This is a genomic window from Roseibium sp. QJM3NY_11, assembly GCF_056173175.1.
The window spans coordinates 1,184,078-1,299,420 of the sequence record NZ_CM149660.1 but is presented as its reverse complement, the minus strand read 5'-3'; the positions used below and the strand labels follow the sequence as shown (position 1 = coordinate 1,299,420).

Below are 115,343 nucleotides of genomic sequence, written 5' to 3'. Positions count from 1 at the left end.
GGTGTCCCGGTTCGAACAGGAAGGTCCGGCATGAGCGAAATGTCACGATTGCGCCCCGGCGACACGATCGGGATCCTCGGCGGCGGGCAGCTTGGCCGCATGCTGGCGCAATCGGCCGCCAGTCTTGGGCTGAAGACCCATGTCTTGTGCCCCGATCCCGACAGCCCGGCCTTCGAGGTCTGTACCACTTTTACGGTCGCAGCCTATGACGACATGGAGGCGCTCGATCTCTTTGCGGGCTCGGTCGGCGTTGTCACCTATGAATTCGAGAACGTCCCCGGAGAGACGGCGGCATATCTTGATGCCAGGGTCCCTGTCCGGCCCGGTGCGCGCGCGCTGGAAATCGCCCAGGACCGCCTGTTCGAAAAACGGTTCCTGTCCGGCGCCGGCGTCCCGATCGCCCGATTCGCCGAAATCGCATCCCAGGCGGATCTGGAAACGGCCCTTACGGACCTTGGCGGAAAGGGTGTTCTGAAGACCCGTCGTTTCGGCTACGACGGCAAGGGCCAGCAGATGATCCGCACGCCGGCCGACGCGGCGGGAGCCTTCGACAGGCTGGGCGCCGTTCCGGCCGTTCTGGAAGACCTCGTTTCCTTCGACTGCGAGGTCTCGGTGATCGCCGCGCGCGATGTCAACGGCGACACGGCCTGCTACGATCTTGCCCGCAATCATCACGAAGACCATATCCTCAAGACCTCGACCGTGCCCGCCGGCGTTTCGCGGGAAACGGCACACGCGGCCCGATCGATGGCCGAGCGGATTGTCTCCGGACTGGACTATGTCGGCGTCATGGGCGTGGAAATGTTTCTCGTCAAGAACGCTGCGGGCGAGAAGCTGCTGGTCAACGAAATCGCGCCACGGGTGCACAATTCCGGCCACTGGACCCAGGATGCATGCCTGTGTTCACAATTCGACCAGCATGTCCGCGCGGTGGCCGGCTGGCCGCTCGGCACCGCCGAGCGCCATTCGGACGCTGTCATGGAAAACCTGATCGGTGCCGACGTGGACGGCTGGGCAGCTGTCCTGGCCGATCCTTCGGCGCGGCTGCATCTCTACGGCAAGTCGCAAACCCGCGCCGGCCGCAAGCTGGGCCATGTGAACCGGATTTCGTCCCGGATTTTGGCCCAGACTTCGGCGAAGACTTCGACGAAGACCGGCTGAGCACACTCAGCCGAGCGTCAGCCCCAGTTTTTCCCGCCGTGCGAAACGCAGATTGGCAAGGACCGCAACCGAGGCCAGACCGCCGGCCAGGCCGCACCAGACGCCGACGCCGCCCCAGCCGGCAGCGAAACCAAGGCCGAGCGACAGGCTTATGCCGACCACCCAATAGCCGAACAGCGCATAGAACATCGGGATGGTGGTGTCGCCGAGGCCACGCAGGTTGTTGACGCCGATGATCTGGCCGCCGTCGGCCAGTTGAAACAGCGCCGCGACCAGAAGAAACGAAACACCGTAGCGCAGCACGTCGCGGGCCTGCGGATCGTCCAGGTCCAGATAAAATCCGACAAGCATTTCGGGGATCGTCCAGAACAGGACCGCAAAACAGCTCATGAACACCATGGTGACGAAGAGCGCGGCCCAGCCGGCCCGGCCGATACCCCGATGGTCCCCGCGCCCGGCCGCAAGGCTGACCCGGGTCATTGCGGCGACCGAAAAGCCGACAGGCACCATGAAAGTGAGCGACGCGATTTGCAGGGCGATTCCATGACCGGCGAGCGGCAGGGTCCCCAGCCAGCCGATCATGATCGACGACGCGGTGAACAACGAGCCTTCCGCGACAATCGTCAGCGCGATGGGCGTGCCGAGCCGGACGATCCGCAGAATGACCGGCCAATCCGACCGCCAGATCCTTCCCATGATGTTGTAGCGCCTGAGCTTTGGATGCAGCAGCGCGTAGCCCATCAGGAACAGGAAGGTTGCGGAGGCACTGAAGACCGAGGCAATCCCCGCCCCGGCCAGTCCCAGTCTTGGAAATCCGAATTCGCCGAAGATCAGCAGATAGTCGAGGATCGCGTTCACGACGGCGCCGGCGATCGTCGCCCACAGCACGATCTGCGTCCGCTCCATCACGGTCAGAAACCCGCGAATCGCCATGATCAGCAGACCCGGCAGCATGGTCCATTGCAGATAGCGCATGTAGTCTTCAGCGAGCGCGGCCAGCTCCGGTTTCTGTCCGAGCATCAGGAGGATGGGTTCGATGAAGAACAGGATTCCCCAGACCGGAATGCAGAACAGAACCGACACCCAGAACCCCATGCGCACGACGCGGCGAAGATCTCGCGGCTTGCGCTGTCCGCGCGCATGGGCCGCGATGGGGATGACCGCCTGAAGCAGCCCCATGCCGAAAAACCACAGCAGCGTGAAGAAGTTGAATGCCAGCACCGAAGCTGCCAGCTCCTCCGCGCCCAACCGTCCGATCATGAGGACGTCGGTCGCATTGATGGCCATCTGTGCCAGTTGGGCACCCGCGAGCGGCAGCCCGAGCGACAGGGTCGGCAGAATATCGCTTCGCCACAGCGAAACGTTCTTTGCCGGTTCGGACACCCTGGACAGCTGTCGCGCCATTGTTTCCTCCAGGAATGCAGCCGGGGCCGCACCGGATTCTGTGTGAAAGGTTCTTCTGGTAAGACAGTCACCTCTAGTCCTGATACGAAGTGGTGTCCACACTCATCTGCGCCCCGTCCTGCACCCCGTCCTGGGCAGCGTGCCGGCGCACCGTTCCGGCCCGGCATTGCCCGATTTCGCCTGTTTCTTTTCGAATGGCTGTGGACACATCACAACTGCTCTGGTATCAAGCTGGCCAAAGTGAGCGACGCGTCAGCGGCGATCAGGTTACTGTACACGGGCAAATGCTCGGTGCATCGGTGAGTGTTGGCTGCATGTTTCCAGAGCAGTCACATAAGTTTGTCGGGCAGACCTCGCTTAAATCATAGTCCATTCCAGCTGCGGATTGGCCGCGGCACTTAAAAAACGGGAAAAAACGCGTGCAGGTTTTGGTTCGCGACAACAATGTCGATCAGGCGCTGAAGGCGCTGAAAAAAAAGATGCAACGCGAAGGCATCTTCCGTGAAATGAAGCTTCGCGGTCATTTTGAAAAGCCGTCCGAAAAGAAGGCGCGCGAGAAGGCTGAAGCCATCCGCCGCGCACGCAAGCTGGCTCGCAAGCGGGCACAGCGCGAAGGCCTGCTTCCGGGCAAGCCCGCCGCTCGCCGTTAATCCGGCTCGAGCGGGCCTGGCGGCTCCGGCCGCCACTCTCGACAAGACTGTCATCAGGCCGACCGAAGTCCCGGTCGGCTTTTGGCGTTTTGCGGAGAATGCTAGGGATATGGCCCATGCTGTCGGCGCATAGTCACATTACCGCCCTATTCAAGGCAGAGGAACGGCATGTCTGAGCGCTTGACTGTAAGGGATCGAATGGGCCGCATGCGCAAAATTCTGCCGCTCGCCACTGGGCTGGGCCTGGCAACCATGCTGGCTGCCTGCAATTCGACGGGGGTCTACAATGACGTCCCGGTCAACACCTCCGCAGGTTCCTCCACCAACATTGCTTCGCTGACAGCGGTGATCGAGGCCAATCCTACGGACGCGACCGCCTACAGCACGCGCGGCATTGCCTACGGACAGGCCGGCAAGCTCGACAAGGCCGTGGAAGATTTCAACCGCGCCTTGCAGCTCAACCCGCAGTCCTATCAGACCTACGCCAACCGGGCTCTGGTCTACCGGCGCCTTGGCCAGAACCCCCAGGCTGTTTCCGATTACACCCGCGCGATCAACATCAAGCCCGATTATGACGTGGCTTATGTCGGCCGCGGCAACATCTACCGCCAGCAGGGCAACTACAGCGCCGCTCTTGCGGATTTCAATTCCGTCATCACCCGTGACAGCAGCGACGCGCGCGCCTTCTACAATCGCGGCCTGATCTATCAGGCCCAGAAACAGGATCAGCGCGCGATCGAGGATTTCGCCACCGCCATCGGTCTCAATCCGAAGGCCAGCGCGCCGTATATTGCCCGCGGGATCTCCTATCTGGCCGTGAACGATCCCAATGCCGCCTTCTCCGACCTGTCCATGGCCGTCAATCTCGACCGGGATTCCTCGGTAGCCTGGGCCAACCGGGGCCTTGCGCTGGAAATGCTGGAAAAAAAGACGGATGCACGCCGCAACTACACCCGCGCCATGACGCTGGACAATTCCAACCAGATTGCCCGCGAAGGTCTGGGCCGCCTCAGCCGCGGCTGAGCGCCTGAACCAAACGTGCTAGCATCCGCAGACCTGATTCCCGAATCCGGTCGCGCGGTTCCGTGACCATAGCCAGCGCGGTCCCATGTCAGCCCCCCTTTTTGTTGCTTCCCCGACCACCCGCTCCGGCACCACATTTCTACAAGGTCTGATCACCAGTTCGGACAACGGCATCTGTTATGGCGAATTCACGGGTCGCCGGATCGCCGAACTGTGCGACTTCGCGCACAAGGAAATGCTGCTCATTCAGAAGAACGAAGACAGGCAGGCCGTTGAATGGAAGAACGTGTTCAGCGGCGATGTGGACTACTGGATGGCCGGGCTCGATCTGCCGGGAGACTTCAGCAAACATGCGCTCGTCGGCGCCGTGAAGTTTTACAGACAGCACCATGACGAAGCGACCAGATTGGTGAACAAGGAAATCTGGGCCGTCAGGTTTCCGAAGCTCGAATTCACCCGGGTGGTCAGGATCGCTGATCTGATCAACGACCTCAAATGCATCTACATTTACCGCAACGTCTTTGACGTGATCAGGTCTCAGAAATCGAAGGGCTGGATTTCAAGCCGGCAACACGTGATCGAATCCTGCCTGGAGTGGGTGAAGAACACGGACGTCATCGCCGCCTTGAAGAAAAACGATTTCAAGAACCTGCCTGCAATGCTGCATGTCGTCCAGTATGAGGACCTCGTCCGGAACCTGGACAGCAACCTCAAGGCAATCGAGGCCTTTTCCGGGCTGCGCGGCATCAAGCCTGCGGTCGCGGACACCAAGGTCAACACCTGGATCACCGCATCGGGAGAGGACATGACCCCGGCCGTTTCCTACAGGGAACCGGAGCCGTTGACCGAGGAGGAAGCCGGAACCATCGCCACTATTTGCGGCAGCCGCATGGACGAGCTTTATCCGGGTTTTGAAACCCCGGCTCCGTAAAACGGGGACACACGGCAGTTTCCGCGCCAGGTCTTACGGCGCTCAGAACGGAACTTCAGCGTCAAATGTCCATCTTGCGCCATCCGCCGGATGGTGCAGTTCCAGGCTTTCCGCGTGAAGGGCCAACCGGTCGCATGCCGACAGGGCCGCGCCTTCGGCGTAGAACCGGTCTCCGAGGATCGGATGGCCAAGGGCCAGCATGTGAACGCGCAACTGATGCGACCGCCCCGTGTGCGGGAACAGCCTCACCCGGGTGCAGTGGCCCTTGCGTTCAAGCACCTGCCAGCGCGTCAGCGCTGGCCTTCCGGCCTCATGGCTGACCATCTGTTTCGGCCGGTTTGGCCAGTCGCAGGTCAGCGGCAGGTCGACCTCTCCGGTCTCTTCGCCAAGCTGTCCCCAGATCTCCGCAATATAGGATTTTCGCGTTTTCCGGCGCTCGAACTGCAACCCCAGATGCCGCTGAGCCGCGGGATTCATGGCCAGCACCATGACACCGGATGTGTCCATGTCCAGACGGTGCACGATGCGCGCCTGCGGATACCACTGCTGCGCCCGCAATTCAATACAGTCCGCATGCTCGGCAGCCTTGCCCGGAACACTCAGCAATCCGCTCGGCTTGTCCACCACGAGCAGATCGTCATCGGCATGCAGAACCTGAAGATAGGGCTCCAGCGGAGGCGCATAGACGAACTCGGACGGTGCGGACTGGGTCATGGCATGTGGTTTTCGAAATCTCTCACGGCCAGGCAAAACAAAAAGGCGCAGCTCGCGCCGCGCCTTGTCCCGGTGACAGCAATCAGCCGGTTTTCCCGGCCGTCAGACCGCCAGGATTGTCAGGATACCGGTCAGAACAAACACCACCGTCGGCGGAATCCAGCCGGAAGCGCCGAGCGCGAGGCCGACGACGGTCGAGACCAGGGTCGCGATCAGCATCAGCCAGCCGAACACGGTGGCGGCCGTGCCGCCAAAGGCGAACAGGATCAGGCACAGAACAATGTTCAGGACCGCGATCGTCCCGATCTTGGAGAAGTTGATGAACCCCTCATAGGTCTGCTCGTGAGCGTCATAGTCCATTGCGGGTGCGTTATCGTCAGACATCATGTCCCCCAGGGAAATTCCAAAGTCGGCAGCCTACATACAATAAAGAGCCCCGGTTCGGCAATGACCGGTTTGACCGTTTCGCTCCGTCCGCGCGCGACGTTTTGACTGCCATCGCAATTTCTGCGGCCTGCCTGACCGTCCTCAGGCGGCGTTCGAGGTTCCGGCAAGCCCGGCCGCGGTCATCACTTCATGCTGGCGGTCGCGTACAGCCGACGCATCGAAGCCGTCGATCTGTTCGTTGAACAGCTGAAAGAAATTCAGTTCTGCCCTCAGATGCAGGAAGACCCCGCCCAGACCGATGGCCGCCCGGTCCATGAAGACGAATTCCTGGGGCACCGTCACCGGGCCGAGCTGCTTCAGCGCCGAATGAACCCGGAAAGCTTCCTTGCGGCCGTATTCGGCCGCCGAGACGCCATCGGCGATCGACCGCACCCGGTCTGTGAGAAGCGGTCCGTAAATGAACCGCGCCCAGATATTGAGGATCTCGATCACTTCCTTGCTGAGGTTCTTGAAGCCCCACCGTTCATAGGCGGACACTACCCGTGCCTCGTCTCCCTCCAGAAGCCCGCGGTAGAGATCGACAACCCCTTCGACGAACCCGTCCGGAAAGATCCGGATGCAGCCGTAGTCCAGAAGATTGATCCCCGCAGGCGCCCCGTCCGTTTCGAAGACCGTGTAGTTGCCCAGATGCGGGTCGCCGTGAATGACGCCGAAATGACTGAACGGATGCCACCAGGCGTGAAACATCGTCCTGGCCAGGTGGTTCCTGTCTTCCTGGCTGTGATCCTTGTAGTCCAGCAACGGCTGGCCGGTCAGCCAGCCCATGGTGAGCAGCCGTTTGGTCGACAGTTCTTCGACCACCTCAGGCACCCGGATCTGGTCGGCATCGGCAAGGATACGCCGGTACATGGCGATATGCGCCGCTTCGCGGACATAATCCAGCTCTTCGCGGACCCGGGCGCCGATCTCCTTGGCAATCTCGCGCGTGTCGATGGCCGGGCTCATGCGCCGGTGCAGCGAGAACAGCATCTGCAGTTGCTTGAGATCGGCTTCGACGGCGGAGGCCATGTCCGGATATTGCAGCTTGCAGGCCAGAACCCGGCCATCGTGGCCGGTGGCCCGGTGTACCTGCCCCAGCGAGGCGGCGGCCGCCGGTTCCCGGCCGAACTCCTCGAACCGGCCTTGCCAGTCCGCGCCGAGCTCCGCGCGCATCCGGCGTTTGACGAAGGCCCAGCCCATCGGCGGGGCATTGGCCTGCAGTTTGGCCAGTTCGGTGGTGTATTCCGGCGGCAGCACATCGGGTATGGTCGACAGTAGCTGCGCCACCTTCATCAGCGGCCCCTTGAGCCCCCCCAGCGCCTCGGCCAGTTCCGCCGCGTTCTTTCCGTTGTCGAGTTCCATCCCGAACAGACGTGCCCCGGCCACCTTGGCGGCGATCCCGCCCATATTGGTTCCGACCCTTGCATAACGCCCCATGCGGGCGCTGAGCCGGTTGCTTTCACGGTCTTTGGATTGCGGCATGCGATTCTGGGCTCCGTCGTCGGGGCGCCGTGCTTGGCCACCCGAAACTGTCTCTTCGCCTAAATATGCACAAGCGCGGTAAAATCCAGATCCGCCGTCGCTAATGCGCTGCGGCGAAAAGCCCGTCGAGCGCCTCCGCAAGCGCGTCGCGCGTGCTGACCAGCCCCTTGTAGGCGAGTTGGTCCGCATCGAGATCGAGAAGCTGCCGGCGAAGGTTCCGGGCGAGTTCCGCGCGATCCTCGGACGCGGCCAGTGCGGCCAGGGGATCATGATGGATCTTGATCGTGAACAGGATATCGCCGCTTTCGGGAAGCCTGCGCAGGGTCTGGCGCTCGACCCGCAGGAACAACCGGGCCAGCGCACTCCCCGAGATTTCCGGACGGATCTGTTTCGGGCGCGGGTGATGCAGGTCTCCATCCGGGTAGACCGACCAGTTGAAGCGCCCCACAAGCTGGCCCGTTTTCATGTTGTCGAAGATCCGCGCGACCATCTGGCCCATGCGGCCGCCATTGAAGCCCGGCACGTTGTCGTGAATGCCCGTCATCGACTGGCCGAATTTTTCCGCCAGCGACCAGGAGGAAGGAAAACACAGGGAGGCCGCGGCAAGACGATAGCCGTCCGGCCCGGGCCGCATGAGGATGAGGTCTTCCTGCACCAGCCGGGATGCGGTCAAAAGCGCCGGCGTCGCCTCGAGGCCGACACGCTGCCCGCTTTCGAGCAGTTCGACGGCCCCCCCGGACAGCCGATGGCTGCCGGTGTGAAAGCGCTCGAGATTGTCGGTAACAAGGTTCAGGACCTCGCGCTGCGCAGCGTCTGTCGCCGGTTCGGCCCGGAACACCGTCTCCAGGGCATATGTGAAAAGGCGCTCCTTCTCCGCAAGATACCTTGTCAGGTTGGGATCGGTTTCCAGCCACGTCTCCTCCGTCACCGGTTTCAGGCCGACGGTGAAAGGCTGGCTCGAGCCGTCATAAGGCGTGTGCCGAAACGGCGGCGCTGCCGGCTTTTGCATGCGCTACTCCGTTTCGAGCGCTTCGAGTTCGTCGATCAGCCGCTCGATGACGGCAAGGCCTTTCTTCCAGAAATCCGGATCCGATGCGCTCAGCCCGAAGGGCGCCAGAAGTTCCGAATGATGCTTTGTGCCACCGGCCTTCAGAAGGTCGAAGTATTTTTCCTGAAAGCCGGTTTCCGCTTCCTCGTAGACCGCATAGAGCGAGTTCACCAGGCAATCGCCGAAGGCATAGGCATAGACGTAGAACGGCGAGTGGATGAAATGCGGAATATAGGTCCAGAAGCTTTCGTAACCTTCGTTCAGACTGATCGCCGGCCCCAGGCTCTCGCTCTGCACCGAGAGCCACAATTCGCCGATTTTCTCCGATGTCAGCTCGCCGTTGCGTCGCTCCGTGTGCACCTTGCGCTCGAACGTATAAAACGCGATCTGGCGCACCACCGTGTTGATCATGTCCTCCGCCTTGGAGGCCAGCATGACCTTTCGGGTCTGCGGATTGTCCGCCGTCGCCAGCAGCGACTTGAAAGTCAGCATCTCACCGAAGACACTCGCGGTTTCCGCCAGCGTCAGCGGCGTCGGCGCCATCAGCGGTCCGTTCGGTGCGGCCAGGACCTGATGGACGCCGTGGCCCAGTTCGTGGGCCAGCGTCATCACGTCACGGGTCTTGCCCTGGTAGTTGACCAGAACATAGGGATGCGCGCTGGGGACAGTCGGATGCGCGAAGGCGCCCGGTGCCTTGCCGGCGCGGGCGGGCGCGTCGATCCAGCCTTTTTCGAAGAACCGGCCGGCAATCTCCGCCATGTCCGGGGAGAAGGCTTCATAGGCGGACAGCACGGTCCGCCTGGCCTCGTCCCACGGGATCACCCGCGTGTCCGCATCGGGCAGCGGCGCGTTCCGGTCCCAGGTGTTGAGCTGGTCCATGCCCAGCCATTTGGCTTTCAGCTTGTAATAGCGGTGCGACAGGCGCGGGTAGGCGTCGCGCACCGCGGCCACCATGGCGTCGACCACCTCGCGCTCGACCCGGTTCGACAGGTGACGGCTGTCCGCGATATCAGCGAAATTCCGCCACCGGTCGGAGATCTCCTTGTCTTTCGCCAGCGTGTTGGTGATCAGCGTGAAGGTTCTGAGGTTTTCCCCGAACGTTTTCGCAAGCGCTTCGGAAGCCATGCGCCGCTTTTCGGCGGACGGGTTCACAAGCAGGTTGAGCGTCGGCTCGATCGCCAGCTCCTCGCCGGCGACATCGAAGGACAGCGAGGCCATGGTTTCGTCGAAGAGACGGTTCCAGGCACTCGCGCCGGTGACCGACTTTTCGTGAAACAGCTGCTCCACCCGGTCTTCCAGCTGATACGGCTTGCCTTTCCTCAGATCCTCCACCCAGGGCCGGTAATGCGCGAACTGCGCATCCTGGAGCGCCGCCTCCATGACCGCGTCGTCGATCTTGTTCAGCTCCAGGGTGAAAAACAGAAGATGCGATCCCGCCGTGGTGATCTGCTCCTGGACGTCGCCATAGAATTTCTGCGATTCGGGCCGGATGGTGTTTTCCGCATACACAAGTCCCGCGAACGAAATCAGCCGGCCCATGACATCTTCAAGATCTTCATAGGCTCTGACAGCCGTGACCAGAGCGGCGACATTGTCCCCGGCAAGGTCCGCGAGGCGGCCCTTGTAGGAGGTCTCGAAGGTTTTCGCCCGGTCGAGAACCTCTTTGAGATCCGCCGTCACCTCGGGCGCGTCGACCGACGGGTAGAGATCGGTGAGATCCCATTCGGGAAGATTTTCAAGTTCCGTGGATGCTGACGACTGAGGCGCGAATACGGGAAGCGGCATCGGTGCGGTAAACTCCGGTGAACGGTGGCCGGCAGGAGGCTGCGGCAGGAAACTGGTTCTGAATTTGTAGGCTTGGTCCGGTCCCGCCGCAATCAGGCTTGGCAAACTTTTTTGACCCCGCCTGGACGATTTGTTTACCCAATTGCCACCAGAATGGTTCGAAACGAGACATATTTGCGGAACGAGTGACACAGGTTATGCAGGCAATCAGCGGCAAAATTCTCATCGTTGACGACGATCCGATTCAGCGCAGGCTGCTGCAGGAAGCCGTCAAGAAGTTCGGCTACCGGTCGAAGACCGCGGAAAACGGCGTCGAAGCCGTGCGCATCATGTCCGGCCCCGAGGCCAGCGAGATCGATCTGATCATTCTGGACATGGTCATGCCGGAACTGGACGGGCTCGGCGTGCTGGAAAAACTGCGCGGCGACAAGAACGCGACCCCGGTGATCGTGCAGACCGCTCATGGCGGCATCGACACCGTGGTCAGCGTCATGAATGCGGGCGCCCAGGATTTCGTGGTCAAGCCGGTGGCCCCGGAACGGCTCAATGTGTCGATCCGCAATCTGTTGAAGACCTCCGCTCTGGAAGGCGAGATCACGCGCATCCGCAAACAGGCTTCCGGCACGCTCACATTCAACGACATCATCACCCACTCTCCCGCCATGGAACGGGTGATCAATCTCGGCAAGCGTGCCGCCGCCTCCAACATTCCGATCCTGATCGAGGGGGAAAGCGGTGTCGGCAAGGAAATGATCGCCAGCGCCATTCAGGGGTCGAGCGACCGCAAGTCCAAGCCTTTGGTCACGGTCAACTGCGGCGCCATTCCGGACAATCTGGTGGAATCGATCCTGTTCGGCCACGAAAAGGGCGCCTTCACCGGCGCCGTCGACAAGCATGCGGGCAAGTTCCAGGAGGCTCATGGCGGCACGCTGTTCCTCGACGAGGTCGGCGAGCTGCCCCAGGACGTGCAAGTGAAACTGCTTCGGGCGATTCAGGAAAACGAGATCGACCCGATCGGCGCAAGGCGTCCTGTGAAGGTGGATTTCCGCCTGATCTCGGCCACGAACCGGCGCCTGGTTGACCAGGTCAAGGAAGGTGCGTTCCGGGAAGACCTCTATTACCGTCTCAACGTTTTTCCGATCTGGATCCCGCCCCTGCGCGACCGGCGCGAGGACATTCCCGCACTGGCCCGGCATTTTCTGGCGCGGTTTACCGCCGAAGAAGGCAAACCCCAGGTCTCGGCCATCTCCACCGACACGCTTGCCATGCTTCAGGAGTATCATTGGCCGGGCAATATCCGGCAGCTGGAAAATTCGGTCTTCCGCGCGGTCGTCCTGTGCGACGGACCCCAGCTGACGATCAACGACTTTCCCCAGGTTGCCGCCGCGACCCATTCGGCCACGCCGGTGGCGCACCCTCTTCCGGCAGCAACGCCCGAGGCGCCCCGCCCGGCAGCGCCGGCCTCGGCTCAGACCCATAATTCAGCCGCCAGTCTGGGCGCAAGTCAGGCCGGAAATCAGAGTGGAGTGATGCCGACCGCCCCTGCGCCCGCCGGTTTCGAACAATCCGCTCCCTTCGGCTTCATGCGCAGCCTCGATCAGGACGGGCACATCCGCAAACTTGCCGATATCGAGGAGGAACTGATTCGGGCTGCGATCAACCATTATTCAGGCCGCATGACGGAAGTTGCCCGCAGGCTCGGCATCGGAAGGTCCACACTTTATCGCAAGCTGAAGGAATACGGCCTCGAGGGCGATGGCAAGGACGCCGCCGCCTGATTTGAGCAGGATCAAGGCGACGGGGTGGAAATTGACGATATTTTGACGCATTCTCCGGTTATCCAGCATCGCCGGGGTGCAGTACCGGAATGAATATGCGGCGTTGCATTTCCGTCACGATTTTCAGGCAAGTGAATTTAGGGTAAAAACTTCTTAACTTGCGGCAGCTAAACTGGTTCCCTGCTGGGGAGCACGGGATGGGTGAAAACCCTCGGAAACGGCGAGAAAGAGATTGCGTAACCGGTTTGTTGATTTCGACGCCGTCGGATGGCTGAAGCGTGCCGTGACAACGGCAAGCGCGTTTCTGGTCGTGTCGGTCTGTCTGACAGCCGCGGCCCAGGCTGAAACCCGTACGCTCAAATTGTACAACACCCACACCAAGGAACGTGTGTCCGTCACCTTCAAGAGGAACGGACGCTACCTGCCCGAGGGTCTGCGCGAGGCCAACCGCTTCCTGCGCGACTGGCGCCGCAACGAAATCATCAAGATGGACCCCGAGCTGCTCGATCTTGTCTGGGAGGTCTACCAGAAGGTCGGCGCACGCGATCACATCAACGTCGTTTCCAGTTACCGTTCCCCGGCGACCAACAACATGCTCCGCAAGCGCTCTTCCGGCGTCGCCAAGAACAGCCAGCACACGCTGGGCAAGGCCATGGATTTTTATATCCCGGGCGTGAACCTGTCCAAGCTGCGGGCAGCGGGCCTGCGCAAGGAAGTGGGCGGCGTTGGCTATTATCCGCGGTCCGGCTCCCCCTTCGTTCACATGGATACCGGACGGATCCGGCACTGGCCACGCATGAGCCGTTCCCAGCTTGCCAGGGTTTTCCCCAACGGCAAGACCTTGCACATTCCTTCCGACGGCAAGCCGCTCAGCGGCTACAAGGTCGCCCTGGCACAAAGCAAGTCCGGCAGTTCGAGAACCTCCCGGCCGACGATTGTCGCCTCGAACAGCCCTTCCAGAGCCACCACCCGCAACCAGAGCCTGACCAACCCGGCCGCACCGATCCCGGTCAAGCCGGCTGCTGACGGCGCCGGCGACGGCAATCTGTTCGCCCGGCTCTTTGGTGGCGGCGGCCGTGACGGCAATGAAACAGCCCGGCCCGGCGCGGTCGGCAATGCTCCGAAGGCGACCCGGACGGCAAGCGTATCCCCGGTGGTCGACAATCCGCCGGTCCCGGGACGCAAGGTTCGCAGCAACGCGCCGCCGCTTGCCATTGCCGGCGCGGAACCGGATCTGCAACCGCAGGCCGCGGCTCCTGTTGCCGTTGCCAGCGCGGCGCCTCTGCCCCCTGCAAACACGCTCGACGCCCAACGCACGGCCCTGGAAACGGGCCAGCCGGCAGCGCCGAGCCAGACCATCGATTCCCGGTTCCAGATTGCCCGCGCGCCGGCTCAAAAGCCGAATTCGGGCCTGAGCGCGGCGGCCCGGGCCGCGGCCGCGACACTTGGCCAGACAGCTGCAGAGCCTGACAGCCAAGCGGAAACCGTGACTGCGGCATTGCCGGTTCCAAACCCTGTTTCTTCTCCGGCCCCTGTTTCCGCTCCGGTGACTGATCCGGTAGCGGCCATTGCCGCGGCGACGGGAACATCCGTGCCCTCGCCGACACCCGCTCCCCGGCCGGGAACGACACTTGCCTATGCATCGGCGGCGGCCACACCGCCTGTCCTGAACCGGTCGCTGCGTCCTTCCGCCGGATTGCAGAAACACACTCCCGGGCCGCGGCCCGGCAGCACGGCCACCACCGGTTCGGACCAGGCCAGGCGTCCGTCCGTCTCCGGACGGATCCCGCAGGACCAGATCGTTGATCCGCTTTCAGGTTTTGCCAGCCTGCCTGACAAGTCGGAGCCGACACTCCTGTCCGGCGCCGGGACCACGCGCCATCAGGCATTCGCCTGGCTCAAGCACCCCAATCAGCGTGCCTTGAAAAACGTCATGCTGCCCGGCAACCGGTTTGTTGCGGCCAGTTTCGACCACACGCCCTACGGCGGCCTGCGCACCGACCGGTTCGACGGCGGCCCGGCAGTGATCGTGCTTCCCGTGCGCTTCGCCCGATAGACGACCCTTTCATCAAAAAACAATAAAGCCCGGCATCACTGCCGGGCTCTGTTTGTCAGCTATCTGGAGTGGCTCGAAAGCCGCTCGATCGCTTGGCACGATTTACTCTTGCTCAGCCTTCGGACGGCACTTCGGCGGCCATTCCAAGCGCATGCAGGTAAAGGTCGAGCACGGCCTCTTCCTCTTCACGCTCATGGGGCTGTTTCTTGCGCAGCGAGACGACCTTGCGCAGGATCTTGACATCATAACCGTTGCCCTTGGCCTCGGCATAGACATCCTTGATGTCGTCGGAAATGACCTTCTTTTCTTCTTCCAGACGCTCAATGCGCTCGACGAATGCCCGCAGCTGATCGGCTGCCACTCCACCCGGATCGGACATGTTCTAAAGTCTCCTTGTTGTTTCTTATTACCTGTCGGATTGCACGGCACGGACGGGCGAGCCCTGACCGCGGTTCTTGAAATCGTGTTGTGCCCTGCCAGAGTCGGCCGGGACCGTCAAGCTGCCGCCCTGCAATTTTGAACGATGGTTCAGTGGGCCGGATTGTTTTTCTCGAAAGCGGCCTTCTGATCGGCGGTCGCCTCGGACTGATACCTGGCTTTCCAGTCGTCATAGGGCATGCCGTAGACAATTTCCCGGGCCGACGCCTTGTCGAGTTCCAGCCCCTTTTCCCCGGCAGCGTCCTGGTACCAGTTGGACAGGCAGTTGCGGCAAAATCCGGCCAGGTTCATCATGTCGATGTTCTGAACGTCCGTTCGTCCCTGCAAATGCGCCACAAGGCGGCGGAAGACGGCTGCTTCCAGTTCCAGTTTGGTCTGTTCATCCATGGCTTGCGGCCTCCTCGTTTTGTCTCGCCGCCCTTTGCAGGGCACTCAATCCGTGTCACTGCGCGACTTGAAATGCTGGATGCGGCGGCAGTCCAGACTTGTCACTATGGTTCGCAGGACCGGTTCCAGACGATCGGCCCATTCTGTAACGCCGTGCGGATCGCCGATCAGATCCTGGCGCAATTCCAGCAAAGCATGCGCCAGACCGCGGCTGGTTGCGTGGCGGTACATTGTGTCGTTTTTGAGAGCGCCGTCGTAAGGTTCATTGTCCCCCACGACAAGATCCTCCTGAGCTCTCAGACCATCCAGCATCGGCCGGGCGGCTCTTGGATCGCTGTCCCAAAGCACCGTGATGTGCCAGGGCCGGGGCACCCCGCGCCAGACCGGCGTGAAGCTGTGAATCGAGACAATGACAGGCGGCGGCGCCTTGGCGATCATCGTGTTGAGCGACCGGTCGATCAGGTCGTGATACGGCTTGTGGAACGCCTCGATCCGGCCGGCACGCTCCCGCCCGTCGACCTGCGCGTTGCCGGGCACGATCGCGCCGTCGGACAGGCGCATGATCAGGGTCGGGTCGTCTTCTCCCCGGTTGGGGTCGATCAGCAGACGGGAATATGTGGTCAGGCAGGCAGGTGCGTTCAGACGCCTTGCCAGTTCGAGCGTGACCGCGCGGGCGCCGATGTCATAGCCGATATGGCGCTCGAACTGCTCCGCCGGGACCCCCAGGTCGCCATAACCGGGCGGCACCGTGTTGCGCGCGTGGTCGCACAGAAGCAGGAGACCCGAATCGGGATCCCCGCTGATATATTCGACTGGCTGAAAAGCCACACCGGGTTCGGCTGCAGTTTCTGTCATCTCTCGCTTCATGGAAATGCGTGCGGCTCTCGATATGCAGGCCGTCAGGTGTACGGCAATCAGGCATCGGAACCAAGACCCAAATCACCGCCCCGCGGGCCGGCGGCTGCAGATTCCGGTGCCCGCGCGAAAAAGATCCAGACGCCGGTCACCGGCACTTTTGCCTAGGAACGTACAACCCTGTATACGCTTTATTGTCAGCGAAAATCGCTCGCGGACCAAACGGTCATGTTCCCGCCCCATTTCTAACCACAAAGGGTTGGGATGGTCTGATCGGGCACGTATTTTCAGACGGTCGGGAAAACAAGTTTGGGCGAAAGCTTCCTGATCCTGTTAACGACGTTGACAAGTCCCCCTTGTCCACGCAAAAAACGAATGTCTGTGAAGCAGCAAAGTGAACGACTGCATATGTTTAAGGTTGGGGAACGGTACCAGGGCAGGGATCGGGCACGTATGAACGCGCCCGCCAAGGTTGCCTGCGCCGGAGCTCTCGCCATGCTGTTTCTTTCTGCCGCGAGCAACGATGCCAGGGCTGATCTGCGTCTGTGCAACAAGACGGACAGCCAGGTCGGGGTCGCAATCGGTTACAAGGACAAAACCGACTGGGTGACCGAAGGCTGGTGGAATCTGGCTTCCAATTCCTGCGAGACACTGGTGCCCGGTGCACTGGTGTCACGATACTATTACATCTACGCAGTTGATTATGACCAATTCGGCGAATGGGGTGGCCGGGCATTCATGTGCACCCGGGAAAAGGAATTCACCATTCGCGGAATTGAGGACTGCGTGGCTCGCGGATTTGAGCGGACAGGCTTCTTTGAAATAGACACGGGCGAGCAGAGCAGCTGGACGGTCCAGCTGACCGAACCCGTGCAGCAGGGGACAGGTGGGCGATGAGGCGTAACCGACGAGTCAAGATACTGGCAACTCTCGGACCCTCCTCCTCAGAACAAGACATCATCGAAAAACTGTATCGCTCGGGTGCGGACGTGTTCCGCATCAACATGAGTCATACCGATCATGATCGTCTGAAGATGCTTGTGGAGCGCATCCGTTCTGTCGAGGAGAAAATTGGACGGCCGATCGGCATTCTGGCCGATCTGCAGGGACCGAAGCTGCGTGTGGGCACTTTCGCAAACGGCCCGGTCGTGCTGGAAAACGGCGCGAGTTTCACGCTCGACGCCGACACGTCCGGCGGCGACATCAATCGTGTTCATCTGCCGCACCCCGAAATCCTGAAGGCACTGGAGCCGGGTCACCGCCTGTTGCTCGATGACGGCAAGGTCCAGTTGAACGTCACGGAAGCCAGCGCGACCAGAGCGGTCACGGAAGTCGTCGTCGGCGGCAAGATGTCGGACCGCAAGGGCGTCAGTGTTCCCGATTCGGAAATCGCGACCAGCGCCATGACCGAGAAGGACCACAAGGACCTGATCGCCGCGCTCGAGCAGAACGTCGACTGGGTTGCGCTGTCCTTCGTGCAGCGTGCCGACGATATCGCCGAAGTGCGCAAGATCGTCCGCGGCCGCGCCGGTGTTCTCGCCAAGATCGAGAAGCCTCAGGCGATCGGTCGGCTGGACGAGATCATCGAGCTGTCCGATGCCATCATGGTCGCCCGCGGCGATCTGGGCGTGGAGTTGCCGCTGGAACAGGTTCCAGGACTTCAGAAACGGATCACCCGCGCCTGCCGCCGCGCCGGCAAACCTGTCGTGATCGCCACCCAGATGCTGGAGTCGATGATTACGGCACCGGTTCCGACACGCGCGGAAGTGTCCGACGTTGCCACTGCCGTTTTCGAGGGCGCCGACGCCGTCATGCTGTCGGCCGAATCCGCCGCCGGCGACTTTCCGATCGAAGCCGTGTCCACCATGGACAGGATCGCCCGGGAGGTGGAGCAGGACACCAACTTCCGCAACATCATCTACTCTCAGCGGACCGAGCCGGAAGCAACCGGCGCCGATGCGATTTCCGCGGCCGCCCGGCAGATCGCCGAAACGCTCAATCTCGCGGCAGTGGTGTGTTACACGACGTCCGGTGCCACGGGCCTGCGCGCCTCGCGTGAACGGCCGGCCAGCCCGGTGATCGTGCTGTCCCCGGTCCTGGCGACAGCGCGCCGCCTGTCCCTCGGCTGGGGCCTTCACTGCGTTGTCAGCGAGGACGCCGCCAACGAGGAAGACATGATCGATCGTGCCTGCCGCATCTCCTATTCGGAGGATTTCGCGAAACCGGGGCAGAGAATCATCGTGACGGCCGGTGTCCCCTTCGGCACGCCCGGCTCCACCAACATGTTGCGGATTGCCTTTGTCGGCAAGGACGGCCAGGGCGGCATTTGACGCTCTAACCGATTAGATTGAAAAGGCGGCCACCCGGCCGCCTTTTTCATGCCGGCTGCTGCAGTGCCGCCGGCCGGTCCTGCGTCTCTTCCCGGCCGTCCGCCTCAACCCGCAGCACCAGCCTGTCGAGCGCCGTGACGATGGCCTGGGTGTGCGTGTGATGCAGCATGTGCCCTGCCCTGTCCAGAACGACAAGTTCCGCATCGGGAAGATCGGTGAGCAGTCCCTCGCAATGGATGGACGGCCACACCACCGTATCCTCCGTGCCCGTGACGACAAGCGCCGGACGGGTCAGACCGGGGTAGCGCGGCGCCTGGCTTGTGAGCGCCCGTTTCAAGTCGTGTATGTGTCTGGCATTGGCGCGGAAACTTTCCGGGCGGAACAGCAGGGGGAGACGAATCGACCGGGCATAGCCGCGAGGCGCCGGATCCGGAGAAAAGACGTTTGTCATGGCCGCCGGCGCCAGCCGCTCGGCAACCGGCAGCGTCAGGGTTCGGACAAACAGCCAGCCAACAACGGGCAAGGCGGCGAGCGTGTAGTACCAGGTGACACCGCCCGGCCAGACATGCGTGACAGGCGCCAGAAACGCCAGACCCCTGACCCGGTCCGGCGCGGCCAGTCCGAGAGCCGCCGTCACCGCTCCCGCCAGCGAATGACCCACCACCACCGCCTTGTCGATCCGAAGCTCCTCAAGGAGGCCGGCAATCAACCGGGCCTGACCGTCCGGAGAGCGGTGAACGGCGCGCCCGCGTTCGGAATAGCCCAGGCCCGGCCGGTCGACGAACAAGGCGGCTGCCCGGCCCCGGAAGGCCGGTTCGAACGCGAGCCTCATGTCATAGGCATTGCCGCTGGCACCGTGGAGGAACACCAGCACGGGCGCGCCCGGCTTTTCCCCGGCCCCCGGAAGGAAATGATAGTGAAGTCGGACACCGTCCACGGTTGCAAAGGCGCCGTCCGGCGTCAGCCGGCGCGTGATCCGGCCGGACCGCAAGCGGGTATAGGCGGCCAGCAACGCCAGACCGGCCACCGCCACAAGAAAAGTCGTCATCATGAGAGCGACATAGCACCCCGAAAGCGGCAATCAAGGGCCAGGCCGGTCACCCGGCACTCATGCCGGCGCGCCTTCCGCGTCCTTTTCCAGGGTTTCGACCGCCTTGGCGGCGTTCTCCAGACCGGGATTGACCTCCAGGGCACGCCGGAAAGTCGTCAGCGCTTCGGTTTCAAACCCGAGACGCCGCTGAATGATCGCAAGTCCGGACAGGGCGCCCCAGTGCCGCGGTTCCAGCGCCAGCGTGCGCTCGATGTCGACGAGAGACTTGCCGAAATCCTCACGCATGTAGTGAACGGTCGCCCGTCTGTTCCAGCCTTCCGCATAGGACGGTTTCAAAATCACGACCGCGTCCAGAAGGTCAAGGGCAAGTCCGTGGTCCTCCGCCTGGATCGCCTTGCCGGCCCGGGACATCAGCACGTCGACGGTGTCGCTGCCGGACGCCATCCAGATCAACTGGATTTCCCGGGCGATGCGCTCGGCCGACTTGGGCGTATCCACTTCGGCAAGATCGGTAAAGAGCTCGTCCAGACGGGATTTTTCCTCGTCCGGATCGGTGTCCTCGACAACAACCTGACCGCCCTCTTCGGGCAGGTCTTCCGGAAGCGGGCTGAAGTCCTCCGCCGACGGCGGCGCGGCTTCCGGGCCGAAGTCCGGCACGGTCTGGGCGCCAGCGGAAGGCGCTCCGAGAAGGACAAGAAGGGTAAACACAAAAATACGCATGCAGCGATTATGGGTCGCTGCATGCGGCGGTCAATCCGGGAATTTGACACATCTTCGTGCGCCAACTGCTCAGCTCGGTGAACCTTCCACAATCAGTCTGCACAAGCAGCTGATACAAAAGGCGAATTCAAACCGAAGCCGCAGATCGGCGCAGCAACAGGATCAGCCCTGGCGTGCTTTGAAACGCGGGTTTTTCTTGTTGATGATGTAGACGCGGCCTTTCCGGCGCACCATGCGATTGTCGCGGTGGCGGGTCATGAGCGCTTTGAGCGAGTTTTTGATCTTCATGTCAATGTCCCCCCGGAGGGTCCTGCTACTTTAAACCAAATGAGCGCCAGAGGCGCTCACATTCGAGTGGATCGGCCTGGAAGCAGCGGCAGCAGATGCGCCTGTCTGTCAGATCAATCCGCGCTGCCTGAAACCATCAACCAGCGAAACAATGGTGGGCGTGACAGGGATTGAACCTGTGACCCCTTCGATGTCAACGAAGTGCTCTCCCGCTGAGCTACACGCCCGAATTTCTCGGTCCCCGGCGCCCCAACGCCGTGGTGGAGTGCGATATAACGGGGTTCAGCAAACTGTGCAACCCCCCTTGTTCACCGAACCGTCAAAAATTCCCCAGTCTTGTGAGTGTCCTGCGAATGTGCCGGCAGCTCCCGTCGGAACGGAGGCTCAGTCCTCCAGCATGCGCTCCACTTCCTGAACCAGATCCTTCAGATGAAAGGGCTTGGACAACACCTTTGCGTCCTTCGGTGCATCGGATTCGGGATTGAGAGCGACGGCGGCAAAGCCGGTGATGAACATCACCTTGAGGTCGGGATCGAGTTCGGTCGCGCGCCGCGCCAGTTCGATCCCGTCCATTTCAGGCATCACGATATCCGTCAGAAGCAGCGAGAACGGCTCCTCGCGCAGCCGTTCGTATGCGCTCTTGCCGTTGTCGAACGACACCACGTCGTGCCCGGCATTCTCCAGCGCCTTGGCCAGAAAGCGGCGCATGTCATCATCATCTTCTGCAAGCAGGATACGCGGCATCGTTGTCGACCAATTCCCTTAATCATCGGTTGTGGTACGGGTTTCCCGACTGCCGGTTATAGCTCGAATTCCAAAGAATGGTAGGGAGAATTGGTTCTCCTGAGGTTTTGAGGCCGTGACTGTGGACTGCGTGTTGATTCCTTGGCACCATAGGCGCTCGTCCGAACCGGACGACATACGGGAAACACCATTTGACGGACCTCGACCAGCCCTCTTCGACAGCTCCCTTCGAAGCCGACTTCAACGGGCTGCCCGCGTTCGATATCCTGTGTCCCGCCGATCAGAGGATTCCATTCGTCTTCAACTCCCCGCATTCCGGCCGCCAGTATTCGAAAAGATTCCTGGCGTCTTCCCGGCTGGATGAAAAATCCATCCGCCGGTCGGAGGACGCTTTTGTCGACGATCTGTTTGCCCATGTCGTGCCGCTCGGCGCGCCGCTGCTGCGGGCGCATTTTCCCAGGGCCTATCTCGACGTCAATCGGGAACCCTATGAACTCGACCCGAGAATGTTCGACGGGCGCCTGCCGGCCTATGCCAATGTCCGCTCGATACGGGTCGCCGGCGGGCTTGGCACCGTGGCGCGGATCGTCAGCGAGAATCACGAGATCTACCGTCACAAGCTTCCCGTGGCAGAAGCCCTGCACAGGATCGAGGAAATCTACAAGCCGTACCATTCGACCCTGCGGCGCCTGCTGGCCCAGACACACGTCACCTTCGGTTACGCGGTGCTGATCGATTGCCACTCCATGCCGTCGAGCGTCAAATGCCAGGCTACCGACACCCGCCCGGACTTCATTCTCGGGGACCGCTACGGCACCAGTTGCAGCAGTGACCTGACCGAGTTCGCCTGCGCGGTGCTGAAGGACATGGGCTACAGTGTCAGCAGGAACAAGCCCTATGCCGGCGGCTTCATCACAGAGCACTACGGCAGACCCTCCAGTGGCCTTCACGCGTTGCAGATAGAAATCAACCGCGGCCTCTATATGGACGAGACGACCCAGGAGCCGTCCGCCGGCTTTGCCGATCTGTTCCACAATCTGCGCAGCTTCGCCCGTGAACTGACGTCCATCCCCGACGCGGCACTGCCCGCCGAACCCATTGCCGCCGAATAGACGCTGGCGATAGACAAGACAGAATAAAAATCCCAAAAAAAGAGGCCGCACTCAAAGAATGAGGCGGCCCGAGTCTAGGGAGGAAACGCCCAAGGAGGGCGGCGCGACACAACGTATCGCACTGCAATAAAATCGCACCGCACCGCACAAAGGTCAAGTCTGCACATGGGGCCATACTGAACAAACTATGAGCATTCGGGCCGGTTTTACCGACACTTTTTTTTGCAAAACACGCTATACAGGCGAAAAGCCGCAACATCAGCCGATGCGCGGCCGACCGATTTATGGAGATCTCGATGTCGTTACAGCCTGTTTCCGGCTCCCATGAACTCGCCCCGTTTCTGGAGCAGCTCGCGGATGCGGCGGGCAGTGCGATCATGCCCCATTTCCGCCAGAGCTTCGACATCGACAACAAGTGGGACACCGGGTTCGACCCGGTCACCATCGCCGACAGGAACGGCGAAACGGCGATGCGCGAGCTGATCAACCGCACCTATGCGGACCACGGCATTCTCGGCGAGGAGCACGGGCCGGAAAACCTCGATGCCGACCAGGTCTGGGTGCTGGATCCCATCGACGGTACCAGGGCCTTTATCACCGGACTGCCGACCTGGGGCACCTTGATCGGCCTCAGGACGCACGGAAAACCGAGCCTCGGCATGATGGCGCAGCCTTATATCGGCGAACGCTTCTTCGGGGATTGTGACACGGCCTGGTATCGCGGACCGCTCGGGTCGCGCACACTCGGCACCCGCTCCCGTGACCGCCTGGATGACGCGACGATCTTCACGACGACTCCGGCGCTCTTCAACGAAACGGAACGGCAGGCCTTCGACCGTGTCGAGGCACAGGTACAGCTCTCGCGTTATGGCACCGATTGTTATGCCTATTGCATGGTGGCCGCCGGACTTGGCGATGCGGTGATCGAATCGGGCCTGCAGGCCTACGACATTGTCGCACTGGTGCCGATCGTCGAAGGTGCCGGCGGGGTGGTCACCACCTGGACCGGCGGTTCTCCGGCCGATGGCGGCCAGATCGTGGCCTCCGGCGACCCCCGGTTTCACGACATCCTGCTCAGGGAACTGGCCAAGGCCTGATCCGGCCAGATCCGGCCTGGGACGAGCTGAAAGGGCCGTGTCCTAGAGTGCCGCGCGGTCCAGCTCGTGCTCCACGTCCAGACCGGGAACGAACGCATCGAAAGCCGCCCAGAACTGGTCCCGGTAGGCATCCCGTTCCATCATCAGTTCATGCTCCGCAGCGGCAATTTCCAGATAGGCCGCGGCCTTTGTTCTGGCAACGAAGTCCTCGATCATCGGTGTCGACACGATCCGGTCCTTGCCCGCCGCAATCACCAGGCAGGGCAGGTGCATGTTCGGGCCGGCCGCCCGCCGTCTCAGGGCTGTCATCGCTCGACCGGCGGCGCCCAGCCAGCCGAGCGTCGGCGCGCCGACGCCGAGTTCCGGCACCTGTTCGAGCACCTTGTTGAAGCGTTCGAACCGGGTTCGGTCCGAGGTTTGCAGATTGGTCTTGAAAGGCACGAAGATGTCCCTGTTTCCACCGGGAACAAACACCCTGCCGAAGCCGACCAGAGACAGCGCTCGCGCGGCCGGATAGCCGATCCTTTCGATGAACCACGATGTTCTGGGCGCATTCGCCTTGAGTGGCACACGGCCCAGAAGACCCAGAGAGAGCGTCCGCAGGACCCGTCTGCGCAGGCCGTTCAGACCGGGCAGCCACGCGCCGGGGGGCAGGCCCAGAAGCGGCGCGGTCAGAACCGCCCGATCCAGCATGGTCCGCAGCCGGGCGGCATCGGAAAGCAGCACGAGCGCGCCCGTGGAATGCGCCAGGGCGAAATGCGGACCGGGATAGGTCGCCAGTGAAACATCCTTCAGCACGGTTCTGAGATCCACGCGATATTTCTTGAAACCGGAAACGTGTCCGCGTTTCGGATTGCGCGTCAGCCGCTGGGAGCCGCCCTGGCCGCGCCAGTCAAACGTCACCACGGCAAATCCCCGTCTGCGGAGATCGTCAATCACCTCGAAATATTTTTCGATGAATTCCGCCCGCCCCTGCAACAGGGTCACCGTGCCCTTGCGCGGGCCTTCCCCTGCCGGCCAATGGGCATAACGGATCCGTATACCGTCCGGCGTGGTCACGAACCCGGCCCGCGCGCCTTCCGGTACCGGGTTGTCCGGATGATCGGCCAGGGCCGCATGCACGCTGTCTTCCCGAAGTGCGGAGGATTTGATCTTCAATCGGTAACCCGTTTCCCTGAACACAGACGTTGGCCGCCTTGACTGGCATTGGCCGGCATCGGACCGGCTTCGGCAGCGCCTAGCGTCCGGTCGGCCTGCAGCCGTTTGACCCATCCTGTGATAGCGGGCTTGCCGCCTGCCCACAATAGCCACAGCCCGGCTCCATCGGGGTCATTCCCCCGGGAAACCGGACTGAAGGATTGAGGATGGCGGGTTGAACTCAATACCACGGGCCATTCCGGCGCGGGCCATGACCGATGGAACGGCTGCGAACGATATGCGCGGTCCGCGAGTCGACCACCAGCCGCATTTTCTGGCCGCCCCATGTCCGGGCCTTGACGATATAGACCGGACCCCGGCGATCCACGATGTGGATCTTGTGGAAACCGCGATGACGCAGGCTGCGGCGGATCTGACGCGGCTCCATCGCGAAGTGACGGCCGCGATGCCCTTTCCAGTCTCCACGCTTGCCCCGATGACCTTTCCAGTCCTTGCGGCCGTTGCCCTTGCGGTGGTCGACCTTGACGACCAGTTCGGCCTGCGCGGACTGAACCTGAGCATCGGCGGCCCGGGGAGCAGCGGAAGCCGTATTGGCGAACCCGACTGTAACCAGCAGAATGGCGCCGGCGATCGGGGCGGTTAATTTCGAAACTTTGGTGAACATGCGGGTCTCTCCTGTCTGATCCGCCAGCCCGTGCTGACGTTGCCCCGAAGATGCACCGGGCCACTTGAACGCAACCGGAAGGCACCGTTCAGGTGACATTCATGTTCAGGTCACCCATCCCGGCTGCCCCTTGAAATGAAAATCCCCAATTCCCAGATTCAGTCTTGCAGGCGCCAATCGGGTCTGCGCCGCAGTCCGGTCCCGCCAATGATGGGGGACAGGGGATTGCGCCTATCAGTGAAGTATCAGTTGCTCAAAGAGAGGACAGACACATGCGTCACTTGGACTTTTCTCCGCTTTACCGGTCCACCGTCGGGTTCGACCGTCTTTTCAACATGCTCGACAGCGCCGGCTCGGACGCGCCGAGCTATCCGCCCTACAACATCGAGCGCACGGGCGAGAATTCCTACCGCATCACCATGGCGGTCGCCGGCTTTGACGAAGCCGAGCTGTCCGTGGAAGCCAAGGAAAACGTTCTTGCCATCAAGGGCGAAAAACCCGAGGACGATGCCGACCGGGAAATCCTGTACCGGGGCATTGCATCGCGCACCTTCGAGCGCCGGTTCCAGATCGCCGAGCATGTCCGTGTGGAAGGCGCCAGCCTTGAGAACGGCCTGCTTCATGTCGATCTCGTCCGGGAAATTCCCGAAGCGATGAAACCGCGCAAGATCGAAATCACCTCCGGTTCGGCCAGGCAGATCGAAACGACGGTTCAGTAAAGCTTTCGCCTTCAATGGCAAAGGCATGACCCACGAGGCGCCTGGGAAACCAGGCGCCTCAGCTTGTTGACAAACTCCCAATTGGTCATTCCGGACAAGTGCGGCGAAGCTGCGCGCTGATCCGGAACCTGGCGCATCAGCGCGAGCGAACGCGAGCACCGGAGCGATTCAAACATCTGAAATCATTATTAAAGACGCGCCTGCGGCGCGAAGTAATCGCTGGATTCCGGCTCTGGCCATGCAACTGCGCTGCAGACCGGCCGGAATGACCCACATGAGTTTGTCAGCAGTCTGAGGCGCCTGGGAAACCAGGCGCCTTTCCGCGTTTCGAATCCAGGGGATTCAGTCCCTTCCGATCCCCCTCGGCACGGAGCCTGACCGACCGCTGTCCGGGCAATTTTCACAAAGAACTGAGCGCAGCATTCGCCGCCTCCCTCAGCCGTCCCTGCGAATGCAGGGACCGTCCATCACGTCGTTCCCGCAGGAAGCTGATTGGAGTGGCTCCATTGCCGGGGAGACTCCCCGTACAGGCGTTTGAACTCACGGCTGAACTGGGAGGAACTCACATAGCCCACCGCAAGAGCCGCGGCGTTCACGGTCATGCCCCCGGCGATCTTCGTGGCGGCGCTGTTCAGCCGCATGGACTTCGCAAACTGGATGGGAGACATGGTCGTGGCCTGTTTGAATTTGCGATGGAACACGGCCCGGCTCATCCCCACCTGCGCGGCCATATCCTCGATGGTGACTGTCTCATCCAGATGCATGGACACGTATTCGAGGCCGCGCGGGTGTTTCTGTCCAGGGGCGCGAAAGTGGTGATGATGAACCGCAGCGCCGGGAAATCACAATCCGCCATGGAGCGCCTGAAACAGGAATTCGGCGCTGATGCCCAAGTGAGTTTCGTGCACATGGACCTGGCGGTACTGGCGTCAGTGCGGGACGCAGCGGCGGAGGTCACGAAGATCGCACCCCGGATCGACGCCCTCATCTGCAACGCTGCGATCGCGCAGGTTGCCAGACAGCAGATCACCGTAGACGGCTTTGAAAGCCAGCTCGGCGTGAACCATTTCGCTCACTTCCTCCTGTGTGGATTGCTGTTCGACCGGATCGAGCAGTCGCGGGGGCGCATCGTGGTCGTCGGCAGCAATGCGTACAACCGGCTCGAGCACCGGTCCGATGAACCGGAAACCCGCCGCTCAGACCGTCTCCGACAACACTTTCAGGAACGCCGCAACGTCCGCATCGGTGGTCGCGAAGCTGGTGACCATGCGCAGGCAGACTTCATCGGATGTAGGCGCATGGCCGGCCGGCAGATCGGTGGCCGGCCATTCGTAGAGCATCGCTCCCGCGTCCTGAAGGGCTTTGAACCGGTCACGCTTCAGGATCGGGAACAACTCATTGGCCTCGACCGGCCACGCCGTCCGTCCGCCCAGACCGCGGATCCCCTCGGCAAGTCCGCCGGCCATGGCATTGGCATGGGCGGCAGTGACAAGCCAGCCGTTGTCCTCGAAGTAGCCCTCGAACTGGGCCGCCACGAAGCGGCTCTTGGAAAAAAGGTGTCCGCCGCGTTTGCGGAAATATTCAAACTCCCGGCCGGCATCCGGATCGAAGAACACGACTGCTTCCGCGCACCAGCAGCCGTTCTTGGTCGCCCCGAACGACAACACGTCGACCCCGGCCTTCCAGGTCATGTCGGCCGGCGTGCAGCCCAGCGTCACCAGCGCATTGGCAAAGCGCGCTCCGTCCATGTGCAGCGGCACGGAGCGTGTCCGGCAGAACGTCCTTGATGGCGGCGATCTCGTCGAGCGTATAGACAGTGCCGCATTCGCTCGCCTGGCTGATGGAGACCGAGGCCACCTGGCCGTGATGCACCACGCCCGCCGGGAACCCGGCCATGGCATCTGTCAGCCCTTCCGGGGTGATCTTGCCGGCCGCGCCATCGACACCCACCAGTTTGCCACCGCCGGTCATGAATTCCGGGCAGTTGCATTCATCCAGTTGGATATGCGCCGTGCGGTGGCAGAAAATGGCGCCACCGGGCCTGGCATAGGCCGTCAGGGCGAGCGCGTTCGCCGCCGTGCCGGTCGCCACGAAATAGACGGAAACCTCACGGTCGAAAATGTCACTGAACGTCCGGGAGACCGACGCTGTCAGGGGATCCGTGCCGTAGGCCGGCGCGAAGCCGGTATTGTGGCGGGCGAGCGCGGACATCACCGCCGGCGCCGCCCCCGCCCAATTGTCGCTTGCGAAATTCATACCCCGGTTTAATCAGGTCGCCGGTCGCCCGGCAACATGATTTTGCACCTGCCGGGGCCGGTCTCAGTCGTAGTACATTTCACGCCTGCGGTAGGACCGGCCGAGCAGCCAGTCGAGCGATACCACCCCCGGCCCCTTCAGGGTCGGCACCAGCAGCAGGAAGATCCAGAGCAGCCGGTCATCGGCGATCGTCGCATAGGGGTTGCCATCGAACAGGGCGCCGATCGTTTTGGCATCCACGCCGTGGCCGGTGATGTCGACATAGGTCATAACCATGATGAAGACGATCATGCCCAGGCTGGCAAAGCGCGTGAACAGGCCGACGACGACGAGCACCGGCAGGATGAATTCCCCCCAGGTCCCGAGCAGGACGATCAGGCCATAGGGAAAAAAGGCGATCTGGCTGGTGTCATAGCTGACCTGTTCCATCAGCTTCGGCAGCATCTGCGCATAGGCGCCGGATGTCGGCGTGAAGATGTTCATGAAATTGCCGCCGATCTTGGTCATCGCGGAATTCAGAAAGAACTGAAGCAATACCGCCGCGAACACGAACCGGGCCGCAAGCCCCAGGAACCAGCCATTTGTCAGCCGCTCCAGAGCACCGAACACCATCGTGTACAAGCGCACGAAAAATCCAATCAACGTACCCATTTGTTCCCCCTTCCCGGACGTGATCTCATTCCGGGGTCAGTCAGTTACATCCGCTGCCAGGCTCGTGAAGGCACCGTTCGAAAGACAGTCCGACAGACAGTCGGCCAATGAGAATTCTGCATGTTCATTCTGGGCCGCTCCGGCCGCTTCCGCCAGCGTCTCACCGTTGAACAGCGCGCTTATGAACACATCCGCGCCCGCGCGCAGAACCACAAGAGAGACATCGAGGTCCGGACGGACAACCAGAACCGGCTGCGACCTGCCCAGGTCCACGGACACATCGCAGTCCGGTTCGAGCCTGTTGGCGCGCAGCAGGTCCGCAACCGGCCAGGCGGAGCCGATCAGACAGGCGGCCGGATGCCTGGCGAAGCGGACGGACCCGATGCTCTCCGGCGGCACCGCGGCCAGGCTGGACGGGTCGAGCGGCGCGGCGTCCCCGGCGTGGTAGGCCTGCAGCCAGGCCCATTCCACCCGTGCCACATCCGTCAGATAGGGATAGGCCTCCAGCGGTGGAAACGCCGCCAGAAAGCCGGCAAAAGCTTCGCCGTACCAGATCAGCACCGGCGACACCGGCGGATGTTCGGTCAGAAACGCACGCGCAAGCGCGTTGAAATAATCCTCGCCCAGCAGCGATCTGACCGCAGGATAGGTCTTGCCCAGGGCCTCACTCAGACTGACGACCACATTGTTGCGGTAAACGTTGAACCGTTTGGGAGCCGGCATGCCGTCCGGGCCGATCACGCCGTCCGGCGGCGCGCTGTCGGGATCGAGCAGCGCCTCGGCGAAGCCGGACGCATCGGCGCCTGGCAGGGTCCTGAGCGCGCTCATGTCAGCCCGTGCGCTTCAGGTGCCGGTCGGCGGCACCGGCAAGAACGCGCTCCGCGGCCTGCACTTCGGCCAGCAGTACTGGCCAGGCGGGCACGTCGTTGTCCCATTCGATCAAGGTCGGCAGCGGACCGTGCTGCCGGATGAGCCCGTCATAGAGCGCCCACACGGCTGCGTCGACTTCTCGGTCATGGGCGTCGATCAGCAGGGGGCGTCCCGCGTCATCCGTATCGGGGGCATGGCCGCCAAGGTGTATTTCACCGACCGCCTGCATCGGAAACTCCGCCAGATAATCTTCCGCCGACCGGCCATGGTTGGTACAGGACACGTGAACATTGTTCACGTCCAGTAGCAGACCGCAGCCGGTCCGGCGCGCGATTTCCTTCAGGAAATCAAGTTCGCTCATGGTGCTTTGTGCGAAGGCCACATATGTCGACGGATTTTCCAGCAGCATTTGCCGGCCGACCGTTTCCTGAACTTCGTCGACATGGTCGCACACCCTTTCGAGCGTGGCCTCGTCATAGGGGACAGGCAGCAAATCGTTGAAATAGGTGGTGTCGTGTGTCGACCAGGCCAGATGTTCGGAAAAAAGGCCCGGCTCATAGCGCTTGTTCAAAGCCGCGAGCCGCTGAAGATGCGCCTTGTCCAGCGGCTGCCCGCCGCCGATCGACAGGCCCACGCCGTGTAGGGACACCGGATAGTCCCGGCGGATCGCCTCCAGATTGCGGTGCGGCGCGCCGCCGGCGCCCATGTAGTTTTCCGCATGGACTTCGAAGAAGCCGATCTCGGGCCGGGTCTCCTGAACAGCGCGGACATGCTCGCCCTTCAGGCCCGCGCCCGCTTTGGCGGCAATGGCCGCGGCGGTGCGTGTCGCGGTGTCTGGCTGAGGCTCGGCATGCATTTGGGGGCTCCGGGGCGGAAGCGGGGTGTCGGGCAGGCGGCAATCGATCCGCCTGCCAGAAAAACGGGCCGCGATAGCGGCCGGGATCAGGCCTTCGGCAGATCGCGGTCAAGGGCGGTCAGGGAGCCGTGGCGGCCGTCCGGCACGTCCATGGTCGTGCAGGAGCCCTTGGGAACCAGCGTCCAGGCGTTGCCCTGATAATCGATGGTGGAGGTTCCGGCACAGGTGGTGCCCGGACCCGCCGCACAATCGTTCTGGCCCTTCAGCGACACACCGTAGCATTTTTCCTTTGCCTGGGCGTGCGCCGGCACGGTCGTGGAGATTCCGGCAATGGCGGTTGCAACGGCACCTGCCACGATTGCGGCGGACATAGCCTTGTGCTTCATATCTAACTCCTCTGGTGGAACCTACATTTTGACGCCGACTGCCACTCGTTTCCGACGGCGCGGCATACACTTTAAATGAGCGTATTGCCGATAAATAGGAAATCAAACGGCTGTGACTGTTTTGCGAGCATAAGGATGCAAAGATTAACAAACGCAACAATCTTACCAAAAATCTGCCGGAAATGACTGTTACGGACGAATGGAACTTTTCGCGCGAAACTATTATAATACGCCGAAGCAGAAACACACTTGCCCACGCCGGTTAAATCTGTCATGTTCGCGCCGCTTGCAATAGGACAGGGATACTGTCCCAATTGCTGCGCGATGCCGGTGCGGCCATGAGGTCACGGCAGGCGCGGCGGGCGGGCCGACCAGTCGGCGGATCCGGGGAGGATCCGGACGAAGGCGAGACGATTTGTTTCGGCAGCGGTGCAACCGCTGCGTCAATGCGGCGGTTTGTTTTCACGGACCGACGCTGTAGATACAATTACAGAGCCGGGGCATTATGAGCCAGGGTTCGCCGAGCCGCATTCTTGAAGGAATGCGACCCGAACGGAACCGGACGCTTCGAACCTCGACGACACTGGGGTAAACAGTGAGGGCGCACATGACGAGAACAGAGCTGACGACCAGCACAGCCATGCAGGCCGGGGGGGCGACGCTGACGCCCGCCATCCCTACACCGCTTGCAGAACGACTGGGCACGGCCGCCGACAAAGGGCTCTACGATCCGTCGCGCGAACACGATGCCTGCGGTGTCGGCTTTGTCGCCCACATGAAGGGCGAAAAGTCCCACAAGATCATTGCCGACGGACTGCAGGTGCTTGAGAACCTGACCCACCGCGGCGCGGTCGGCGCCGACCCGCTGATGGGCGACGGAGCCGGCATGCTGGTCCAGATCCCGCACGCTTTCTTCGCCGAGGAGATGGCAAAGGCCGGCACCTCCCTGCCGGACGCCGGCGACTATGGTGTCGGCTTCATATTCATGCCGCAGGATGAGGCTCTACGCGCGAAATGCGAAGAGATCATCGAGCGCATCATGGAAGAGGAAGACAAGGAGCTGATCGGCTGGCGCGACGTGCCGGTGGACAATTCCTCCCTCTCCAAGGCGCCGGACATCGCCGCCACCGAACCGGTTTCCCGCCAGATCTTCATCAAAAAGTCCAGCGGCGATCAGGATGATTTCGAGCGCCGTCTCTATGTCCTGCGCAAGGTGATTTCCAACCGGGTTCGCGCCGAGACCGACGCGGTCGCCAAGGGCTTTTACATCGTCTCCCTGTCGAGTCGCACCATCGTCTACAAGGGCATGTTCCTGGCCTACCAGCTCGGTGCCTATTACGCCGACCTGAGCGACCCGCGTTTCACGTCCGCGCTGGCCCTGGTGCACCAGCGTTTCTCGACCAACACCTTCCCGTCCTGGGACCTGTCCCATCCCTACCGGATGGTCGCCCACAACGGTGAGATCAACACCCTGCGCGGCAACGTCAACTGGATGGCCGCCCGTCAGGCGTCCGTGTCCTCGGCGCTTCTGGGCGACGACATCTCCAGGCTCTGGCCGATCTCCTACGAAGGCCAGTCGGACACCGCCTGTTTCGACAACGCGCTGGAATTCCTGGTCATGGGCGGCTACTCGCTGGCCCATGCGGCGATGATGCTGATCCCGGAAGCCTGGGCGGGCAATCCGCTGATGGACGACAACCGCCGCGCCTTTTACGAATATCACGCCGCCCTGATGGAACCGTGGGACGGCCCCGCCGCCGTCGCCTTCACGGATGGCCGCCAGATCGGCGCGACGCTCGATCGAAACGGCCTGCGGCCGGCCCGCTACATCGTCACGGACGACGATTTTGTCATCATGTCCTCCGAAGTCGGCGTGCTGCCGGTTGAGGAAAAGCGCATCATTCGCAAATGGCGCCTGCAGCCCGGCAGAATGCTCCTGATCGACCTGGAGGAAGGCCGCATCGTCTCCGACGACGAGATCAAGCGCCAGCTGTCCACCGCCAATCCCTACAAGGACTGGCTGCACCGCTCCCAGATCGTCCTTGAGGATCTTCCGGGCGTGCGCCAGCGCGCACCGGTCGCGGGCGAAAGCCTGCTCGACCGTCAGCAGGCCTTCGGCTACACCCAGGAAGACATCAAGCTTCTGATGACGCCAATGGCCACCGTCGGCCAGGAAGCCATCGGTTCCATGGGCACCGACACGCCGATCTCGGCGCTGTCGGACAAGTCCAAGCTGCTGTACACCTACTTCAAGCAGAACTTCGCCCAGGTCACCAATCCGCCGATCGATCCGATCCGCGAGGAACTGGTGATGAGCCTGGTCTCCTTCATCGGCCCGCGCCCGAACCTGTTCGATCTGGAAGGCATGTCGACCTCCAAGCGTCTGGAAGTGCGCCAGCCGATCCTCACCAACGAGGACCTGGAGAAGATCCGCGCCATCGGCGACATCGCCGACAACCAGTTCTCCGCCAAGACGCTCGACACCACCTACAATGCCGAAAAGGGTGCCGGCGGCATGGAAGGCGCGCTGGAGGAATTGTGCCAGCGGGCCGAGAGAGCCGTTCGCGACGGCTACAACATCATCATCCTGTCCGACCGGCTGATAAACCGGTCCCGCATTGCCATTCCTGCCCTGCTGGCAACCGCCGCCGTTCATCATCACCTGATCCGCAAGGGCCTCAGGACCTCGGTCGGCCTCGTCGTGGAAACCGGCGAAGCCCGCGAGATTCACCACTTCTGTGTTCTGGCAGGGTTCGGCGCCGAGGCGATCAATCCCTACCTCGCCTTCGAGACGCTGCTGTCCATGCATATGGAAATGGACTTCCCGGAGCAGGTCGACCAGTTCGAGGTGGTCACGCGCTACATCAAGTCGATCGACAAGGGCATCCTGAAAGTCATGTCCAAGATGGGCATCTCGACCTATCAGTCCTATTGCGGCGCCCAGATCTTCGACGCGGTCGGCCTGTCATCGGAGCTGGTGAAGAAGTATTTCTTCGGCACGGCCACGATGATCGAGGGCATCGGCCTTGCCGAAGTCGCGGAAGAAACCGTTCAGCGTCACGAGGAAGCTTTCGGCAACGTCGCGATCCTGCGCCGGTCCCTGGAAATCGGCGGCGAATACGCCTACCGCACCCGCGGCGAAAGCCACATGTGGACGCCCGATTCCATCGCGACCCTGCAGCACGCGGTGCGCTCGAACCTGCCGGACATGTACCGGGCCTTCGCCAAACATGTCACCGAGGAAAGCGGCCGCTACACGATCCGCGGCCTGTTCCGGATCAAGTCGGCCGAGGAAATCGGCCGCTCGCCGATCGATCTGGACCAGGTCGAGCCGGCGGAAAGCATCGTCAAGCGGTTCGTCACCGGCGCCATGTCCTTCGGCTCCATCTCCCGCGAGGCCCACTCGACGCTGGCCATCGCCATGAACCGGATCGGCGGCAAGTCGAACACCGGTGAAGGCGGTGAGGAACCGGAGCGTTTCAACCCGCTGCCGGACGGCTCATCGAACCCGATGCGGTCCGCCATCAAGCAGGTGGCGTCCGGCCGCTTCGGCGTGACAACCGAATATCTGGTCAATTCCGACATGATCCAGATCAAGGTCGCCCAGGGCGCAAAGCCCGGAGAAGGCGGCCAGTTGCCCGGCCACAAGGTGGACGCGGTCATCGCCAAGGTGCGTCACTCCACACCCGGCGTCGGCCTGATCTCGCCGCCGCCGCACCACGACATCTATTCGATCGAGGATCTGGCGCAGCTGATCTACGATCTGAAGAACGTCAATCCGCAGGCCGACATCTCGGTCAAGCTGGTCTCCGAAGTCGGTGTCGGCACGGTCGCGGCAGGTGTTGCCAAGGCCCGCGCCGACCACATCACCGTGTCCGGTTACGACGGCGGCACCGGCGCCTCGCCGCTGACCTCCATCAAGCATGCCGGCAGCCCCTGGGAAATCGGCCTTGCCGAAACCCAGCAGACACTGGTTCTGAACGGATTGCGCTCGCGGATTGCGCTGCAGGTCGACGGCGGCCTGCGCACCGGCCGCGACGTCATTGTCGGCGCCCTGCTCGGCGCCGATGAATTCGGCTTCTCCACCGCGCCCCTGATCGCGGCGGGCTGCCTGATGATGCGCAAGTGTCACCTGAACACCTGCCCGGTCGGCATCGCCACCCAGGATCCGGTCCTGCGCAAGCGCTTCAAGGGCACGCCGGAGCACGTCATCAACTACTTCTTCTACGTTGCCGAGGAAGTCCGCGAACTGATGGCCGGTCTCGGCATCGCCGACCTGAACGACCTGATCGGCCGCTCCGACTTCCTCGACAAGGAAGCCGCGCTCGACCACTGGAAGGCCAGGGGCCTCGACTTCTCCCGGATCTTCTTCCAGTCGGAAGCCGCTCCGGAGAAAACCCGCTGGACCGAGCGTCAGGATCACCCGATCGCGGACATCCTCGACCGGCGCCTGATCGCCGCCGCGAAACCGGCTCTGGACAGCAGGGAGCCGACGGTCATCGAGGAAACCATCTGTTCGGTCGATCGGTCCGTCGGCGCCATGCTGTCCGGCGAGATCGCCAGGCGCTACGGCAACAAGGGCCTGAAGAAACCGGACACCCTGACGGTCAACCTCAAGGGAACCGCGGGGCAGGCCTTCGGTGCTTTCGTTGCCCGGGGGGTCACCATGAACCTTTCCGGCGACGCCAACGATTATGTCGGCAAGGGCCTTGCCGGCGGCAAGCTGGTCGTCCGGCCGCCGGAAAATGCCCGGATCGTGCCTGAAGAGTCGATCATCGTCGGCAACACGGTGCTCTACGGCGCGACCGAGGGCGAATGCTACTTCCGCGGCGTCGCCGGGGAACGGTTCGCCGTGCGCAATTCCGGCGCTCTGGCCGTCGTCGAGGGTGTCGGCGACCATGGCTGCGAATACATGACCGGCGGCGTTGTCGTCGTCATCGGCCAGACCGGGCGCAACTTCGCGGCCGGCATGTCCGGCGGCATTGCCTATGTGCTCGACGAAGACGGCACGTTCGGCTCCCGCTGCAACCTGGCCATGGTCGAGCTGGAGCCGGTGACAGAAGAAGACGATCTTCTGGAGAAGCTGCACCACCATGGCGGCGACATCGAGCACAAGGGCCGCGTCGATCTTTCCTGCGACATGACCCGGCACGACGACGAGCGCCTGCGCCAGATGCTGACCAAACACGCGGACCTGACCGGTTCGACCAAGGCCGGCGCCATCCTTGACGACTGGACCGCCTACAGGCCGAAATTCGTCAAGGTCATGCCGGTCGAATACCGCCGCGCGCTGCGGGAAATGGAAGAGCAGCGCCTGGGAATGGTTGCTGCCGAATAATCCCGGCATCGGAACAACAGGGCTCTCGGCCGCGAGCGGCGGCCGATCGAGCCGCCTTGTGGACGCGAAAAGTTATAAGGAGGTCGCCTTGGGCAAGGTAACCGGTTTTTTGGAAATCGATCGGCAGGAACAGAAGTATCAGCCTGCCTCTGACCGTATCCGTCACTTCCGTGAGTTCACCATTCCGCTGAACGAACCGGAAGTCGTCAACCAGGCGGCGCGCTGCATGGATTGCGGCATTCCGTTCTGTCACGGCCCCGACGGCTGTCCGGTCAACAACCAGATCCCGGACTGGAACGACCTCGTCTATCAGGGCGACTGGGACATTGCCCTGCGCAATCTGCACTCCACCAACAATTTCCCCGAATTCACCGGCCGCATCTGCCCGGCCCCGTGCGAGGAAGCCTGTACGCTGAACCTGGAAGACGTTCCGGTGAACATCAAGAGCGTCGAACAGGCCATCGCCGACAAGGGCTGGGAACAGGGCTGGATCCTGCCCGAGCCATCCGCGACCAAGACCGGCAAGGCCGTTGCCATCATCGGCTCCGGCCCGGCCGGCATGGCTGCCGCCCAGCAGCTCGCGCGCGCCGGCCACACCGTCCATGTCTATGAGCGGGAAGCCAAGGCCGGCGGTCTGCTGCGCTACGGCATCCCCGACTTCAAGATGGAAAAGCATTACATCGACCGCCGCGTCACCCAGATGGAAGCCGAGGGCGTGACCTTTCACTACGGCGTCAATGTCGGTGCGACCGTCAGCCTGGAAGAACTCACGGCGCGCCATGACGCGGTGATCCTGTGCGCGGGCGCCGAACGTCCGCGTGATCCCGGTGTCGGCGGCATGGAGCTGGAAGGCTGCCACTGGGCGATGCCCTACCTGGTTCAGCAGAACCGCCGCGTCGGCGGCGAGCCGGCCGGCGACGACGCGCCGATCTGGGCAGGCGGCAAGCATGTCGTCGTCATCGGCGGCGGCGACACCGCTTCCGACTGCGTCGGCACCGCCTTCCGCCAGGGCGCGCTCTCCGTCACCCAGCTTGACATCCGGCCGATCCCGCCGCTGAAGGAAGACAAGATGGCGGTCTGGCCCTACTGGCCGACCAAGTTCCGCACCTCCTCCAGCCAGGCGGAAGGCGCGGAACGCGAATTCTCCGCCGCGACGCTGGCGCTGGTCGGCGAGGACGGCAAGGTCACCGGCGTCAAATGCGCCCGTGTCGACGAGAAGCGCCATCCGATCGAAGGCACCGAATTCATCCTGCGCGCCGATCTGGTGCTGGCCGCCATCGGCTTCTCCGGTCCCCTGCTGGAGACCTACATTGCCGAGGCTGGCGACGCCCTGGAGCTCGACGGCCGCACAAACGTCAAGGCCAACACGGACGACTACAAGACCTCGATCGACAACGTCTTTGCCGCCGGCAACGTCCGCAAGGGCCAGTCCCTGGTCGTCTGGGCCATCCGCGAAGGCCGCCAGGCCGCCCGCTCCGTCGACGAATTCCTGACCGGCGAGACCGACCTGCCGCGGTGATGCCGCCTATTCTCGGTTCCGACATTCTTCCCATCGCCCCGGCTTTCCGCCGGGGCATGAAGGGCTCGTGCGCGCCGTCGTAGACCAGTCGTCAGGATCGAGAGGTTCGCCTCGGGAAGCGGCTGGGGTCGCCCGGAAGGATCAAGATGGCTTGCGCTCAAGCGCATGTTCGGCATCCTGCTGCCTGAAACGCTGGCGGCCTGATGCTTTCGAAATCGACAAGTTTGAAAATATTCCGATTATTTCCCGGTTTTGCAGAAATCGGATAGCTAACGTCTCCCTCGTTTCTAAAATGCGCTCAAGAGTTTGGTGACTTGAGTCGGCGATTCCGTCACTCACGACCCTCGGCATCACCGCAGACTTATCGCGTACTTACAGGCCAAGATGTATCCGCTACCGAGCATACGCGCGCAGAAATTCTTCTTTCGCCGCCACACGTCAGTTGTTTCCTGTGCCCCGCCGCCTCGCTCCACTTTGATGCTGGCCACGGCGCTGACGGGCAGCCTTGCCCTTGCCCCTCCCCTGGCGACGCCCGCGCGGGCACAGAGCCTGACATGGGACACGACCACCGGAGACACCTCGGTCGTCGGCGGGTCGGGTACCTGGGACGGATCGGCGCAGACCTGGACGGACGACGCCGGTGCAACCAACCAGGCCTGGACAGCGGGTGCGCAAGCCATTTTCGGCGGCACAGCGGGAACCGTCACGGTCGACGGAGCGCAGAGCGTTGGCGGCCTGACCTTCAATTCGAGCGGTTACACGCTGACCGGTGACGCCCTCACCCTTACCGCAGGGGGCAATGAAATCAATGTCGCCACTGGGACCGCGACCCTCAATTTGCGCCCGTCCGATGGAGCAGGAGACGTCGGCATGCGCAAAACCGGCGGCGGCACGCTGGACCTGACGAATTTCACCGAAATATACGGGATGATCACCGTCGAAGAGGGAACACTGCGCACCACACAAGTCGCTGCATTAAATGGGACCGGCGACGGGGTCACCGTCAACAGCGGTGCAACCTTCGATGTCGCGGCGACCCAGTCCATCGATGATTTTGTCGGGAGCGGCACTACAGTAATTGCGACCGGACAGACGCTTTCGGTCGGAAGCAACTCGGTCGGTAGCACCGGTCTCTATTCCGGCGTCATTTCCGGAGCCGGCAACTTCGCGATTTCTGCGGCAAAAACGTTATCGGGTGACAATACCTTCACAGGTCAGCTGACTGTCAATACGGGGATGACAACGCTGACCGGTTCGCTGGCGACGGACAATATCGTCATCGAGGCGGGTAGTGCCTTCGGAGACGGCAATCTGAATGTGGCCGGCAACGGAGACGCCATCAGCGACACCGCTGTGATCGATAACAGAGGCGGTCTCACCCTGACCGGCAATGACGAAACCATCGGCGCGGTTTTCGGGGCGGGCGATATCAACCTGAATGACAACACGCTCACGACCGGCGATGCCGCCGACCGTGAGATCTCGGGTGTGGTCCAGGGCTCCGGCGGGCTGACCAAACAGGGCGCGGGCACGCTCACGCTCAGCGGCACCAACACCACCACCGGCACGTTGACCAACAATGCCGGCACGCTGGTCGCCGGGTCCTGGGCAGGCGATGTCGCCAACAATGCCACCTTCGACCTGACCGGCACTTCGACGATCGGCGGTACCTTCACCAACAACGCCGCCGGTTCGCTCACCAATTCCGGCGGCGGTACGGTGCAATTGACCGGGCTGACCACCTTCATCGGCGACGGGTCGATCGGCAGCGCAACCGGGTCGATCACGGTCAACACTCAGAACCTGACCTACCGGAACGGGCATTCCGAAACCGGAACCGTGATCTTCAACATTTCCGATACGATCACGGAAGAGCGGACTGCCGGACCGACCTGGTCCGGCACCGGCCACTCCACGAACTTCGCCACCGCCGCGGCGGGCGTCTTCACCACGGGCGGAGATTTCACCACCACCGGCACACTCACCCACGCCAGCAGCGCCGCGTTGACCGTCAGCGCCGGCGATACACTGAGGGCCTCCGCGGTGACCAATGCGAGCGGCTCGACCATCAACGTTCAGACCGGGGCCAGCCTGGTGGGGACAGGCAACACCGCCAACAATTCCGGCACGGTCAATGTCGCCGGCGGCGGGTCTCTGGTCGAACTGACGGGCGACTACAACAATCTCGCCGGAGGCATCGTCAATTTCAATGATGCGGGCGCCAAGACGTTCGATGTCCAGGCCGGCGTCATCACCAATGCGGGCACCCTGAATTTCAATGCCGGTTCCACGGCAGTCAATTCCGTCGGAGGCGCGATCCAGAACAGCGCAACGGGCGATATCAACATCGCCAACAGCGCAACGCTGAATGCCGCGGGCGACACGATCACCAACGCCGGCACGATCGACATGCTGGGTGGCTCTTCAGCTCTGACAGTCGACACGCTGACCAACGACAGCAGCGGGGTGGTCAACGCACGGGGGACGCTGACCGGGGCCGTGACCAACCAGGGCAGCGCCGATTTCAACATAACCGACGACCTGACCGGGGTGACCACCTTCACCAACACCGGGACGGCGACCTTCGACATCGGAAGCGGCACGACCAGTACGATCGGCAGCTTGACCAACACCACGACCGGCGGCTCGGGCACGACAGTCGCCAGTTCGGGAACGCTCACTGTCACCGGCACCATCGAGAACGGCCTTGCAAGCGGGGCCGCGGCTTCCGTCATCAGCAATGACTGGACCATAAGAAGCGACAGCATCCTCAACCACGCCGGCGCGACACTCAATTCCAACGCGGCCACGAGCGTTCTGGAGGCGACGGGCGGCGATCTGACCAACAACGGCACCATGAACGTGCGCGGACAGGTGAATGCGGCCACCCTCACCAACAGCGGCTCATCCGCGGTCTTCAACGTCACGGGAGCCACCGCGAGGTCCGGCACCGCTGCCTTCGTCAACGAGAACGGCGCAATACTCAGTATTTCCGGCGGCGTTTTCGACCGCACCAGCCTGAACAACACGTCCGGCGGCTCCGGTTCGACGCTGACGACGGCAGGCGTCCGGATCGTGGCCGGCGGCGCATTGACGGCTGCAACAGTTTCCAACTCCGGCTCCGGCACGCTCAACAACGCCGGAACCATCACCGGCAATGTCACCAACAGCGCAACGGTCCATTCGACCGGGGTGATCACCGGCAACGTGGCAAACACCGGTGTGATGCAACTCGAAGGGACACTGACCGGGTCCCTGACCAACAGCGGAACAGGGACGGTCACCCTCACCGGCAACCTGACCGGGGTCACCACGCTGACGCAGAACGGTACGGGGTCTCTGACCGTTTCCGGTGGTGCAACCCTGACAAACTCAAACGGCATCGTCGGCAGTCTGGGCGGCAGCGACGGGACCGTCACGGTAACCGGCACCGGCTCCACCTGGACGAACGCGTCGGCTCTCACCGTGGGCGATGCCGGTGCAGGGACTCTCACCCTGTCCGCAGGGGGCACAGTGAACGCCTCGGGCACGGTAACCCTTGCCAGCCAGGCCGGTTCGACCGGCACGCTGAACATCGGCGCGGCTTCCGGCGACGCAGCCGCGGCAGCTGGCACTTTTGCTCCGGGATCGATTGCCTTCGGGGCGGGTGACGGAGAGATCGTCTTCAATCACACGGACACGAATTACACATTCGATGCGGTCATCAGCGGCGGCGGATCGGTCAATGTCCTGTCCGGGACGACAAAACTGACGGGCACCAACAGCTTCACCGGCGGAACGACAGTCTCGGCCGGTACGCTGCAGGTCGGTGACGGTGGCACGAGCGGCAGCCTTTCCGGCGATATCGCCAACAACGGCGCTCTGATCTTCAACCGCTCCGATGCACTGAACTATGACGGCGTGATCTCCGGCACCGGCAGTCTCACCAAATCCGGTACCGGGACACTGATCCTTACCGGTACCAACACCCATACCGGCGGCACGACAATCTCGGCCGGTACGCTGCAGGTCGGTGATGGCGGCACGAGCGGCAGCCTCACCGGCGATGTTACCAACAACGGCACCCTGACCTTCAATCGCTCCGATGCGCTGAGTTATGACGGCGCCATCTCCGGCACCGGCAGTCTCACCAAATCCGGTACCGGGACACTGATCCTTGCCGGTACCAACACCCATACCGGCGGCACGACAATCTCGGCCGGTACGCTGCAGGTCGGTGATGGCGGCACGAGCGGCAGCCTTTCCGGCGATGTCGCCAACAACGGCACCCTGATCTTCAACCGCTCCGACGCACTGAGCTATGACGGCGTGATCTCCGGCACCGGCAGTCTCACCAAATCCGGTGCCGGGACACTGACCCTTACCGGCACCAACACCCATACCGGCGGCACGACGGTCACCAGCGGATTGCTGACGGTCAACGGCAGCACCGGCGCCATAACCTTGAACGGCGGCACACTCGGCGGCTCCGGCACCGTCGGTTCGGTCGTTGCGAAGTCCGGCAGCACCATTGCGCCGGGCAATTCCATCGGCACGTTGAATGTCAGCGGCGATACAAGTTTCGCCTCCGGCTCCACCTACTCCGTCGAGGTCGACAAGGACGGTAAATCCGACAAGATCGTTGCCACGGGCACAATTGCCATCGACAGCGGCGCGACCGTCAGCGTCTCGGCGGAAAACGGCACGGACGATGGCTCCGCTTATTCTGTCGCGACCACCTACACGGTGCTCACGGCAAACACAGCTGTCACCGGCACCTTCGGCTCGGTCACCGATACCTTCGCCTTCCTCGACTCGTCCCTCAGCTATGATGCCAACAACGTTTATCTGAAGCTGTTCCGCAACGATTTCTCATTCGCCTCCTCCGCCAGAACGCCGAACCAGCGTGCGACAGCCGGTGCTCTCGACACGCTCGGATCCGGCAATACGGTTTTTGACGCCGTGAGTGCGCTCAGCGAGGCCGATGCCCGCACCGCCTTCGACAGTCTCTCGGGCGAAGTCCACGCCTCCGTGAACACCCTGCTGACCCAGCAGAGCGGTCTCGCGCGCGATGCCGTCGGCGATCGCATCCGGACGGCCTTCGACAGCATCGCTTCCGGCGAGATGGAGATGATGGCGTTCAACGGAGAAGGCGAAGCGCCAACCGTCTCCGGCGACGGTGCCTTCGCCTGGGGACAGGCCTATGGCAACTGGGGCCGGAGCAACGGCGACGGCAATGCAGGCACCATGGACCATGTCAGCGGCGGCTTCTTCATGGGCGTGGACACCAGCCTCTTCGACGGCTGGCGCGGCGGCGTGATGGCGGGCTATGGCAACACCAGCTTCGATGTGGATGCCCGCGCATCGTCTGGCAGTACGGACAGTTATACGCTCGGCGTTTATGCCGGCAATCGGTTCGAGGCCCTGGGGGTGCACGTGGGGGCCAGCTATTCCTGGAATGATGTCTCCACCAGCCGGAGCGCGACCGCCGGAACGCTGCAAAACACGTTGAGCGCGGACTATTCCGCCGCCACCGCGCAGCTCTTCGGCGAAGCCGGGTTTACCGTCAATACAAAAGTTGCCCGGTTCGAGCCCTTCGCAGGCGCGTCCCTGATCCATCAACGCAACAACAGCTTCACCGAGACGGGCGGCGCGGCAGCGCTCTCCGTTGCCACCGCTTCGCAGACTCTCGGCATCACCAGCCTCGGCCTGCGCGCCGAGCAGCAAGTGGCTGCAGGCGACACTTTCACCGCCACCCTCACCGGCTCTCTCGCCTGGCAGCATGCCTTTGGCGATCTCGATGCCACTTCAATCATGCGTTTCGACTCCGGCGGCGATCCGTTCGAGATTTCGGGCCTGCCGCTGGACAGGGACGCCGCCCTGATCGAGGCGGGCCTCAACCTAGACTTCGGCAAAAACATCAACCTCACCGCCGGTTACAACGGCGATCTCGGCATCAATGCCCGAAATCATGCCTTCAGCGCCAGAATGGCCGCAAGGTTCTAGCTCTGGGGCAGTCAGAATCCCTGAAACGTGAGACCGCCATTGAGGGGCCATGTTTGTAGACGCCCATTTCGTCCTCGGGCTCGCGTATTTTGAGGCATCAGACGCGCGCCAGTCGCGGTTTCTGATCAGGTTGTTCCGGTGCTGACACCATTCAACCCCGTCACTGCCCGGATGGCTGCAAGGTCACCGAAATCCGGGAGTCGCCGTCGGCCCTACCGGACAGGAGGCCGTGCAGTGCAGGGTGGGAGGATGCGGGGGGAACGAAGGTGTCCTCGAGTGGCGGGGCCATGGTGCTCTCGGCCGGCGCCTCCTCCAGCGCCGAAGCCCCCTCAACCGGCAGCCGCGGGTCGTCGACGCGGCCGGTCATCGGCGGCAGGGGGTCTCCCCGGGCGAAGAAGCCGTAGGTCCGGCTGGCTGGATCTATCGCCTTGTCGTCCTCGCCGCCCAGAAGCAGGGATTCCGGCGAGGTCGTGCGGCCGGTCAGGACGATGAAGTTCGGATCGTCCTCGACGCCCTCGAAGGCAAGGCCGCCGTAGCCGCCGAGCAGACGCGACAGTTCCCGCTCGACGAAAAACGCGACCTTGCGGTAGCCGGCCCAGGTGAAATCGATCCGATCACCGGTTCTCAGCCGCGTGTTCTTGCCGTCCACATCCGGGCCATAGGACGAATAGCTGCCGTCTTCGGCCAGGAAGATGTCCCAGATATCCACATAGCGGACCCGCCGGTCCTGCGCGCCCGCCTTGAACAAGGAATTGAGCTGGGTGAAATCCGCGTTGACGAGCTCGTCATCGCTGGGAGGAAGGCCCGCCCAGATCAGCGGTTTCTTTTCCTGCCGGACCACCCGGACCAGCGCCGCGACCTTGTCGCGGTAGGTGTCCAGCCATTCGGCGGTCATGAACTCCACGGGCGGCTCGCCCGGAAAGGTCCTGCCGATATCCTGGCGCCCGATCATCACCACCACGGCTTTGACATCGGCGCCGCGGATTTTCGACAGCACCTGCGTCGCCCAGTCCGGCGGCGGCGCGCCGGTGAAGCCCGCCTTGTCCTCGGTCACCGGCTCCACGCGGATCTGCGGTTTTTCCGCGAGCGTGAATTTCAGCCCGTCGGCGACACCGCGCGCCATCCGGTCGCCGACCACCAGGATCAGGCCCGCATCCGGGTCCTTGGTCACAACCTCGAACCTGGGCGGTGTGCCGGCCGGCCGGACCACCTTCGGGGCCTTCTGTTGGGGCGCCTGCCGCTTGGAGCGCCGCTCGCCGCCGCCGAACAGGCGCTGCAGCGGCGCGAACGGGTTGAACCCGCGAAACGGGCCGTTCTGTGCAAGGATGATCTCTGCGTCGGGAGCCGATTGCGCGCTCACCGGCCCGCTCGGGACAGCCAGCAGCGCGATGCAGACGGCAGCCGCCAGCGGGAAACGGCAACGCGCCTTCATGTGTCGGCTATACGGCTTGTGTCTGCGCACACTCGGCTCCGGATGGAAAGGGTTCTCGCAGCCAGTCTATACCAGCCGCGATCATTGGGAACCCATTTGACCGCGGTGGATGTTATCCGTCCATCTTCAGCCGCGCCAGCAGGACGATGGAGGCATAGCCGTCCGGCACCATGCCGCGCGCCTGCTGATAGGCCCGGATGCCGCGCCGGGTCGCCGGGCCGACTTTGCCGTCGGCGCTGCCGACCGGATAGCCGCGCCGGTTCAGCAGCGCCTGCAACTCGGCGGTCTCCGACCGGCTGAGCGGCAGATGCTCCCGGGACCAGTCCCCGTCGAGCGGCCCGCCGCCGATGAGCCGGTCGGCCAGGTGCCCGACCGCGAGCGCATAGGCCGTGGCGTTGTTGTAGCGCTTGATGACATAGAAATTGCGCAGCATCAGGAAAGCCGGACCGCTGGCCCCCGCCGGCAGAACCAGGATGCCCTTGTCGGACGGGCGCGGAAAATCCCGGCCGTTGGAGCGGCGCACGCCGTAACGGCGCCATTCGCCGAGCGTCAGCGTCTTGTCGCCATCGGCCAGATGATAGTCGAAGCCCGCCGGCAGCTTGACCTCGTAGCCCCAGGTCTTGCCCGTCTGCCAGCCGTGTTTCTTCAGATAGGCGGCGGTGGAGGCAAGCGCATCGGGGATCAACGTCCAGATGTCGCGGCGGCCATCGCCATCATAATCGGCGGCATAGGCCTTCCAGCTCGACGGCATGAACTGGGTGTGCCCCATGGCGCCCGCCCAGGAACCTTCCATGTCCTTGAAGCGGACATGGCCCGCCTGGACGATGCCGAGGGCTGTCACCAGCTCCTTTTGCCAGAAGCTCTTGCGGCGCGGCGCGGCATAGGCGAGCGTCGCCAGCGCCTGAATGACATTGTGACGGCCCATGTAGCCGCCATAGTTGGTTTCCATGCCCCAGATGGCCAGCACGGCTTCCCGGTCGACGCCGTAGCGGGCCTCGATCCGTTGCAGCACGGTGCCGTATTCCTTCAGCAGCTTGCGGCCTTTCTCGACGCGATCGTCGGAGACGGCGCTGTCCAGGTAGTCCCAGATCGGCTTGACGAATTCGGACTGCTTGCTCATCAGGCGCAGCGTATCGTCATCCGGCTGCATGCCGGAAAACACCGCATTGTAGGTCTGCCTGGAAATTCCGGCGGCCTCGGCCTTCGGCCAGAAGCCCCGGACGAAGCGGTCAAAGGCCTGGTCGGCCCGGGCCGGAAGCGCCAGGGTCACCATGGACATCATCATGGACGTCATCAGGACCGCCAGCAGGGCGGCGCCCGGCTTCTTGCCCGGACTTTTGCCCGGACTTTTGATGGGCCGTCGGGAATATTCAGTTCGGGGAAAAGGCATCACTTCTTTCGCGATCCGCCGTGCATGGCTCAGCATCAGGGCCTCCTTGACGCCCAGGTCCGTATCAGTGTCTGCCCCCGACCCATGAATGATCTTGATTTGGTTACCGTACAGTTAATGCCGGAATCTGAGGCCTGCTTCAACAGCGTTTTCGGTATAATCTCCACCGGACTGCGAACTGTCGAACCGCCGGTGCGTGTAATCCGCCGTCAGCGCCACGTTCCGGGTCAGGGCGAAGGTGACCCCGCCGAAGCCTGTCAGCGTCTGCTCTTCGATGGAAACGCCCTCGTAGGTCCGGTAGCTGTATCCAAACCCGGTTTCGGCGACCACCCGGTCGCTGAAGCCGTGGGCGACCCGCAGGTCGCCGGAATAGATGATCGAGCCGCTGGCGCCATCGATGTCGGTTGCCTCGAAACTGGTCCCCAGGCCCGCGGTCACCGTGGTCAGGCGGCTGGGGGACCAGACCAGAGAGGCGTCGACGATAAAGCCTGACAGAGCCTCCAGCCGGCTGTCGTCAATGTCCTCGATGCGCCAGCCGGCCCCCAGTTCGCCGCTCAGCTTGGGACCGGAAGCGATCGTCACCCCGCCCCGGAGCTGGTAGCCGTTGGCATCACGCTTCTCGCAAAGGCTGTCGCTGCAGGTTTCGTCGAACCGCCTGAGCAGCAAGGCGCCTTCCACGAAGGGCGACACCACGCTGCCGGTGTTTCCATCGAGCCTCAGGCTGGCCGAATAGAGCGTGTTGTTGCGCCCGCTTTCAGACCCGCTGTCGGTTGTATAAAGGTTCCGGTCCGCGCCGATCGCCGCCGTCGCCGCGATCCGGCCAACGCTGCGTGTCCCGCTCACATCCGCCGAAAGCGCATGATTGTGATCCGTACCGGACGCCGAGGCCTCGGCGCTGCCGTCCTCCTCGCGCGTGTAGGAATAGGCAAGGCTGGTCGTCACCTGGGTCGCCTCGCTGATGTCCAGCCTCAGATTGGCTGCCGCGAAGACGGAGGTGTCGTCGTCGTCCGGATTGGACGGATAGCCCGAGTAGGTGCCGCGCAGGGAGACGTCGAGCTCGTGCCGGGACCAGTCGGAGGTCAGCGACAGATCCGGGGAGATCAGGTAAAGCGCGCCGGCTGTGCCCGATGACGAGCCCGAGGTGTTGTCGGTCCAGCCTGTGGACACGGACAGTTGCGGCGTGAGCGTGAAACTCCCCAGACGGATGCCCTGCGCCGCGTCGAAGGTGGTATCGCCCCCGAAGACACTGTCGTCTATGCCGGTTTCCGACAGCGGGACGGCGCGGGTAACGGCGGTGATCCTGTCCGCGAACGGCCGCACCGGCGTGACCTGTCCATTGGTGCCCAGTCCGCTGGAACCTGTTTCCGCGGCGGCGGAATTGAGACTGGAGCGCAGGGCGTAGACCCCCGCTTGCGTCGGATTGGGCGCCACGGTCTCGGCCGCCTGATCCGCGGCCTCTTCCGGCGCGAGCGCATCTTCCGGGTCGCCGATACCGCGCAGGTCGTCAGGAACCGTCTGCGCAGCCGCGGGAGCGGTCTGCAACACGGCTAGACAGAGAAGCGTTTGCAAGAGACGGTGCATGAAATTCCGGGACCAGTCGACATCGTGTCCTCTCCAAACTGACCAAGGATGGTTAATGCTTCGTTTCTTCTTTGCAAAATGGATGTTACAAAGTGCGGACAACGGCCCTTGCATTATCTAATCCATTTAAACAATCCCGGGTTCTTGATCCGGCCGAAGGTCTGGCATAGAGCTAGGCAGTCAATAACAAAAAAAGACCTGTTCCATGCCCAATTCCCTGCCCGACCTGCCGTCCGAAGAAGAGATCGACAAGCTGTCCCAGTGTCTTGTGTCCGCCGAACGGACGCTTGAAACCGAGATTGCCGGTCTGAGCGCGGTTCGGGCGGCTCTCAAGAACGGGCTTTCGGGTCCCTTCGGGCAGACCTTCGAACTGATCCGCAAGAGCACCGGCCGCGTCATCGTCACCGGGATCGGCAAGAGCGGCCATATCGGCACCAAGATCGCCGCGAGCATGGCCTCCACCGGAACACCGGCGTTTTTCGTACATGCCAGCGAAGCCAGCCATGGCGATCTCGGCATGATCACGGACAAGGACGTCGTCCTGGCCATGTCCTGGTCGGGGGAAACCCAGGAACTGGCCGGGATCGTCAGCTACACCCGCCGCTTCAAGGTGCCGCTGGTCGCCATCACCTCCCGTCAGGACAGCACCCTGGGCCGGGCCGCGGATATCGTCATGAAGTTGCCGAGCGTCGCCGAGGCCTGTCCTCACGGCCTCGCGCCGACCACATCCGCCCTGATCCAGCTTGCGATCGGCGATGCGCTCGCGGTCGCGCTTCTGGAAGGCCGCGGTTTCACGGCACAGGATTTCCGCGTCTTTCATCCGGGCGGCCGTCTCGGCGCCAGCCTGAAGACAGCCCGGGACATCATGCATACCGGCGAGCGGATCCCGGTGGTCCCCGCCGAAACGCTGATGAGCGAAGGCATCGTGTTGATGACCCAGCGCGGTTTCGGTGTTCTGGGTGTCACGGATGAGCTCAGGCAACTGATCGGCATCATCACCGACGGCGATCTGCGCCGCCATGTCGGCTCCAACCTATTGAGCAAGACCGCGGGCGAAATCATGACCCGGTCGCCGAAGACGGTCAGCCCCGACACGCTGTCGGCCTCGATCCTGGAACTGGTCAACAGCCTGTCGATCACCTCGGTGTTCGTGATTGAGGACGGGCGCCCGGTCGGCATCGTGCATCTGCACGATCTGCTGCGGATCGGCGCCGCCTGAGGCGCTGCCGAAGTCACATCGGCCTCACGAAAGGTCATTTCCTAACGTCCGTGAGAAGAACACGCGCTACATTAGGAATTGATTAGCCATAGGTCCCGTACACTGCGTCCAAGTTCCCCTGGCTTGAAAGCCACAGACCTTGGTGTGTGTACAGAATGGATCTGGCGACATTAATCGGCATTGTCGGCGCGTTCGGCGTTGTTGTCACTGCTATTTTTCTCGGTGGCAGTTTCGGTCAGTTTGTCGACGTTCCGTCGATGCTGATCGTGCTCGGCGGCGGTTTTGCCGCAACGCTCATCCGTTTTCAGCTCTCCGATATCATCACAGCCTTCGTGACCGGTTTCAAGGTGGCGCTCGCCGGCAAGAACGCCAATCCGCGTGACCTGATCTCGGAAATCACCAATCTCGGCGAAATCGTGCGCAAGTCCGGTCCCCTGGGCCTGGAAAACGTGGATGTTTCCGATCCGGTTCTTGCCAAGGGCGTGCAGTATATCGCCGACGGGTATGAACTGGAGTTCATCAAGGAATCCATGGAGCGCGAGCGCGACCTGCAGCTGACACGTCTTTCGGAAGGCAAGCGCGTCTTCAAGGCGCTTGGCGATTCGGCCCCGGCTTTCGGCATGATCGGGACGCTGGTCGGCCTGGTGCAGATGCTGGCCAACATGGATGATCCGGCAGCGATCGGCCCGTCCATGGCCATCGCCCTGCTGACGACCCTTTATGGCGCGCTTGTCTCCAACATCATCTGTCTGCCTCTGGTGGACAAGCTCGACGCCAAGTTCAACGTCGACGACCTCAGCCAGACACTGATCATCGACGGTGTCTGCCAGATCCGGGAGTCCAAGAGCCCGGCCCTGATCAAGGAAATGCTGATTGCCTATCTGCCGGAGAAGGCGCGCGCCGAACTGGCTGACGCGGCTTAGAATGAAGACGGAACCGGACGCGCGGCATGGCTAAGAAAAAGAAACCGCAAGGCGGAGGCGGCGCTCCCGACTGGCTGGTGACCTTCGCCGACCTGATGTCCCTGCTCGTGTGTTTCTTCGTTCTGATCATCTCCTTCTCCATTCAGGACAAGGAGAAGCTGCAGGTGGTGGCCGGCTCGATGCGGGAGGCCTTCGGCGTGAAGGACACTTCCCGCAAAACCGGCATCATCGAGGTCGAAGGCATTCCCATCCGGGATTACATGAAGGACATCAGCCAGGTCGAGCAGGAAATGGACTCCGACTTTTCCCAGGAGCGCCATGAAAAGCGGCGCAAGCAGGGACCGGAAGCCAACACCCATGACACCCTGGAAGCCGATATCGAAAAGCCCCGCCAGTTCGCGACCGCGGCCGCGTCCCTCCGGCAGGCCTGGCAGGAGATGCCGGAAATCACCGAGATTTCCAACAACATCATTCTGGAAGAAAGCGAAGAGGGCCTGAACATCATGCTGATCGACCAGGACGGTCGGTCGATGTTCCGCGAAGGGTCGAAATACCCCTATGAGACCACCCGCCGCCTGATTGCCAAGATGGCGCCGGTGCTTGCGCGGATGCCCAACCGCGTCGAGATCACCGGCCATACGACAGCCGGCCAGTTGTCCGCGAACCCGAGCTACACCGGCTGGGACCTGTCCAGCGAACGCGCCAACATCGCCCGGCAGATCCTCTCCGAATACGGCGTGCCCGAGGATCAGTTCTATGCGGTTGTCGGCAAGTCGGATACGGAACCTCTGTTTCCCAACGACCCCTATCTGGCCGCCAACCGGCGGATCGGCATTCTGCTGAAGGCGGAAGAGCCGCCGCTTCCCCTCGGCCACAAACCCTGAGCGAAGCCGCGGCTGGGACCAGGCTCTTCAGACCGGCTTTCCCGCCCTCATGATCACTCTGCGCGCGAAACCACCAGACGGACGCCGTCGATGGAGTCCACCCGCACCTTTGTTCCCGCGGGCAGATCCGGACCGGTGATCCGCCAGATCGTATCGTCGATGGAAAGGCTTCCGGCGCCTTCGCTCAAGGGAGCGGCGAGCGTGAATTCCCGGTTGATATAACGGCTGCCGCGCTGGTTCAGCCCCGGATCGCCCTTTTCCGACGACAGCCGGGACATCAGCCGCCGGCCGGCGAGAAGGCTCACCACAGACAGCACCATGAACAGTCCGACAAGGATCTGCCAGCTGAAGCCGAACACCAGCGCCACCACACCGACCACCAGCGCCGACACGCCGAACCACAGGAAGATCGTGCCGGGCACCAGGATCTCCAGCCCCAGCAGGAGCAGGCCCAGAACGAACCAGCTCCAAGGCCCCAGCAGAGCAATGATGTTTTCGGTCAGGCTCACGAGGTTTCTCCGCCGGACCCGCCGGTATCCGGAATGCGGGACGATGTGCCGCCAGTCCTCTTGCCATCGCCGAACGCTTCCTTCGCGATTTCACCGATGCCGGACAGCGCGCCCAGCAGCGAGGTTGATTCCATCGGCAGGATGAGCGTTTTCTGGTTGCGGGAGGTCGCCAGTTCCTTGAACGCCTCGACATACTTGTTGGCGACAAAGTAGTTGATCGCCTGAATGTCCCCGGCGGCGATCGCCTCGCTGACCATTTGTGTTGCCTTGGCTTCCGCTTCGGCGCCGCGCTCACGGGCTTCCGCATCCCGGAACGCGGATTCCCGGCGGCCTTCGGCCTCCAGGATGAGGGACTGTTTTTCGCCCTCGGCTTTCAGGATTTCGGACTGCCGTTTTCCCTCGGCCTCAAGAATGGAGGCGCGTTTTTCGCGCTCCGCTTTCATCTGCCGTCCCATGGCATCCACCAGATCGCGCGGCGGATTGATGTCCTTGATCTCGATACGGGTGATCTTGATCCCCCAGGGTTCGGCGGCCGCGTCGACCACGCGCAGGATCTGGGCGTTGATCTCGTCGCGGTTGGACAGAAGACTGTCCAGGTCCATCGACCCCATGACCGACCGGATGTTGGTCATGGTCAGGTTCAGGATCGCGTTCTGGAGACCCAGGACTTCATAGCTGGCCCGGGCGGCGTCGAGCACCTGGTAGAAGGTCACCCCGTCCGCGGTTACCGTCGCGTTGTCACGGGTGATGACTTCCTGCGACGGCACGTCGAGAACCTGCTCCATCATGTTGAGCTTGTGACCGATCCGGTCGATGAACGGGATGATGAAATTGAGGCCCGGCTTCAGGGTCTTCCGGAATTTGCCGAAACGCTCGATGGTATAATTGAACCCCTGGGGCACGGTTTTCACCCCGGCGAAGAAAACCAGAATGACCAGCACCAAAAGGCCGATCAGGACAATGTCTAATCCTGCGATAGGCATGGACGTCTCCCGTAAAGCAATCAGATAGCGCCGCCACTATGCGCTGAATCAACAAGCTGTTCCAGCCTATTCGCCGGTCGGGGCGGCCCGGAGTGTCTTCCGGATCCCCCGGGCATATTGCACGCGCGTGTGACCGTACGCACGGTGCATCAACGCCCTTGGATGGGTCAGATTTTGGACCTTCAACCGTCTCCGCCCGGTTATCCGCCGGTCCCGATCCAGCCGCCCAGTTCACGCCGGACGATATGCTCCAGCACGTCCATGCCCAGACCGCTGTCGTTGAGGCACGGGATGTGGCTGAAATTCTCGCCGCCGTTCTCCTCGAAAATCTCGCCGGCTTCGCCTGCGATTTCCTCCAGGGTCTCGAGACAGTCCGCGACGAAACCGGGGTTCATCACCGCAACATTCCTGACCCCGTCCTTGGCCAGTTGTTCCACGGTCTTGTCCGTATAGGGCTGCAGCCACTCCTCCGGTCCGAACCGCGACTGGAAGGTCACCCGCAACTTGTCCGTATCCCAGCCGAGCACCTCGCGCATCAGCCGCGTCGTTTTCATGCAATGGCAGTGGTAGGGATCGCCGCGCTTGAAATAAGACTGCGGGATCCCGTGGTAGGAGGTCAGCACCACGTCCGGTTCGAAATCGAGACCCGCGACATGCTCTTCGACCGATTTCGCCAGCGCGGTGACATAGACCGGATCGTCGTGATAGGGCGGCACGGTACGGATCGCTGGCTGCCAGCGCAGTTCCAGCAGCGTCTTGCACACGACGTCGTTCACGGTCGCGGTCGTGGCCGCCGAATACTGCGGATAGAGCGGAAACACCAGGATCCGGTCGCAACCATCGTCCTTGAGCGCCTTCAGCTTGTCCGGGATCGACGGCTTGCCGTAGCGCATCGCCCAGTCGATCTTCAATTGCCCGCCGGCATCGCCCATGATCTCCGCGAGCTTGTCGGACTGGCTGCGGGTGATCGTCCTGAGCGGCAACTCATTCTTCTCGTGGTTCCAGATTTCCTCATAGGCCTTGCCGGACTTGCCCGGCCGGGTCATCAGCACGATGCCGTAGAGGATCGGATACCAGAGCGCCCGCGGCCACTCGATCACGCGCTTGTCGGACAGGAATTCGCGCAGATAACGGCGCATCGGCCAGTAGTCCGTTGCATCCGGCGTTCCCAGATTGACCAGAAGCACGCCGACCTTGCCGCTTTTCACGGACGGATGGTCCTTCGGCAGGTGTATTTTCCGGAACTCTTTTTCCTGGTCGGCAGCCAGGGCAGCGGACGGTTGAACGGTCATATGGGGGACATTCCTCGAGGCTTCTGTCACTCTGCCGCTTTACATAGGCCATGCGGCCATCAAGGCCAATGCGGCATTTTTCATACGCTCCTTGAAGCGGCCGGATCAGTTTCGGGCGACCCGTCAGCCGAAGAAATGAAAATCGGCGGCGTTCCGGCCTTGAACCAACACCAGCTCAAGGCCCCGGATCCAGTCCCCCAAGCGCTGACTTCAGGTGTCTTACGGCTCCGTTCCTCGCTTCACGGTCACCCCGGACGCAGCGTAAGCGAAGATCCGGGGCCTACTCGTTTGCAGAGCGGCCCGTCGAAAGCGCAGCCTGCGCCAAGAGGAAAGGCGAGTGGGGCCCGGGTCTTCGCTGCGCTTCGCCCGGGGTGACACCAGAGACGACGGGGCACGCCCGAGTTCCGGAACCGAATTGCTCGTCAAACGACGCTTGAGACACCTGATGTCGGCCCATGCGGGATCAAATCCGGGGCGGCCGGAAGACCGTTTGAGAACAGCGAACGCCTGGCGTTCAACTGTACTCCCGTTCGTCGGCAATCACCTTGCCGTCGTTCGGCAGTCCGCCGGGAGCGACCAGTTCGACATCCCCCTTGAGGCGGGTCACATCGCGCAGGGTCGCGGCGACGCGGTCGGCAAGACCGTTCTCCTGCGTCTCGGTCTCGACTGTCAGCGTCATGGCGTCCGCATCGCCGCGCCGGACCACCGCCAGGCGGGCCTTGCAGATCTCCGGATGCGTGGCGACGATCTGGGCGATCTGGGCCGGATCGACAAACATGCCCTTGATCTTGGTCCGCTGGTCCGCGCGCCCCATCCAGCCGGCAAGCCGCATGTTGGTGCGCCCGCACGCCGACTGGCCGGGAACAATTCGCGACAGGTCGCCCGTTGCAAACCGGATCAGCGGATAAAGACTGTTGAAGTTGGTCACGACCAGTTCGCCGACCTCGCCTTCCGCAACCGGGTCGCCCGTTCCCGGGCGGACAATCTCGACAATATAGTCCTCGTTGACGACCATGCCCTCACGCGCTTCCGTTTCATAGGCGATCACGCCGAGATCCGCTGTGGCGTAGCACTGGCCGACCTGGATGCCCTGGTCTTCGTAGTCCTGCCGGAGGGACGGAAACAGGGCCCCCCCGGACACAAGGGCCTTCCTGATGGAAGAGACATCCCTGCCCTGTTCGCGGCCGCGGTCCAGAAGGACTTTCAGATAATCCGGCGTGCCGACGAACCCGGACGGCTTCAGCACTTCGATCGCCTCCACCTGCGTGTCGGTGTTGCCGACCCCCGCCGGAAATACGGTGCACCCGAGCGCGATCGCTCCCTGATCCAGAATGAACCCGCCCGGTGTCAGGTGATAGGAAAACGCGTTGAACACAACGTCACCCTTCCCGAATCCGGCGGCAACCAGCGCGCGCGCGCCATTCCAGGGATCCGGCCCGGGTGCCTGCGGCTCCCAGATCGGTCCCGGTGACATGAACACCCGTGCGGCACCGGTCAGCTCCCCGGCCAGAAAACCGCCGAAGGGCGGGTTGGCCTTCTGCCGCTCCAGAAGGTCCGACTTGCGCAGAACGGGCAAGGCTGCGAGCGCGCGCCGGTCCGTGACCACGGCGGGATCATGCCCCGCCAGATGGGCCGCCCAGCCCAGAGCCCTGGTGACTGCGTGGCCAATCAGCTCCGGCAATCTGGCAAAAAGCTGCTGTTCGCGCTCGGCGGGATCAAGCCGCTCGCGCGCGTCAAACTGGGTGTCGCTCATGATCGTTTCCGCCTTTCCGGCCCCGGGTCATGGCCGATCAGGCCAGCCAGCGCTTCCGTCGTTTGTAGTGTTTCACGTTCCGGAACGACCGGCGGCCCTCGCCGCCCACGCCCAGATAGAATTCCTTGACGTCCTCGTTCTCGCGCAGCGCCTTGGCATCCCCGTCCAGCACGATCCGGCCGGATTCCAGAATGTAGCCGTAGGTCGCGTATTTCAGCGCCACGTTGGTGTTCTGTTCGGCCAGCAGGAAGGACACGCCCTCGTTCTGGTTGAGCTGTCTCACGATCTCGAAGATTTCCTCGACCAGCTGCGGCGCCAGGCCCATGCTCGGTTCGTCGAGCAGGATCATCTTCGGCCGGCTCATCAGAGCGCGTCCGATGGCGCACATCTGCTGTTCGCCGCCGGAGGTATAGCCGGCCTGGCTCTGTCGCCGTTCGCGCAGGCGCGGGAAATAATTGTAGACCATTTCAAGGTCGGCCTTCACCGCACCGTGCCCGTCCTTGCGGGTATAGGCGCCGGTGAGCAGGTTCTCTTCAATGGAAAGATGACCGAAACAGTGCCGCCCCTCCATCACCTGGATGCAGCCCCTGCGGACCAGGTCGTTGGGCGACAGGGCCTGGACTTCGTCTCCCTCGAACAGGATCTTGCCTTTTGTCACCTCGCCCCGTTCCGCGCCGAGCAGATTGGACACCGCCTTGAGGGTCGTCGTCTTGCCCGCGCCGTTGGCACCGAGCAGCGCCACGATGCCGCCCCTGGGAACCGTTAGCGAAACACCTTTCAGAACCAGAATGACGTGATCGTAGATGACTTCGATATTGTTGACCGCAAGGATCGTCTCGGCCGCTTCCGCTGCCGTGTCAGTCCCGCTCTGTTCCATATCCGCTAATGCCATTCCGTGCTCTCCTGAGAGGCTCCGCCGCGCGCAGGTCGCGCGGCGGAGCAGACTGCCGTCAGTTCGGGCAGGGTTCGGTCCGCGCCGGCCACGGCGCATTCTTCTCGGCATAGTCCTTTGCGGCTGCTTCCAGCAACGGACGGACGATGTCGGTCATCGGCTCGATCCAGTCCGAAGCCTGCTGCCACTTCTTGCCGTCCCACTGCTGAATGAAGACCGGATGGCTGCCGGCATGGTCCTCGCAGGTCACCTTCATCGGATGCGCAAAGCCTTTCAGGCCCAGCTCCTCGAGGCGCGCCTCGTCGAGATTGAGCGCTTCCAGACCCATGCGCATGTCCGCGCCGGTGATGACCTTCTTCCCGGTCAGCTCCTGTGCGGTGCGGATGCCTTCCGCGATGATAACCGAGTTCAGGACGCCGCGGTTGTAGAGCGTGCCGCCGATGGTTTCCGCGTCCGTCGAGCTCAGGCCCGCGTCGATGACATGCTTCTGGATGTCGGCGAGGGCCGGGAAGTCGCTGCCGACGCCGGAAAAGTTCATCGCCTTGTAGCCCTTGGCACCTTCTCCGCCGGCCGCTGCGTCATCGTCGCCCGCTGACCACCAGACGCCGATGAACTTGTCCATCGGGAAACGGATCTTGACGGCTTCCTTGATGGCGGTCGGGTTCATCGCGCCCCAGCCCCACATGACCATGTAGTCCGGACGGTCGCGCCGCACGTTCAGCCATTGCGAGGACTGGTTCTGCATTTCCGCGCCCGGCACCGGATACTGCAGCAGTTCAAAGCCGTATGTCTCGGCCAGTTGCTCCAGAAGCGGGATCGGCTCGCGGCCGTAGCCGGCATCCAGGAAGATGTAACCGATCTTCTTGCCCTTGAGGTTGTCCAGGCCGCCTTCCTGCTCGCCGATGTACTTGATCACAACCGACGCGCCGTCCCAGTAGGTGTCCGGTACGTTGAAGACCCACGGGAAGACATTGCCGTCCGCGGCCGCCGACAGGCCGTAGCCCATGGACAGGACCGGGATCTTGTCGACACCGGCTTTCGGGATCAACTGCAGTGTGATGCCGGTGGAATACGGGTTGTAGACCAGGGCGCCCTTGCCCTTGGTGGCTTCATAGCACTCCACGCCTTTCTGGGCGTTGTAGCCGGTCTCGCACTCTTCCAGCTCCAGCTTGACGCCACCGATGCCGCCGTCGCGCTCGTTCAGCATTTTCAGGTAGTCATGCATGCCGTTGGCGATATGGATACCGGACCCGGCATAGGGACCGGTACGGTAGGTCAGCAGCGGCACATAGTTGCTGTCCTGGGCCTGGGCCGCCGGTGTCATGAGACCGGTCAGTCCGACGCCGACGGCAACAGCCGCTCCCAACGCGAGTTGCTTGAAGTCTTTCATGTTTTTCCTCCCATGCGGCGAAAGTCGATAAACGCCGCCGGACCTGTTGCGCCATTCCTCACCGGCCTGGTCCAGGGTCCGGATGACGTACGAAAAGACTGGTCGCCCCAAGCCTAGTAGGGGAACGGCCAGACCCTGAGTTTCTGTTTCACGATCTGCCACAACCGCGCGAACCCGTGCGGCTCGACGATCAGAAAGAAGATGATCAGCGCGCCGACGATCATGAAGGTGGCATGCTCCACGGTCTCCGCCGCGATGTCGATACCCAACAGACCCGGAACGAATTTCAAGAACACCGGCAGGATCCAGATGAAGGCCGCGCCCATGAACGCGCCGCCAAGGCTGCCGAGCCCGCCCAGGATCACCATGAACAGGATCTGGAAGGACAGCCGGATCGAATAGGACGACGGCTCCGCTGCATTCAGCCAGAAGAACACCATCATGGCCCCGGCGACGCCGCAGATATAGGACGACACCGCGAAGGCCATCAGCTTGGTCCGCAGGGGCTGGATGCCCATCAGTTCGGCGGCGATGTCCATGTCGCGGATCATCATCCACGAGCGCCCGATCCGTCCGCGCAGAACATTGGCCATCAGCAGGGCCAGCCCGGCGGTGATGCACAGCACCACGAAATAACGGGTGATCGGCAAGGCCTCGGCACCGGAGACGATAAAGCCGAACATTTCCCGGCGCGGCACTTCGATGGCGCCGGAGGCATTGTAGTTGTAGAGCCAGGGAATGCGGATGAAGCACCATTCCAGGAAGAACTGCGCCGCCAGAGTTGTCACGGCCAGATACAGCCCCTTGATGCGCAGACTCGGCAGGCCGAACACCGCCCCGATGGCCGCGGAAAACACCCCCGACACCAGCACCATGATGATGACATTGGCGTCCGGAAAGATCGAGGTCAGCTTGTAGGCCGCATAGGCGCCGACGCCCATGAAGGCGCCGGTTCCCAGAGACAGCTGGCCGCAATAGCCGGTCAGGATGTTCAGTCCGATCGCCGCCAGCGCGAATATCAGGAACGGGATCATGATCGAGGTCAGGAAGAAATCATTGGCAAAGGCGGGAATGACCGCGAAAGCAATGATCAGGATGACGGCCATGCCGATCCGGTCCTGCAGGATCGGAAACAGCGCCTGGTCGGCCTTGTAGCTGGTCTTGAATTGTCCGGCTTCGCGATAAAACATGGGTTAGAGCCTTCCGTGACCAGATTGAAGCATTCTGCAGGAGCCGGTTTGGTTCAAGGTCGAGGGGTTTGCCGAAGGCCGTGCCGGTCGCACGGTCGAGGCGAAGCCCGACGGCATTGGGCCAAACAGGCCCTGCCCTTCGGGTTTGTTTCCAGCGGACGCCTGCTTTGTCGGACCGCTTGCCCATAGTACCGCTATGGGCTGCACGCCCCTCCGCGCAGGTCGCCTCGCTGTACAACAAACAGAATGCGTCAATCTGGTCATGGAAGGCTCTCTAAATCCGCTCGATGATGCGTTCGCCGAACAGGCCCTGCGGCCGGAACAGAAGGAAGATCAGGGCGATGATGTAGGCGAGCCAGGATTCAATACCGCCGCCGACAAGACCCCCCCAGTAGAGTTCGCCGATCTTCTCGCCGAAACCGATGATCAGGCCGCCGACGATGGCGCCCGGGATCGATGTGAACCCGCCCAGGATCAGCACCGGCAGCGCCTTGAAGGCGACGATCTCCAGTGCGAAGGAGACATCGGACCGCGCCCCCCACATGATGCCGGTCGCCAGCGCCACCAGACCGGCGGCGAACCAGACGATCGCCCAGATCTGGTTGAGCGAAATGCCGACGGACAGGGCCGCCTGGTGATCGTCGGCGACCGCCCTGAGCGCCCGGCCGATGCGGGTCTTGTTGAAGAAGATCCCGAGCGCCGTCACCATGATCACCGCGATGACGGCGGCGGCGATGTCGATATGCTGCAGGATGATCAGCCCGCGCTCGCCCATCTCGAACGCGGTCGAACCGGTCGGCAGGCCGAGTTCCTCGGTAATCATCTGTTTCGGCTCGCCGCCGAACACGAACTCGCCGAAGCCGACCAGGAAATAGGTCAGCCCGATGGTCGCCATCAGCAGGATGATTTCGGGCTGGTTGACCAGCGGCCGCATCACCACCCGTTCCACCCCGTAGGCCAGAACCCCCATCACCGCGATGGTCAGGATGAGTGCCAGGAAAGCCGGCACGCCGTTCTCGTGAAGGCCCACCAGCGTCAGTCCGGCGAACACCACCATGATGCCCTGCGCGAAATTGAAGACGCCCGAGGCCTTGAAGATCAGCACGAACCCGAGCGCGATCAGCGCATAGAGGATCCCGGCGACGAAGCCTTCCCACAGAACCTGCAGGAAGAAATCCGGCATGTCGTACATCTGCACGAAGGGATCTATGAAAATGTCGTAGAGCATCACGTTACCCCCTTCGTTAGTGACTGACGCCGAGATAGGCGTCGATGACGGCCTGACTAGCCTGGACCTCTTCCGGCGGACCGTCCGCGATCTTCTTGCCGTAGTCGAGCACGACCACCCGGTCCGAAAGATCCATGACAACGCCCATGTCGTGTTCGATCAGCGCGATCGTCGTCCCGAATTCCTGGTTCACGTCGATGATGAACCGGCTCATGTCTTCTTTTTCTTCCAGGTTCATGCCGGCCATCGGCTCGTCCAGAAGAAGCAGCTCCGGTTCCATGGCGAGCGCCCGGCCGAGTTCGACCCGCTTCTGCAGGCCGTAGGGCAGACGCCCCACCGGGGTCTTGCGGATCGCCTGGATTTCGAGGAAATCGATGATGTCCTCGACCTTCCTGCGGTGTTCGATTTCCTCGCGCTCCGCCGGACCGCGCCACAGCACCTGCCAGAAGAAATTGCGGCGCATCTTCAGGGACCGGCCGGACATGATGTTGTCCAGCGTCGTCATGCCCTTGAACAGCGCCACGTTCTGGAACGTGCGCGCGATGCCCTGGCTGGCTGCCTCGTAAGGCTTCATCTTGCGCCGCTCCCGGCCACGCCAGGTGATGGTGCCTTCCTGGGGATGATAAAAGCCGTTGATGACATTCAGCATCGAGGTCTTGCCGGCACCGTTCGGGCCGATGATCGCCCGGATCTCGCCCTTGCGGATGTCGAAGGAGATGTCGGTGATCGCCTTGACCCCGCCAAAGGCCAGCGACACGTTGTCGACCCTGAGCAGGACCTCGCGCTCGGCGGCCGCATCCGGACCTGCCGGTGTCTGCGCCTTGTCGGCGACAAAAGCATTCATTCGGCGGCCTCCCGTGTGGCCGGGCCGGCATCATGGCGGGCCATGTCGCGGATCTCGACCGTCGCCTCGATCGCGCCCTTGCGGCCGTCCTCGAAGGTCACTTCCGTCTTGACGTATTTTTTGGCCGAACCGTCGTAAAGCGCCTCGATCAGGGGCCCGTAGCGGTCGGCAATGAAGCTGCGGCGCACTTTCTGGGTCCGTGTCAGTTCGCCGTCATCCGCATCAAGTTCCTTGTGCAGGATCAGGAACCGCCTGACCTGGGCACCCGCCATCATCGGCTCGCGCGACAGATCCCGGTTGACCTGATCGACATGGCTTTCGATCATGGCATAGACATCCGGATGCGCGGCCAGTTCCTGATACGAGGCGTAATTGACGTTGTTGCGCTCCGCCCAGGAGCCGACGGCGGTCAGGTCGATGTTGATGAACACCCCGACCCGGTCCCGCTCGTGACCGAAGGCCACCGCCTCCTTGATGTTGGGAAAGAACTTCAGCTTGTTCTCGATATATTTGGGCGCGAACAGGGCCCCGTCGGTCAACTTGCCGACATCCTTGGCCCGGTCGATGATCTTCAGGTGACCGTTGTCGGCGATGATGCCGGCGTCGCCCGTATGCACCCAGCCGTCCGGCGTCTTGGTGCTCGCCGTCGCCTCGTCATTCTTGAAATAGCCGACGAACACGCCAGGCGAGCGGTACATGACCTCGCCGTTTTCGGCGATCTTCAGCTCCACATCCGGCGCCGGTTTGCCGACCGTGTCGCCATGGATCTCGCCGTCAGGCTGCAGGGTGATATAGACGCTGGCTTCCGTCTGGCCGTAGAGCTGTTTCAGGTTGAGGCCGAGCGAACGGTAGAACTGGAAGATCTCCGGCCCGATCGCCTCGCCCGCGGTATAACCGACCTTCATCCGCGTCAGGCCCATGCGGTTCTTCAGCGGGCCGTAGACGCAGAACTCGCCGAGCTTGTAGAGCAGCCGGTCCTTGAGGCCGACCTGTTCGCCATTCAGGATCTTCTCGCCGGCCCTGCGCGCGACATCCATGAAGAAGTCGAACATGGCGCGCTTGGTGCGGCCGGCGTCTTCCATGTTGACCATGATCATGGTCAGCATGGTCTCGAAGACCCGCGGCGGCGCGAAGAAATAAGTCGGCGCGATCTCGCGCCGGTCGACATCGATCGTGTCCATGTTTTCCGGACAGTTGACGCAATAGCCGGCCGTGAAGGCCTGGGCGAGCGAGAACACGTGATCGCCGATCCACGCCATCGGCAGATAGGCGAGCACTTCCTCGGTTTCATTCAGGTTGTCGAACACATTGCCGTTGCGCGCCGAGATCACCAGATTGTCGAAGGACAGCATGACGCCCTTGGGGCGCCCGGTCGTGCCCGAGGTGTAGAGCATCACGGCGATGTCCGCCCCCTTGCCGGACGCGAAACCCTGCTCCCACTCGCCCGCAAGCGAGGCCGACTGGCCCAGCAGTGCCCGTCCCTTGTCCTGGACCGATGCGTAATGGTGAAGGTGGGTGTGGTCGTAGTCCCGCAGGCCCCGCGCCTCGTCATAGATGACGTGTTTGAGTGACGGCACCTCGTCCGACATGGACAGCAGCTTGTCGACCTGCTCCTGGTCCTCGACAACCGCGAAAACCACTTCCGCATGGCCGAGCACATATGCCATTTCCTCGGCCACGCTGTCCGCATACACCGGTACCGGCACCGCCCCGATCGCCTGCGCGGCGACCATCGCCCAATAGAGCTGCGGCCGGTTCGCGCCGACAATGGCGATCTTGTCTCCGGCCTTGAGCCCGAGTGACTGCAATCCGATGGAAAATGCGCGGATTTCCTCCGCCACCTCGGACCAGGTCCAGCTCTGCCAGATCCCGAAATCCTTCTCCCGGAACGCGGTCCGGGACCCGAACACCTGTGCATTGTGCATCAGGATCTTCGGAAAGGTGTCCTCCCCACGCGACGAAGCGCTGGCCGACCCAACCATATGTCGTTTCTTCCCCTTGGAGTTGCCCGCATCCGAAGGAACGCGGACAAGATGCTCCATCTTTGTTCTGGAGGATCGCCCTGGCCACGGTCATGCCGTGACGGCGGATTGATCCTTTGAAGGCGCCCCGGTTTTTCCGGGATCATTCCCTGCCGCCCATGAAACGCCCTGCCGCCGCAAGCTTCAACCGGAAATTTCCGGAAAATGCGCGACAGCCCGCCTCACGACCGACGACAGGAGGCTAGGTCGGCGGATTTGCAGCAGTATGTTTCAATCATGTCGAATTGTTGCAATCGCGCTGCGGCTGCGAAAGGCGGGCAACCGCAGTGCAACGTGGCCGGACAATGCGCGCCGCCGCAGGTCCACGCAAATTTGACGAACACGTATATTTCCGGCAGACATGGTAGAAATTACAAGAACGGTCCGGAAACCAATCCGGATCTTGGGGGCCCCAACTTGATTGCTTTCGGTTTTATCTGAACATGGCGAACGGTACGAAAGACGGCTCCCGCCCGCGCAGCATGCGGTTCCACTCGGCGACAATCGAGAATCCCGCAGTCCAGGCCTCGCTTCAGCCCTGGGTCGAGATGGAATGCGTCCAGTTGTCGGGCGGCTGCAAGGTGGCAATGCTCGACAGACTGGAAATCGGAAACCTGCAGTTCGTCCGGGAGGATCAGGACGTATCCGTCCAGAAGCTGGGTGCGACACCCGCCGATTTCTGTACCCTCTCCATCAGCGCGGAACAGCCGAAAACGCGTTTTTCCGAACACTGCGGCGAGCGGACCGACACGATCTTTTTCCTGCCCGGCAATGCTGAATTCGACGTCCATGTTCCCGGCGGAAGCGGAACCGCCTACATCGGATTCAGCCAGGAGGAATTTCTGATGAGTGCACGCGTGCTCGACCCGGCTTTCTGGGAGCGCCCGCCACTGGGGGTGGCGCCGTTGACCAGCCGCCGGTCCGGTGAATTCAGGACAGTGGTCGACCTGTGTTTAAAAGCCGCGCGCGAAGCGACCGCGCGCGGTGAAACCGGGAACCATGCGCACCTGCGCCGTCATCTGCTGCAAACCGTTCTGGAGATCGCGACAACGACAGAAGATTGCCCTGCGCCGTCATACAACGAGCGTATGCGTGCCTTCCAGGTCGGGCGAGACGCCCGGCGCTTCGTCGACGATCGCCTCGATGAGGACGTGTTGCCGAGCGTCATCGACCTCTGCGAAGTGCTCGGCGTCTCCGAGCGGACGCTGCGCTACGCCTTTCAGGAGTATGTCGGGCTTTCGCCGGTCGCCTATCTCCGCGTATGCCGGCTCAACAAGGTTCGCGCCGTGCTTGCAGCGTCAGATCCGGCGCACACCACGGTCACGCAAGCGGCGATGCGCCACGGTTTCCTCCATCTCGGCCGTTTTTCCGGCGACTACAGGCGGATGTTCGGCGAAACACCGTCGGCAACGCTCGGACGCTGACACGTAGTTGTTGACGGATTGCCGCAGCGTCCTCAATTCGCGCCGTTTTGCCGGAATCGGATAGCTCGCCCCGCGGCTCGTTTCTTAGATAGCTTGATGATTTGAAACCTCGCAAGGGGCTGCGCCCTTGCGCCGAAAGGACGAGCGCTTGACCGAACACGATGCCCCGTCAACAGGTTTGCGCCCGAATGCCGCCGGTGAGCGCATCCACGGCGCATTCGACGGCAATACGGCCGGCATCGAACAGACCGGCAGCGCAGCGGCGCTGACCGCATCTTCAATTTCCGAGGTCGCCGGCATCTCCACCCTTGGCTTGCGGGCTCAAACCCGCTTCGCCATGGCCGGCGACGCCTTTGCCCGTCCGCATGGAGCCGTCGGCGCGCTCCATGCCTTTGGCGACACGGCCCCGCAGACCACCCTCGCCCTTGAAGGTGGCAGTGACTTTGCCGTGACGGGCGCCTCACTCGACCGGGACACCGCCTTCCTGCAAACCGGATTGGCGTTCGATTTCGGAGAAGGCGCCGCTGTATCGCTCGACTACAACGGCCTGATGGGGACCAGCACACAGGACCACGGTCTCAAGGTCGGATTGAAACTGGCGTTCTGAGCCCCCCGATCCGGACAGATGCCCGGATCTCCGTCAGGTCCCCATCCACACCAGTTCCAACCGGATACCGCCCGGCTCGGCAAACATCATGTGTTTTCTCGGGCCCGTACCCATGAATTCCGGCAGGAACTCGACGCGGACCTCCGGGTAGGCGGCCACCTTGTCGGCGAGCTTTAGCAGATCGGCCTCACTGGCGACTTCCAGCGCCAGGTGATGCAGGCCGACGTTCCCGCGGCGGTCGAAGCCGTTGACAGGACGGGCCGTATCGACCTGCCAGAGGGTCAGCCGCATCTGGTCGTCGGTGATCGTGGTGCGCGGGTAGCTCTCGTCCCTTGCAGTCTCACGCCACCCAAGCACATTGACGAAAAACGCCGTGGTCTTGTTCAGGTCCGCGACTGCAAGTCCCAGGTGGTTCAGTCCGAGCGTTTCAGCCATCGATCATCCTCTGTTTTTCACTTGTATCCGGATAGCTCGAGGCTACGCCACGCAGTCCGGCTCGCGCCACCAGCATACTTCCGGCAAGCCCGCCAGCGCCCTCCTCGTGACCAAACAGCTGTACCCCGCGAGCAGCCGGTACATATGAGCGGCTTGCTCCAGTTCGGACCGAAAGCGTACAAAAATGTATATAGTGGCCGAAAAGACTTTTCGCTGGGGATGTGGGGGTGCACGATGAACTTGAAAAAAGGCTTTCTGATCCTGGCCTTCGCCATGGTCGCGGTAATCGCGCTTTTGTATGGAATCGATCCGGTCTGGTTTGCCGGAAACTTCCTGGGCGTCCCCGACCCGGGTGTGAACTTCGCCCACATCCTGAGAGCCGTGATGTGCCTTTATCTGGCGCTCGGGGCTTTTTGGCTCTTCTGCGCCCTCACGGACCGGCACAGGAATGCTGCGATCCTGACGACAATGGTGTTTGCGGGCGGGCTGGTCGCCGGGCGGCTGCTCAGCTTCGCCCTTGATGGCCTGCCTTCGCCTCTCCTGATTTTCTACGCCGCACTGGAATGCGCGATCATTCCATTGGCATGGTGGATTTACAGGCAACCGGACTGAACGCCCGGGGCACGATGCCGACCTGCCCGGGAACCGGAGCCTCCGCCCTCCTGAGCGGCTCACTCGCCAATGGCTGTTATCCGGTCAAGCGCGAAGCGCTGGCGGTAGTCGCTGGGGGTCACATGAAGCAGACGCATGAAGCTTCGGCGCATCCGTTCGTCGTCCCCGAACCCGCACTGGTGAGCAATCTCGCTCACCGGCTGGCTGCTTTCCTCAAGCGACCGGCAAGCCGCTTCGACGCGCAAGCCTTCAACGGCCTTGGCAGGTGTCTGGCCGGTTTGCCGGGTGTATGATCGCGCGAAATTTCGCGGGCTCATGCCGGCTCTTGCAGCAAGTGCCTCGACCCGCAGGTCCCTGTCGAGATTGTCTGCGATCCAGTCATGAAGGCTGTCGAACCGGCCGGTTTCATCCAGCATCTGCCTGTCGAGGGTCGTGCTGAACTGGGATTGACCGCCCGGACGAACCGCGAATGACACCAGTTCGCGCGCCAACGAGAGGCAAGCGTGCCGGCCAAGGTCTTCGGCCACCATGGCCAGGGCCATGTCGATGCCAGCGGTCACGCCCGCAGATGTCCAGATGTTTTCGTCTTTCACGTAGATCGGGTCGGTCTCGACCTGCACGGACGGATGCGCCCGCAAGAGAGCATCGCAGGAGCGCCAGTGTGTCACAGCCCGGCGCCCGTCGAGCAGACCACAGGCAGCCAGCATGAAAGCGCCCGTGCAGACCGATGCGATGCGCGCCGCCTTTTTCGCAAGCCTCAGGACTTCGTCCACGACAAGAGGGTCCAGGGCCGCCGCGCGCGCGCCACTGCCACCAACGATGATCAGCGTATCGATCTGCGCGTCGGCCCAGGACGCCATCGCCGCCGTGGCAATGGAAACCGGCGTATCGGTCCTGATGCACCGGCCGTCCATCGAGACGACCTCAATCCTGTAGACATCACGCTCGGGCTCCGCGACCGCATCCGCGAAAACCTGAAGCGGGCCGGCAAGATCCAGCAGTTTGATATGCGGGAACACCACAAACAGAACTGTGTGGGGAGCGGAGTGTCTCACGGCAGTTTGGCAGTATTCGAGGGCATCTTGTCATTTATGCCAGAAAAGGACCTGTTAGTCTACGCATGTTCCATCTGGTCAAGGGAGAGGAAAATGCTGAAACTGAAGCCCAACTGCGAATGCTGCGACACCGACCTGCCACCGGAAAGCCTGGACGCCCGCGCATGCTCGTTCGAATGCACATTCTGCAGGGATTGCGCGGAAACCCACTTCGACAATCTCTGCCCGAACTGCGGCGGAGAACTGTTGCGCCGCCCGATACGTCCTGTTGAACACCTCGTCAGGAACCCGGCATCGGCCGACCGTTTCCTGAAAGCGCACCCGGAATGCGCGTACCTCCAGACCTGAAGTGAGAAACAAGATGAAATCGATTGGCGCACTCGTTTTTCCGGGTTTCGAGACGTTGGATCTGTTCGGCCCACTCGAATTTTTCGGCTGGTTGCCAAATGAATTCAACATCAGCACGGTCGGCGACACCGCTGGCTACGTCACCTGCAGGAGCGGCCAGCGGGTCGCGGTCGACCACCTTGTCGGTGAAAGCGATGACTATGATCTGCTTCTGGTTCCCGGAGGTCCGGGAACGCCGGTGGAAGAGGTCAACGAAGCCATCAATGACTGGATCCGGGCGGCGTCCGAAAAGGCGGACATTGTCATGAGCGTCTGCACGGGCAGCGCACTTCTGGCGCGCACGGGTGTTCTCGATGGCCGCAAGGCGACAACCAACAAGATGAGATTCAACTGGGCGGTTCCGTTTGGTCCTCGGGTGGACTGGATCGGCAAGGCGCGCTGGGTCGAGGACGGGAAATTTTTCACGTCCTCCGGAGTGTCCGCGGGCATGGACATGAGCCTGGCCGTGATTGCCCGCGTTCTCGACCGGGAAACCGCAAGACACGTTGCAAGATGCGCGGAATACAGCTGGACCGAAGATCCTTCGTCAGACCCGTTCGCGGTTGAACATGAGGTTTCCTAAGCCGGCCCCGGAACGACATCGCTGGTCAGGTCCGCGACCGGCCGGCACCCGGCGCTCACGCCACTTTTGAAACGTCCCGCAAATCCGCCAGCACCTCCGACGCGATCTCGAACGAGCGTATCCGGGCCGCCGGATCGTGGATCATGCCGGTGACCATCAGTTCGTCGGGCCTGTGTTTTTCGATCAGGCCCTGCAGCCTGTCCCGGATCGTGGCGGGAGAGCCGGTCGCCGAGCAGGACAGGGCGTGGTTGACCTGCGCCATCACCGGCGCGGGGATATCGGCCGAAAGATCATCCCTCGGCAGGGGCAGCTTGCCGGGACGGCCGGTGCGCAGGCGGGCGAAGGCGAGGATCTGCGAGGAGCGCAGATAGACAGCCTCTTCGTCGGTCTCTGCCGCGCAGACCCCGGCCGCCATCATGGCATAGGGTTCGGACAGCGTTTCGGAGGGTTTGAACGAGGACCGGTAGATCGCCAGCGCCTCTTCCAGCATGTCCGGCGCGAAATGCGAGGCAAAGGCATAGGGCAGGCCGAGATAGGCGGCGAGCTGCGCGCCATAAAGGCTGGAGCCGAGGATCCAGACCGGCACATGGGTCCCCTCACCCGGAATGGCGCGCACGGAAGTGCCGTCCTGCGTCTCCCCGAAATAGCCGATCAGCTCGGCCACATCCTGCGGGAAACCGTCCTCGGGGGCCATGTGGCGACGCAGCGCCCTGGCGGTTGCCATGTCGGTGCCCGGCGCGCGGCCCAGCCCCAGGTCGATCCGGCCGGGATAAAGCGTCGCCAGCGTCCCGAACTGCTCGGCCACCACCAGCGGCGCATGGTTGGGCAGCATGATCCCGCCCGCGCCGACCCGCATGGTTGCCGTGGCCGCCGCGACATGGCCGATCACGACAGCCGTCGCCGCGCTGGCGATGCCCGGCATGTTGTGATGTTCGGCCAGCCAGTAACGATGATAGCCGGCCTTCTCCGCCGCGCGGGCCAGATCGACCGTGTTGGTCAGCGCGTCGGCGGCGGTCTTGCCTTCCGGCACCGGCGACAGGTCGAGCAGCGAGAAATGTTTCATGAGAAGCTCCTTGCTCCGGAGCTATTCATCCGCAGTGGCCAATGCAAGGGTGGGAGCGGCATTTACTGAAGATTAGACCGGTCTCCGCTCTGGCCAGAGGCGCTGTAATGGGGTCATATCTTCTTGCCCTGCCGCCCTGGAGCCCGCTGCGAATGCTCAAGCTTGACCACATCACCGTGATTGCCCCGACACTCCGTGAAGGAGCCGCCCATGTCCGCGACTGTCTGGCTCTAGACGTGCCGTTCGGAACCCGCCACCACTACATGGGCACCCACAATCACCGGCTTCAGCTCGGCAACGGGGTCTATCTGGAGATAGTCGCGCTCGACCCGGACGGCAAAACACCCGGACGGGCGCGTTGGTTCGGTCTGGACGATCAGGACGCGGTGAGGCAGGACTGGGACGAGGGAAGGCGGCTGCGGGGTTGGGTTGCAGCAACGAATGATCTGCAAGCGATTGTCGCCGCACATGGTACGGTCTTCGGCAACGAGGTTCCCCTGCCGCCGGAAGATCCGGCCTTCGCCTTTGCCATCCCCGGAAACGGTACACTTCCTGCCGACGGCGCCTTGCCTTCGCTGATCGATCACCGCGGCGACCCGACATCGATGGACGACATACCCGAATTGGGCGCACGCCTTCGTACACTCACGCTCGAGCATCCGGACCCCGCCACCATCGAAAAACTGTACCGCATCCTTGCGGTCGATCACCCGCCCAGGATCGTGAAGGGTCGCGAAATCCGCTACCGGGCTCAGATCGATACACCGGCCGGTGCGAAAGAGCTGACCTGATCCGATCCCAGCATTGAACCGTTGACGGTCCCCGCCCTAAGGTTTCGAAAACTCTTCCAGAAACCGGACGATGCCTGGCACGAGATCGTCGTGCAGGGGCAGCGTGCGGTCCGTGTAGGTGACGAAAGGCTGTCCCGCCACATCGGTCTTGAGCATATGTGTGCCGCCGGGCAGATCGAAGCGCCGCGCCTGCGGCAGAGCCTCTTGGAGGAGGTCTGCGTCTTCAGGCCGAACCTGGATGTCCGCGTCCCCCTGAACGATCAGCACGGGGCCGTGCCAGTCCTTTGCGGCAATCGCCGGATCATAGGAAAACAGGTCGATCATGTAGCGCTGCAATCCGGTGGAAAAAAGCGGCCGCAGGATCGGTGTCAACGATGCCGGATCCCGGGTACGGCCTGCTTCCAGATCCGTGACGACGGCCTCGATCTCCGGCAGGAGCGGCGCGTTCGCGGGGTTGGATTCAAACTGCTCCCTCATCAGTTGCCCGATTGGACGTCCCGGCGCGGCCAGCAGTATCAGCCCGCAAAGGGATTCTGGCGCGGCCTGCGCCGCCACCAGCGCGACAAGACCGCCTTCCGAATGACCGGCCAGCCAGACGCAGGGCGCAAGGCCGGACGCCTTGTCGACCCAGCGCCGCGCATCTTCCGCATAAGCCTTGATGGTCACGTCATTCGGATCGGACAAGGCCGACGCACTGCCGAAAAAGCCGCGCTTGTCGATGCGCATGGAGGCCACGCCGTGGCGGGACAGATCTTCGGCGATCATCTTGTAACTGTCTGAGAACAGGCCTAGCGACGCCGAATTGCCGTCCCGGTCCGTCGGCCCCGATCCGGGAATGATGACGACGGCATGATCGGCGCCGTCGACAGCGATCATCTCCGCCTCGAAATGGCCCTGAGGGCCGGGAATATGCACGGATTCCGCGATCGCCGGCAGTGGCAGCAGCAACGGCATCAGACAGAACCACCGCAGGGCGCCGCGGAAAGGTCGCATTGCGCCGGCGGGTTTCCGGCAAAGCCCTCGCAGGAAGCGGAGGTCCGTTCGACGTGCGTTTGCTTCTTTTGGCAAGTCGGCAGGGCCCGAACCGGAAGCGACAACATGCATCCTCCTCACGCCGCCGACCTGTCGATGATGATATGTGCCTCACCGCGCGAGCAGGTCTCGATGCGCGCCTCGACCCTGTAGATGTCGCGCATCAGGTCGGCTGTAATCACGTCCTTGCTGGGACCCGCGGCAACCAGCCTGCCGCCGGCGATCACCAGAGTGCTGGTGCAGTAGCGCAGGGCGTGGTTGAGGTCGTGCAGGGCGATCAGCACGAGCATGTTCTTGCTCAGCGCGAGGTCACGCATGTAGCTCAGCACTTCCACCTGCCGGTAGAGATCCAGCGCCGAGGTCGGCTCGTCCATCAGCAGCACTTCCGGATCCCGCACCAGGGCCTGGGCGATGGAGACGAGCTGGCGCTGACCGCCGGACAACTCGCCGAGATTGCGAAAGGCGATATCGGTGATCTGAAGCGACTGCAGCAGGTGGTCGATGGCCGCCAGCTCATGGTCCTGCACCCGCCAGCCCCCGCCCTGCTTGGCCGCCAGCAGAATGGATTCATAGACCGTCAGCACCGCGTTGGCGCTGGTGTCCTGGGGCATGTAGCGGATGGCGTCCTCGGGAGCAGACCCGGCGCGCTCCAGATGCACCGTTCCGGGACCTTTCAGAAGACCCGCGATCCGCTTGAACAGGGTCGACTTGCCTGCGGCATTCGGTCCGATCACGGCGGTCAGTTCCCCGCCGGCCAGATCCGGTGTCGAAACACCTTCGACGGCCAGTCCGGAGCCGTATTTCGCGCCGAGATCTTCAAGGCGGAGCGCTACCATGAGTTTTTCCTGTCGGCAAAGATCAGTGCGAAGAAGAACGGCACCCCGACCAGGGCCGTGATCACGCCGATGGGCAGAACCGCCCCCGGCAGCAGCATCTTGGAGACCACCGACGTCGCCGACAGCATCAGAGAACCGCACAGGATCGCGGCAGGCAGAAAGAAACGCTGATCCTCGCCGACCAGCATGCGCGCGACATGCGGTCCGACCAGGCCGACGAAACCGATGGTGCCGACGAAGGACACCGGAATGGCCGCCAGCAGGCTGACGCCGATCAGGGTCTTGAGGCGCAGGGAGCGGATGTTGACGCCGAAACTCGCCGCCTTGACATCTCCGAGCCGGAGGGCCGTCAGCGCCCAGGAATGGCGGGCGAAGAACGGCACGCACACGATCAGCACCGCGAAAGTGGCACCGACCTTGGTCCAGGTTGCCTTGGTGAGCGAGCCCATGGTCCAGAAGACCACTGCCGCCAGCGCCTGTTCGGAGGCGAGATATTCAAGCAGCGACAGCAGCGCGTTGAACGTGAACACCAGCGCGATGCCGAGCAGCACGATGGTCTGCACGCTCACGCCCCGGAACGTCGAAAAGGCATAGATGAACAGCGAAGCGGCCATTGCCATGATGAAGGCGTTGATGGGCACCATGTACTGCACGGCGGCCGGAAAGATCGCGACGCCAGCCACCAGCCCCAGCGCGGCACCGAAACCGGCTGCCGCCGAAATGCCGAGCGTGAACGGGCTGGCGAGCGGGTTGGCGAGGATCGTCTGCATCTGCGCGCCGGCCAGCGACAGGCAGCCGCCGACGGACACCGCCATCAGCGCGATCGGCATGCGGATATCCCAGATCACGACCCGCGTCTGCAGCGCAGCCTCCCCCGGAAAGAACAGCGCGCCGAGCACTTCCTTCAGCGGATAGCGCGCCGGCCCGAGCGCAAGATCGACGCAGAAGGTGGTCGCCAGCGCGATCATCAGACCGCAGATCAGCAGCACCCGTCGAAAGGCAAGGGCGCGGTAAAGACCGCGCCCCGTTCCGGCTGCACCCGTGTCAGCCACTTGCATGTCAGCCATCCGTTTTCAGCGACACGAAATAGCCGGGCCGGTAGTCGACCGGCAGGAAACGCTCATGCAGTTCCTGGAAGGTGGCATTCGGGTCCATGTCTTCAAACAGGTCCGGATGCAGCCACTTGGCGATCTGCTGGATCGCGATGAACTGGTAGGGGCTGTTGTAGAACTGGTGCCAGATTGCGTGGACATTGTCGTCCTTGACGGCCTGGATGCCCGTGAAGCCCGGGCGGGTCATCAGGTTGGCCAGTTTCGCGGACGAGACTTCCGGATCCGCACCGCTGCCGACGCCGACCCAGTTGCCGCCCGGAACATAGAGTTCCCAGTTGGCGCCGGTGACAACGACATGGTCGGGATTAGATGCGATGATCTGTTCCGGGTTCACCGTTCCGAACGTGCCCGGAATGATGTCTCCGGCCATGTTCACGCCACCTGCGATTTCGACCATCTTGCCGAAGTTCTCGTTGCCGAAGGACATGCAGCAATCGTCGGAATAGCCGCCGGCCCGCTCAACGAAAACGACCGGGCGCGTCAGGTTGCTCTGCTCCGCCAGCTTGCCGGTGACCTTTTCGATTTCCGCTGCGCGGAACGCGATGAAGTCCTCGGCCTTCTGTTCCTCACCGAAGATCTTGCCGATCAGGCGCATGGACGGCTCGGTGTTTTCCATCGGCTTGTCACGGAAATCGACATAGACGACCGGGATGCCGACTTTCGCCAGCTTCTCGATGTAACCGCCGTCTTCCGTCGCGGCCTTGGCATCGATGTTCAGAATGATCACGTCCGGCTCGAGCGCCACCGCCTGTTCGATATCGAACGTGCCGTTCTTCATGCCGCCGAAGGTCGGCAGATCGGCCATCTGCGGATATTTTTCCAGATACTGGTGGTAGCCGTCATTGTCGGCTTTCTCGAAATCGTCCCGCCAGCCGACGACCCGCTTGAAAGGCGCATCCGTGTCGAGCGCCGCGGTGAAATAGATCTGGCGTCCTTCGCCGAGGATGACCTTTTCAGCCGGCACCTGCACGTCGACACTGCGCCCGGCGATGTCGGTCACGGTCACGGTGTCGGCAGCCATCAGGCCCGTCGGGAATAAAACCGCAGCAGCAAGCGCGGCAGCGGCTATCTGGAACTTGAAATTCACATCAACCTCGGATCGATTGTTAAACTTGAGTTTTATACTCTTGTTTTTTCCTATTTTTGCTGAATATTTGAGTCAACAATTATCTTCTGGAACCATTCCAGCCAAGCCCGTACCGAGTGAAATGGACATGCTGTCGAATTTCGATTTACGCGAGGAAATCAAGGACTACTGGGGCAAGCGGGCCGCAACATTCGACACACAGGCCGGCCACGAAATTTTTTCTGAAAACGAGCGGGTCGCCTGGCAAAAACTGCTGCAGCGTCATCTGGGGGCGGGCGAAGGCCGCACCGCACTCGATCTGGCCTGTGGCACCGGCGTCCTGTCCCATCTCATGGTCGACCTTGGTTTCCAGGTCACCGGGATGGACTGGGCCGACCCGATGCTGGAGCGTGCCCGGGCCAAGGCAGAGAGCCGACAGCGTGCAATCCGCTTCGTCCTCGGCGATGCCGAGCGGACCATGGAACCGGCGGATCACTACGACGCGCTCGTCTGCCGTCATCTGGTCTGGACCCTGGTCGATCCTCCCGCCGCCTTCAGCGAGTGGCACCGGGTGCTGAAACCGGGTGGCCGGCTGTTGATCGTGGACGGCGATTTCGTGAACGCCGGTTTCGTCTCCAGGCTCGCCGCAGGTCTTGCAGCGTTTCTGGAAAAACGCATGCCCGCCGGCCCCGCTACCGGCCCCAAATCCGGTCCTGCGGACATGAGGGAGATCCACCGCAGCATTCTGGCGCGGGTGTATTTTTCCAAAGGTGCCCGGGCAGACGCAGTGGCCCGCCTGCTGCAGGAAGCGGGCTTCTCCGACATTCGCGTCGACACGAACCTGCGCGCCATCCACAGGGCTCAATCCCGTGACTTCTCGTTCCTGAAAGGCCTCGAACGCGCCGCCCAGCACCGCTACGCGATCAGCGCGGCGAAATAGCCCATGCCGGCAGCGGTCGCCCCCGGACGCTCCCTGACCGACCGGCCTGTCTCCATTCGGACTATGCCAAACCAGTTCAGTCCGCTCCGGTTTTGTTCTAGTCTTGCGCGATGGAGGAGACACAGCAGCTCAAGACGCAGCTCGACCTGATGCAGGCCGCGCTCGATCACATCAATCAGGGCTTTTCGGTATTCGACGCCGATCTCCAGCTTATTGCCTGGAACCGCGGCCTGTGGGAAATGCTCGATTTCCCGCAAAAGCTTGCACGCCGCGGCACCCATCTGGAAGCTTTCCTTCGGGTGAATGCCGAGCGCGGCGAATACGGACCCGGCGATATCGAGGGCAAGATCGCCCGCCGGCTGGAACGGGCCAAACTGTTCGAGCCGCATTATTTCGAACGAATTCGCCCCAACGGCCAGGTCATCGCGGTCTCCGGCACGCCCCTGCCCCGGGGCGGCTTCGTCACGACCTATTCCGATGTCACCGTGGACCGGCACCGTCAGGAGAAGCTGGAGCGCACGGTCGAGGAACGCACCCGTGCGCTGCGCCAGTCAGAGGACTGGCTGCGTCTGGTGACCGACAATATTCCCGCGCTGATCGCCTATCTGTCGCCCGGCCCGGTGTTCCGGTTTGCCAACCGCCGCTATGCTGACTGGTTCGGCCAGTCCGTCGCCTCCATCACCGGACGCCCAGCCTCCGAGGTGGTCGGCGCGGATCTCTTCAAGATCCTGGAACCGCATATCGAGCGGGCTTTTCAGGGCAACGCGGTCAGCTATGAATACGAGCGCAAGCGGCCCAACGGCACCAGTGCCTACATGCGTTCGACCCTGATCCCCGACATGACTCAGGATGGCCGCACGCTCGGCATCTTCGTGCTTTCGCTGGACGCCACCGACCAGAAGCAGGCGGAAGCCGCGCTGGTGCAATCCCAACGCATGGATGCGGTTGGCAAGCTGACCGGCGGCCTCGCCCATGACTTCAACAACCTGCTCGCGATCCTGATGGGCAACCTGCTCAGCCTGAGCCGGATGGAGGGAGCGGTGGCCAAGGACACGCTGGACGGCAAGCTGTCGCCGATGCTGGAAGCGACCAAACGCGGCTCGGACCTCATTCAGCGGCTGCTGGCGTTCAGCCGCGGCAAGGCGATCGATCCGCAGACCGTGGCACTTGCTGATGTGATCGCCAGTGCGGGCAGGCTGCTGGAGGGGTCCCTGCCGTCCTCGATCGAGCTGAAGCTGAGCGCAGCGGACACGGACATCGCCGCCTGCATCGACCCGACCCAGATGGAGACCGCGCTCATAAATCTGGCGTTCAACGCCCGCGACGCGATGCCGGAAGGCGGCGTGCTGACGATGTCGCTGGACCAGACCGTGCTGCTGCCGCAGGACGCGGACGATCTGGGAACAGCCCCCGGCGCCTATGCCCGCATCACTGTCGGCGACACCGGCAGCGGCATGGACGAGGACACCCGGCTGAAAGTGTTCGAGCCATTCTTCACAACCAAGAATTTCGGCACGGGCAGTGGCCTGGGCCTGTCGATGGTCTACGGTTTCATCCGCCAGTCCGGTGGCGCGATCCAGGTCAGCAGCGCGCTCGGGGTCGGCACTTACCTGACGCTTCATCTGCCGCTTGTCCGGCGCGCGGCTCCGGCGGCAACCGGGTCGGAGGCAGGAACAGCCGCGACGGTCAAACGCGGCCGGGGCGAGCTTCTGCTTCTGGTCGAGGACGATCCCGATGTCGCCAGCACGGTCACCGACCAGTTGCAGAACCTCGGCTACAGCGTGCTTCAGGCCGAAAGCGCCGACGATGCCCGCGCGCTCGCCCTGGACTTGCCGGACCTGCGCGGCGTCCTGAGCGACATCATCATGCCCGGCCAGGTCAACGGCCTGGCACTGGCCCGCGAGATCCGGCGCAAACGGACCGATCTCGGCATCGCCCTCATGTCCGGCTATGCCGACTGGTCGGCGCTCGCCGGCCAGGACAGCACGTGTGAATTTCCTGTCTTGGCGAAACCCTTCGCGGATGATCAACTTGCAGACACCCTGCAGCGCATTCTCGCAACGAAAAGGTAACAACGATCTTGCGGACACGTCTCGCGACAGCAGCAAAACGCACCGTCTTCATCGTCGACGATGAGCCGGAGATCGGCAATCTGCTGCTCGATGCCATGCTGCAGTTCGACATGGCGGGCAAGGTGTTTTCGACCGCCGCGCAGATGCTGACGGCGCTCGACCTCGAAGACCCCGACGCCTGCATTGTCGATCTCGGATTGCCCGATATGGAAGGCATGGCCCTCATCAACGAGATCCGGCGCCGGTCTTCGGTTCCGATCATCGTGCTCTCCGCCCGGGGCCATTCGACGGACCGGGTGATGGGGCTGGAACTGGGGGCCGACGACTATGTGGTCAAGCCGTTCGATCCGCGCGAGGTCGTCGCCCGGATCCGCTCCATCCTGCGCCGCTCGGCTGACCCGTCGCCACCGCAGGCCCGCGTGGAAATGGCCCGTTTCGAGGGCTGGTGCTATCAGCCGTGTTCCCACTGTCTGACCTCTCCGGAAGGTGAGGAAACGTTCCTTTCCACGGGCGAGGCGACGCTGCTGGAAGCGCTCCTGCGCGCCCCCAAGAGGGTTCTGACCCGGGACTACCTGCTGGAACACGGCGGCCGGGATGAAAGTCTCGACCGGTCGATCGACGTGCGTATCTCGCGCATCCGCAAGAAGCTCAACCGCAAGAACGAGCCGGCCCATATCCGCACCATCTACGGCTCCGGCTACATGCTCGCCTGCGAGGTGAAGTGGAGCTGACAAGACTCTGCAGCAGTCCCCCACACGCCCGCCCTCCCTGAGGCGGTCTTCAGGCAAAAGGCCTCCCACCCCCAGTGGGCCTTCCCCGACTTGATCGGGGGTCCAACCCACGTCGCACCCCGCACAAGGTTCGATCAGGCCCACCGGCAGCAACCGCACCGACCATTCCGGCCGCTCTGCAAACGATTGGACCCCCGGTCGCGCTGCGCTTGCCGGGGGAGGCCTGAGGGGTGGGCAGCCATTGTGCTGCGTCTGGAAGGAGTGTCCTCAAGGGGAACTCGGCTGGAGTGGCGCTCAAGCTCTTGGTCCGCTTGGCAGATGGATGATCGGCGTAAGGGGGGTTGTCTTCCGGTCCTCGGTCCGGCGGTCTTCGCTGCCGTCGGGGAGAAACCGACGCTCACCGCGGGAGGATGACCGCGTGCCGGTCCGCACGCAGAAACGGGAGGATCGCTCCTCCCGTTTTCATCCCCGTTCTCGGCCATGTTCTCGGCCATGTTCTCGGCCATATTCTCGGCCATATTCTCGGCCGACACCGTCAGAAACTCAAGCTGACATCCCTGTGCCCGGACAGGCAGCCGGCCACGTCCAGTGCCAGATCGTCCGGCAGGCGGTCTTGTGCGCGCAGGCCGATCGTGGTGCCGACGGCAGCGTCATAGGCTTCAAGCTGCGGCAGGATTTCTTCCGCGGCCCGCTGACGCCAGACAAGATCGGCCTCGAGCGCGGCGATCGACTTGTCGATCTCCGCAAGCGCCTCCTGCGCATCCGGCTTCCGGCTGCGCATGATCTTGCGCGCGTCCGACAATCCCTTGCGGATGTCACCGGTGCCCTCGGCACTGCCGATTGTGGAGCGCATTTCGGCGATGGCATCGACCGCCGCCTCCGGCTCCAGTTGAAGCACCTGTTCCTTCAGCGCTTCGAGTTGCGGCCCGAACTGAGCGACGATGTCCGCATCGGCCAGGACGGCCTTCAGCTCGATGACTGGTTCATAGGCCTGATCGACGGTCCGGCGATAAGTCAGTCGGGCCGTGTTCTCGGCCTTCTGGATCTTGGAGAACGTCTGGTAGGTGTCCTCCCAGCTCTCCGGGATCTGCGCCAGGATCGCATCGTGCTCGACGTTCAGCTCTTCGATGCGCGCCTGCGCGCGCGCGCCCTGTTCCGCCGTATAGACCGCATTGTCACCGGAGCGCTGAACGATCACCTTCAGTTCCTCGATCCGTTCGTCGATCCGCCGGGCATCCCGTTCCAGCGCCCTGACGCGCACATGAACCGGCCTGTAGTCGCCCGCAGCCGCCGCCACCTGGGCCTCGGCTTCCGTGATCGCCTGCATCAGCGGCAGCGCTTCGCGGGCCTTTTCGAACCCTTCGGACATGTCGTCCCTCAGATCCTCCGGCAGATAACTCATGTCGATGGCTTCCGCCGTCCCGACGGCGGAGAGAATACCGTCGCCATTCGCCTGGAATTGCTCGTTGACGAGTTTTTCCATGCAGTATTGCAGGCGCGGATTTTTCGGCGGCGGTGCGGTTTCCGACAGCAGCGAGGACCGGTTCGGCAGGTAGTTCACCAGCTGCGGATAAAGACCGACGATCCCCAGTGCCACAAGCTGCAGGCAGATGAAGGCGATCACACCCTTGTACATGTCCAGCGTCTTGACCACAGCCGGCGCCACGCCGCGCAGGTAGAACAGCGCGAACCCGAAGGGCGGGGTCAGGAACGAGGTCTGGATGTTGAGACCGATCATCACGCCGAGCCAGACCGCAGTGACGTTGGCCGACGGATCCGCCAGCAGGATCGGCGCCACGATCGGCACCACCACCACGGCGATCTCGATGAAATCGAGGAAAAAGCCGAGGATGAAGATCACCAGCATGACGATCAGGAACTGGGCCCAGAACCCGCCGGGAAGCCCCTGAAGGAAGTCCTTCACCAGGTCCTCGCCGCCGAACGCCCGGAAGGCGGATGTCAGCATGGCGGCACCGAGCAGGATGATAAACACCAGCGACGTGGTCTTGGCGGTTTCCACCATGACGCCGCGCAGGGTGTTTTCCAGTTTCAGCGTCCGCCAGCCGGACCAGAAGATCGCGACCACCAGCAGCGAGACGGCGATCAGCGCCAGCACCAGCGCGAGCAGATCGTCGCTGGTCTGGATCAGCTTGATGTTGACCGCGCCGAGAAAACTGATGATCACGGCCAGGCCCAGCAGCGCCAGAATGACGATGATCGCAGGCGTATAGGCGCCCCGTTTGCCGTCCCGCAGCCGGTATCCGGCCATCACCATGGCACCGACAGCACCGATCGCGCCGGCCTGGTTGACGGTGGCGACGCCGGCGATGATCGAGCCGAGCACGAGAAAGATCAGCGCCAGCGGCGGCACCAGGGTGAGAACGACCTTGACCGCAAACTGGCGTGTGAACGTACCTTCCTGGGGTACCGCCGGAGCCGACTTCGGGTTGAGCAGCGCGAAGCCGAGGATGAACAGCATGTACAGTCCGACCAGAACCAGGCCGGGCAGGAACGCCCCCAGGAACATTTCGCCGGCGCTTGTCGAGACCACTGAAAAGTCCGACGGCATGGACAGTTCGCCGGTGCTCGACTTGAACAGCGCCTGGCGCAGGGAGCCCGCCTGATCGACCGCGCTGGCCAGCTGATCAGCCAGAATGATAAGGACGATGGACGGCGGAATGATCTGGCCGAGCGTGCCCGAAGCCGCAATCGTTCCCGTCGCCAGGGGCACCGAATAGTTGTTGCGCAGCATGGCCGGCAGGGAAATCAGTCCCATGGCCACAACGGTGGCGCCGACGATACCCGTGGTCGCGGCCAGCAATGCGCCCACGAAAACGACCGAGATCCCGAGACCGCCCGGAACCGGGCCGAACAGCCGCGCCATTGTCACCAGCAGGTCTTCGGCGATCTTGGAGCGCTGCAGCATGATACCCATGAAGACGAACAGCGGGATCGCGATCAGCGTATCGCGTTCGGCCTCCCAGTAGATGCCGCGAAAGTTGGTCACCCCGGCACTGAGCCATTGGCCCGGCCCGCCATGGGAAAAATAAGCGCCCGCGTCCCCCGCGAACAGGTACCCCGATCCGGCGGCGATGCCGATGGTCAGGATGGCCGATCCCGGCAGGGCGAAGGCGACCGGGAACCCTGAGCCCAGCGCGAACGCCATCAGGACAACAAGGAGAAGAAGGAAGAAAAGTTCCATATCGGACGGTCTCGTCAGGCGCTAAAGTCTGGCGCTATTGAACAGAATGGTTTTCGTGATCCCGGCCGCCCGGTTCACCGACAATGTCGGCGATTGCGTCCAGGAAATAGGCCACGAACTGAACCATCATGGAAACGGCGAACACGCCGAGGAAACCCGCCATCAGATACTTCACGTACAGACCGAAACCGGCTTGCGTGACTTCATAGGTCAGGATGGGACTGTTGATGATGTTCTGTTTGCCGCCCATGCCGATGACCAGGATGACCGTGCACAGGCTCATCCCGAGAACCACCGATCCGATGGCGTTGATATAGCCCTTGGTGCGGGTCGTCAGGGCTGCGTAGAAAACATCGACCCGCACATGTCCCTCTTCCAGAAGCGTATACGCGCTGGCGAACAGGAACAGCGCCGCGTACCAGAACCTGACAAGATCCGCCAGGAAGGCCTGCTCGTAGGAAAACACGAACCGGCCGATCACGATCAGCAGTTCGGCGACGACGACCAGAAGCGCCAGCCAGGTGAACCCGAGCGTGCGGGTGAAGGCGGCGATGATCACCGACAGTCCGATGAGCGGCATGTGTACATAGGCGCCGCGGAACCTGGATTTGCCCAGGTCGTCGGCGAGATCCTGACCGGTCAGCAGGGGCAGCAGGTCCTCGATGCGCAGAAACGAGATCACGCTGTCCACGAAGCCGACAATCAGAACGGCAAAGAACGCCGCACGGATCAGAAAGGCATTGATGGAACAGATACGGGCGCTGTCCTGGCGCAGTGTCCGGCTGTTTTTCAGCACATAGGCCACGGCACCCAGCACAAGCGCGCCATAGACCGCCAGTTGCAGCCACGACCAGAGCAGCGGCAGCGATCCGTTCGCCGCGCCCCCGTAGATCGGCGCAATGCCCGGAAGGTCCTGCCAGTAGGTCAGATAATTGTTGATCAAAAACGCCGTCATGATGGCCAATACGATCCAGCCGAACAGGCGTGAGATGCGGGCGCTTTCCGGCGAAGGCGTTTCACCGGATTTCATGACAGGCGAGCCGTCTTGAACCATGTCCAAGGCCGTCATCGTCGCTGTGCCTTTTTAACTTTGTCTATGAAAGAGGGACGGGATTTCTCCCGCCCCTTTAACTGCTTTCCGATTATTCCGGAATTCCGAGATAACGGTTGCGCTTGTTGCTGTAGGCCACATCGGAAATCGCCATCCAGCTGCCTATTTCCTGACGCGCGTTGATCACGCTTTCGAAGATCTTCTTGGACAGCGGGGAGTGATCCATCGCTTCTTCGAGAACTTCCTGCGCAGCTTCACCGAAGCTGTCGTAGATCTCGTCCGAGAACTCGCGCAGTTCAACGCCGTGCTCTTCGATGAGACGCTTGAGGTAGACACCGTTGTTGGCGTTGGTTTCCGCCATCGTCAGTGCGTTCTCTTCGTTGGCAGCAGCCTTGATGATTTCCTGATCGACCTTGTCCAGGCCGTCCCAGAACGCCTTGTTCATGCCGATCGCCAGCTGAGCACCCGGCTCATGCATGCCCGGGTAGTAGTAGTACTTGGCCGCTTCGTAGAACTTCATGAAGAAGTCGTTGAAGGGACCAACCCACTCGGTGGCATCGATGGCGCCGGAAACGAGGTTTTCGTAGATCTGGCCGCCCGGCAGGGACACAGGAGACGCGCCCAGTTTCGCCATGACGTCGCCGCCCTGGCCCGGAATACGCATCTTCAGACCCTTGAGGTCGTCGGCGGTCTCGATTTCCTTGTTGAACCAGCCGCCCATCTGGACGCCCGTGTTGCCCATGGCAAGGTTCTTCAGGCCGAATTCACCGGCCAGCTCGTCCCACAGTTCCTGGCCGCCGCCGAACTTGGTCCAGGCGTCCATTTCCGTGTAGGTCAGACCGAACGGAACAGCCGTGAAGGCGGCCCAGCCCGGATGTTTGCCCTTCCAGTAGTAGTCAGCGCCGATATAGGCCTGCGCGTTACCGGATGCGACTTCGTCGAAGGAGTCAAAGGCGCCAACGCGTTCGCCGGCGGCGAAATACTGAACGTTGAGACGGCCTTCCGTCAGCTCTGCGATGCGCGCTGCAAGACGCTGCGCGGGCACACCGAGACCCGGGAAATCCCGCGGCCAGGTGGACACGATGACCATTTCCTTGACGCCCTGCGCGATGGCCGGAGCGGCGAGCGCGGAACCTGCAGCAATACCGCCAGCGCCAAGGCCGGCTTTTTTGATAAACGAACGACGATCCATTAGTTTCCTCCCTAAACGGACCAAATGGCGGACCGGAAACACACTTGCACCGATCCCGGCGTATGTCTAGTTGACCGGAAGGGGCCTGCGCTATTCGTGGTTCTGCGCACCCTCTCGGTAATACTACTGAGATCTGCGCAACAGATCTCCGGTGCATGCACCGCTTGCGCAACAAGAGGGCGAAACAGGTGACGTTCAAGACCAAATTGCTGCTGATCACGATCCTGCCGTTGATCGCGGTCTCCCTGCTGATCGGCGGTGCGACCTACTACCAGTCCCGCGAACTCATCAACGCCGAGACACGGTCGGTCGAACAACGCATTCTGGCCGCCAAGCGCCAGGAAATCCGCAACTACGTCGACCTGGCCCTGACCTCGATCCAGCAAATCTACGCCGACGAGCCCGGCGGGACAGAGAGCGCCAAGGAAAAGGTCAGGGAAATCCTGCACAACCTCACATTCGACTATGACGGCTATTTCTTCGTCTACACGCTCGACGGCACCAACGTCGTCCATCCGAAACTGCCGCATCTGGTCGGCGGCAACTGGTGGGACCTGCAGGACGACAACGGCGATTACGTGATCCGCAACCTGATCAGCCAGGCCACCGGCGGCGGCGGCTTTCATCATTATGTCTGGCACAAGCCGTCGACAGGCACGGTCGAGGAAAAGCTGGGCTACGCGATCCTGCTCGACAAATGGAACTGGATGCTCGGCACGGGTCTCTATACGGACGACATCGCCAAGGAGGTTGCCGCCATCCGGGCCGAATTCACCCGCAGCATCCGCCAGACCCTGTTCGTGATCTTCATGATCACGCTGGCGACGATCATCATCGCCGGATCGCTGATCGCCGGCGTGCGCTTTTCCGAACAACGCTTTGCCGACAGCAAGCTGAAGGAACTGACCAACCGGATCTTTCAGGTCCAGGAACAGGAGCGCAAGCGTGTCTCGACGGAGCTCCACGACAGCATTTCCCAGTTGCTGGTATCGGTCCGCTATGGTGTGGAACTGATCCACAGCGAGGCCAACCGCGACCCCGGCCTGCAGGGGCACGCGGCCAAGTGCCTGCAGACCCTGGACGGAACGATTGCCGAAGTCCGGCGGATTTCCCGGGATCTGAGGCCCAGCGTCCTGGATGACATGGGCCTGTCAGCGGCCCTCGGCAGTCTCGGCAAGGAATTCCAGAACCAGTCGGGCATCACGGTCAATGTCACCGCCGAGCAATGCCACAGCCGTCTGCCCGAGGGCGCCAAGACAGCGCTCTACCGGGTGGTGCAGGAATGCATGACCAACGTTGCCCGTCATGCCCGGGCCAGCGAGGTCACGATCAGCCTGAAGGTCGGTCTCCAGAACCTCGTTCTGTGCGTCGAGGACAACGGTGTCGGCCTGCCGCGCCCGCTGCCCAAATCCGGCGGCCTCGGCTTCCGCAACATGCGCGAGCGCATCGAGACCTACGGCGGCAAGCTGACCCTGAGCCGGCGTGGCCCGGGAGGCACCAAGATCAAGGTTCAGATGCCGCTCGACAACGTCTCGGCAAAGGCGGCATGATGGTGGCCATGACAATGCATTCCCCTTTGTCCGGAACCGTCACCCGCCCCATCCGGGTGCTGCTCGCGGACGACCACGAACTGGTACGGGACGGGATCCGCGCGCGGCTTCTGAAGATCCCCGAACTGGAAGTCGTCGGCGAAGCGACCAACGGCCGGGACGCGCTCGACCTCGCGGCCGAGCTGCGGCCGGACGTGTTGCTGATGGATGTCTCCATGCCGGTGATGAACGGCCTGGAAGCCGCGACCCGGATGCGCGAGTCCCTGCCCCAGGTGGCGGTCCTGATCCTGTCGGTCTACGACAACCCGGAATATGTTCGCGGTGTCGTCCAGGCCGGCGCGCGCGGCTACATCCTGAAGGACATTTCGGCCGCGGAAATGATCACGGCCATCACCAGTGTCGCCAATGGCGGCTATTATTTTTCCTCCGCGGTCGGGCCGACCCTCGTGGGTGCCGGCACGTCGGCGCCGGTGGCGGACCCTTACGGGCTGACCGACAGGGAGCGCCAGGTGCTGACCGCGATCGCGAAGGGACAGCCGAACAAGGAAGTCGCCAAGGAACTCGGCATCTCCGTGCGCACGGTGGAATCGCACCGGCTGAACCTGCGCGAAAAGGTCGGCAACAAGAATGCGGCGCAGCTCTACAAGGTGGCGCAGGATCTGGGATTGCTGGACTGACCGGTCTTCCGCTACACCTGAGCTTCAAGTCCTCCGACCGGAACCGATTTTCTCTCTTGCGCAGGCTCTGACATGACCAAACCGCTCGTCCTGGTAACCGCAGACGTGAAAGCCTTTGAAGGTTACAACTGGCACGCCGCGACATCGACCTATCTTCAGGCCGTCGTCAGCGGATCGGATGCCATTCCGATGATCCTGCCGTCACTGGGGGCCGAACTGGACCTTGACGCGGTCCTCGATCAGGTCGACGGCGTGCTCGCCACCGGTTCGCGCTCCAACGTCAATCCGCAATTCTATGGCGAAGACCCGACGGAAGAAAACGGGCCGTATGATCCGGACCGCGATTCAACCACCCTGCCGCTTCTCAAGCGGGCCGTGGAGCGTGGCGTTCCGGTGTTTGCGATCTGCCGGGGCATGCAGGAGCTGAACGTCGCCCTGGGCGGCACCCTCCTGACGGAAATCCAGGCGCTGGAGGGCCGCAACGATCATCGTGCGCCCACATCTGACAGGCAGGAGGAGCGTTTCCGCATTGCCCACCCTGTGGAGGCCAGGTCCGGCGGCTGCCTGGCGGACGTTCTGGGTGTGGACGCCTTCGACGTCAACTCGCTGCACCGTCAGGCCGTCGGCGCCCTGGGTGCGGGGCTGGTTGTCGAGGCCCGTGCGGAAGACGGCACGATCGAAGCCGTGTCCCTGAAAGACAGTCCGGGCTACATGCTCGCCACCCAGTGGCATCCCGAATACTGGGTAACCACGGATGGGCCCTCGAAGAAACTGTTCAAGGCCTTCGGCGATGCCGCCCGTGCCTACCGTGAAAAACGTCTGGGGCTGTGAAACCGGGCTGAAGCACGGGGGTATTACCCCCAGCCGACCGCCGCGATCAGCAAGGTCAGGCCCAGGAGAAAGACGACCGCCGCGCCGACGATCTCGATTGTTCGGTGGATCCGCACGGACATGGCGCTGCCTTCGCCGAAGAGACGGACCGCCAGGTCCTTCGCCCCGACCGCAAGTCCGGCCAGCAGCGACACGGTGATACCGGTCCCGACCGCCATGGCGAGCGTCGAGGCGATGCCCGCGGCGATCATGCCTTGCGACAGGGCGAACACCAGCACAACCAGCGCGCCGGTACACGGGCGCAGGCCCACCGCCAGAATGATGGAAAGCGCGCGCGTCACCGTGATCTTGCCCTGGATCATGTCCGGTGTCGGCGCATGGGCATGACCGCAGGACGAACACACGCCGTCCGCGCCGATGTCGTGATGATGGTGCCCGTGTGAATGCCCCCCATGATGGTGGGAGTGGTCGTGGTGGTGATCATGGTGCGAATGACCATGACCTGCTCCGGCCAGCGCCAGCGCGCCGTCGGCGGAGGAGACGGAGAAACGGACCAGGACGGGCCGGATGGCCTTCTGCCACAAGAGCCAGGCGCCAAGACCGGTGATCAGCACATAGGACCCGATTTCAAACCAGTGCGCGGTGTCCGTGATGGCGATGCTGGTCAGATTGAACACGACCGCGAGCCCCCCCACCAGAACGATGGCGGTCAATGCCTGCGCGAACGCGGATGCAAACGACAGAACGACGCCCTTGCGGAGTGTTTCGTTGTTGGCGACGACATAGGACGTGATGATCGCCTTGCCGTGGCCGGGACCGGCCGCATGAAAAATCCCGTAGGCGAAGGACAAGCCCATCAGCAGCCATCCGGCATTCGGGTTGCTCCGGAATGAACGCAGGCTGGCGACCAGTGCCTGGTAGAACTCCCGCTGCTTGACGGCGATCGTGCCGAAGATGGCATCGAGAAATCCGACCTGAACCTCGGGATTTTCCAGTCCGTCGATCACCGCGACATCCTGTTGTGCCGTTTCGGTGACGGCTTTCACCCGGTTCTGATCGGGGCCCGACGCCTCGGGCAGCGCCTGGCCGGCAGCCGCCACAGCGGCAGGCGCACCACAGGTCACGATCATCTGGTTGATCTGCGAGGCCGCCGCCGATTGCAGCTCAGGCGGCAGATCGCGCTGGTCCGGACCGATCTGGGCCAGCGCATAGGCGGTCGCGTCGTCCAGAGGCGGCGGCTCCCGGCGCGCCACATGGCAGCTTGACGGCGCGTTCACGGTCCCGATGGCCTCGTCTTCCTGGCCAAACCGGAAGTCGACGTAATAGGTCGGATCGTAGACGTCCAGGGTAATCGCCTGCTGCGTGTCGCTCGCCTCCTTGAACGGCAGTGTGAAATGCAGTTCGAGCAGCTTGACGTCGTCCGGCATGGCGCCGCCGTTCATCTGGACGTCTTCCTGCATGGCCTCGAAGTCCTCGGGCTTCATGACCCAATAGTCCTTGAGCGGTACGGTGGCGACCTCGAGCCAGTAGTCGGTCGGTTCGCCGAAATCGAATTCGACGCGCGCGTTGTCGCCGAAGGTGAAAAAGCCGAAGTCCGCCATGCTCTCGACATTGACCTTGGCCAGTTCGCTCAGCTCCGCGCGCGAATAGACACCGTCGTTGTCTGTGTCGAAGCCCTGAATCGCGAAAGCCGAAAAGGCATCGTCGAACCGGAACACGTGATTGACCGCCACCGCTTTCCCGGCGCTGTCGAACACCAGTTTCGATCGCGCCTCCACAAACACATGGGGATGGGCGTAAACACCCGTCAGCGACGCCAGCAGGAGCACAAGTCCCAGGCAAAGCCGGAAGCCGGTTCCCAAACAGGTTCCGCACGTAGAGGCAACGAAAGTCCGCACGATCCATCCCGCCAGATTCAAGTGTCAGATGTAATATGTTTACATGGCATGTCCGTTCTCCCTTGACCAGAGAAGACGGCAGGAAGATGACCGGCCTACAGTGCAGTGCAAAAATTGGATCGGAAAAATTTTCACAAAGATGATCCACATATGGATCAAAACAATCACATGCCAGAGTGAAATCAGAAGAAAAAAGACAACATTCCTATCCACAGGGCTAAAATATTCCCAGCAACAACGACCTTACAGAGCCAGACATGAACGCTTTGCATACATCCATCCACCACAGCACCGTGTTCGACCACCCGGAAATGAGCGGCCATGAGGACGTTGTCTTCGTGCACGACAGGACCACCGGCCTGCGCGCGATCATCGCGGTCCATGACACCACCCTCGGCCCCGCTCTGGGCGGCTGCCGCGTCTGGCCCTATGAGCACCCGGGCGACGCCCTGACCGACGCCCTGCGCCTCTCCCGTGGCATGACCTACAAGAATGCACTGGCCGGACTCGATCTTGGCGGCGGCAAGGCGGTGATCATCGCTGACCCGCGCAAGGACAAGACGCCGGCACTGATGGAGGCCTTCGGTCGCCACGTGGAGCGCCTGTCGGGCACCTATATCACTGCGGAGGATGTCGGTGTGACAACCGGTGACATGGAAGCGGTGGCACGCCAGACCGATCACGTGCGCGGCACCAGCGCCACCGGCCTTGGCGACCCCTCCCCCTATACCGCCCTGGGTGTGTTCGAAGGCATCAAGGCGTCCGCGCGGCACGTCTTCGGCAGCCCCGACCTCGACGGCAGAACGGTTTCTGTCCAGGGGCTGGGCCATGTCGGCTACGACGTTGCCCGGCGGCTCCACGAAGCAGGAGCCAGGCTCATCGTGTCGGATATTCACGTGCCCGCTGTCCTCAGGGCCGTCGACGCCTTCGGCGCAGCCGCGGTCGACCCCGCCGAAGCGCATATGGTCGAGGCTGACATTTTCGCGCCTTGCGCCCTCGGCGCCGGCCTGAACGCCAGAACCATCCCCCATATCCGGGCCCGGATCGTGGCCGGCGCAGCCAACAACCAGCTTCAGACACCGGCAGACGGGCATGCCCTGCGCAAACGCGGAATTCTCTACGCGCCGGACTACGTGATCAATGCCGGAGGGGTGATTTCCATCGCGCTGGCCACACCGGGTGGCGACGACACGGAGGTACGGCAAAAGACGCTCTCGATCGGCGAGACCCTGTCGGCCATCTTCGCCCGCTCCGCCAGAGAGGAAACAACGCCTGAACGGATTGCCGATGCCATGGCCGAAGAGCGGCTCGCCGGAGCAGCCAGGGCCTGAGGCCCGTTCCGCCGCAGGAAGCGGCGGGAACGCCGCCCGCTCCCCGCAGGTATCAGGAGAGTTCGCGCTCGTTCGCGGACTTGAACATCAGGCGCACCAGGGCCTTGGCATCCTCCACAGCCGCCTCGCCCAACTCGGCGTAGCAGGCGGTAACGCCTTCATGGAGCATATAGAGGGTTGCCGCAAACCGGTCCTGGCCGCTCAATGCGCCGAAAAAACCGAGCAGCTCCTTCTTGTGGCGTCTGACCATGGACTCGATGTCGGTGCTGTCGGGATTGGCTGACATAGCCTGCCTGAACAGGCATTCCTTGCCTTCGGTCAGGCTCATCCAGCCACCAAGCTTGTCGAAAAGCTGTTCGGCCGCCGCGAGCCCCGGCTCGACAGTGCCGCTGCGGACATAGTCCAGATAGCGGCGGTGACGGTATTCAAGCGCGCCCAGGATCATGGCTTCCCGCGATGGAAAATGACGGTAGAGCGTGCGCATGCTGACACCGGCCCCGGCCCGCAGCTCGGGCACGCTCGGCTCCGCAAATCCCCTGTTCCAGAAAACCTGTTCCAGTCGGGCGGCGATTTGTTCCTGAGGCTCTTTCATCGCTGACATGTTGGGCTCCGGGCTTCCCCATTCAAGTCGTGGTGTCGCCGGACAAACGTGCCGCATTCACGGTCACCGTTTGGCAGGCCACGAACCATTTGATCGGCCCCGAAGCCGCAACGACCATTGAGACCGCTGACACATGCGCCGGAATTCCGGTCCAGGCCGCCTGGCATCCGGCACTCGCCCCCCCGTCACGGACAGGACTTTCTCGCAAAAGTCTCGACGAGAAAATCGACGAAGGCGCGGACCTTTGCACTGAGATGCCGCCTGTGCGGATAGACCGCGTATATGCCGCGCATAGGCTCCTCATAGTCCTCAAGCAGCGTGACCAGCCTTCCTGAAGCGATGTCTTCGGAGACAAAGAACAACGGTGTCCTGAGAAAGCCCAGGCCACACAGGGCCGCTTCCCGGGCACCTGCCGCGCTGTTGATTTCCAGCGGCCCCTTGACCACCACGGAACTCCGCTGGCCGTTTTCCTCGAAAGCCCAGTTCTGCTTGTAGCGGTAATTGGTATCGATCAGGCAGGGGCGGGTAGCAAGGTCGGAGGGGACCTTGGGCACCCCGTATTTCTCGATCGTTTGCGGACTGGCGCAGACCACAGTGCGGAAAGGCGCGATCTTGCGGGCAATCAGGCTGGAATCGTCCAGTTGCGTGACCCGGACCGCAAGATCGAAGCCTTCCTCGACCAGATCGACGAACCGGTCTTCAAGACGCAGGTCGAGGTTGATCTCCGGATGCCGGACAAGGAAGTCCATCATCGCCCTGTTGAGCAGCATATCCCCCATGGACCGGGGAGCGGAGATCCGCAGGCGGCCGCGCACTTCCTCGTGCGAGGACTGCACGGACGCCTGCAGATCATCGATTCGCTGCAGGATTTCCGCCGCTTCCTTGTAGTAGGCTTCGCCGACTTCCGTCATCGAGATCTGGCGCGTGGTCCGGTTCAACAGCCGGACACCGAGCTCGTCTTCCAGCTCGCCGACATATTTCGAGACCAGCGCCTTCGACCGGCCCATTTCCCGGGCTGCAGCAGAGAACCCGTTTGCGTCGACAACTTGAATGAAGCAGCGCATCCGCGTGATTGCGTCCATCCGGCATCCTTCCAGTGACCAGGTCTCCGATGACCCGTGTACGCCATGCCCCCGATGGGCTTAAAACCTGTTCCGGCCCAGCGCAGCGCCGGGAAAAAGGGCGTGCCGGCGGCCGGAAATGCCGGGTCAGCCGTGCCGCGGTCTGCGCCGGCGCCCGAAACGGCCAAAACCGATCAGGATGCGCATGACCAGGTACCCGGCAAACGCACCGGCACCGGCACTGGTGAACCCGGCAACCGTCACCGGGACGGCCGGTTCGTAGTCCTCGGCCGTCGCCTGGGCCAGTTGCGGATCGAAGCCGCGGGCAAAAATCATCAGCCGTTCGATCGGCCCTGCCGATTGCAGTTCCGCCTGCTGCTGCTGAAGGCGGCTGAGACGGATCTCGGCGTTCAGCATGCTGTCGCCCCGCGCGCGGACAAAAGCGTCCCCGGACGACTTCTGGCGCGCGATTGCCTCCGCGGAGGTCAAGCCGTGATTTTGGGCATCCCTGTTGAAATCGGCCAGAATCTCTTCCAGCGCGTCGATGGCGCCACCGAGGCGCTGCCGGTACTGCTGCGAGAATTCCGGCAACTGGGACGTGGCCGTTCCGCTCATCAGCATGGCAATCAACAACAGTATCCGCGCCATCCGGATCTCCCGTTCGCAGTCCGGCCCGTCAATCCTGCAGACTGACGATGCCGGCTTCGGCCGTCTCCGTTCCGAAGACCAGCCGCGTGCCGTCCGCGTCCCAGTCCATCGACGACACCGGACCATTTCCCGGCCGTCTCAACTGAACTTCCGCATTGTCCGTGAACCGGCTCATCATGATCATGCCATCCTGATAACCGATCGCAACGACTTCCTCTTTCGGATGGCAGGCGACCGCGGTGACCAGTGCGTCCCCGCGCGTTCCCAGTTGCAACGGCGTCTGCCCCATCGGGCCGGTCTTTCCGAAAAAGGGCCACAGGATCGCGGCATTTGCCCCCAACGTCGCCAGATAGCGGCCCTTGAGCGACCAGCTGAAGGATTTCACCTTGGCCGGGTAGCCGGTCATGCGCATGTCCTGGGTGTCCGACAGCCGCCAGCCATGCAGCGCGTTTTCCTGCATCGCCGTGACAAGGTATTTGCCGTCCGGCGAAAAGCTGGTGCCCAGATGCGCACCTTTCCAGGAAAGCTCGACCGGTGCTCCGTCGGTAGTGGCCCACCACAGGTTCGCCCCGTCATAGCGGGACACCGCCAGGCGCATGCCCTTGGGCGCGAACGCCAGACCGCCGACCGCGCGTTCATGCGCAAATTCCTTTTCCCGGCCGTCGCCGAACCGGATCCAGGCGGTACGTCCGCTGGCGAAGGCGACCGCACCGGACGGACCGGCCGCAATCAGGTCGATCCACTTTCGCGGCCGCTCGGCAACAAGGGCGCTGGACCCGTCCGGGCCGGTGACATGGATGCAGCCATCGTCCCCCGAAGTGATCAGGCCGGACCCGTCACGGCTGATTTCCGCGGCCAGCAGGCCGGCCTTGTGCGGCCTGCAGCGATGCTCGCCCGCGGCGGAGAAAAGAACCTCTCCTTCCCCGGTCGCGAAACAGGCACAGTCTTTCAGGAAGCCGGCCCTGACGACAAAGCCGTCCAGCTCCAAAGGTGCAATCGTCGGCAAGTGTCAATTCCTCATTGCGCGGCACAAGCCTGGAAACTGTCCTTCAGCACATCCCAGTTGAGATCGCGCCCGATGAAGACAAGCCGGCTCTCCCGCGGCTCGTCGGCTTTCCAGTCGCGCTGGTGATCGCCCTCGACAATCATGTGAACCCCCTGGATCACATAGCGCTGCGGATCGTCCTTGAACGCGATAATGCCTTTCATCCGCAGGATGTTCGCCCCCTGCACCTGGGTGATCTGATTGATCCAGGGAAAGAACATGTCGGGGTTGAGGTCTCCCGCGATCAGCGAGATGCTCTTCACCGAATGCGTGTTCTCGTCATGATGATGTTGGTGATGACCGTGGCCGTGGTCATCGCCATGGTCATGACCGTGATGATGGTCATGATCGTGGTCGCAGTCCGGATCGCAGTCATCCTTGTGATGCCCGTGGTTATGCCCGTGTTCCAGAAAATGCGGATCGAGCGACAGGATGCGATCCAGATCGAATGCACCCCGGTCCAGGACCTTGGCGATGTCGACAACGCAGCGCTCGCTGTGGTGCAGGACCGCATAGGGATTGATCGCCCGGATACGGGCTTCGACATTGGCCCGTTCCTCGTCCGACACGAGGTCGGTCTTGTTGAGCAGGATCACGTCGGCAAAGGCGATCTGGTCCTCGGCCTCTTCCGTGTCCTCCAGCCGCTGCAGCACATGACGGGCATCGACGACGGCGACCACCGCATCCAGCTTCGCCGAAGCGCGGACGTCGTCATCCATGAAGAAGGTCTGGGCCACGGGCGCCGGGTCCGCCACGCCGGTGGTTTCGACGATGATCGCGTCGAAGGCCCCCTTGCGCTTCATCAGGTTCTGGACGGTGCGGATCAGGTCGCCGCGCACCGTGCAGCAGATGCAGCCGTTGTTCATCTCGAAGATTTCTTCATCGGATTCGACCAGAAGATCGTTGTCGATGCCGACCTCGCCGAACTCATTGACGATCACCGCATACCGCTGGCCGTGATTTTCGGTCAGGATCCGGTTGAGAAGGGTGGTTTTACCGGCCCCCAGATACCCCGTCAGCACGGTGACGGGTATCTGGGCCGGGGCGTCCTGTGTCGCAGTCATCGCGAAGCTTCCTGGCGTGATATTGCTTGATAAGGCCCGCATGGCGGGCGTCCTGGGCGCGAATATAAGCACATCGACCGGCTATTGGGAGAGCCGGGAAAAAAATTCCGCAATTGCCGCCCGTCGAACACCGCCTTAGGCGTTCACCGTTCCGCCTGTCAGTAGAGGAACCCGGCACGGGCTTTCGCAGTTTCTGGCCATCGCACGGTTTCAAATTGGCGATACACGTTCTAAACGTCTGTCAGGAGCCAGAACAGGGGGAGCAACACGTGCTGAAGACAATTGCCGGTTTTGACCGGATTGGTGAGGAAAATGCCTTCGCCGTGCTCGCCAGGGCCACGGAACTTGCCGGCCAGGGCCGCGACATTATCAACCTCGGCATCGGTCAGCCGGATTTCAAGACGCCGGAGCATATCGTCGAGGCGGCGGTCAAGGCGTTGCGGGACGGCCACCACGGCTATACGCCGGCAAACGGCATCGCCCCCCTGCGCGAGGCCGTCAGTGCCGATCTTCTGAACCGGCATGGCGTTGAAACCGATCCCGGCAACGTGCTGGTCGTCCCCGGCGGCAAGGTGACCATGTTCATGGCGATCCTGATGTTCGGCGAACCCGGCGCGGAAATACTTTACCCGGATCCCGGATTTCCGATCTACAGATCGATGATCGAATTCACCGGGGCACGTCCCGTGCCGGTCCCGATCCGCGAGGAGAACGACTTCGCGTTTTCCGCCGAGGAAACCCTGTCGCTGATCACGGACAGGACAAGACTGCTGATTTTGAATTCGCCCGCCAACCCGACCGGCGGCGTGACGCCCCGCGCCGAGATCGAAAAGCTGGTTGCCGGCCTCGACCGCCATCCGGACGTCGCGATCCTGTCGGACGAAATCTATTCACAAATGACCTATGACGGCGCAGAGCACGTTTCCCTGCTGACTTTCGAGGCAATACGGGACAGGCTGATCCTCCTGGACGGCTGGTCGAAAACCTATGCCATGACCGGATGGAGAATGGGCTTTTCGCTCTGGCCGGATCAGCTCATGGACAAGGCGCGCAAGCTGGCCGTCAACGCCTGGTCCTGCGTGAACGCACCCGCGCAGTTTGGTGCGCTCGCGGCACTGACCGGTCCGCAGACCGCCGTTGGGGACATGGTTCGGGAATTCGATGCGCGGCGGAAGGTTACGGTGGACGGTCTGAATGCCATTGAAGGCGTGACCTGCCGGACGCCCCTCGGGGCCTTCTATGCCTACCCGAACATCAAGAACACCGGCTGGAAAGCCAAGGAACTTGCGTCAGCACTGCTCGAACAGGCAGGTGTCGCAGTGATCGGCGGACCTGATTTCGGGATTTTGGGCGAAGGATACATCAGGTTATCCTATGCGAACTCCACCGAAAACATCATAAAAGCGCTGGCACGCATAGAAAATTTACTTGAAAACAACCAAGGAGCTTAATTAATAGGCACTATTACCAATCACCACAAGGGATAATTGTAAATAAGCTCCGAAATCGGTTGAATTCTTACGTTACGTATCCCTTTTATTAAACTTTTATTGTCTTGTATGAAACCGAGGCCCGACCAAAGGCGCGACTACGGGGATGGACATGGCTGAGTGCATCACATTGGATCTTCAACAATCGTTCGGCGACATGACCGACTGTGTTGTCGTCACCAATGCCGATCGGGAAATTCTGTTCGTCAACAAGGCCATGGAACAGCTCCTGCGCGTCAGCAGCGAAGACTGCGTCGGGTCCACGACAGAGCGTTTCTTTTCAGACACCGACCAGTTCGAGAAAATGGGCGAGTTTTACCAGTCGCCCGCGGACCGGCCGCAACAAAAGACTTACACGCTCGAACTGCTGCGCGGCGACAGCACCACGGTCTGCGCCGAAGTTGTCGGCGCGCCGCTTGTTGATACTGACGGCAATCTCTCCGGTTTCCTGTTCATTGCGCGGGACCTTTCCGAACGCAAGGCGCTTGAAAACAAGCTCAGCGATATCGCGCTCACGCTGGAGGACGCCGTGGATGCGATCAACGAGGGCTTTGCGATCTTTGACAATGAAGACCGCCTGATCATCTGCAATGACAATTACCGCGAGATTTACGCCCTGACCGCGCCCGCAATCTTTCCCGGGAACCGGTTCGAGGACATCCTGCGCTTCGGCCTCAACAAGAAGCAGTATGATACCTTCGACCTCGACAACGAGGCGTGGTTCGAGAAACGCTTGTCGGCACACCGGAACGCGAACGGATCCGTCATTGAACAAAGCCTCAGCGATGGCCGCTGGTTGAGAGTTTCCGAAACCCGGACAAGAAGCGGTGGTATTGCCGGCATACGCGCCGATATCACCGAGCTGAAACATGCCCGTGCCGAGTCGGAAAACGCTTATCAGAACCTGTCACTGATGGCCGACAACATCACCGGAAGTGTTGTCGAGGTCGATCCGGACGGCAAGTGTATCTTTCTCAACAAGACCGCCTGCGAGTGGTTTGACGGCACGCCGGACGACCTGCTCGGCACCCGCCTGCGCGATCGCCTGCCCTGGAAAGAGCGCGAAGTCATGCGCTCCTTTCTGCAGGAGGCTTGCAGGGGCAAGAAGGTGTCCAGCGAAGTCGGCCTTCATTTCCCGGACGGCATCCATCGCGAGTGCCAGATAGACTGCAATCCGCGCGTTCTTGAAAATGACCAGGTCAAGGGCGTTGTCGTCCTGATTACGGACATTACCGACCGCAAGAAAACCGAGCGGACCCTCGCGGAACTCTATGCGATCACCTCCACGCGCGAATTGGGTCACGAAGACAAGATCGCTGAAATTCTGCGCCTTGGCACCGAACATTTCGACCTGCCCTTCGGCATCATCAGCCACGTGATCGATGACCACTACACGATCACGCATGCCAACAGCCCCAGTGGCGAGCTTGAGCCCGGCACGTCCTTTCCGCTTAAGGACACCTACTGCACCCTGACACTCGACGCCGACGGTCCCCTGGCCACGGCGAATGCGGCGAACTCCCAGTTTGCCAGGCATCCGTGTTTCGAAATCTTCGCGCTGGAAACCTATATCGGCGCGCCGCTGCTGGTCGACGGCGTCGTGCACGGCACGATCAATTTTTCCGCCGCCCAACCCCGCAAGCGTCCGTTTTCGCCGGCCGACATTCAGATTGTACGCCAGTTCGCGGACTGGGTCGGACATGAAATCGCCCGCCAGCGTGACCATCAGGCCTTGATGGATGCCAAGATCAACCTGGAGCGGGTTGCCAGTATCGACGATCTGACACAGATCCTGAACCGACGGGCTTTCCTGGAGCGCGCCAATACCGAGATTCAGCGCTTTCGCCGAACCAAGCGCCCGTTCACGGCCGTCATGATAGACATCGACAAATTCAAGCATATCAACGACCTGCACGGCCATGCCGCCGGAGACGAGGTCCTCAAGCTGTTTGCCGACACCGTTGGCGGCGCCTTGCGTGCGGTCGATGTGTTCGGGCGTGTCGGCGGCGAGGAATTCTGCATGATCCTGCACAACACCACTGTGGAAGACGCCATGCTGGTGTGCGAGCGCCTGCGCATCAAGATCATGGACGAATGCCAGATGGATCATGTCCAGCAAACGGTGACATGCAGCATGGGCCTGGCCGCGGCGGCCCGCGAGGACGTTGAGTTCTCCACGCTCATGCAGAAGGCCGACACGGCGCTCTATGAAGCCAAGTCGACCGGCCGCAACAAGTGCATGGTCTACCGGACCGAGATGGAATCCACACCGGCTCTTTGATCCCTCCTGCGACACCTGCCTGCCGCATCAGCGCCCCGCGATGGCGACCGCACGCGCGGGCGCTGTTTCTTTGACGCGGCCCCCTGTGCATGCAACACTGCCGCGCAGGGGCAGGGAGCGGCTCGAAACATCCTCATCGGCAACACCATCATTGCGGCCTCTCCGGCGGATGATCTCGGCAGCGCCCGGCGTTCGATCGAGCGCAGACGTCGCGCTTCCGCATTTTTTGAAGCGCTCTTCCCCTGACCGTCGGATCTAATCCGGTCGGCCATGCGCCGAACCAGGGTGTGGACACAAATCTGGGAGGGACAGTTGTTCAACAAGATACTCATTCCGATAGACTTGAATCATGCCGAGAAACTGGAAAAAGCCGTTTCGGCGGGTGTTTTCCTGGCCAGGCAGGACAACCTTCCCGTGGTGTTCGCGGCCGTCGCATCCGCCGCGCCCGGGTCGGTCGCACACACGCCGCAGGAATTCCGTCAGAAACTCGACGCATTCGCGGCTGCGCAGGGCGTCAAATACGGGATCAATGCGTCGGGTCACGCCGTTTTCGTCCACGACCCGGCGATCGATCTCGACACAGGTCTTCTGACGGCCGTTCGGGAGGCCGGCGCCGATCTTGTGGTCATGGCAACCCATGTCCCGAACCTGGCGGATCACCTCTGGCCCTCCAATGGCGGCCGGCTGGCCAGCCATGCGGACGTATCCGTCTTCCTCGTCAGATAACCAAGTTTCCCGAACCACAAGGAACGCTCCCATGAGCGACAACTCAGACAATTCGAGCATCCCCGGTCCAGAAGGGGACGCCAACATCATCGATACGGATTACGAGATCGGGCAGGACAACATCGAAGCCAGTGTTGGCCCCTTCAACCTGGACATCCACAATCCGGTCTTTCTGGTGTCCGGACTGACGATCGTCGCCTTTGTCTTTCTCACGCTGACGTTTCAGACCGAGGTCGGCCCGATCTTCGACACCATGCGCAAGTGGCTGACCTCGAACCTCGACTGGTTCTTCATATTGTCCGGCAACGTCTTCGTGCTCGTCTGCCTTGCGCTGATCGTCACGCCGCTCGGCAATGTGCGTATCGGCGGCAGGGACGCGGACCCGGACTACAGTTATTTCGGCTGGTTCGCGATGCTGTTCGCTGCCGGCATGGGCATCGGTCTGATGTTCTTCGGCGTGCTTGAGCCGGTTTATCACATGGCCTTCTCCGAACCGGTGGGCGTGCCCTCGCCCTTCGACGCGGACGGCAACCTCATCCCCGAAAACGTCGCCGCCGCAAAAGCCATGGGCATGGCCGCGACCATCTTTCACTGGGGCCTGCACCCCTGGGCCATCTATGCCGTGGTCGCTCTTGCGCTCGCGCTGTTCTCCTTCAACAAGGGCCTGCCGCTGACGATGCGGTCGGTTTTCTATCCGATCTTCGGCGAACGCACCTGGGGCTGGCCGGGCCATGTCGTCGATATCCTGGCGGTATTCGCGACCCTGTTCGGTCTGGCAACGTCGCTGGGCTTCGGCGCGCAGCAGGCCAATGCCGGCCTGAACTTCGTGTTCGGCATTCCGGTGAGCGTCACAGCGCAGGTCATCCTGATCATCGGCATCACCGCGGTCGCCCTGATCTCGGTGCTGCGCGGTCTCGACGGCGGCGTGAAGGTCCTGTCGGAAATCAACATGCTGATCGCGGCGCTGCTGCTGGTCTTCGTGATCGCCGCCGGGCCCACATCCGCGCTGATTTCGGGCTTCTTCTCCAACATCGCCTCCTATGCAAAGGAAATCGTTCCGCTGTCGATGCCGTTCGGCCGGGAGGACGACGGCTTCCGGCAGGGCTGGACTGCCTTCTACTGGGCCTGGTGGATCTCCTGGTCGCCGTTCGTGGGCATGTTCATAGCCCGCGTCAGCCGGGGACGGACGGTGCGCGAGTTCGTGATTTGCGTGCTCATCATTCCGACGATTGTCTCCGTGTTGTGGATGACGGCCTTCGGCGGAACGGCGATCGAGCAGGCCCTGACCCTGGAAGGCAGCAAGGTGCATGAATATGTCATAGCCAGCTACAGCCCGGAGCTGTCGCTGTTCGGCATGCTCGCCGACCTGCCGATGGCGTCAATCACATCGTTCATCGCCATCGTCCTGGTGATCGTGTTCTTCGTCACGTCCTCGGATTCCGGCTCCCTGGTGATCGACACGATCACGGCAGGCGGCAAGGTCGATGCTCCGGTGTCCCAGCGTGTGTTCTGGTGCACCTTCGAGGGACTGGTCGCCATCGCCCTGTTGCTTGGCGGCGGGCTCGGCGCCCTGCAGGCCATGGCGGTTTCCACCGGGTTCCCGTTCACGATCGTGCTGCTGCTGGCGTGTTACACGATCATCAAGGGCCTGCTCGACGAGCCACGCTGACAGCGAACGCCCCTTTGACAAAACAAGCGGGCGGCCAATGGCCGCCCCCGAGTGATGCCAACGACATGGCCTGACTATCGTCATTCCGGCCACGCGAAGTGCGCGCCGGGATGACGAATTGAAGTCTGTCAGCGGTCTGAGACATGCCCCGATCGATCGCGGAATTTTATCTATTCGGCCAGTTTCGGCGCCAGCCGGATCCCCGGCGGCGGAGAACTTTCACGGATCCGCAGGTCGGGCTCGATCACGATGGGCTTGTTCGGAACACGGTCGCCGGCGATCTGGCGCAGCAGCGTCAAGGCCGCGAGGCGGCCGATCTTGTCGGGCTGGGCGGAGACGGTGGTCAGGGCCGGCGTGCGCGCGTCCGCGCCGTCAATATCGTCATACCCGGTGATCGCCATGTCCGGTCCCGGTTCGATACCGGCCCGCCGGAACGTGGTCATCAGGCCGAATGCGACCAGGTCGTTGAAGGCGACGATCGCGGTCGGGCGCCGCTCGGCCTCCAGGACCTTCGAAACAGCTTCCCGGCCATCGGCCTGGGTCATCATTTCCGGAAGGTCCAACTGCCTGTCGGGTTCCAGTCCGGCTTCCTCCAGGGCCTTGCGCCAGCCCGCGTTTCTGAAACGGCCGGTCGAACTCCCGCGGCGACCGCCAACCATGGCGATGTCCTTGTGCCCCTGCCCGATGAGATGCCGGGTGATCTGGTAGGCCCCGGCGAGATCGTCCCCGCGCACGCAAGGGGCCCAGACCCCGGGAACCTCGCGCGCCACCAGCGTCACGGGGATGCCCTGATCCACCAGCCGGTTTATCTCCTCGGCCGATGTTCCGACCGAGGGGCACAGGATCAGGCCGTCCGCCCGGTGCTGCAGCAGCGTGTTGACGAACGCACGCTGGCGCTTCACATCGTCCCTGTGGTTGCAGATGAAAACCATCTGCCCCTGCTCCTCCAGCACATCCTCGAGCGCGGAGAACACCTCGGCGAAATAGGGATTGAGAATATCGTGCACCGCAACGCCGACGATCTGGCTGCGCGACGTGCGCAGGGAGGCCGCCGACCGGTTGTAGATATAACCGATCTCCTCGGCGGTCCTCTTGACCTTCGCCCGGGTTTCCTCCGCCACCAGAGGGCTGTCCCTCAGGGCAAGCGAAACCGTGGCCGTGGAGATGCCGAGCTGATCGGCGATATGCCCGAGAGTAAGCCTTTGGCCGGGCTTCAGCGGAATTTTCGGCGAGGAAGGCTTGGATCCGTTGTCTTCAGGCATTCACACTTCTCGATGACCGCAGCGGCGGTAAGGGCGACCGTCCAAGCCCCCGGGTAAGCCGGTATTCCGTTCGGGCGACAGCCCCGGAGCGGTGCGCGGCCACAGAACCGCGTACCGCTTTAGCGTTTCGTCTGAGGAGCGGATTCGTCGAACTCTTCCCTGAGATTGACGACCACCCGGCGGTTCTGCGACTTGCAGGTCACTTCGGCGCAATCCGTAACCGGACGTTCCACTCCGTATCCCTTGGCCCACATCCGGTTCTTGCCGACGCCGAGCTTGGCCAGTTCGGCCATGACCGCATCCGCGCGCCGGGTCGACAGGGTTTTCTGCGCGGCCTCGCTGCCCTGATCATCGGCATGACCCTGAACCTTGACCAGCCATTTCTTGTTGCTCTTCAGCCAGCGGGCCTGGTTCTCGATCGTCACGCGGGCTTCGTCGGTAACAACGGCGGAGCCTTGCTCGAAATAGATCCGGCGGCCGACATTGATGATGAACTCTTCCTCGGACCCGGGAGAAATGTTCTCGAACCCGGCAACCGGCGCATTGGTCACGTTCGGTGAAGACAATCCGCCGGCGCTGTTGCAACCGGCGGCCCCAAATCCACATATCAGCGCGACAAGCGCGCTCCGGCCCAGCCGGCCAAACCTGTTCTTCAAAAGAAAGCCCCCAATTCCTTCTCGGTCGTCTTTACGACGAGCCGGCCTCAACCGGCATTCGCCCCCAGGTGCTCCAGCACCAGCACGCCTGTTCCCTTCGGGCAACGCTGATAGAGATCTATCACGTCTTCAGGGAACATCCGGATACAGCCGCTCGACACGTCGTGACCGATGCTCCAAGGCTCAAGCGTGCTGTGAAGCCGGTAGCCCAGATCCCGTCCGTCCCGGTAGAGATACAGCGCCCGGGGACCAAGCGGATTGTTGGCCGCTCCGCCGTCGACCTTGCGCGGCAGATCGGGCTGGCGTTGCAGCATTTCGGGCGGCGGAACCCAGCGTGGCCACAGGGCCTTGCGGTCGATCCGCGCGCGTCCGAACCACTGGAACCCCTCGCGGCCGACACCGACGCCATACCTGAGCGCGGTGTTGTTTTCCCAGACCCAGTAAAGGAAATGATTGTTGGTATCGACAACCACCGTTCCGGGCGGTTCGTCGCTGAGATATTTCACCATCTGGCGGTGCCAGACGGGATCGATGCGCTTGAAGTTGGTCCGGCGATATTCAAATCCGCTGTCCGGATGATAGCCGTTGAAATAGGCATCGGCGGCGGCATTCGCCCGCGCCACATGCGGCATGGCAAGAGTTCCCGCGGCAGCGGCGGCGGCTCCGAGAAAAATTCGGCGGTTCAGTTCCATCCTATCCCCCAAAAAAGATCGGCTTTCAAACAGGTTGGCGGTCTTCACTCATGGGCGTAGTCCGACACAAGGCGCCATTAAGAGAGGAAGTCGCTGATCCCGTCAACCGCCCGCCCCGATTGATGGACCGATGCCTGCGCCGTTCGGGCGCCGTTCGGGTGCCGTGTTATGGAGTCCTGGAGCCAATCTGACCCGGAGTGGCTCTAGAGGCCCTTCACCCGCTCGCGATACAGAATATAGAGGCCGGAAGCGACCACGATGGCGGCACCGATAACAGTGGTGGTGGTGGGAACATCGCCGAAGACCAGAAAGCCGAGCGCGATCATCCAGACGATCTGGATATAGATGAACGGCGCCAGCACCGGGGCCGGAGCGATCCGGTGCGCCATGATGAACAGGTAATGCCCGCCGGCACCGAGTGCGCCGGTGGCAAGGAGCAGGACCCAGCTCAGGATGTCCGGCGGCGTCTGCCAGACCGAGATCCCGAAGGGAGCCATGGCCAGGCTGGCAACAAGGCCGGAAATGATAAGCATGCCCGCGGAGCCATCTGTCGCCGTGAGCTGGCGTGTCAGGATCGCATAGAACGCGTAGAAGGTCATCGCGCCGACCGAATAGATCGCCGCCCAGTGCATGCCGCCAAGGCCCGGCTGGGTCACCACCAGAACACCGATGAACCCCACAATGATCGCAACCCAGCGCCTCAGACCGGCCCATTCTCCCAGGAGCGGTCCGGCAAGCGCCGTGATCACGAAGGGACCGGCGAACATGATCGCCATTGTCTCGGCCAGTTGCAGGTGGCGCACCGCCAGGAAGTTAAAAACGGTGGTCCCGAGCAGGCAGAAGGCGCGGACGATCTGCAGGAACGGCCGCCGGGTCTTCAGCAGCGAAGGTTTTTTCCAGACCTGGAACAGGACCAGAGCCAGCAGCAAATGACTGACGAAACGCATCCAGGCGATCTGCAGCGTTGGCAAACTGGCGGAGAGGTATTTCGCGATGGCGTCCAGAATCGAAAAACTCAGGCAAGCCAGGACGATGAGACCGATGCCCGCAAGCGGCGCGGCCACCGCTGCGGTTCCGCGTGCAGGCTGTTTCTGTCTGTCTTGCGCCATTGGCAGCAAGCCTTTTTCGATTGCTCATCCGCAGATGAATGACACGGGAGGGACCGTTCCTGCTGGAACACTCCGGTTGCGATACGGTCTGCCAGCCGTTACCTGAAGAGGGAGACAAGCGGGAGAAGCCGGCATGCCTGTTGTGGAAATTGATACATCGCTGGGGCGCCTGTCGATCTTTGAAAGTGACGGCGCAATAACCCGGATACTATGGAATACCCCTTCTCGCCAAGACAAAACACCTTTGCTCGAAGAGGCCGCCAGGCAGATTGAAGCCTATCTGGCCGGAGACCTGAAAGATTTCGACCTGCCTCTCGCCCCGAAAGGCGGCGAGCTTCACCAGGCCGTTTTCAAGGCGATGCTGGCGATCCCCTATGGCGAGACGCGCACCTACGGGGACGTTGCACGAGAGTTGAACACCTACGGCCAGCCTGTCGGGCAGGCCTGCGGCGCCAATCCGATCCCGATCGTCATTCCCTGCCACAGGATCCTGTCGGCAAAAGGCCTCGGGGGCTATTCCGGCGACGGTGGCACCGAAACCAAGATCGCCCTGTTGAAGCTGGAGGGCGGCTATCCGTTCCTGATCTGATATCAGAGCCTGTGAGCATGACCCATCTGACCAAATGGATCAGATCGAACGCGGCACACAGAATGCCCCAGACGGAACGCAACGCGCCATCGGGCCCACAGTCATGACAGGGACGGTCGCACGGTTGTCTCAAAAGCGAACCGGCCGGCAATGCCGGCCCGTTCTTGCGATCACCGGTTGAGATCGGACAGCTGGGGCTGGCCAGTGGCCTGACCTCTCCCCCTACTGTTTCGATCCGGGTGGGTACCCCCTCCGGCGACCGTATTCGTCAGTCGGCGCCATGTGCGACATCTGCTGCGCTCACCAGTTTTTTCTGAAGGACCACAAGCACGACGGCGATGGCCAGTCCGATGCCGTCCGTCAGCCACCCACCGGCGATCATGGTCAATCCGGCCACCGCAAGTCCCAGGCGGATGATCGCGCTCGCGTGGCCCAGGAACCAGCCCTGCACCGCGCAGGACAGGAAATAGACACCCACGACAGCCGTGACCGCGACATGAACGATTTCCAGCGCGGTTCCGTGGAGCAGCATCGCCGGTGAGAAGAAGAACATGTAGGGCACCACGAAGGCCGCAAGGCCGATACGGAAACTCTCCACGCTCGTCCTGACCGGATCAGATCCGGCCAGGGCGGACCCGGCATAGGCGGCGAGCGCCACCGGAGGCGTGATCGCAGACATGACGGCGAAGTAGAAGATGAACAGGTGCGCCACCAGCGGCTCGACGCCAAGGTTCACGACGCCCGGTGCGATCACACTCGCCGCGACCGCATAAGCGGCTGTGGTCGGCATGCCCATGCCCAGCACGATCGAAACGACCATGGCGAAGAACAGCGCCAGGATCTGGCTCTGGTCGGCCAGCGTCAGCAGCACGGTCGAGAAACGCGATCCGATACCGGTCAGGGCGATGACACCGACAATGATGCCCGCGGTGGCGCAGACCGCGACGAGCTGCAGGACCATCCGCGCACCGATATCGAAGGCGTGAAACAGCTGGCGCGGCCCCATGCGATAGGGTGTCAGCCAGGAAACGACGGCGGCGGTCATCATCGCGAGCGTGCCGCAGCGGATCACCGAGTACCCTGCGAACAGCGCATACATCAGGACGATGATCGGGGTGAACAGATAGACCTGCCGCAACAGCATTCCGAGCTTCGGCAACTGGTCTCTCGGCAGGCCGCGCATGTTGGCCTTCTTCGCGGCCAGATCGACCATGAAGTAGACCGAGATGAAGTAGAGGATCGCAGGGATGATGGCGGCCCAGACGATGTCCATGTAAGGGATGCCGGTGATCTCCGCCATGATGAAGGCGCCCGCGCCCATGATCGGCGGCATGATCTGTCCGCCGGTGGAGGCAGCCGCTTCGACCGCGGCTGCGGTCTGGGGCCGGTAACCGACCTTCTTCATCATCGGGATCGTCAGCGAACCGGTGGCGACCACGTTTCCGGCCGAGGTTCCATTGATCATCCCCATGAGCCCGGAGGCGAAGATCGCCACCTTCGCGGGGCCGCCACGGCGGTGGCCCGCAGCCGCGAACGCGAGGTTGACGAAATATTCCCCGACACGGGTGGTCTGCAGAAACGCCGCGAACACGACGAACAGGATGATGTATGTCGACGAAATCGCGATGGGAGCGCCAAGAACACCGTTGTCCGTGAAGATATACGAGAAGAAGCGCTTCGCGTCATAGCCACGGTGTTCGAAAATGCCGGGAAGCCAGGGTCCCAGGAACGCATAGGCGACAAACACGCCCGCGATGCCGACAAGAGCGAGGCCGGCCAGACGGCGGGTCAGTTCAATGATGAGCATCACGCCGGTCACGGCGGCCCACATGTCGCCCGGCAGCGCCATCGGCATGCCGGCGCGCAACTGAAGTTGCCGCGCAAAGAAGATCAGGTAGCCGGTGCAGGCAATGGCAGCCACCGCCAGAAGCACATCTCCTGGTGAAAACCGGGTCCGTTCCGTGTGCGGAAAAGTCCAGCCATGCACGATGATCAGCGCCGTTCCGAGAACAAGGGGCAGACCGAAGCTGCTCAGCGCCCATGCGGGCGGCAGCGCGTTGCCGAGCACCGAGCCGTTGATCCAGATGGCCGCAACACCGGCAGCGCCATAAAGAATTCCTGCGCCCCCCAGCGCCAGAAGACCGGCACCAAGCAGGGATCTTTTCGATTTCCGCTCATCCTGCATCGACATGGACGTCGCGCCAAACAGCAGGAAACCGAGAAACAGGCCACCGCCGACATGGATCAGACGATAGGCCCAGGTCTCCAGAGGAAAGACGTTCATGACCAGCAGGTGGAACACCGTATAGGCAACACACATGCAGGAAACCAGCATGTTGCGTGCGCCGGTGAAGTCACGCTGGTTGCCGGAACGCGGTTCCTCGTCGACCAGCGCGCGCGCTGTCTGCTCTTCTATCAGCGAAGCCGGCCCTTTTTCTTCTTTGTTCTGTTCCGGGGTATTCGGTGATGTGGTCATTTTTGGCGCTCAGACGAGGGAATGGAAACGCAACACGGGCGGGGAATGAAGTTCGACCGCCCGTGCCCACTCAAGTTGAAAGATCCGGATTACTGGTTGAAACCGGGAAAATCGTATCCGTTTTCCTTGAACCAGCGGATCGCACCCGGATGGAACGGGATCACGGTGTTCTTGACCACGTTCTCGGGAAGCGTTTCTTTTGAAGCTGCGTGGTTCTGAACCATGCGGGGGTTGTTTTCCATTGCCAGCTTGGTGATTTCATAAGCCAGGCTTTCCGGCATGTCCTGATGCGCAATGGCGAAGTTCCAGAGCGAAACGGTCTGCAGGCCTTCCGGCTGATCTTCATAGGTATCGGCCGGAATAAGGAACGGCTGCATGGCCGGAACGATCTTGAGCATCTTGCCCAGGATTTCGTCATCCATGGACAGGAAGCGAACATCGTTCTCGACGGCAAGCTGCGAATAGGCGCCGGTCGGCAGACCTGCCGCGTAAACGAACGCGTCGATCAGACCGTCCTTGAGCTGTCCTGCCGTATCGGAGCCACCGGCATTGCTGATGTTGACGCCGGAATCGGTCTGTTCGAAGAACCGCGTCCAGTAGGTTGCCGAGGTTCCCCCTGCGGGACCGACGCCAACGCGTTTTCCGTCCTTCAGGTCCTGAAAGCTCTTGACGTTGGAGCTGGCCAGAACCGCCGCCTGGAGCGGGGTCTGATACATCGGGAACAAGGCACGGACATTTTCATGCGGCACACCCGGCATCAGCGGGCTTTCGCCCCTGCGTGCCTCGTCGGCCGGTCCAAGGGTCACGAAACCCAGCTGATGTTCGCCGGTTTCCACCAGCGTGACATTCTGGACAGGGCCGCCGGTGACTTCAGCGCCCGCATTGATGTCCAGCTTTTCGCTGATCATCGCACCGAAGCCACTGCCGTAGCCGAAATAGGTACCGCCCTGGCTGCCGGTTCCGATGGTGATGCTGGTCGGCCAGCCGTCGCGGTCCTGTGCGGTGGCCGGCAAAGCGCAAAGCGCGCCGGCGAGGACAGCGGCAACAGAAGCAAGTTTGATAGACATATTTCCTCCCAAGAATTCTTCCGGCACCATGAGTGTCTGCAATGGCACCGCAAGCCTTGATCATGAAGAGGAACGGAGGCCGTGAAAACGCGCTGAAGATTATATTATTTTTCGTTATTATCAGGCGGTATCTTCAATGTCTCTCAGGTTTCTGTCCAGGACGTCCAGCAATGCATCGCGCTGCGGATCACGGGTCCCCCGCGACCAGGCAGCCGCCAGGATCAGTTTCGATCTCAGGGAACCGGACGAAATCGCCAGCGGCACGAACTTTATACCCGTAACCGCGATACGCGCGGTCCAGCGGGGAACGATCGCCAGGCCCGTTCCCGTCGCAACCAGATTGACGATCGTATGCTTTTCCTCGGCAATCTGCGCGACGCGCGCCGTCAAGCCGGCATCCATGAACAGCTTCATCGTCAGGTCGTGAGAATGCGGCCGCGATCGTCTGTCGGGGACAATCAGGGGCGCATCGACAAGGTCCTCGATGAAAATTTCGCTTTTCGCCGCCAGCGGATGGTCTGAGGGAAGCGCAACCACGGCGGTTTCGTGGAAAAGAGTGCGAAAATGGATCCTTGGATCGCGCACATCGGGCGGCCGGCAAAATGCGATATCTAGGCTGCCACTGAGAAGCTTGGGCAGAAGATGGATGGTCTTCTGTTCGAAAAGCTGAACCTCGATGTCCGGCTGGTCTTTCCTCAGTAATTGCAGCAATTGCGGCATCAGTCCCGCCGATGCGCTGTCGATGGCCCCCACCCGCAGGACAGGCACCTGAGAGGCCCGGATCGAACGGATCTTTTCCTCGAGCCGCTCCGACTGGGCAACGAGGTTCCGGGCATCCTCCAGAATGGCACGCCCCGCTTCCGTTATCGTGACGTTGCGCGTGGTTCTGAGAAAAAGGTTTGTTTCAAGCTGGTTTTCGAGGATCTTGATCTGCCGGCCTAGGGAAGCGGGCAGCAGATCCAGGGATTGAGCCGCCCGGCCGAAGTGGAGCGTTTCCGCCACCGCAAGAAAACATTTGAGTTGGTAGATTTGCATATACCCGGCACCCGACCCCATTATTACGTCATTGTATATAATCATATGCACATTGAGCCATCCCGTACATCCCTCCTAACGTCAGGCGGACAATTCCGGCATGACGTTGTTCCAGAGAGGCCACCTGCCCCCAAGGGAGCCATCCTGTGTGACGCGTCCGGTATCGAAGCCCTTCGAAGGAACAGACAAGAGCCATGAAGCACTATAAAATCGCAGCTATCCCGGCGGATGGAATCGGACCGGAAGTCATCGCGGCAGGGCTGCAGGCGCTGGAAGCGCTGGCGCGACGCGACGGCGGTTTTGCGTTTGAGGTGACACACTTCGACTGGGGCTCGGACCGCTACAAGCGCACCGGCGCGTTGATGCCGGAAGACGGAACGCAGCAACTGAAGAAATTCGATGCGATCTTTTTCGGGGCCGTCGGCGCGCCGGACGTGCCGGACCATATTACCCTGTGGGGCCTGCGGCTGCCGATCTGCCAGGGATTTGACCAATACGCCAATGTCCGTCCGACGAAGATCCTGCCCGGCATCTCGTCTCCCCTTGAAGGGGTCGGACCGGGGGATCTGGACTGGGTGATCGTCCGCGAGAACTCCGAAGGCGAATATTCCGGCCACGGCGGCCGTGCGCACAGGGGACTACCCGAGGAAGTCGGGACCGAAGTCGCGATTTTCACCCGGGTCGGCGTCACCCGGATCATGCGCTATGCCTTCCGTCTCGCCCGGTCGCGTCCGCGCAAGTTTCTCACGGTCGTCACCAAGTCGAATGCCCAGCGCCACGGCATGGTCATGTGGGACGAGATCGCTGCGGAGGTTTCGAAGGAATTTCCGGACGTGACCTGGGACAAGATGCTGGTCGACGCGATGACCGTCCGCATGGTGAAGGACCCGAAGAGCCTCGATACGATCGTGGCCACCAATCTTCATGCCGATATTCTGTCCGACCTGGCAGGAGCCCTGGCCGGCAGTCTCGGCGTGGCCCCTACCGGAAACATCGATCCGGAACGCCGTTTCCCGTCCATGTTCGAACCGATCCACGGATCCGCCTTCGACATCACCGGAAAAGGCATCGCCAACCCTGTCGCGACCTTCTGGACAGCGTCGCAAATGCTCGAGCATCTGGGCGAGACGAACGCCGCGGAACGGCTTATGCGCTCGGTTGAAAAAGTCTGCGACGATGGCGTGCTGACGCCGGATGTCGGCGGCACGTCGACGACGCAGGACGTGACCGACGCGGTCTGCGAAGCCATCCGCGTGGAAAACATCTGAACAATCGATCAGGCGGCAAGCCGACCCTTCTGCCGGGTCGGCGGCCGCACCCCCTGGCGGCGGACAAAACGCTACAGGGCCCTGAACAGCATCATTCCGATGACAACAACCACAGCCGCCAGAGCGCTCCAGGCCAGAAATGAATGCAGCTCGGAGCGCCGCGAAGCGCCCACGTGCCGGAGGCGCTGTTGCGCGGCCGGTCCAAATCCGAACCCGTCGCCGCGTGCGGCCTTGCTGGAAGCCTGCGCGAACCGGCGCCGCAACTCCGCAGCGCGGCGGGCACCCCTGTCCTCGTTGATCGACGTGTAGTTCATTGCCATTTCAATTTCGCTCCGCGATGCTCCGGATCTCAAGAAGAGATGGTTTCGAACGCGTCGGAATTCAAATGAGCAATTTTTAATCTTGGCGGCCGGCCGGTTGTCGAGGCGCCCGGTCCGTCGAGAACCGTTCCCAGGCAAAACCCGAAGACATCTTCCGGTCAGGCTGCGGACAGTTCCTTGGTCTTCCCTGCGTCCGGGGTCTCCTCGCCGTCCGTCTCGAAATCGGATTCGTGTTCGGGATCGTCGTCGATTGAGATGGACAGGTTCTTTTCCACCTGCCGCAGCAGCTTGCGCAGTTTCTTGCGGTCCTTGTCGTCGAGACCGGACATGGCCTCGCGTTCAAGCCGCTTCCAGGCCTTGTCCACGAAGACCACCAGCTCCCGCCCCGTATCGGTCAGGTAGACCCGGGCCAGACGCCCGTCCGTGTCGGACACCTGGCGCCGGACATAGCCTTGCGCGGACAGGCGGGTCACCATTTTCGTCACCGTCGGCGGCTGAACGCCGAGAGCCAGCGCCAGTTGGCTCATGGTCCTGCCGTCCGCATCGGCGAGCACCTTCAGGACCAGCTCCTGCCCGGGATGCAGGCCGATCCGCATGAGATGCGATCCCGCACGGGCCCGTTGTGCCTTCGCCGCCTGAACCAGACGAAAGGTTATGCTTTTCTTGTAGTTGAAAGCCATTGCACCATCCCCGTCCCAAATAAACTCGAATCACGCTCAACGTCGACGCGGCGCACCCTAGACGGAGTATTTAACCGTCGAATGACACTGCGCGAACCGAGGATGATTTGGCCGCAGGGGCGCCGGCTGGCATGTTTTGGGCTGCGATTGGACGCGGCGGCCCGCACCGGGGATCAGCCCATGCCTTGGGGCTCCATCGCCGTTTGCAAGGCCGTCGAAACCTCCTGGCAATAAAGACTGTACTGCCGGGAATTGCGGAAGGCATCGTCGCGCGGCTGCGAGGGCGTGATCGTTTTCTCGCAGCTCACCCGGCCGGGCGCTGCCGCCATGACAACGATCCGGCTGGACAGATAGACCGATTCAAACACCGAATGGGTGACGAACAGCACCGTCCAGCCGAAGCTGGCCTGAAGGCGCAGGAGATCGTTGTTGAGCTTGAAGCGGGTAATTTCGTCGAGCGCCGCGAAGGGCTCGTCCATCAACAGGACCCTCGGGCGGGTAATCAGCGCGCGGGCGATCGACACGCGCATTTTCATGCCTCCGGATAATTCGCGCGGAAAGAGCTGCGTGGCGTCCTCAAGACCGACCGTCGCAAGCGCATCCATCACCTGCTCGCGGGCGCGCTCGCGTGAAACCCAGCGCGCGCGCAACGGCAGCCAGACATTGTCGAAGACACTTGCCCAGGGCATCAGCGTCGGTTCCTGGAAGACGAACGCCAGATCCCGGTCGATCAGGTCCCGGCCGTTCCGCTCCCGATCTATCTTCCTGTCCGGCTGCGCAGCAGGCCACTCGACGGCACCCGCACTCGGTTCCGACAGCCCGGCGATGATCCTGAGCGCACTGGACTTGCCGCATCCTGACGGTCCGAGCAGGGACACGAATTCGCCTTCGCGAATGTCTAGGGAGAAGTTGTCCAGCGCCGTCGTGCCGGTGTCGAAAGCCTTGCGGATGTTTCTCAGCGAGACGACGACGGGCGCCTGATCTTGTTGCGACATGGGATCATGTATCCTTGCCTAGGGCCCACCTGGCCCGGGTGTCAGGGTTGGGATTTCAGGGCCAGGATTTCAGGAGCGCACCTTGAGGGATCCCGCCAGCAGCGGGATGGCCATGGTCAGGACAGCGACAACGGCAAAGGACGCCCGAAGCGACAGCAGGTCACCGACAAAACCCAGAACGGGAGGACCGAACAGGAATGCGCCATAGCCAAGAGTGGCAACGGCGGCCAGAGCCGATCCCCTGGACATGTGCGGATCGCCCGCGGCCCGGGACATGGCAAGCGGAAACAGCACCGCATATCCGAGCCCCATGATAAAGCAGCCCGCCCAGACCGCCCAGATGTTCAACCCTGAAACCAGCAGCAGGCAGCCGGCAAAGGCGACCAGGCCGCTCCAGCGGGCCACCCGGACCGCCCCGAAACGGGCGATGACCTTGTCACCGGACAGCCGCATGATGACCATGGCCGTGGAAAAGATGGTAAAGGCGGTCGGCGCAATCGCTTCCGAATATCCGAGATCCCCGATCTGGTACAGCGCCGCCCAGTCGGTGACCGCGCCTTCGCCGAGCGCCGCCACGAGCGCCATCAGGCCGACCAGCACCAGCGCACCTTTCGGCAGCGCGAACAACGGTGCCTTGGCCGCGTCCGAAGGCCCGGCGATCTGCGGCCAGGGTTGGCGCCAGAACCAGACCAGGAACGGCGCGGTCAGCGCCACCCACAGGATGAAATGAAGCGCGACACTCAGACCTGCCTCGATCGCGGCACCGCCAAGCAGGGCGGCTATCGCCGCGCCAAGGCTGAACAACCCGTGATAGGAGGACATGATCGGCCGCCCCAGAGCGGTTTCGACTTCCGCGCCCCACCCGTTCATCGACACATCCAGCGCACCGAAGGAAAATCCCGCCAGGAAAAGGGCCGCGGTGAGCAGCGGAACGGATGGCGCCAGGCCGACCAGCAGAAAACCGACAACGGTGGCGGCAGCGAAGAACTTGGTCACGGGCGCCGCGCCCCTTCGGTCGATCAGCAGCCCGGCCAGCGGAAATGACGCGAACGCTCCGCACGCCATCACGAGCAGCAGAAGCCCGAAACCGCTCTCGTCGAGACCGGCCCCGGCTTTGACATGCGGGATACGGGACGCCCAGATGCCGATAAACGACCCGCACATGAAGAAGATCGCCGATACGACCCGGCGCGCGGCAGAGGCTAGGTCCTGGTGAGGATTTGTCATTGTCTGATGTTCTTGAAGGGCTGACGTGCCGAAAGGAAAAGCCTTTCTGTCACGCCTCCGCCCGTTAGACAAGTAACGGACGCGCGGCATTCGGACGGCCGCCGGATGCGCTGGAGCGAGAGCGGACCAGGACCGTCAGGACGCCGTTGCGATCAGGACACAACCAGCCCGTCAGCCCCGGAGACATCCGGGGATGCCGGATTCGATGTGGCCTGGGATGTGGCCTGGGATGTGGACTGGGATGCCGACCGGGACGCAGCCTCATACGCAGCAATGGCGGCGCTGGTATCGGCGCGGCGTTCCGAACCGTTCGCCCTGGCAGGCGCATCGTCTTCGGTCGCCCCGGCAACGCCCTCCGGCGGGCCGGTTTCGGCCGGGGCGGCCCCGGAACCGGCGGCATCCTCGTCTCCGGACAGCTCCTCAGCCTTTTGCTGACGCAGCTCGGCCTGGGCCTCGGACAGTTGCGATCTTGCCTGCTGCGCCACCTTGAGGTCCTGCGAAGACGGCTCCGCGGGCGCGGTCGCCGCCCGGATGACGACCTGCATCTTGCGGATGGTGGCCTCGGGTGAGCGCTCCGTTGACGTGTCGATCTGCACCTCGCCGCCGATCGCGTAGCGCTTGCCGTCGGGTCCCTGCTGAAACGTGTAGCTCGGCGCCCCCGCGTGAGCACCGCCGACACGGGCATGGGCCTGTTCGTGTGCCCGCACCTCGGCGTCACGCTGTTTCAGGTCCGAGACCTGCTTCTCCTCGGCCTCATTCAGGCCGTCTCCGTCCGGATCGTCCTCTTCGTCCGCGGTTTGCTGTCCTTGCACCGCGTTGGCCTGGCCGCCGGTTCCGGTTGCGGCAGCAACCGTCCGCTCACGCGCGCCTTGTGCCGTGACGTTGTCGACCTCGCCGTCCTCGGAAGCCGGAGACTGCGCCCCGGGGACGCGTGCCTTCGAGCCGCTTGAACTGTCGGCCTCCTGCAGCACCATGACCGCCTCTGCGGTCAGCGTCGGACTGCCGCCGGCCCGCAGGGACGCGGCCCTCTGACCGGCCTGGCTTTCGCGCGCGCCCAGCCCTTCCCGGCCCGGGTTTGTCTCCTCCGGGCTGGACCGTGTTTCGCTGGCGACACCATTGCTTTTCAGAAGGGTCGCTGGCGTGTTTGACAAGAGCGCGCCGATCATGGCGCAGATTGTCCCCGACAGGAGTCAGTAAACTCTAAACACCGGTTAAGAATCCGGCATCATATCCTCGTGAACGGGGCCGGTAGCCTGATTGCGGCCACGTCCCCCTTGCCTGCTTTCTCACGATGTGCAAATCAGGTCAGACGGTTAACAGCGCGCGAGGCGGTCCGACGTGATGCTTCCCAGCCCCTATTGGCAAGACATGACCACGCGCGACTTCCAGGCGCCAGGCCATGAGAGCTGGATCGCGGTTCTGCCCGTTGCCGCGGTCGAACAGCATGGACCCCACCTTCCCGTTTCCACGGACCTGACCATCGCGCAGGGC

General features: G+C 62.5%; 98 protein-coding genes, 1 tRNA gene and 2 pseudogenes (1 of these 101 cut by a window edge). 38 read left to right on the top strand and 63 right to left on the bottom strand.

The window, feature by feature from the left end:
• Positions 1 to 30 precede the first annotated feature (30 nt).
• Positions 31 to 1,161, top strand: a complete 1,131-nt coding sequence (locus tag AC0VX3_RS05925; RefSeq protein ID WP_475523934.1) for a 5-(carboxyamino)imidazole ribonucleotide synthase — start codon at positions 31 to 33, stop codon at positions 1,159 to 1,161.
• Positions 1,162 to 1,167: 6 nt separating this feature from the next.
• On the opposite strand, the gene AC0VX3_RS05920 is transcribed toward AC0VX3_RS05925, so the two are convergent.
• Entirely contained in the window at positions 1,168 to 2,565 is a 1,398-nt protein-coding gene (locus tag AC0VX3_RS05920) for an MATE family efflux transporter (protein ID WP_475523933.1), read from the bottom strand.
• Positions 2,566 to 2,984: 419 nt separating this feature from the next.
• On the opposite strand from AC0VX3_RS05920, the gene rpsU reads away from it, so the two are divergent.
• The 3 genes from rpsU (at position 2,985) to AC0VX3_RS05905 (ending at position 5,169) form a co-directional block, all read left to right on the top strand.
• Complete coding sequence (gene rpsU / locus AC0VX3_RS05915) at positions 2,985 to 3,215, top strand: 30S ribosomal protein S21 (protein WP_068409696.1); 231 nt, start codon at positions 2,985 to 2,987, stop codon at positions 3,213 to 3,215.
• Positions 3,216 to 3,422: 207 nt separating this feature from the next.
• Positions 3,423 to 4,238, top strand: a complete 816-nt coding sequence (locus tag AC0VX3_RS05910; protein ID WP_475523932.1) for a tetratricopeptide repeat protein — start codon at positions 3,423 to 3,425, stop codon at positions 4,236 to 4,238.
• A gap of 85 nt (positions 4,239 to 4,323) precedes the next feature.
• Positions 4,324 to 5,169 carry a sulfotransferase gene (locus AC0VX3_RS05905; protein WP_475523931.1) on the top strand — a complete coding sequence of 282 codons (846 nt, stop codon included), beginning with the start codon at positions 4,324 to 4,326 and terminating at the stop codon, positions 5,167 to 5,169.
• Positions 5,170 to 5,211: 42 nt separating this feature from the next.
• Here AC0VX3_RS05905 and AC0VX3_RS05900 read toward each other — a convergent pair whose 3' ends face one another.
• The 5 genes from AC0VX3_RS05900 to AC0VX3_RS05880 all read right to left on the bottom strand — a co-directional run bounded on the left by AC0VX3_RS05900 (position 5,212) and on the right by AC0VX3_RS05880 (position 10,624).
• Complete coding sequence (locus AC0VX3_RS05900) at positions 5,212 to 5,883, bottom strand: RluA family pseudouridine synthase (protein ID WP_475523930.1); 672 nt, start codon at positions 5,881 to 5,883, stop codon at positions 5,212 to 5,214.
• A 102-nt stretch (positions 5,884 to 5,985) separates the two neighbouring features.
• Entirely contained in the window at positions 5,986 to 6,267 is a 282-nt protein-coding gene (locus AC0VX3_RS05895) for an aa3-type cytochrome c oxidase subunit IV (RefSeq protein ID WP_475523929.1), read from the bottom strand.
• A 144-nt stretch (positions 6,268 to 6,411) separates the two neighbouring features.
• A complete protein-coding gene (locus AC0VX3_RS05890; protein WP_475523928.1) occupies positions 6,412 to 7,791 on the bottom strand; it encodes an ABC1 kinase family protein in 1,380 nt (459 codons plus the stop codon).
• A gap of 100 nt (positions 7,792 to 7,891) precedes the next feature.
• Positions 7,892 to 8,800 (bottom strand): heme-dependent oxidative N-demethylase family protein, encoded by a 909-nt coding sequence (locus AC0VX3_RS05885; protein WP_475523927.1) that lies wholly within the window; start codon positions 8,798 to 8,800, stop codon positions 7,892 to 7,894.
• Between the two features lie 3 nt (positions 8,801 to 8,803).
• On the bottom strand, positions 8,804 to 10,624 hold the full coding sequence (locus tag AC0VX3_RS05880) for a M3 family oligoendopeptidase (protein WP_475523926.1): 1,821 nt from the start codon (positions 10,622 to 10,624) through the stop codon (positions 8,804 to 8,806).
• 197 nt (positions 10,625 to 10,821) lie between these two features.
• On the opposite strand from AC0VX3_RS05880, the gene AC0VX3_RS05875 reads away from it, so the two are divergent.
• Together AC0VX3_RS05875 and mepK are read left to right on the top strand one after the other, a co-directional pair.
• Entirely contained in the window at positions 10,822 to 12,402 is a 1,581-nt protein-coding gene (locus tag AC0VX3_RS05875) for a sigma-54-dependent transcriptional regulator (protein ID WP_475523925.1), read from the top strand.
• 283 nt (positions 12,403 to 12,685) lie between these two features.
• Positions 12,686 to 14,458: a peptidoglycan L,D-endopeptidase MepK gene (gene mepK, locus AC0VX3_RS05870; protein ID WP_475525149.1), complete on the top strand. Its 1,773-nt coding sequence runs from the start codon at positions 12,686 to 12,688 to the stop codon at positions 14,456 to 14,458.
• Positions 14,459 to 14,570: 112 nt separating this feature from the next.
• Here mepK and AC0VX3_RS05865 read toward each other — a convergent pair whose 3' ends face one another.
• From AC0VX3_RS05865 to AC0VX3_RS05855, 3 genes are all read right to left on the bottom strand, one after another.
• Positions 14,571 to 14,837, bottom strand: coding sequence for a DUF2312 domain-containing protein (locus tag AC0VX3_RS05865; RefSeq protein ID WP_342893069.1), 267 nt, complete (start codon positions 14,835 to 14,837; stop codon positions 14,571 to 14,573).
• Between the two features lie 149 nt (positions 14,838 to 14,986).
• Positions 14,987 to 15,283, bottom strand: a complete 297-nt coding sequence (locus AC0VX3_RS05860) for a DUF1244 domain-containing protein (protein ID WP_342893070.1) — start codon at positions 15,281 to 15,283, stop codon at positions 14,987 to 14,989.
• A 45-nt stretch (positions 15,284 to 15,328) separates the two neighbouring features.
• Positions 15,329 to 16,138 carry an N-formylglutamate amidohydrolase gene (locus AC0VX3_RS05855; RefSeq protein ID WP_475523924.1) on the bottom strand — a complete coding sequence of 270 codons (810 nt, stop codon included), beginning with the start codon at positions 16,136 to 16,138 and terminating at the stop codon, positions 15,329 to 15,331.
• Between the two features lie 495 nt (positions 16,139 to 16,633).
• On the opposite strand from AC0VX3_RS05855, the gene AC0VX3_RS05850 reads away from it, so the two are divergent.
• Together AC0VX3_RS05850 and pyk are read left to right on the top strand one after the other, a co-directional pair.
• Entirely contained in the window at positions 16,634 to 17,035 is a 402-nt protein-coding gene (locus AC0VX3_RS05850; RefSeq protein ID WP_342893202.1) for a DUF1036 domain-containing protein, read from the top strand.
• Entirely contained in the window at positions 17,032 to 18,468 is a 1,437-nt protein-coding gene (gene pyk / locus AC0VX3_RS05845; protein ID WP_475523923.1) for a pyruvate kinase, read from the top strand. The genes AC0VX3_RS05850 and pyk overlap by 4 nt, the downstream gene beginning before the upstream one ends.
• 46 nt (positions 18,469 to 18,514) lie before the next feature.
• Here pyk and AC0VX3_RS05840 read toward each other — a convergent pair whose 3' ends face one another.
• The 5 genes from AC0VX3_RS05840 to cpdR form a co-directional block, all read right to left on the bottom strand.
• Positions 18,515 to 19,519, bottom strand: a complete 1,005-nt coding sequence (locus AC0VX3_RS05840; protein ID WP_475523922.1) for an alpha/beta fold hydrolase — start codon at positions 19,517 to 19,519, stop codon at positions 18,515 to 18,517.
• Between the two features lie 57 nt (positions 19,520 to 19,576).
• Entirely contained in the window at positions 19,577 to 20,239 is a 663-nt protein-coding gene (locus AC0VX3_RS05835; RefSeq protein ID WP_348152017.1) for a tetratricopeptide repeat protein, read from the bottom strand.
• Positions 20,240 to 20,401: 162 nt separating this feature from the next.
• Positions 20,402 to 20,527: a type B 50S ribosomal protein L36 gene (gene ykgO / locus AC0VX3_RS05830; protein ID WP_006932207.1), complete on the bottom strand. Its 126-nt coding sequence runs from the start codon at positions 20,525 to 20,527 to the stop codon at positions 20,402 to 20,404.
• Between the two features lie 152 nt (positions 20,528 to 20,679).
• A tRNA-Val gene (locus AC0VX3_RS05825) sits at positions 20,680 to 20,754 on the bottom strand.
• 157 nt (positions 20,755 to 20,911) lie between these two features.
• Entirely contained in the window at positions 20,912 to 21,271 is a 360-nt protein-coding gene (cpdR, locus tag AC0VX3_RS05820) for a cell cycle two-component system response regulator CpdR (RefSeq protein ID WP_342893075.1), read from the bottom strand.
• A 248-nt stretch (positions 21,272 to 21,519) separates the two neighbouring features.
• On the opposite strand from cpdR, the gene AC0VX3_RS05815 reads away from it, so the two are divergent.
• Positions 21,520 to 22,383, top strand: a complete 864-nt coding sequence (locus AC0VX3_RS05815; RefSeq protein WP_475525148.1) for an N-formylglutamate amidohydrolase — start codon at positions 21,520 to 21,522, stop codon at positions 22,381 to 22,383.
• A gap of 296 nt (positions 22,384 to 22,679) precedes the next feature.
• Positions 22,680 to 23,480 (top strand): histidinol-phosphatase, encoded by an 801-nt coding sequence (gene hisN / locus AC0VX3_RS05810; protein ID WP_475523921.1) that lies wholly within the window; start codon positions 22,680 to 22,682, stop codon positions 23,478 to 23,480.
• Between the two features lie 42 nt (positions 23,481 to 23,522).
• Here the strand turns inward: hisN and AC0VX3_RS05805 are convergent, their stop codons facing one another.
• Together AC0VX3_RS05805 and AC0VX3_RS05800 are read right to left on the bottom strand one after the other, a co-directional pair.
• Positions 23,523 to 24,638 carry an alpha/beta fold hydrolase gene (locus AC0VX3_RS05805; RefSeq protein WP_475523920.1) on the bottom strand — a complete coding sequence of 372 codons (1,116 nt, stop codon included), beginning with the start codon at positions 24,636 to 24,638 and terminating at the stop codon, positions 23,523 to 23,525.
• 220 nt (positions 24,639 to 24,858) lie between these two features.
• Positions 24,859 to 25,302: a hypothetical protein gene (locus tag AC0VX3_RS05800; RefSeq protein WP_475523919.1), complete on the bottom strand. Its 444-nt coding sequence runs from the start codon at positions 25,300 to 25,302 to the stop codon at positions 24,859 to 24,861.
• Between the two features lie 272 nt (positions 25,303 to 25,574).
• Here AC0VX3_RS05800 and AC0VX3_RS05795 point away from each other — a divergent pair, with 272 nt between their 5' ends.
• Positions 25,575 to 26,021, top strand: coding sequence for an Hsp20 family protein (locus AC0VX3_RS05795; RefSeq protein ID WP_475523918.1), 447 nt, complete (start codon positions 25,575 to 25,577; stop codon positions 26,019 to 26,021).
• A gap of 467 nt (positions 26,022 to 26,488) precedes the next feature.
• Here the strand turns inward: AC0VX3_RS05795 and AC0VX3_RS05790 are convergent, their stop codons facing one another.
• A complete protein-coding gene (locus AC0VX3_RS05790) occupies positions 26,489 to 26,785 on the bottom strand; it encodes a helix-turn-helix transcriptional regulator (protein ID WP_475523917.1) in 297 nt (98 codons plus the stop codon).
• Between AC0VX3_RS05790 and AC0VX3_RS05785 the strand changes: the two are divergent.
• Positions 26,714 to 27,118, top strand: a pseudogene (locus tag AC0VX3_RS05785) (SDR family NAD(P)-dependent oxidoreductase); the annotation flags it as partial. The gene AC0VX3_RS05790 and the pseudogene AC0VX3_RS05785 overlap by 72 nt on opposite strands.
• A gap of 99 nt (positions 27,119 to 27,217) precedes the next feature.
• Here the strand turns inward: AC0VX3_RS05785 and AC0VX3_RS05780 are convergent.
• The 5 genes and pseudogenes from AC0VX3_RS05780 to AC0VX3_RS05760 all read right to left on the bottom strand — a co-directional run bounded on the left by AC0VX3_RS05780 (position 27,218) and on the right by AC0VX3_RS05760 (position 31,040).
• A pseudogene (locus tag AC0VX3_RS05780) lies at positions 27,218 to 28,277 on the bottom strand (threonine aldolase family protein).
• Between the two features lie 63 nt (positions 28,278 to 28,340).
• Complete coding sequence (locus AC0VX3_RS05775) at positions 28,341 to 28,928, bottom strand: DoxX family protein (protein WP_475523916.1); 588 nt, start codon at positions 28,926 to 28,928, stop codon at positions 28,341 to 28,343.
• A 36-nt stretch (positions 28,929 to 28,964) separates the two neighbouring features.
• Positions 28,965 to 29,756 (bottom strand): HvfC/BufC N-terminal domain-containing protein, encoded by a 792-nt coding sequence (locus AC0VX3_RS05770; RefSeq protein WP_475523915.1) that lies wholly within the window; start codon positions 29,754 to 29,756, stop codon positions 28,965 to 28,967.
• A gap of 1 nt (position 29,757) precedes the next feature.
• Complete coding sequence (gene bufB, locus AC0VX3_RS05765) at positions 29,758 to 30,654, bottom strand: MNIO family bufferin maturase (RefSeq protein ID WP_475523914.1); 897 nt, start codon at positions 30,652 to 30,654, stop codon at positions 29,758 to 29,760.
• Positions 30,655 to 30,740: 86 nt separating this feature from the next.
• Positions 30,741 to 31,040 (bottom strand): BufA1 family periplasmic bufferin-type metallophore, encoded by a 300-nt coding sequence (locus tag AC0VX3_RS05760; RefSeq protein ID WP_475523913.1) that lies wholly within the window; start codon positions 31,038 to 31,040, stop codon positions 30,741 to 30,743.
• Between the two features lie 595 nt (positions 31,041 to 31,635).
• On the opposite strand from AC0VX3_RS05760, the gene gltB reads away from it, so the two are divergent.
• The 3 genes from gltB (at position 31,636) to AC0VX3_RS05745 (ending at position 43,882) form a co-directional block, all read left to right on the top strand.
• Positions 31,636 to 36,378 (top strand): glutamate synthase large subunit, encoded by a 4,743-nt coding sequence (gltB, locus tag AC0VX3_RS05755; protein ID WP_475523912.1) that lies wholly within the window; start codon positions 31,636 to 31,638, stop codon positions 36,376 to 36,378.
• Positions 36,379 to 36,466: 88 nt separating this feature from the next.
• Positions 36,467 to 37,897 carry a glutamate synthase subunit beta gene (locus tag AC0VX3_RS05750; protein WP_475523911.1) on the top strand — a complete coding sequence of 477 codons (1,431 nt, stop codon included), beginning with the start codon at positions 36,467 to 36,469 and terminating at the stop codon, positions 37,895 to 37,897.
• 477 nt (positions 37,898 to 38,374) lie between these two features.
• Complete coding sequence (locus AC0VX3_RS05745) at positions 38,375 to 43,882, top strand: autotransporter domain-containing protein (RefSeq protein ID WP_475523910.1); 5,508 nt, start codon at positions 38,375 to 38,377, stop codon at positions 43,880 to 43,882.
• A gap of 160 nt (positions 43,883 to 44,042) precedes the next feature.
• Here AC0VX3_RS05745 and AC0VX3_RS05740 read toward each other — a convergent pair whose 3' ends face one another.
• From AC0VX3_RS05740 to AC0VX3_RS05730, 3 genes are all read right to left on the bottom strand, one after another.
• Positions 44,043 to 45,344 carry an SGNH/GDSL hydrolase family protein gene (locus AC0VX3_RS05740; RefSeq protein WP_475523909.1) on the bottom strand — a complete coding sequence of 434 codons (1,302 nt, stop codon included), beginning with the start codon at positions 45,342 to 45,344 and terminating at the stop codon, positions 44,043 to 44,045.
• 82 nt (positions 45,345 to 45,426) lie between these two features.
• Positions 45,427 to 46,608, bottom strand: coding sequence for a lytic murein transglycosylase (locus AC0VX3_RS05735; protein WP_475525146.1), 1,182 nt, complete (start codon positions 46,606 to 46,608; stop codon positions 45,427 to 45,429).
• Positions 46,609 to 46,818: 210 nt separating this feature from the next.
• Positions 46,819 to 48,285, bottom strand: coding sequence for an outer membrane beta-barrel protein (locus AC0VX3_RS05730; RefSeq protein WP_475523908.1), 1,467 nt, complete (start codon positions 48,283 to 48,285; stop codon positions 46,819 to 46,821).
• Between the two features lie 205 nt (positions 48,286 to 48,490).
• On the opposite strand from AC0VX3_RS05730, the gene AC0VX3_RS05725 reads away from it, so the two are divergent.
• The 3 genes from AC0VX3_RS05725 (at position 48,491) to AC0VX3_RS05715 (ending at position 51,311) form a co-directional block, all read left to right on the top strand.
• Positions 48,491 to 49,504: a KpsF/GutQ family sugar-phosphate isomerase gene (locus tag AC0VX3_RS05725; protein WP_348152064.1), complete on the top strand. Its 1,014-nt coding sequence runs from the start codon at positions 48,491 to 48,493 to the stop codon at positions 49,502 to 49,504.
• 155 nt (positions 49,505 to 49,659) lie between these two features.
• Complete coding sequence (locus AC0VX3_RS05720; protein ID WP_475523907.1) at positions 49,660 to 50,427, top strand: motility protein A; 768 nt, start codon at positions 49,660 to 49,662, stop codon at positions 50,425 to 50,427.
• Positions 50,428 to 50,453: 26 nt separating this feature from the next.
• Positions 50,454 to 51,311 (top strand): flagellar motor protein MotB, encoded by an 858-nt coding sequence (locus AC0VX3_RS05715; protein WP_342893094.1) that lies wholly within the window; start codon positions 50,454 to 50,456, stop codon positions 51,309 to 51,311.
• A 53-nt stretch (positions 51,312 to 51,364) separates the two neighbouring features.
• Here the strand turns inward: AC0VX3_RS05715 and AC0VX3_RS05710 are convergent, their stop codons facing one another.
• From AC0VX3_RS05710 to AC0VX3_RS05665, 10 genes are all read right to left on the bottom strand, one after another.
• Complete coding sequence (locus AC0VX3_RS05710) at positions 51,365 to 51,820, bottom strand: NfeD family protein (RefSeq protein WP_342893095.1); 456 nt, start codon at positions 51,818 to 51,820, stop codon at positions 51,365 to 51,367.
• The gene (locus AC0VX3_RS05705; RefSeq protein ID WP_475523906.1) at positions 51,817 to 52,803 is read right to left on the bottom strand and encodes an SPFH domain-containing protein; all 987 of its coding nucleotides are present in this window, start codon (positions 52,801 to 52,803) and stop codon (positions 51,817 to 51,819) included. The genes AC0VX3_RS05710 and AC0VX3_RS05705 overlap by 4 nt, the downstream gene beginning before the upstream one ends.
• 200 nt (positions 52,804 to 53,003) lie before the next feature.
• Positions 53,004 to 54,095, bottom strand: a complete 1,092-nt coding sequence (hemH, locus tag AC0VX3_RS05700; RefSeq protein WP_475523905.1) for a ferrochelatase — start codon at positions 54,093 to 54,095, stop codon at positions 53,004 to 53,006.
• Between the two features lie 514 nt (positions 54,096 to 54,609).
• Positions 54,610 to 55,848: a phenylacetate--CoA ligase family protein gene (locus AC0VX3_RS05695; protein ID WP_475523904.1), complete on the bottom strand. Its 1,239-nt coding sequence runs from the start codon at positions 55,846 to 55,848 to the stop codon at positions 54,610 to 54,612.
• Positions 55,849 to 55,885: 37 nt separating this feature from the next.
• Positions 55,886 to 56,740 carry an ABC transporter ATP-binding protein gene (locus AC0VX3_RS05690; RefSeq protein ID WP_348152078.1) on the bottom strand — a complete coding sequence of 285 codons (855 nt, stop codon included), beginning with the start codon at positions 56,738 to 56,740 and terminating at the stop codon, positions 55,886 to 55,888.
• Positions 56,741 to 56,798: 58 nt separating this feature from the next.
• The gene (locus AC0VX3_RS05685; RefSeq protein ID WP_475523903.1) at positions 56,799 to 58,130 is read right to left on the bottom strand and encodes an ABC transporter substrate-binding protein; all 1,332 of its coding nucleotides are present in this window, start codon (positions 58,128 to 58,130) and stop codon (positions 56,799 to 56,801) included.
• A 113-nt stretch (positions 58,131 to 58,243) separates the two neighbouring features.
• Complete coding sequence (locus AC0VX3_RS05680; protein ID WP_475523902.1) at positions 58,244 to 59,320, bottom strand: branched-chain amino acid ABC transporter permease; 1,077 nt, start codon at positions 59,318 to 59,320, stop codon at positions 58,244 to 58,246.
• Positions 59,321 to 59,594: 274 nt separating this feature from the next.
• A complete protein-coding gene (locus tag AC0VX3_RS05675; protein WP_342893102.1) occupies positions 59,595 to 60,548 on the bottom strand; it encodes a branched-chain amino acid ABC transporter permease in 954 nt (317 codons plus the stop codon).
• Positions 60,549 to 60,564: 16 nt separating this feature from the next.
• On the bottom strand, positions 60,565 to 61,392 hold the full coding sequence (locus AC0VX3_RS05670; RefSeq protein WP_475523901.1) for an ABC transporter ATP-binding protein: 828 nt from the start codon (positions 61,390 to 61,392) through the stop codon (positions 60,565 to 60,567).
• Positions 61,389 to 63,374: an AMP-binding protein gene (locus tag AC0VX3_RS05665; protein WP_475523900.1), complete on the bottom strand. Its 1,986-nt coding sequence runs from the start codon at positions 63,372 to 63,374 to the stop codon at positions 61,389 to 61,391. The genes AC0VX3_RS05670 and AC0VX3_RS05665 overlap by 4 nt, the downstream gene beginning before the upstream one ends.
• 482 nt (positions 63,375 to 63,856) lie before the next feature.
• Here AC0VX3_RS05665 and AC0VX3_RS05660 point away from each other — a divergent pair, with 482 nt between their 5' ends.
• Both AC0VX3_RS05660 and AC0VX3_RS05655 read left to right on the top strand, forming a co-directional pair.
• On the top strand, positions 63,857 to 64,837 hold the full coding sequence (locus AC0VX3_RS05660) for a helix-turn-helix domain-containing protein (protein ID WP_475523899.1): 981 nt from the start codon (positions 63,857 to 63,859) through the stop codon (positions 64,835 to 64,837).
• A 148-nt stretch (positions 64,838 to 64,985) separates the two neighbouring features.
• Positions 64,986 to 65,444, top strand: coding sequence for an autotransporter outer membrane beta-barrel domain-containing protein (locus AC0VX3_RS05655; RefSeq protein ID WP_475523898.1), 459 nt, complete (start codon positions 64,986 to 64,988; stop codon positions 65,442 to 65,444).
• A gap of 33 nt (positions 65,445 to 65,477) precedes the next feature.
• Here the strand turns inward: AC0VX3_RS05655 and AC0VX3_RS05650 are convergent, their stop codons facing one another.
• Positions 65,478 to 65,879: a VOC family protein gene (locus AC0VX3_RS05650; RefSeq protein ID WP_475523897.1), complete on the bottom strand. Its 402-nt coding sequence runs from the start codon at positions 65,877 to 65,879 to the stop codon at positions 65,478 to 65,480.
• Positions 65,880 to 66,113: 234 nt separating this feature from the next.
• Between AC0VX3_RS05650 and AC0VX3_RS05645 the strand changes: the two genes are divergently transcribed.
• Complete coding sequence (locus AC0VX3_RS05645; RefSeq protein ID WP_475523896.1) at positions 66,114 to 66,491, top strand: DUF4345 domain-containing protein; 378 nt, start codon at positions 66,114 to 66,116, stop codon at positions 66,489 to 66,491.
• A 59-nt stretch (positions 66,492 to 66,550) separates the two neighbouring features.
• Here AC0VX3_RS05645 and AC0VX3_RS05640 read toward each other — a convergent pair whose 3' ends face one another.
• Positions 66,551 to 67,546 (bottom strand): GlxA family transcriptional regulator, encoded by a 996-nt coding sequence (locus AC0VX3_RS05640; RefSeq protein ID WP_475523895.1) that lies wholly within the window; start codon positions 67,544 to 67,546, stop codon positions 66,551 to 66,553.
• A gap of 93 nt (positions 67,547 to 67,639) precedes the next feature.
• On the opposite strand from AC0VX3_RS05640, the gene AC0VX3_RS05635 reads away from it, so the two are divergent.
• Positions 67,640 to 67,894, top strand: coding sequence for a DUF1272 domain-containing protein (locus AC0VX3_RS05635; RefSeq protein ID WP_475523894.1), 255 nt, complete (start codon positions 67,640 to 67,642; stop codon positions 67,892 to 67,894).
• A gap of 13 nt (positions 67,895 to 67,907) precedes the next feature.
• Positions 67,908 to 68,516 (top strand): DJ-1/PfpI family protein, encoded by a 609-nt coding sequence (locus tag AC0VX3_RS05630; RefSeq protein ID WP_475523893.1) that lies wholly within the window; start codon positions 67,908 to 67,910, stop codon positions 68,514 to 68,516.
• Positions 68,517 to 68,571: 55 nt separating this feature from the next.
• Here the strand turns inward: AC0VX3_RS05630 and AC0VX3_RS05625 are convergent, their stop codons facing one another.
• On the bottom strand, positions 68,572 to 69,579 hold the full coding sequence (locus tag AC0VX3_RS05625) for an LLM class flavin-dependent oxidoreductase (RefSeq protein WP_475523892.1): 1,008 nt from the start codon (positions 69,577 to 69,579) through the stop codon (positions 68,572 to 68,574).
• A gap of 152 nt (positions 69,580 to 69,731) precedes the next feature.
• On the opposite strand from AC0VX3_RS05625, the gene AC0VX3_RS05620 reads away from it, so the two are divergent.
• A complete protein-coding gene (locus AC0VX3_RS05620; RefSeq protein ID WP_475523891.1) occupies positions 69,732 to 70,370 on the top strand; it encodes a VOC family protein in 639 nt (212 codons plus the stop codon).
• Positions 70,371 to 70,406: 36 nt separating this feature from the next.
• Here the strand turns inward: AC0VX3_RS05620 and AC0VX3_RS05615 are convergent, their stop codons facing one another.
• The 4 genes from AC0VX3_RS05615 to AC0VX3_RS05600 form a co-directional block, all read right to left on the bottom strand.
• The gene (locus AC0VX3_RS05615) at positions 70,407 to 71,363 is read right to left on the bottom strand and encodes an alpha/beta hydrolase (protein ID WP_475523890.1); all 957 of its coding nucleotides are present in this window, start codon (positions 71,361 to 71,363) and stop codon (positions 70,407 to 70,409) included.
• Between the two features lie 116 nt (positions 71,364 to 71,479).
• Positions 71,480 to 72,238, bottom strand: a complete 759-nt coding sequence (locus AC0VX3_RS05610) for an ABC transporter ATP-binding protein (RefSeq protein WP_475523889.1) — start codon at positions 72,236 to 72,238, stop codon at positions 71,480 to 71,482.
• A complete protein-coding gene (locus tag AC0VX3_RS05605) occupies positions 72,232 to 73,296 on the bottom strand; it encodes a FecCD family ABC transporter permease (protein WP_475525145.1) in 1,065 nt (354 codons plus the stop codon). The genes AC0VX3_RS05610 and AC0VX3_RS05605 overlap by 7 nt, the downstream gene beginning before the upstream one ends.
• A 1-nt stretch (position 73,297) precedes the next feature.
• Entirely contained in the window at positions 73,298 to 74,371 is a 1,074-nt protein-coding gene (locus AC0VX3_RS05600; protein WP_475523888.1) for an ABC transporter substrate-binding protein, read from the bottom strand.
• 187 nt (positions 74,372 to 74,558) lie between these two features.
• On the opposite strand from AC0VX3_RS05600, the gene AC0VX3_RS05595 reads away from it, so the two are divergent.
• The 3 genes from AC0VX3_RS05595 (at position 74,559) to AC0VX3_RS05585 (ending at position 78,159) form a co-directional block, all read left to right on the top strand.
• Positions 74,559 to 75,356: a class I SAM-dependent methyltransferase gene (locus AC0VX3_RS05595; RefSeq protein ID WP_475525144.1), complete on the top strand. Its 798-nt coding sequence runs from the start codon at positions 74,559 to 74,561 to the stop codon at positions 75,354 to 75,356.
• A 110-nt stretch (positions 75,357 to 75,466) separates the two neighbouring features.
• A complete protein-coding gene (locus AC0VX3_RS05590; RefSeq protein WP_475523887.1) occupies positions 75,467 to 77,428 on the top strand; it encodes a PAS-domain containing protein in 1,962 nt (653 codons plus the stop codon).
• Between the two features lie 8 nt (positions 77,429 to 77,436).
• On the top strand, positions 77,437 to 78,159 hold the full coding sequence (locus AC0VX3_RS05585) for a response regulator transcription factor (RefSeq protein WP_475523886.1): 723 nt from the start codon (positions 77,437 to 77,439) through the stop codon (positions 78,157 to 78,159).
• A 535-nt stretch (positions 78,160 to 78,694) separates the two neighbouring features.
• Here AC0VX3_RS05585 and AC0VX3_RS05580 read toward each other — a convergent pair.
• The 3 genes from AC0VX3_RS05580 to AC0VX3_RS05570 form a co-directional block, all read right to left on the bottom strand.
• Positions 78,695 to 81,361 carry a TRAP transporter large permease gene (locus tag AC0VX3_RS05580; protein ID WP_475523885.1) on the bottom strand — a complete coding sequence of 889 codons (2,667 nt, stop codon included), beginning with the start codon at positions 81,359 to 81,361 and terminating at the stop codon, positions 78,695 to 78,697.
• Between the two features lie 34 nt (positions 81,362 to 81,395).
• Positions 81,396 to 82,430: a TRAP transporter small permease subunit gene (locus tag AC0VX3_RS05575; protein ID WP_475523884.1), complete on the bottom strand. Its 1,035-nt coding sequence runs from the start codon at positions 82,428 to 82,430 to the stop codon at positions 81,396 to 81,398.
• 73 nt (positions 82,431 to 82,503) lie between these two features.
• Positions 82,504 to 83,604: a TRAP transporter substrate-binding protein gene (locus AC0VX3_RS05570; RefSeq protein ID WP_475523883.1), complete on the bottom strand. Its 1,101-nt coding sequence runs from the start codon at positions 83,602 to 83,604 to the stop codon at positions 82,504 to 82,506.
• Between the two features lie 188 nt (positions 83,605 to 83,792).
• Between AC0VX3_RS05570 and AC0VX3_RS05565 the strand changes: the two genes are divergently transcribed.
• The 3 genes from AC0VX3_RS05565 (at position 83,793) to AC0VX3_RS05555 (ending at position 86,662) form a co-directional block, all read left to right on the top strand.
• Complete coding sequence (locus AC0VX3_RS05565) at positions 83,793 to 85,154, top strand: cache domain-containing protein (RefSeq protein WP_475523882.1); 1,362 nt, start codon at positions 83,793 to 83,795, stop codon at positions 85,152 to 85,154.
• Between the two features lie 8 nt (positions 85,155 to 85,162).
• On the top strand, positions 85,163 to 85,831 hold the full coding sequence (locus tag AC0VX3_RS05560) for a response regulator transcription factor (RefSeq protein WP_342893124.1): 669 nt from the start codon (positions 85,163 to 85,165) through the stop codon (positions 85,829 to 85,831).
• A gap of 72 nt (positions 85,832 to 85,903) precedes the next feature.
• Positions 85,904 to 86,662, top strand: coding sequence for a gamma-glutamyl-gamma-aminobutyrate hydrolase family protein (locus AC0VX3_RS05555; RefSeq protein ID WP_342893125.1), 759 nt, complete (start codon positions 85,904 to 85,906; stop codon positions 86,660 to 86,662).
• A 23-nt stretch (positions 86,663 to 86,685) separates the two neighbouring features.
• Here the strand turns inward: AC0VX3_RS05555 and AC0VX3_RS05550 are convergent, their stop codons facing one another.
• A complete protein-coding gene (locus AC0VX3_RS05550; protein ID WP_475523881.1) occupies positions 86,686 to 88,560 on the bottom strand; it encodes a HoxN/HupN/NixA family nickel/cobalt transporter in 1,875 nt (624 codons plus the stop codon).
• Positions 88,561 to 88,817: 257 nt separating this feature from the next.
• Between AC0VX3_RS05550 and AC0VX3_RS05545 the strand changes: the two genes are divergently transcribed.
• Positions 88,818 to 89,891: a Glu/Leu/Phe/Val dehydrogenase dimerization domain-containing protein gene (locus AC0VX3_RS05545; protein WP_475523880.1), complete on the top strand. Its 1,074-nt coding sequence runs from the start codon at positions 88,818 to 88,820 to the stop codon at positions 89,889 to 89,891.
• Between the two features lie 52 nt (positions 89,892 to 89,943).
• On the opposite strand, the gene AC0VX3_RS05540 is transcribed toward AC0VX3_RS05545, so the two are convergent.
• The 5 genes from AC0VX3_RS05540 to AC0VX3_RS05520 all read right to left on the bottom strand — a co-directional run bounded on the left by AC0VX3_RS05540 (position 89,944) and on the right by AC0VX3_RS05520 (position 94,310).
• Positions 89,944 to 90,492, bottom strand: coding sequence for a TetR/AcrR family transcriptional regulator (locus tag AC0VX3_RS05540; protein WP_475523879.1), 549 nt, complete (start codon positions 90,490 to 90,492; stop codon positions 89,944 to 89,946).
• A gap of 185 nt (positions 90,493 to 90,677) precedes the next feature.
• Positions 90,678 to 91,574 carry a LysR family transcriptional regulator gene (locus AC0VX3_RS05535; RefSeq protein ID WP_475523878.1) on the bottom strand — a complete coding sequence of 299 codons (897 nt, stop codon included), beginning with the start codon at positions 91,572 to 91,574 and terminating at the stop codon, positions 90,678 to 90,680.
• 126 nt (positions 91,575 to 91,700) lie between these two features.
• A complete protein-coding gene (locus tag AC0VX3_RS05530) occupies positions 91,701 to 92,201 on the bottom strand; it encodes a DUF2937 family protein (protein ID WP_475523877.1) in 501 nt (166 codons plus the stop codon).
• Positions 92,202 to 92,229: 28 nt separating this feature from the next.
• Entirely contained in the window at positions 92,230 to 93,207 is a 978-nt protein-coding gene (locus AC0VX3_RS05525) for a WD40 repeat domain-containing protein (RefSeq protein ID WP_475523876.1), read from the bottom strand.
• An 11-nt stretch (positions 93,208 to 93,218) separates the two neighbouring features.
• Positions 93,219 to 94,310, bottom strand: a complete 1,092-nt coding sequence (locus AC0VX3_RS05520; RefSeq protein ID WP_475523875.1) for a CobW family GTP-binding protein — start codon at positions 94,308 to 94,310, stop codon at positions 93,219 to 93,221.
• Positions 94,311 to 94,579: 269 nt separating this feature from the next.
• On the opposite strand from AC0VX3_RS05520, the gene AC0VX3_RS05515 reads away from it, so the two are divergent.
• The 4 genes from AC0VX3_RS05515 to AC0VX3_RS05500 all read left to right on the top strand — a co-directional run bounded on the left by AC0VX3_RS05515 (position 94,580) and on the right by AC0VX3_RS05500 (position 100,476).
• A complete protein-coding gene (locus AC0VX3_RS05515) occupies positions 94,580 to 95,761 on the top strand; it encodes a pyridoxal phosphate-dependent aminotransferase (RefSeq protein ID WP_475525143.1) in 1,182 nt (393 codons plus the stop codon).
• Positions 95,762 to 95,912: 151 nt separating this feature from the next.
• Positions 95,913 to 98,081 carry a sensor domain-containing diguanylate cyclase gene (locus tag AC0VX3_RS05510; RefSeq protein ID WP_475523874.1) on the top strand — a complete coding sequence of 723 codons (2,169 nt, stop codon included), beginning with the start codon at positions 95,913 to 95,915 and terminating at the stop codon, positions 98,079 to 98,081.
• Positions 98,082 to 98,393: 312 nt separating this feature from the next.
• On the top strand, positions 98,394 to 98,807 hold the full coding sequence (locus AC0VX3_RS05505) for a universal stress protein (protein ID WP_475523873.1): 414 nt from the start codon (positions 98,394 to 98,396) through the stop codon (positions 98,805 to 98,807).
• A gap of 31 nt (positions 98,808 to 98,838) precedes the next feature.
• A complete protein-coding gene (locus AC0VX3_RS05500) occupies positions 98,839 to 100,476 on the top strand; it encodes a BCCT family transporter (protein ID WP_475523872.1) in 1,638 nt (545 codons plus the stop codon).
• A 170-nt stretch (positions 100,477 to 100,646) separates the two neighbouring features.
• Here the strand turns inward: AC0VX3_RS05500 and AC0VX3_RS05495 are convergent, their stop codons facing one another.
• The 4 genes from AC0VX3_RS05495 to AC0VX3_RS05480 form a co-directional block, all read right to left on the bottom strand.
• A complete protein-coding gene (locus tag AC0VX3_RS05495) occupies positions 100,647 to 101,738 on the bottom strand; it encodes a LacI family DNA-binding transcriptional regulator (protein WP_475523871.1) in 1,092 nt (363 codons plus the stop codon).
• A gap of 119 nt (positions 101,739 to 101,857) precedes the next feature.
• On the bottom strand, positions 101,858 to 102,346 hold the full coding sequence (locus AC0VX3_RS05490) for an OmpA family protein (protein WP_475525141.1): 489 nt from the start codon (positions 102,344 to 102,346) through the stop codon (positions 101,858 to 101,860).
• Positions 102,347 to 102,441: 95 nt separating this feature from the next.
• A complete protein-coding gene (locus AC0VX3_RS05485; protein ID WP_475523870.1) occupies positions 102,442 to 103,086 on the bottom strand; it encodes a L,D-transpeptidase in 645 nt (214 codons plus the stop codon).
• Positions 103,087 to 103,289: 203 nt separating this feature from the next.
• A complete protein-coding gene (locus AC0VX3_RS05480) occupies positions 103,290 to 104,195 on the bottom strand; it encodes a DMT family transporter (protein WP_342893139.1) in 906 nt (301 codons plus the stop codon).
• Positions 104,196 to 104,328: 133 nt separating this feature from the next.
• On the opposite strand from AC0VX3_RS05480, the gene AC0VX3_RS05475 reads away from it, so the two are divergent.
• Positions 104,329 to 104,784: a methylated-DNA--[protein]-cysteine S-methyltransferase gene (locus tag AC0VX3_RS05475; protein ID WP_475523869.1), complete on the top strand. Its 456-nt coding sequence runs from the start codon at positions 104,329 to 104,331 to the stop codon at positions 104,782 to 104,784.
• Between the two features lie 268 nt (positions 104,785 to 105,052).
• Here the strand turns inward: AC0VX3_RS05475 and AC0VX3_RS05470 are convergent, their stop codons facing one another.
• The 3 genes from AC0VX3_RS05470 to AC0VX3_RS05460 form a co-directional block, all read right to left on the bottom strand.
• Entirely contained in the window at positions 105,053 to 107,260 is a 2,208-nt protein-coding gene (locus AC0VX3_RS05470) for a TRAP transporter permease (RefSeq protein WP_475523868.1), read from the bottom strand.
• Between the two features lie 89 nt (positions 107,261 to 107,349).
• Positions 107,350 to 108,327 carry a TAXI family TRAP transporter solute-binding subunit gene (locus AC0VX3_RS05465; protein WP_475523867.1) on the bottom strand — a complete coding sequence of 326 codons (978 nt, stop codon included), beginning with the start codon at positions 108,325 to 108,327 and terminating at the stop codon, positions 107,350 to 107,352.
• 120 nt (positions 108,328 to 108,447) lie between these two features.
• Complete coding sequence (locus AC0VX3_RS05460) at positions 108,448 to 109,362, bottom strand: LysR family transcriptional regulator (RefSeq protein WP_475523866.1); 915 nt, start codon at positions 109,360 to 109,362, stop codon at positions 108,448 to 108,450.
• Positions 109,363 to 109,556: 194 nt separating this feature from the next.
• On the opposite strand from AC0VX3_RS05460, the gene AC0VX3_RS05455 reads away from it, so the two are divergent.
• Positions 109,557 to 110,630 carry a tartrate dehydrogenase gene (locus AC0VX3_RS05455; protein WP_342893141.1) on the top strand — a complete coding sequence of 358 codons (1,074 nt, stop codon included), beginning with the start codon at positions 109,557 to 109,559 and terminating at the stop codon, positions 110,628 to 110,630.
• A 71-nt stretch (positions 110,631 to 110,701) separates the two neighbouring features.
• On the opposite strand, the gene AC0VX3_RS05450 is transcribed toward AC0VX3_RS05455, so the two are convergent.
• The 5 genes from AC0VX3_RS05450 to AC0VX3_RS05430 form a co-directional block, all read right to left on the bottom strand.
• On the bottom strand, positions 110,702 to 110,950 hold the full coding sequence (locus AC0VX3_RS05450; RefSeq protein ID WP_475523865.1) for a hypothetical protein: 249 nt from the start codon (positions 110,948 to 110,950) through the stop codon (positions 110,702 to 110,704).
• 158 nt (positions 110,951 to 111,108) lie between these two features.
• Entirely contained in the window at positions 111,109 to 111,630 is a 522-nt protein-coding gene (locus tag AC0VX3_RS05445; RefSeq protein ID WP_342893143.1) for a MarR family winged helix-turn-helix transcriptional regulator, read from the bottom strand.
• Between the two features lie 173 nt (positions 111,631 to 111,803).
• On the bottom strand, positions 111,804 to 112,625 hold the full coding sequence (locus AC0VX3_RS05440; RefSeq protein WP_475523864.1) for an ABC transporter ATP-binding protein: 822 nt from the start codon (positions 112,623 to 112,625) through the stop codon (positions 111,804 to 111,806).
• Positions 112,626 to 112,694: 69 nt separating this feature from the next.
• Positions 112,695 to 113,852, bottom strand: coding sequence for an MFS transporter (locus AC0VX3_RS05435; RefSeq protein ID WP_475523863.1), 1,158 nt, complete (start codon positions 113,850 to 113,852; stop codon positions 112,695 to 112,697).
• A 152-nt stretch (positions 113,853 to 114,004) separates the two neighbouring features.
• Entirely contained in the window at positions 114,005 to 115,018 is a 1,014-nt protein-coding gene (locus AC0VX3_RS05430) for a putative metalloprotease CJM1_0395 family protein (RefSeq protein ID WP_475523862.1), read from the bottom strand.
• Positions 115,019 to 115,193: 175 nt separating this feature from the next.
• Between AC0VX3_RS05430 and AC0VX3_RS05425 the strand changes: the two genes are divergently transcribed.
• A protein-coding gene (locus AC0VX3_RS05425; protein ID WP_475525140.1) for a creatininase family protein crosses the window boundary here: on the top strand, positions 115,194 to 115,343 show its 5' end (the start). The gene runs 654 nt beyond the window's last position; 150 of the gene's 804 nt are visible here — the first part of the coding sequence; the start codon lies at positions 115,194 to 115,196; its stop codon lies off the right edge, out of view.

Bases quoted from the DNA above. Each gene is read 5' to 3' on its own strand.
- AC0VX3_RS05925 (WP_475523934.1), top strand. From the start codon at position 31: ATGAGCGAAATGTCACGATTGCGCCCCGGCGACACGATCGGGATCCTC.
- AC0VX3_RS05920 (WP_475523933.1), bottom strand. From the start codon at position 2,565: ATGGCGCGACAGCTGTCCAGGGTGTCCGAACCGGCAAAGAACGTTTCG.
- AC0VX3_RS05910 (WP_475523932.1), top strand. From the start codon at position 3,423: ATGCGCAAAATTCTGCCGCTCGCCACTGGGCTGGGCCTGGCAACCATG.
- AC0VX3_RS05905 (WP_475523931.1), top strand. From the start codon at position 4,324: ATGTCAGCCCCCCTTTTTGTTGCTTCCCCGACCACCCGCTCCGGCACC.
- AC0VX3_RS05900 (WP_475523930.1), bottom strand. From the start codon at position 5,883: ATGACCCAGTCCGCACCGTCCGAGTTCGTCTATGCGCCTCCGCTGGAG.
- AC0VX3_RS05895 (WP_475523929.1), bottom strand. From the start codon at position 6,267: ATGTCTGACGATAACGCACCCGCAATGGACTATGACGCTCACGAGCAG.
- AC0VX3_RS05890 (WP_475523928.1), bottom strand. From the start codon at position 7,791: ATGCCGCAATCCAAAGACCGTGAAAGCAACCGGCTCAGCGCCCGCATG.
- AC0VX3_RS05885 (WP_475523927.1), bottom strand. From the start codon at position 8,800: ATGCAAAAGCCGGCAGCGCCGCCGTTTCGGCACACGCCTTATGACGGC.
- AC0VX3_RS05880 (WP_475523926.1), bottom strand. From the start codon at position 10,624: ATGCCGCTTCCCGTATTCGCGCCTCAGTCGTCAGCATCCACGGAACTT.
- AC0VX3_RS05875 (WP_475523925.1), top strand. From the start codon at position 10,822: ATGCAGGCAATCAGCGGCAAAATTCTCATCGTTGACGACGATCCGATT.
- AC0VX3_RS05865 (WP_342893069.1), bottom strand. From the start codon at position 14,837: ATGTCCGATCCGGGTGGAGTGGCAGCCGATCAGCTGCGGGCATTCGTC.
- AC0VX3_RS05860 (WP_342893070.1), bottom strand. From the start codon at position 15,283: ATGGATGAACAGACCAAACTGGAACTGGAAGCAGCCGTCTTCCGCCGC.
- AC0VX3_RS05855 (WP_475523924.1), bottom strand. From the start codon at position 16,138: ATGACAGAAACTGCAGCCGAACCCGGTGTGGCTTTTCAGCCAGTCGAA.
- AC0VX3_RS05850 (WP_342893202.1), top strand. From the start codon at position 16,634: ATGCTGTTTCTTTCTGCCGCGAGCAACGATGCCAGGGCTGATCTGCGT.
- pyk (WP_475523923.1), top strand. From the start codon at position 17,032: ATGAGGCGTAACCGACGAGTCAAGATACTGGCAACTCTCGGACCCTCC.
- AC0VX3_RS05840 (WP_475523922.1), bottom strand. From the start codon at position 19,519: ATGATGACGACTTTTCTTGTGGCGGTGGCCGGTCTGGCGTTGCTGGCC.
- AC0VX3_RS05835 (WP_348152017.1), bottom strand. From the start codon at position 20,239: ATGCGTATTTTTGTGTTTACCCTTCTTGTCCTTCTCGGAGCGCCTTCC.
- ykgO (WP_006932207.1), bottom strand. From the start codon at position 20,527: ATGAAGATCAAAAACTCGCTCAAAGCGCTCATGACCCGCCACCGCGAC.
- cpdR (WP_342893075.1), bottom strand. From the start codon at position 21,271: ATGCCGCGTATCCTGCTTGCAGAAGATGATGATGACATGCGCCGCTTT.
- hisN (WP_475523921.1), top strand. From the start codon at position 22,680: ATGTCGTTACAGCCTGTTTCCGGCTCCCATGAACTCGCCCCGTTTCTG.
- AC0VX3_RS05800 (WP_475523919.1), bottom strand. From the start codon at position 25,302: ATGTTCACCAAAGTTTCGAAATTAACCGCCCCGATCGCCGGCGCCATT.
- AC0VX3_RS05795 (WP_475523918.1), top strand. From the start codon at position 25,575: ATGCGTCACTTGGACTTTTCTCCGCTTTACCGGTCCACCGTCGGGTTC.
- AC0VX3_RS05790 (WP_475523917.1), bottom strand. From the start codon at position 26,785: ATGCATCTGGATGAGACAGTCACCATCGAGGATATGGCCGCGCAGGTG.
- AC0VX3_RS05775 (WP_475523916.1), bottom strand. From the start codon at position 28,928: ATGGGTACGTTGATTGGATTTTTCGTGCGCTTGTACACGATGGTGTTC.
- AC0VX3_RS05770 (WP_475523915.1), bottom strand. From the start codon at position 29,756: ATGAGCGCGCTCAGGACCCTGCCAGGCGCCGATGCGTCCGGCTTCGCC.
- bufB (WP_475523914.1), bottom strand. From the start codon at position 30,654: ATGCATGCCGAGCCTCAGCCAGACACCGCGACACGCACCGCCGCGGCC.
- AC0VX3_RS05760 (WP_475523913.1), bottom strand. From the start codon at position 31,040: ATGAAGCACAAGGCTATGTCCGCCGCAATCGTGGCAGGTGCCGTTGCA.
- AC0VX3_RS05745 (WP_475523910.1), top strand. From the start codon at position 38,375: ATGCTGGCCACGGCGCTGACGGGCAGCCTTGCCCTTGCCCCTCCCCTG.
- AC0VX3_RS05735 (WP_475525146.1), bottom strand. From the start codon at position 46,608: ATGACGTCCATGATGATGTCCATGGTGACCCTGGCGCTTCCGGCCCGG.
- AC0VX3_RS05730 (WP_475523908.1), bottom strand. From the start codon at position 48,285: ATGCACCGTCTCTTGCAAACGCTTCTCTGTCTAGCCGTGTTGCAGACC.
- AC0VX3_RS05725 (WP_348152064.1), top strand. From the start codon at position 48,491: ATGCCCAATTCCCTGCCCGACCTGCCGTCCGAAGAAGAGATCGACAAG.
- AC0VX3_RS05720 (WP_475523907.1), top strand. From the start codon at position 49,660: ATGGATCTGGCGACATTAATCGGCATTGTCGGCGCGTTCGGCGTTGTT.
- AC0VX3_RS05715 (WP_342893094.1), top strand. From the start codon at position 50,454: ATGGCTAAGAAAAAGAAACCGCAAGGCGGAGGCGGCGCTCCCGACTGG.
- AC0VX3_RS05705 (WP_475523906.1), bottom strand. From the start codon at position 52,803: ATGCCTATCGCAGGATTAGACATTGTCCTGATCGGCCTTTTGGTGCTG.
- hemH (WP_475523905.1), bottom strand. From the start codon at position 54,095: ATGACCGTTCAACCGTCCGCTGCCCTGGCTGCCGACCAGGAAAAAGAG.
- AC0VX3_RS05695 (WP_475523904.1), bottom strand. From the start codon at position 55,848: ATGAGCGACACCCAGTTTGACGCGCGCGAGCGGCTTGATCCCGCCGAG.
- AC0VX3_RS05690 (WP_348152078.1), bottom strand. From the start codon at position 56,740: ATGGCATTAGCGGATATGGAACAGAGCGGGACTGACACGGCAGCGGAA.
- AC0VX3_RS05685 (WP_475523903.1), bottom strand. From the start codon at position 58,130: ATGAAAGACTTCAAGCAACTCGCGTTGGGAGCGGCTGTTGCCGTCGGC.
- AC0VX3_RS05680 (WP_475523902.1), bottom strand. From the start codon at position 59,320: ATGTTTTATCGCGAAGCCGGACAATTCAAGACCAGCTACAAGGCCGAC.
- AC0VX3_RS05675 (WP_342893102.1), bottom strand. From the start codon at position 60,548: ATGCTCTACGACATTTTCATAGATCCCTTCGTGCAGATGTACGACATG.
- AC0VX3_RS05670 (WP_475523901.1), bottom strand. From the start codon at position 61,392: ATGAATGCTTTTGTCGCCGACAAGGCGCAGACACCGGCAGGTCCGGAT.
- AC0VX3_RS05665 (WP_475523900.1), bottom strand. From the start codon at position 63,374: ATGGTTGGGTCGGCCAGCGCTTCGTCGCGTGGGGAGGACACCTTTCCG.
- AC0VX3_RS05660 (WP_475523899.1), top strand. From the start codon at position 63,857: ATGGCGAACGGTACGAAAGACGGCTCCCGCCCGCGCAGCATGCGGTTC.
- AC0VX3_RS05650 (WP_475523897.1), bottom strand. From the start codon at position 65,879: ATGGCTGAAACGCTCGGACTGAACCACCTGGGACTTGCAGTCGCGGAC.
- AC0VX3_RS05645 (WP_475523896.1), top strand. From the start codon at position 66,114: ATGAACTTGAAAAAAGGCTTTCTGATCCTGGCCTTCGCCATGGTCGCG.
- AC0VX3_RS05635 (WP_475523894.1), top strand. From the start codon at position 67,640: ATGCTGAAACTGAAGCCCAACTGCGAATGCTGCGACACCGACCTGCCA.
- AC0VX3_RS05630 (WP_475523893.1), top strand. From the start codon at position 67,908: ATGAAATCGATTGGCGCACTCGTTTTTCCGGGTTTCGAGACGTTGGAT.
- AC0VX3_RS05625 (WP_475523892.1), bottom strand. From the start codon at position 69,579: ATGAAACATTTCTCGCTGCTCGACCTGTCGCCGGTGCCGGAAGGCAAG.
- AC0VX3_RS05620 (WP_475523891.1), top strand. From the start codon at position 69,732: ATGCTCAAGCTTGACCACATCACCGTGATTGCCCCGACACTCCGTGAA.
- AC0VX3_RS05615 (WP_475523890.1), bottom strand. From the start codon at position 71,363: ATGCGACCTTTCCGCGGCGCCCTGCGGTGGTTCTGTCTGATGCCGTTG.
- AC0VX3_RS05610 (WP_475523889.1), bottom strand. From the start codon at position 72,238: ATGGTAGCGCTCCGCCTTGAAGATCTCGGCGCGAAATACGGCTCCGGA.
- AC0VX3_RS05605 (WP_475525145.1), bottom strand. From the start codon at position 73,296: ATGCAAGTGGCTGACACGGGTGCAGCCGGAACGGGGCGCGGTCTTTAC.
- AC0VX3_RS05600 (WP_475523888.1), bottom strand. From the start codon at position 74,371: ATGGCTGCCGACACCGTGACCGTGACCGACATCGCCGGGCGCAGTGTC.
- AC0VX3_RS05595 (WP_475525144.1), top strand. From the start codon at position 74,559: ATGGACATGCTGTCGAATTTCGATTTACGCGAGGAAATCAAGGACTAC.
- AC0VX3_RS05590 (WP_475523887.1), top strand. From the start codon at position 75,467: ATGGAGGAGACACAGCAGCTCAAGACGCAGCTCGACCTGATGCAGGCC.
- AC0VX3_RS05580 (WP_475523885.1), bottom strand. From the start codon at position 81,361: ATGGAACTTTTCTTCCTTCTTCTCCTTGTTGTCCTGATGGCGTTCGCG.
- AC0VX3_RS05575 (WP_475523884.1), bottom strand. From the start codon at position 82,430: ATGACGGCCTTGGACATGGTTCAAGACGGCTCGCCTGTCATGAAATCC.
- AC0VX3_RS05570 (WP_475523883.1), bottom strand. From the start codon at position 83,604: ATGGATCGTCGTTCGTTTATCAAAAAAGCCGGCCTTGGCGCTGGCGGT.
- AC0VX3_RS05560 (WP_342893124.1), top strand. From the start codon at position 85,163: ATGACAATGCATTCCCCTTTGTCCGGAACCGTCACCCGCCCCATCCGG.
- AC0VX3_RS05555 (WP_342893125.1), top strand. From the start codon at position 85,904: ATGACCAAACCGCTCGTCCTGGTAACCGCAGACGTGAAAGCCTTTGAA.
- AC0VX3_RS05545 (WP_475523880.1), top strand. From the start codon at position 88,818: ATGAACGCTTTGCATACATCCATCCACCACAGCACCGTGTTCGACCAC.
- AC0VX3_RS05540 (WP_475523879.1), bottom strand. From the start codon at position 90,492: ATGTCAGCGATGAAAGAGCCTCAGGAACAAATCGCCGCCCGACTGGAA.
- AC0VX3_RS05535 (WP_475523878.1), bottom strand. From the start codon at position 91,574: ATGGACGCAATCACGCGGATGCGCTGCTTCATTCAAGTTGTCGACGCA.
- AC0VX3_RS05530 (WP_475523877.1), bottom strand. From the start codon at position 92,201: ATGGCGCGGATACTGTTGTTGATTGCCATGCTGATGAGCGGAACGGCC.
- AC0VX3_RS05520 (WP_475523875.1), bottom strand. From the start codon at position 94,310: ATGACTGCGACACAGGACGCCCCGGCCCAGATACCCGTCACCGTGCTG.
- AC0VX3_RS05510 (WP_475523874.1), top strand. From the start codon at position 95,913: ATGGCTGAGTGCATCACATTGGATCTTCAACAATCGTTCGGCGACATG.
- AC0VX3_RS05500 (WP_475523872.1), top strand. From the start codon at position 98,839: ATGAGCGACAACTCAGACAATTCGAGCATCCCCGGTCCAGAAGGGGAC.
- AC0VX3_RS05495 (WP_475523871.1), bottom strand. From the start codon at position 101,738: ATGCCTGAAGACAACGGATCCAAGCCTTCCTCGCCGAAAATTCCGCTG.
- AC0VX3_RS05485 (WP_475523870.1), bottom strand. From the start codon at position 103,086: ATGGAACTGAACCGCCGAATTTTTCTCGGAGCCGCCGCCGCTGCCGCG.
- AC0VX3_RS05480 (WP_342893139.1), bottom strand. From the start codon at position 104,195: ATGGCGCAAGACAGACAGAAACAGCCTGCACGCGGAACCGCAGCGGTG.
- AC0VX3_RS05475 (WP_475523869.1), top strand. From the start codon at position 104,329: ATGCCTGTTGTGGAAATTGATACATCGCTGGGGCGCCTGTCGATCTTT.
- AC0VX3_RS05470 (WP_475523868.1), bottom strand. From the start codon at position 107,260: ATGACCACATCACCGAATACCCCGGAACAGAACAAAGAAGAAAAAGGG.
- AC0VX3_RS05465 (WP_475523867.1), bottom strand. From the start codon at position 108,327: ATGTCTATCAAACTTGCTTCTGTTGCCGCTGTCCTCGCCGGCGCGCTT.
- AC0VX3_RS05460 (WP_475523866.1), bottom strand. From the start codon at position 109,362: ATGCAAATCTACCAACTCAAATGTTTTCTTGCGGTGGCGGAAACGCTC.
- AC0VX3_RS05455 (WP_342893141.1), top strand. From the start codon at position 109,557: ATGAAGCACTATAAAATCGCAGCTATCCCGGCGGATGGAATCGGACCG.
- AC0VX3_RS05450 (WP_475523865.1), bottom strand. From the start codon at position 110,950: ATGGCAATGAACTACACGTCGATCAACGAGGACAGGGGTGCCCGCCGC.
- AC0VX3_RS05445 (WP_342893143.1), bottom strand. From the start codon at position 111,630: ATGGCTTTCAACTACAAGAAAAGCATAACCTTTCGTCTGGTTCAGGCG.
- AC0VX3_RS05440 (WP_475523864.1), bottom strand. From the start codon at position 112,625: ATGTCGCAACAAGATCAGGCGCCCGTCGTCGTCTCGCTGAGAAACATC.
- AC0VX3_RS05435 (WP_475523863.1), bottom strand. From the start codon at position 113,852: ATGACAAATCCTCACCAGGACCTAGCCTCTGCCGCGCGCCGGGTCGTA.
- AC0VX3_RS05430 (WP_475523862.1), bottom strand. From the start codon at position 115,018: ATGATCGGCGCGCTCTTGTCAAACACGCCAGCGACCCTTCTGAAAAGC.